Source organism: Bacillus sp. D386 (assembly GCF_006346415.1).
On sequence record NZ_VEMV01000008.1, the window covers coordinates 1 to 89,024 of the forward strand.

At 37.1% G+C, this 89,024-nt stretch carries 85 protein-coding genes, 10 tRNA genes, 1 rRNA gene and 1 pseudogene; 77 read left to right on the forward strand and 20 right to left on the reverse strand.

Features of this window, described 5'->3' with window-relative positions; all coding sequences use genetic code 11:
- The 23 genes and pseudogenes from FHY45_RS21310 to FHY45_RS20000 form a co-directional block, all read left to right on the forward strand.
- Window positions 1–165: pseudogene (locus FHY45_RS21310) on the forward strand (tetratricopeptide repeat protein); the annotation flags it as partial.
- 553 nt (window positions 166–718) lie between these two features.
- Window positions 719–1,228 (forward strand): DUF6609 family protein, encoded by a 510-nt coding sequence (locus FHY45_RS19895; RefSeq protein WP_139892840.1) that lies wholly within the window; start codon window positions 719–721, stop codon window positions 1,226–1,228.
- Window positions 1,229–1,402: 174 nt separating this feature from the next.
- The gene (gene tsaA / locus FHY45_RS19900; RefSeq protein WP_139892841.1) at window positions 1,403–1,867 is read left to right on the forward strand and encodes a tRNA (N6-threonylcarbamoyladenosine(37)-N6)-methyltransferase TrmO; all 465 of its coding nucleotides are present in this window, start codon (window positions 1,403–1,405) and stop codon (window positions 1,865–1,867) included.
- 182 nt (window positions 1,868–2,049) lie between these two features.
- The gene (locus tag FHY45_RS19905) at window positions 2,050–2,490 is read left to right on the forward strand and encodes a hypothetical protein (RefSeq protein WP_139892842.1); all 441 of its coding nucleotides are present in this window, start codon (window positions 2,050–2,052) and stop codon (window positions 2,488–2,490) included.
- Between the two features lie 176 nt (window positions 2,491–2,666).
- Window positions 2,667–3,203, forward strand: a complete 537-nt coding sequence (locus FHY45_RS19910; RefSeq protein ID WP_139892843.1) for a GNAT family N-acetyltransferase — start codon at window positions 2,667–2,669, stop codon at window positions 3,201–3,203.
- Between the two features lie 382 nt (window positions 3,204–3,585).
- Entirely contained in the window at window positions 3,586–4,068 is a 483-nt protein-coding gene (locus FHY45_RS19915) for a Panacea domain-containing protein (protein ID WP_139892844.1), read from the forward strand.
- Between the two features lie 87 nt (window positions 4,069–4,155).
- Complete coding sequence (locus FHY45_RS19920) at window positions 4,156–6,273, forward strand: hypothetical protein (RefSeq protein ID WP_139892845.1); 2,118 nt, start codon at window positions 4,156–4,158, stop codon at window positions 6,271–6,273.
- A gap of 340 nt (window positions 6,274–6,613) precedes the next feature.
- Window positions 6,614–7,471 (forward strand): DUF2971 domain-containing protein, encoded by an 858-nt coding sequence (locus FHY45_RS19925; RefSeq protein ID WP_139892846.1) that lies wholly within the window; start codon window positions 6,614–6,616, stop codon window positions 7,469–7,471.
- A gap of 462 nt (window positions 7,472–7,933) precedes the next feature.
- Window positions 7,934–8,758, forward strand: a complete 825-nt coding sequence (locus FHY45_RS19930) for a TnsA endonuclease N-terminal domain-containing protein (protein WP_139892847.1) — start codon at window positions 7,934–7,936, stop codon at window positions 8,756–8,758.
- Entirely contained in the window at window positions 8,740–10,851 is a 2,112-nt protein-coding gene (locus FHY45_RS19935; RefSeq protein WP_139892848.1) for a Mu transposase C-terminal domain-containing protein, read from the forward strand. Before FHY45_RS19930 ends, FHY45_RS19935 begins: the two co-directional genes overlap by 19 nt.
- Complete coding sequence (locus FHY45_RS19940; RefSeq protein ID WP_139892849.1) at window positions 10,851–12,449, forward strand: ATP-binding protein; 1,599 nt, start codon at window positions 10,851–10,853, stop codon at window positions 12,447–12,449. The genes FHY45_RS19935 and FHY45_RS19940 overlap by 1 nt, the downstream gene beginning before the upstream one ends.
- 35 nt (window positions 12,450–12,484) lie before the next feature.
- Entirely contained in the window at window positions 12,485–14,374 is a 1,890-nt protein-coding gene (locus tag FHY45_RS19945) for a TnsD family Tn7-like transposition protein (RefSeq protein ID WP_139892850.1), read from the forward strand.
- A 607-nt stretch (window positions 14,375–14,981) separates the two neighbouring features.
- Complete coding sequence (locus tag FHY45_RS19950; protein ID WP_139892851.1) at window positions 14,982–15,197, forward strand: DUF378 domain-containing protein; 216 nt, start codon at window positions 14,982–14,984, stop codon at window positions 15,195–15,197.
- A gap of 403 nt (window positions 15,198–15,600) precedes the next feature.
- Window positions 15,601–16,581, forward strand: coding sequence for a LacI family DNA-binding transcriptional regulator (locus FHY45_RS19955; protein WP_066102639.1), 981 nt, complete (start codon window positions 15,601–15,603; stop codon window positions 16,579–16,581).
- Window positions 16,578–17,477, forward strand: a complete 900-nt coding sequence (rbsK, locus tag FHY45_RS19960) for a ribokinase (RefSeq protein ID WP_139892852.1) — start codon at window positions 16,578–16,580, stop codon at window positions 17,475–17,477. Before FHY45_RS19955 ends, rbsK begins: the two co-directional genes overlap by 4 nt.
- Complete coding sequence (gene rbsD, locus FHY45_RS19965; RefSeq protein ID WP_066102633.1) at window positions 17,455–17,844, forward strand: D-ribose pyranase; 390 nt, start codon at window positions 17,455–17,457, stop codon at window positions 17,842–17,844. Before rbsK ends, rbsD begins: the two co-directional genes overlap by 23 nt.
- A 21-nt stretch (window positions 17,845–17,865) precedes the next feature.
- Window positions 17,866–19,353, forward strand: a complete 1,488-nt coding sequence (locus FHY45_RS19970) for a sugar ABC transporter ATP-binding protein (RefSeq protein WP_139892853.1) — start codon at window positions 17,866–17,868, stop codon at window positions 19,351–19,353.
- A 1-nt stretch (window position 19,354) separates the two neighbouring features.
- A complete protein-coding gene (locus FHY45_RS19975; protein WP_373925508.1) occupies window positions 19,355–20,287 on the forward strand; it encodes an ABC transporter permease subunit in 933 nt (310 codons plus the stop codon).
- A 15-nt stretch (window positions 20,288–20,302) separates the two neighbouring features.
- The gene (rbsB, locus tag FHY45_RS19980) at window positions 20,303–21,220 is read left to right on the forward strand and encodes a ribose ABC transporter substrate-binding protein RbsB (protein WP_139892854.1); all 918 of its coding nucleotides are present in this window, start codon (window positions 20,303–20,305) and stop codon (window positions 21,218–21,220) included.
- Between the two features lie 219 nt (window positions 21,221–21,439).
- Window positions 21,440–23,095, forward strand: coding sequence for an FAD-dependent oxidoreductase (locus tag FHY45_RS19985; RefSeq protein ID WP_175354242.1), 1,656 nt, complete (start codon window positions 21,440–21,442; stop codon window positions 23,093–23,095).
- A gap of 269 nt (window positions 23,096–23,364) precedes the next feature.
- Entirely contained in the window at window positions 23,365–23,808 is a 444-nt protein-coding gene (locus tag FHY45_RS19990) for a YrvL family regulatory protein (RefSeq protein WP_139892855.1), read from the forward strand.
- An 83-nt stretch (window positions 23,809–23,891) separates the two neighbouring features.
- On the forward strand, window positions 23,892–24,536 hold the full coding sequence (locus FHY45_RS19995; RefSeq protein WP_139892856.1) for an alpha/beta fold hydrolase: 645 nt from the start codon (window positions 23,892–23,894) through the stop codon (window positions 24,534–24,536).
- Window positions 24,537–24,671: 135 nt separating this feature from the next.
- Window positions 24,672–25,295 (forward strand): DUF305 domain-containing protein, encoded by a 624-nt coding sequence (locus FHY45_RS20000; RefSeq protein WP_066102612.1) that lies wholly within the window; start codon window positions 24,672–24,674, stop codon window positions 25,293–25,295.
- A 61-nt stretch (window positions 25,296–25,356) separates the two neighbouring features.
- On the opposite strand, the gene gsiB is transcribed toward FHY45_RS20000, so the two are convergent.
- The gene (gene gsiB / locus FHY45_RS20005; protein WP_066102606.1) at window positions 25,357–25,722 is read right to left on the reverse strand and encodes a glucose starvation-inducible protein GsiB; all 366 of its coding nucleotides are present in this window, start codon (window positions 25,720–25,722) and stop codon (window positions 25,357–25,359) included.
- Between the two features lie 403 nt (window positions 25,723–26,125).
- Between gsiB and FHY45_RS20010 the strand changes: the two genes are divergently transcribed.
- Window positions 26,126–27,850: an ABC transporter ATP-binding protein gene (locus FHY45_RS20010; RefSeq protein ID WP_139892857.1), complete on the forward strand. Its 1,725-nt coding sequence runs from the start codon at window positions 26,126–26,128 to the stop codon at window positions 27,848–27,850.
- Window positions 27,851–27,945: 95 nt separating this feature from the next.
- On the opposite strand, the gene FHY45_RS20015 is transcribed toward FHY45_RS20010, so the two are convergent.
- Window positions 27,946–29,940 carry a M14 family zinc carboxypeptidase gene (locus FHY45_RS20015; protein ID WP_257469204.1) on the reverse strand — a complete coding sequence of 665 codons (1,995 nt, stop codon included), beginning with the start codon at window positions 29,938–29,940 and terminating at the stop codon, window positions 27,946–27,948.
- A gap of 444 nt (window positions 29,941–30,384) precedes the next feature.
- Window positions 30,385–31,647 carry a cation:dicarboxylate symporter family transporter gene (locus FHY45_RS20020; protein ID WP_066102597.1) on the reverse strand — a complete coding sequence of 421 codons (1,263 nt, stop codon included), beginning with the start codon at window positions 31,645–31,647 and terminating at the stop codon, window positions 30,385–30,387.
- A 479-nt stretch (window positions 31,648–32,126) separates the two neighbouring features.
- Between FHY45_RS20020 and FHY45_RS20025 the strand changes: the two genes are divergently transcribed.
- A complete protein-coding gene (locus FHY45_RS20025; protein ID WP_066102594.1) occupies window positions 32,127–32,693 on the forward strand; it encodes a superoxide dismutase family protein in 567 nt (188 codons plus the stop codon).
- 175 nt (window positions 32,694–32,868) lie between these two features.
- A complete protein-coding gene (gene manA / locus FHY45_RS20030) occupies window positions 32,869–33,816 on the forward strand; it encodes a mannose-6-phosphate isomerase, class I (protein WP_066102591.1) in 948 nt (315 codons plus the stop codon).
- Between the two features lie 25 nt (window positions 33,817–33,841).
- Here the strand turns inward: manA and FHY45_RS20035 are convergent, their stop codons facing one another.
- Window positions 33,842–34,522, reverse strand: coding sequence for an N-acetylmannosamine-6-phosphate 2-epimerase (locus FHY45_RS20035; protein WP_066102587.1), 681 nt, complete (start codon window positions 34,520–34,522; stop codon window positions 33,842–33,844).
- A 137-nt stretch (window positions 34,523–34,659) separates the two neighbouring features.
- Here FHY45_RS20035 and FHY45_RS20040 point away from each other — a divergent pair, with 137 nt between their 5' ends.
- Together FHY45_RS20040 and FHY45_RS20045 are read left to right on the forward strand one after the other, a co-directional pair.
- On the forward strand, window positions 34,660–35,196 hold the full coding sequence (locus tag FHY45_RS20040) for a GNAT family N-acetyltransferase (protein WP_066102583.1): 537 nt from the start codon (window positions 34,660–34,662) through the stop codon (window positions 35,194–35,196).
- Window positions 35,197–35,456: 260 nt separating this feature from the next.
- Window positions 35,457–36,362: an AEC family transporter gene (locus FHY45_RS20045; RefSeq protein ID WP_139892859.1), complete on the forward strand. Its 906-nt coding sequence runs from the start codon at window positions 35,457–35,459 to the stop codon at window positions 36,360–36,362.
- A 56-nt stretch (window positions 36,363–36,418) separates the two neighbouring features.
- On the opposite strand, the gene FHY45_RS20050 is transcribed toward FHY45_RS20045, so the two are convergent.
- The 6 genes from FHY45_RS20050 to FHY45_RS20075 form a co-directional block, all read right to left on the reverse strand.
- On the reverse strand, window positions 36,419–37,402 hold the full coding sequence (locus FHY45_RS20050) for an ABC transporter permease (RefSeq protein WP_139892860.1): 984 nt from the start codon (window positions 37,400–37,402) through the stop codon (window positions 36,419–36,421).
- Window positions 37,399–38,301 (reverse strand): ABC transporter permease subunit, encoded by a 903-nt coding sequence (locus tag FHY45_RS20055; protein WP_139892861.1) that lies wholly within the window; start codon window positions 38,299–38,301, stop codon window positions 37,399–37,401. The genes FHY45_RS20050 and FHY45_RS20055 overlap by 4 nt, the downstream gene beginning before the upstream one ends.
- Window positions 38,302–38,313: 12 nt before the next feature.
- Window positions 38,314–38,757 (reverse strand): hypothetical protein, encoded by a 444-nt coding sequence (locus tag FHY45_RS20060; RefSeq protein ID WP_139892862.1) that lies wholly within the window; start codon window positions 38,755–38,757, stop codon window positions 38,314–38,316.
- 244 nt (window positions 38,758–39,001) lie between these two features.
- Window positions 39,002–39,859 (reverse strand): manganese catalase family protein, encoded by an 858-nt coding sequence (locus FHY45_RS20065; protein WP_066102570.1) that lies wholly within the window; start codon window positions 39,857–39,859, stop codon window positions 39,002–39,004.
- A gap of 30 nt (window positions 39,860–39,889) precedes the next feature.
- Window positions 39,890–40,399 carry a DUF3231 family protein gene (locus FHY45_RS20070; protein ID WP_066102568.1) on the reverse strand — a complete coding sequence of 170 codons (510 nt, stop codon included), beginning with the start codon at window positions 40,397–40,399 and terminating at the stop codon, window positions 39,890–39,892.
- A gap of 119 nt (window positions 40,400–40,518) precedes the next feature.
- A complete protein-coding gene (locus FHY45_RS20075; RefSeq protein ID WP_066102565.1) occupies window positions 40,519–40,824 on the reverse strand; it encodes an iron-sulfur cluster assembly accessory protein in 306 nt (101 codons plus the stop codon).
- Between the two features lie 125 nt (window positions 40,825–40,949).
- On the opposite strand from FHY45_RS20075, the gene FHY45_RS20080 reads away from it, so the two are divergent.
- Genes FHY45_RS20080 through gshAB form a run of 3 tightly spaced genes read left to right on the forward strand, consistent with a single transcriptional unit; the run spans window position 40,950 to window position 44,928 of the window.
- Entirely contained in the window at window positions 40,950–41,297 is a 348-nt protein-coding gene (locus FHY45_RS20080) for an ArsR/SmtB family transcription factor (protein ID WP_066102562.1), read from the forward strand.
- A 20-nt stretch (window positions 41,298–41,317) separates the two neighbouring features.
- Window positions 41,318–42,667, forward strand: coding sequence for an MATE family efflux transporter (locus FHY45_RS20085; RefSeq protein WP_139892863.1), 1,350 nt, complete (start codon window positions 41,318–41,320; stop codon window positions 42,665–42,667).
- A gap of 26 nt (window positions 42,668–42,693) precedes the next feature.
- Window positions 42,694–44,928, forward strand: a complete 2,235-nt coding sequence (gene gshAB, locus FHY45_RS20090) for a bifunctional glutamate--cysteine ligase GshA/glutathione synthetase GshB (protein ID WP_066102556.1) — start codon at window positions 42,694–42,696, stop codon at window positions 44,926–44,928.
- A 79-nt stretch (window positions 44,929–45,007) separates the two neighbouring features.
- Here the strand turns inward: gshAB and FHY45_RS20095 are convergent, their stop codons facing one another.
- Window positions 45,008–45,337: a four-helix bundle copper-binding protein gene (locus FHY45_RS20095; protein WP_066102553.1), complete on the reverse strand. Its 330-nt coding sequence runs from the start codon at window positions 45,335–45,337 to the stop codon at window positions 45,008–45,010.
- Window positions 45,338–45,511: 174 nt separating this feature from the next.
- Here FHY45_RS20095 and FHY45_RS20100 point away from each other — a divergent pair, with 174 nt between their 5' ends.
- The 7 genes from FHY45_RS20100 (at window position 45,512) to FHY45_RS20130 (ending at window position 51,555) form a co-directional block, all read left to right on the forward strand.
- Window positions 45,512–46,264, forward strand: a complete 753-nt coding sequence (locus tag FHY45_RS20100; RefSeq protein WP_139892864.1) for a MerR family transcriptional regulator — start codon at window positions 45,512–45,514, stop codon at window positions 46,262–46,264.
- Window positions 46,265–46,475: 211 nt separating this feature from the next.
- On the forward strand, window positions 46,476–47,018 hold the full coding sequence (locus tag FHY45_RS20105; RefSeq protein ID WP_066102679.1) for a helix-turn-helix domain-containing protein: 543 nt from the start codon (window positions 46,476–46,478) through the stop codon (window positions 47,016–47,018).
- Between the two features lie 28 nt (window positions 47,019–47,046).
- The gene (locus tag FHY45_RS20110) at window positions 47,047–48,153 is read left to right on the forward strand and encodes an ABC transporter ATP-binding protein (RefSeq protein WP_066102548.1); all 1,107 of its coding nucleotides are present in this window, start codon (window positions 47,047–47,049) and stop codon (window positions 48,151–48,153) included.
- Entirely contained in the window at window positions 48,143–48,934 is a 792-nt protein-coding gene (locus FHY45_RS20115) for an ABC transporter permease (protein ID WP_066102545.1), read from the forward strand. Before FHY45_RS20110 ends, FHY45_RS20115 begins: the two co-directional genes overlap by 11 nt.
- 10 nt (window positions 48,935–48,944) lie before the next feature.
- A complete protein-coding gene (locus tag FHY45_RS20120; RefSeq protein ID WP_066102542.1) occupies window positions 48,945–49,745 on the forward strand; it encodes an ABC transporter permease in 801 nt (266 codons plus the stop codon).
- Entirely contained in the window at window positions 49,742–50,815 is a 1,074-nt protein-coding gene (locus FHY45_RS20125) for an ABC transporter substrate-binding protein (protein ID WP_139892865.1), read from the forward strand. Before FHY45_RS20120 ends, FHY45_RS20125 begins: the two co-directional genes overlap by 4 nt.
- A 197-nt stretch (window positions 50,816–51,012) precedes the next feature.
- A complete protein-coding gene (locus FHY45_RS20130; RefSeq protein WP_180350024.1) occupies window positions 51,013–51,555 on the forward strand; it encodes an REP-associated tyrosine transposase in 543 nt (180 codons plus the stop codon).
- Window positions 51,556–52,103: 548 nt separating this feature from the next.
- On the opposite strand, the gene FHY45_RS20135 is transcribed toward FHY45_RS20130, so the two are convergent.
- The 3 genes from FHY45_RS20135 to FHY45_RS20145 are packed head-to-tail and all read right to left on the reverse strand — an operon-like array spanning window position 52,104 to window position 54,330.
- The gene (locus tag FHY45_RS20135; RefSeq protein WP_066102530.1) at window positions 52,104–52,844 is read right to left on the reverse strand and encodes an amino acid ABC transporter ATP-binding protein; all 741 of its coding nucleotides are present in this window, start codon (window positions 52,842–52,844) and stop codon (window positions 52,104–52,106) included.
- Between the two features lie 18 nt (window positions 52,845–52,862).
- Window positions 52,863–53,525 carry an amino acid ABC transporter permease gene (locus FHY45_RS20140; protein ID WP_066102526.1) on the reverse strand — a complete coding sequence of 221 codons (663 nt, stop codon included), beginning with the start codon at window positions 53,523–53,525 and terminating at the stop codon, window positions 52,863–52,865.
- A gap of 16 nt (window positions 53,526–53,541) precedes the next feature.
- The gene (locus FHY45_RS20145; protein WP_066102523.1) at window positions 53,542–54,330 is read right to left on the reverse strand and encodes a transporter substrate-binding domain-containing protein; all 789 of its coding nucleotides are present in this window, start codon (window positions 54,328–54,330) and stop codon (window positions 53,542–53,544) included.
- Between the two features lie 263 nt (window positions 54,331–54,593).
- Here FHY45_RS20145 and FHY45_RS20150 point away from each other — a divergent pair, with 263 nt between their 5' ends.
- Together FHY45_RS20150 and FHY45_RS20155 are read left to right on the forward strand one after the other, a co-directional pair.
- Window positions 54,594–54,848, forward strand: a complete 255-nt coding sequence (locus FHY45_RS20150) for a metal-sensitive transcriptional regulator (protein WP_139892867.1) — start codon at window positions 54,594–54,596, stop codon at window positions 54,846–54,848.
- Between the two features lie 88 nt (window positions 54,849–54,936).
- On the forward strand, window positions 54,937–55,233 hold the full coding sequence (locus FHY45_RS20155; RefSeq protein WP_066102518.1) for a rhodanese-like domain-containing protein: 297 nt from the start codon (window positions 54,937–54,939) through the stop codon (window positions 55,231–55,233).
- Between the two features lie 274 nt (window positions 55,234–55,507).
- Here FHY45_RS20155 and FHY45_RS20160 read toward each other — a convergent pair whose 3' ends face one another.
- Window positions 55,508–56,806, reverse strand: a complete 1,299-nt coding sequence (locus FHY45_RS20160) for a hemolysin family protein (protein ID WP_066102677.1) — start codon at window positions 56,804–56,806, stop codon at window positions 55,508–55,510.
- Between the two features lie 526 nt (window positions 56,807–57,332).
- A complete protein-coding gene (gene rraA / locus FHY45_RS20165) occupies window positions 57,333–57,818 on the reverse strand; it encodes a ribonuclease E activity regulator RraA (RefSeq protein ID WP_066102514.1) in 486 nt (161 codons plus the stop codon).
- A 146-nt stretch (window positions 57,819–57,964) separates the two neighbouring features.
- Here rraA and FHY45_RS20170 point away from each other — a divergent pair, with 146 nt between their 5' ends.
- Together FHY45_RS20170 and FHY45_RS20175 are read left to right on the forward strand one after the other, a co-directional pair.
- Window positions 57,965–58,864 (forward strand): diacylglycerol/lipid kinase family protein, encoded by a 900-nt coding sequence (locus FHY45_RS20170; protein WP_225983639.1) that lies wholly within the window; start codon window positions 57,965–57,967, stop codon window positions 58,862–58,864.
- Between the two features lie 68 nt (window positions 58,865–58,932).
- Window positions 58,933–59,742: an AAC(3) family N-acetyltransferase gene (locus FHY45_RS20175; RefSeq protein ID WP_139892868.1), complete on the forward strand. Its 810-nt coding sequence runs from the start codon at window positions 58,933–58,935 to the stop codon at window positions 59,740–59,742.
- A 164-nt stretch (window positions 59,743–59,906) separates the two neighbouring features.
- On the opposite strand, the gene FHY45_RS20180 is transcribed toward FHY45_RS20175, so the two are convergent.
- Window positions 59,907–60,515 (reverse strand): histidine phosphatase family protein, encoded by a 609-nt coding sequence (locus tag FHY45_RS20180; RefSeq protein ID WP_175354241.1) that lies wholly within the window; start codon window positions 60,513–60,515, stop codon window positions 59,907–59,909.
- 181 nt (window positions 60,516–60,696) lie between these two features.
- Here FHY45_RS20180 and FHY45_RS20185 point away from each other — a divergent pair, with 181 nt between their 5' ends.
- The 9 genes from FHY45_RS20185 (at window position 60,697) to uvsE (ending at window position 73,587) form a co-directional block, all read left to right on the forward strand.
- Window positions 60,697–61,032 carry a metal-sensitive transcriptional regulator gene (locus FHY45_RS20185; RefSeq protein WP_139892870.1) on the forward strand — a complete coding sequence of 112 codons (336 nt, stop codon included), beginning with the start codon at window positions 60,697–60,699 and terminating at the stop codon, window positions 61,030–61,032.
- 12 nt (window positions 61,033–61,044) lie between these two features.
- On the forward strand, window positions 61,045–61,251 hold the full coding sequence (gene copZ, locus FHY45_RS20190; RefSeq protein ID WP_139892872.1) for a copper chaperone CopZ: 207 nt from the start codon (window positions 61,045–61,047) through the stop codon (window positions 61,249–61,251).
- Between the two features lie 74 nt (window positions 61,252–61,325).
- A complete protein-coding gene (locus FHY45_RS20195; protein WP_139892874.1) occupies window positions 61,326–63,737 on the forward strand; it encodes a heavy metal translocating P-type ATPase in 2,412 nt (803 codons plus the stop codon).
- 145 nt (window positions 63,738–63,882) lie between these two features.
- Window positions 63,883–66,249: a penicillin acylase family protein gene (locus tag FHY45_RS20200; protein WP_139892876.1), complete on the forward strand. Its 2,367-nt coding sequence runs from the start codon at window positions 63,883–63,885 to the stop codon at window positions 66,247–66,249.
- A gap of 391 nt (window positions 66,250–66,640) precedes the next feature.
- Complete coding sequence (locus FHY45_RS20205; protein WP_139892878.1) at window positions 66,641–67,408, forward strand: hypothetical protein; 768 nt, start codon at window positions 66,641–66,643, stop codon at window positions 67,406–67,408.
- Window positions 67,409–67,601: 193 nt separating this feature from the next.
- On the forward strand, window positions 67,602–68,675 hold the full coding sequence (locus FHY45_RS20210) for a D-alanine--D-alanine ligase (protein ID WP_139892879.1): 1,074 nt from the start codon (window positions 67,602–67,604) through the stop codon (window positions 68,673–68,675).
- A gap of 201 nt (window positions 68,676–68,876) precedes the next feature.
- The gene (locus tag FHY45_RS20215) at window positions 68,877–70,244 is read left to right on the forward strand and encodes a UDP-N-acetylmuramoyl-tripeptide--D-alanyl-D-alanine ligase (protein ID WP_139892881.1); all 1,368 of its coding nucleotides are present in this window, start codon (window positions 68,877–68,879) and stop codon (window positions 70,242–70,244) included.
- Window positions 70,245–71,009: 765 nt separating this feature from the next.
- On the forward strand, window positions 71,010–72,503 hold the full coding sequence (cshA, locus tag FHY45_RS20220; protein WP_066102485.1) for a degradosome RNA helicase CshA: 1,494 nt from the start codon (window positions 71,010–71,012) through the stop codon (window positions 72,501–72,503).
- A gap of 97 nt (window positions 72,504–72,600) precedes the next feature.
- Window positions 72,601–73,587 carry a UV DNA damage repair endonuclease UvsE gene (gene uvsE, locus FHY45_RS20225; protein ID WP_066102482.1) on the forward strand — a complete coding sequence of 329 codons (987 nt, stop codon included), beginning with the start codon at window positions 72,601–72,603 and terminating at the stop codon, window positions 73,585–73,587.
- On the opposite strand, the gene FHY45_RS20230 is transcribed toward uvsE, so the two are convergent.
- Together FHY45_RS20230 and FHY45_RS20235 are read right to left on the reverse strand one after the other, a co-directional pair.
- Window positions 73,547–74,686, reverse strand: coding sequence for an AimR family lysis-lysogeny pheromone receptor (locus FHY45_RS20230; RefSeq protein WP_139892883.1), 1,140 nt, complete (start codon window positions 74,684–74,686; stop codon window positions 73,547–73,549). The two genes, uvsE and FHY45_RS20230, sit on opposite strands and share 41 nt — an antisense overlap.
- An 82-nt stretch (window positions 74,687–74,768) precedes the next feature.
- Window positions 74,769–75,356, reverse strand: a complete 588-nt coding sequence (locus FHY45_RS20235) for a rhomboid family intramembrane serine protease (RefSeq protein WP_066102476.1) — start codon at window positions 75,354–75,356, stop codon at window positions 74,769–74,771.
- Window positions 75,357–75,452: 96 nt separating this feature from the next.
- Between FHY45_RS20235 and acpS the strand changes: the two genes are divergently transcribed.
- The 14 genes from acpS (at window position 75,453) to FHY45_RS20305 (ending at window position 86,666) form a co-directional block, all read left to right on the forward strand.
- Complete coding sequence (gene acpS / locus FHY45_RS20240) at window positions 75,453–75,806, forward strand: holo-ACP synthase (protein ID WP_066102473.1); 354 nt, start codon at window positions 75,453–75,455, stop codon at window positions 75,804–75,806.
- A 286-nt stretch (window positions 75,807–76,092) separates the two neighbouring features.
- Complete coding sequence (locus tag FHY45_RS20245) at window positions 76,093–77,106, forward strand: LolA family protein (RefSeq protein WP_225983700.1); 1,014 nt, start codon at window positions 76,093–76,095, stop codon at window positions 77,104–77,106.
- 123 nt (window positions 77,107–77,229) lie between these two features.
- Window positions 77,230–78,402, forward strand: a complete 1,173-nt coding sequence (gene alr / locus FHY45_RS20250) for an alanine racemase (RefSeq protein ID WP_066102467.1) — start codon at window positions 77,230–77,232, stop codon at window positions 78,400–78,402.
- A gap of 160 nt (window positions 78,403–78,562) precedes the next feature.
- Entirely contained in the window at window positions 78,563–78,844 is a 282-nt protein-coding gene (locus FHY45_RS20255) for a CopG family ribbon-helix-helix protein (protein WP_049672447.1), read from the forward strand.
- A complete protein-coding gene (locus tag FHY45_RS20260) occupies window positions 78,837–79,199 on the forward strand; it encodes a type II toxin-antitoxin system PemK/MazF family toxin (protein ID WP_066102464.1) in 363 nt (120 codons plus the stop codon). The genes FHY45_RS20255 and FHY45_RS20260 overlap by 8 nt, the downstream gene beginning before the upstream one ends.
- A 337-nt stretch (window positions 79,200–79,536) precedes the next feature.
- Window positions 79,537–80,373 (forward strand): RsbT co-antagonist protein RsbRA, encoded by an 837-nt coding sequence (locus FHY45_RS20265; RefSeq protein WP_066102461.1) that lies wholly within the window; start codon window positions 79,537–79,539, stop codon window positions 80,371–80,373.
- Complete coding sequence (locus FHY45_RS20270) at window positions 80,370–80,726, forward strand: STAS domain-containing protein (protein ID WP_066102458.1); 357 nt, start codon at window positions 80,370–80,372, stop codon at window positions 80,724–80,726. Before FHY45_RS20265 ends, FHY45_RS20270 begins: the two co-directional genes overlap by 4 nt.
- Window positions 80,727–80,730: 4 nt before the next feature.
- Window positions 80,731–81,132 carry an anti-sigma regulatory factor gene (locus FHY45_RS20275; RefSeq protein WP_066102671.1) on the forward strand — a complete coding sequence of 134 codons (402 nt, stop codon included), beginning with the start codon at window positions 80,731–80,733 and terminating at the stop codon, window positions 81,130–81,132.
- An 11-nt stretch (window positions 81,133–81,143) separates the two neighbouring features.
- Window positions 81,144–82,154 (forward strand): PP2C family protein-serine/threonine phosphatase, encoded by a 1,011-nt coding sequence (locus FHY45_RS20280; RefSeq protein WP_139063803.1) that lies wholly within the window; start codon window positions 81,144–81,146, stop codon window positions 82,152–82,154.
- Window positions 82,155–82,216: 62 nt separating this feature from the next.
- Window positions 82,217–82,549 carry an anti-sigma factor antagonist gene (locus tag FHY45_RS20285; RefSeq protein WP_066102453.1) on the forward strand — a complete coding sequence of 111 codons (333 nt, stop codon included), beginning with the start codon at window positions 82,217–82,219 and terminating at the stop codon, window positions 82,547–82,549.
- Window positions 82,546–83,019: an anti-sigma B factor RsbW gene (rsbW, locus tag FHY45_RS20290; RefSeq protein WP_066102448.1), complete on the forward strand. Its 474-nt coding sequence runs from the start codon at window positions 82,546–82,548 to the stop codon at window positions 83,017–83,019. Before FHY45_RS20285 ends, rsbW begins: the two co-directional genes overlap by 4 nt.
- Complete coding sequence (gene sigB / locus FHY45_RS20295) at window positions 82,997–83,797, forward strand: RNA polymerase sigma factor SigB (RefSeq protein ID WP_066102445.1); 801 nt, start codon at window positions 82,997–82,999, stop codon at window positions 83,795–83,797. The genes rsbW and sigB overlap by 23 nt, the downstream gene beginning before the upstream one ends.
- The gene (locus tag FHY45_RS20300; RefSeq protein WP_225983640.1) at window positions 83,794–84,396 is read left to right on the forward strand and encodes a PP2C family serine/threonine-protein phosphatase; all 603 of its coding nucleotides are present in this window, start codon (window positions 83,794–83,796) and stop codon (window positions 84,394–84,396) included. Before sigB ends, FHY45_RS20300 begins: the two co-directional genes overlap by 4 nt.
- A 104-nt stretch (window positions 84,397–84,500) precedes the next feature.
- The gene (locus tag FHY45_RS20305; RefSeq protein WP_139892885.1) at window positions 84,501–86,666 is read left to right on the forward strand and encodes a Tex family protein; all 2,166 of its coding nucleotides are present in this window, start codon (window positions 84,501–84,503) and stop codon (window positions 86,664–86,666) included.
- 20 nt (window positions 86,667–86,686) lie between these two features.
- On the opposite strand, the gene cmpA is transcribed toward FHY45_RS20305, so the two are convergent.
- Window positions 86,687–86,806, reverse strand: a complete 120-nt coding sequence (gene cmpA, locus FHY45_RS20310) for a cortex morphogenetic protein CmpA (protein ID WP_139063802.1) — start codon at window positions 86,804–86,806, stop codon at window positions 86,687–86,689.
- Window positions 86,807–86,920: 114 nt separating this feature from the next.
- Between cmpA and FHY45_RS20315 the strand changes: the two genes are divergently transcribed.
- The 12 genes from FHY45_RS20315 to FHY45_RS20370 all read left to right on the forward strand — a co-directional run.
- Window positions 86,921–87,385: a SprT family protein gene (locus tag FHY45_RS20315; protein ID WP_139892887.1), complete on the forward strand. Its 465-nt coding sequence runs from the start codon at window positions 86,921–86,923 to the stop codon at window positions 87,383–87,385.
- 203 nt (window positions 87,386–87,588) lie between these two features.
- A tRNA-Glu gene (locus FHY45_RS20320) sits at window positions 87,589–87,663 on the forward strand.
- 37 nt (window positions 87,664–87,700) lie between these two features.
- Window positions 87,701–87,774 (forward strand) — tRNA-Met (locus FHY45_RS20325).
- Between the two features lie 10 nt (window positions 87,775–87,784).
- Window positions 87,785–87,861 (forward strand) — tRNA-Asp (locus tag FHY45_RS20330).
- Window positions 87,862–87,929: 68 nt separating this feature from the next.
- Window positions 87,930–88,004 (forward strand) — tRNA-Gln (locus FHY45_RS20335).
- Window positions 88,005–88,008: 4 nt separating this feature from the next.
- A tRNA-Lys gene (locus FHY45_RS20340) sits at window positions 88,009–88,084 on the forward strand.
- A gap of 10 nt (window positions 88,085–88,094) precedes the next feature.
- Window positions 88,095–88,179: transfer RNA gene (locus FHY45_RS20345), tRNA-Leu, on the forward strand.
- Between the two features lie 68 nt (window positions 88,180–88,247).
- Window positions 88,248–88,334, forward strand: a tRNA-Leu gene (locus tag FHY45_RS20350).
- Between the two features lie 15 nt (window positions 88,335–88,349).
- A tRNA-Arg gene (locus FHY45_RS20355) sits at window positions 88,350–88,426 on the forward strand.
- A 6-nt stretch (window positions 88,427–88,432) separates the two neighbouring features.
- A tRNA-Pro gene (locus FHY45_RS20360) sits at window positions 88,433–88,509 on the forward strand.
- Window positions 88,510–88,534: 25 nt separating this feature from the next.
- Window positions 88,535–88,608, forward strand: a tRNA-Gly gene (locus FHY45_RS20365).
- Between the two features lie 113 nt (window positions 88,609–88,721).
- A 16S ribosomal RNA gene (locus tag FHY45_RS20370) occupies window positions 88,722–89,024 on the forward strand; the annotation flags it as partial.

Sequence of the window (89,024 nt, forward strand, 5' to 3'; positions counted from 1 at the left end):
ATACAAGTGTTTTATTCAATGACCTTATATAATTTAAGCGAGCATAAAAAAGCTATGGAGTTTTTACTAAAATGCTTGATAGATACCACAACAGACTCTGAAATACTGAGTTATAAAAAAGCAATTAATTTCTATGCTGATAAATTAGATGAAATGTGGAAATAGCAAGTGAAAGGTTGTACTTAAACAAACTGGGCATTGATCCAAAAAGAAGGATTAATGCCTTTTTGTGTTGAACTTCTTATTTTAGAAACGGGGCAGGTTAGCTCTACAAAGGATTTAATTAATTTTCATAAAATGTTACAATAAAAACAAAAATAACCAAATTCACCAACTACTCCCAGGAAATATTTAAGAAAGAGGGGATATCTTGTCTTTTCTCAAAAATAATCTATTTTTGTCTGCGACAGCATTAGTTATCACATTACTTGTAGTAAATGCAACTGTACAAACAACTGTTGAAGGTTGGTTTTACCAATTTATTGAATTATTTATTATCTTTGGTATTTCGTTTGGGATATTAAAATTAGTTTCGCTAGTACCAATTCCAGCATCTAAATGATGAAGGTTGAATTAAGCTAAGGCGATAACTGAAATCAAGGCTGTCAAATTGACGGTCTTTTTTATGCTACTAACGGGGCAGGTTAGTGAAAGAAGGAATGTTACATAAAGATAGAGAATATTTACTATAAGATACTAAAATAAAGGAAGGAGAAATATGGAGAATAGGGAGTATAACACACAAAGAACTTGCGGAGTATGGTTAGTTTACATTGGTGTAATTATAATAGTTTCAGCAATTAGTGGTGGCGAACTTTTAATACAACCTTTTATCTTAGGAGTTGGTTATTCACTAGGATATTTTTTAATATTTGTACTGCCGTACTTAAATCGAAAACTCGCATACGGTAATAACTCGAAGTTTCAAGATAAAATGGATAATATCACGATAATAGTTACTATTATTTTGTGTACCATTTGTGGACTTTTTATTGGTTTTGATAATTTAAGACTACTTTGGTTATCCATTTTAATTGTTATTGGTATACATTTTTTTGGTTTTTATTTTTCCCAAGGGAAACTGATGATTGTTTTAGGTGTGTTAACAATTATCAATGGATTGTTAGGCATCCTTATAGTCAACATTCCCTTTTTAGTAGTTGCATTGATTGATGGAACCCTAAAAATTGGTATAGGATTTAGAATGTTATTTAATAGGAGGCATTAAATGGTTGGTCTTTGAAAATGCCCGTTAACTGCCATTACTATATAATTAAGGAGCTGAGTTATCACGTTTACTGTTATACAGCTAAGGGCAGGTTAGTGGCAGAAGGATATTTTTGAAACCATATAGAAATATCTACTTCAAGGATTTAAAAAGGAGTTGTAGGGAGGAGTAACTTTGCAAATTTCTATTGTTCCAATAGCGAAAGTGAATAATAATCGTAAAGCTATTGAAGACGATAATTGGGGTTCAGTTATTTCAACTATTGAGTTAGCAGACAATATGAGTGAATCTTCTTTAGAAGGTATTAATGAATTCTCTCATTTAGAAATCATTTTTTTCTTTGATAAGGTTGCAGATGATAATATTCAATTTGAAGCAAGACATCCAAGAAATAATAAAGAGTATCCTAAAGTTGGTATTTTTGCACAAAGGGGTAAAAATAGACCTAATAAGTTAGGAGTTACTATTGTAGAACTTTTAGAAAGAAACAATAATAAATTGATTGTAAAAGGATTAGATGCAATAGATGGAACTCCTATAATTGATATCAAACCAGTAATGAAAGAGTTTTTGCCAAAAGGTGAAGTGAAACAACCAAATTGGTCAATATCTTTGATGGATAGATATTGGAACTCTTAAAAGAACTAACGTTCAAGTCTAAAAATAAGGTGTTTTCCTTATTGAGCTAAAGGGGGCATTGATCTAAGAAGGATTAATGCCTTTTAGTGTTGAATTCCTTATTGGAGTAACGGGGCAGGTTAGCGGAAGAAGAAAACACTCTAATAATATAATCGTATAATATTAATAAAGAGGTGATTAGAGTGGAAATCATTCCAAAGGTAATTGAAAAATTGCTTGAAGAGGAAATAGACGAGCAGGAGTTTGTTGATATAATCAATGATATTTATAAGCAGGAATGTTATATTTATGCGATTATTCCTGATTGGGAAGAAGAATTGTTAAACCAACTGTCAGCTGATTTTATTTTAATAAATAAGATTAAATTTCCTTTATGGAGGAGTTTCCCAAGAACAATAGGTTTTTTAGGATATGTGAAGGATAGTAAAAAACAATATATATACGAGTTTTATTTAAGGTCAACAACAATGGATTTTTTAGTTTTTTCGGAGCTAGATATATCTCAACTTTTAAATAATATAAGCAAGGAAAACATTGATATATACGATATATTTGAAACAAACAAAGTTCCTCACATAACAATAGGTCCTGATGGTCAATGGTTAAATATAGTTGAATATTGACATCATTTTCTTATAGAGCTAAAGGGGCAGTTTAGTGATACTCCATTTTATTATGTTATGTATAAAACTTATATAATTTGTCTTTTTTATATCATAGCCCTAATAGATTAATGTAATCGAAGTAAGTACATATACTCTAAACAATTTGAAACAAGAGAATAAAGGAGAATAATTAAATGAGATTAGAGAGCGAGAGAATTTATTTAAGACTGCTTTGCGAGTCAGATGCCCCTATTATATTAGGAAGTACGCTGGATAAAGAAATACGTTATATGACTGGGACTACTTTTAATTTTTCATTACAACAAATTAAGACACATATAAATAATATAAATAATGATTCTAGTCGTTATGATTTCGCTATTTGTTTAAAAAGTAGTGATGAAATGATTGGGGAATTATCAATATACGATATTGATGAGGAGAATAAAAAGGCAGGATTTAGAATATCAATGGCTTCTACTTCATTAACAGGAAAAGGTTTTGGAACTGAAGCAATCAATATAGTTCTAAGTTTTGTTTTTGATCAACTCAATTTAAATCGTTTACAGTTAGAAGTATTTAGTCAAAATTTACGTGGAATCAGGGCGTATGAAAAAGTTGGATTTGTAAAAGAAGGCGTCTTACGTCAGTCCTTATATTACAATAAAGCATATTCAGATGAAATTATTATGGCAATACTTAAAAGTGATTACGAAAAGTTACTATTGTAATTGTCTTTGTTTGTGAATGAATATACTTAAACTAACAGGGGCTTTAGTTGAACAACGGAGACAGCAAAAAAAAGCTGTCTCTTTTTTTTATGGCATTAGCATTAATCTCTACGAAAACAGCCTTTTTTAAAATGGCATCCTAAGGGGCTATTTTTTTGCATAAAATATCTGTACCAAAAAGGAATTACATCAATATAATTGTTAAAACGAGCCTTTTTTAATATTTTAAATAGCAACAGTATAGTTTGACCATACTGTATTCTAAGGTGACATTTCAGAAGCAGGTGGTAAGATGGGGATTTTTAATGAAATCAAAAGTAAATTATGGTATAAATTTCCGTTTAAATATATAATGAATATAGAGGAAGGGGAGATGTATCGTATGAAGACATATGAAGAAATAGATATATATGATATTGCTGATTACTTCATCTCTTTGAGCGTTCCGGGTACAGATAAGTCAGTAACACCTTTGAAGCTGCAAAAATTAACATTTTATGCTCAAGCATTAAGTTATGCTGTTAATGATAAGCCTTTATTCAATGAGGATTTTGAAGCTTGGGTGCACGGTCCTGTCTCACCAAATCTTTATTATAAATACAAAAATTATCGCTCGAACGAGATCGATGATAAAGTAAGTACCCCAGATATATGTCCAGAAGCAGTTAATGTTATTAAAATTGTATGGGATATGTATGGTGATAAGGATGGTAAATTTTTGGAAAACAAGACACATAATGAACTTCCTTGGAGACTTGCTCGTGGAGATCTAGATTTTCATCAAAGCTCTAATAAAATTATTCCAAAGCCAATAATCGATGGTTATTATTCAAGGAAATATACAATAACTGAGACAGTTAGATAAGATGTTATAGGATATGTAAAAAGTGCCGATCAGGCACTTTTTTTACAGTAAAAGGGACTTGTATCAATTTAGGTTTGGTGAGCAATTATGGAGATATCTATTGGTATAAAATTCGTAATTTTTTTCCCTGTTTTGCTATATGTTTTGAAGCGATTTATCGAAGTAACAGTAAATAATATGTCTGTCCATCTATCAAAATATGTTGACAATTTCTTTGATTATTTAGAAAAAAAACAAATAGGAGAGCTAAAAAAGACTACCGTCAAAATAATAACTGATGTCATATTCTCTGCTATTACACAATTGTATTTTGTTGGACTAGCATTGTACAGAAAACTTATTAATCCAGTATGGTTGATTTCAACTTTTATAATAACCTATTCATTATTTTATTATTTTATAGATATAAATGTTATTGGCACTATAAATTTTTATGAGATTTTAAGGATCACGAATTCAAGCGATAATACCACATTATATATTTTAGAGGTAATTTTAAATATTATTAGGATTGCAGTACCTCTAAGTTTTCCATTTTTCTATTTCATTTATAAAGAGCAAAAGAGTATATCTGATTCCTCAGTAAATGGAAGAACTACTTTTATATATTTCACCTTATTCGTACTTTTTTCTCTGCTTTCTGCCTATAAGATATCATCTATAAAAAATTCATTTATTGCATTTGATGAAAAAATAAAAGCAACTAGTCTTACACACACACACAATAATGGGGAAGAACTCGCATTTATATTCTTACTAATAATTTTTTCGTTATATTTTTTGAGTAAGCTGATGATAGACTCATTTCGGAATTTAAATCTAGAACTGTTGATTTTCAGAAAAACTATTGCAGCTAATTCAATATATAGTTCTATGAGTTTTAGCTATACAATATATAATCAAGCAAATATATATGAGTTGCTTACGGCTCAAGTTGAAACTATCTATCAGGTTTTGATTCAGATATCAAATAAAAATTTAGGAAGAGTATACGATAGAGCATACTATAACTTAGAGGTTTTATTATTCAATTTATGTGCAGAGTATCGTTTGTTTGGAATTGATACAACAACGAAACACTTATATCTCTTAAATAAATTTACTAAAGAACATTTAGATTTCTATAAAAGCTTACTAAAAAATCATAAGGAATTAATTATACACCTAGTTCAAGAACATAAAATTCAAGATGCAAAAATGGCTATAAAAATTTTGGTAGATATGATACCATCAGCGACTACTGTAAAGCACAATATTGATTATTATAATGAATATCTGGCCACCTATTATACAATACTGTATGAGTTACTTATTTACTTGTATGAAAACGAGAATTTAGGCTTATATACGGTTATAGAAAAGTTGAGTAGCGAAAGTATTTCTAAGGAATCAGTTGAAAGGGAAGGTATAGTGAGAATTATACAATCTCTAATTATTAAAGCTGGTGATAAAAATGATGTTAAGATGCTTTCTACATTTAGTTATATGTTAAGTAGCTTTTGTCAACCAAGTGAAACTAATGATACTAATAAAACAACAGTTTCCTTGGCCAATCTGGGTATAAAGATTGTAGAAGATGACATAGATGAAAAAGAAATTCAAAAGTTATTAGACGAGACCGGATATAAGGAATTTTATGAATCAGAAGATAGGGTTAAGAAAAACGAAAATAATTTAGATTTATTATATGCCACGGTTTTTATATTTCTACAAGCCTTGCTAAAAAGTATTGAAATTACAAATTATAAAACAACCGGATTCCTAGTGAAATTCTTAGTGACAACATTTGATGATAAGGTTGTTAATAGAGTTTTTAATGATTTTATTATTAATCCATATCATAATCTATATTGGGGTACGCAAGATTTTTATAAAGATATAGATAGTGATTTTCATATGAATCCAAATGTTAAGGATTATTTAATAATCAAATTAACAATTCTCCTTTATGCTCAACAAAAATATATAAAGATTAATAAAGTAAACTTCAATAAAATACCTAGCAACTTTATAGATATAAATAAATTAACAAAGATAGAGTATCTGGGTTATATCTTCAAAAAACTAGAAATAGCTCAAAAGGAATATGGGTTAATGTTTTTGCAAGATGATCATTTTATGAATGAGATAAAGCTAGATTTTAAATATTATAGAGCAAAGGAATCAGACAAGAAAAAACATAATTCCATTATTTTAATTGATTGAAAAAGGAGTAAAAGATAGATAAGATAATTTCAGTATCTTTCAGTCTTATAAGAATCATAAATAATAATAGTCTGTTGTATGCTAATGTTTGAGATCACGAACCAAAAATGGCAATAACCTTCCTTATGAACGTTATTGCCATTTTTATTTTGATGACTTAACTTGGTGGGTTTTCTTGTCTGGTGTAAACATTTATATATTATATAGTCTAGTATTAAATATATGGAACTTAATTACATATAATGTATAATTATGTATCAGGTGGTATTTCTCTTGAATAGAGATAATTGACTAGAACATTAGAGGAAGTATCACTTATATATCAAGGAGGTATCCCAAAGTGAATATGCAGAGAAAATCGGAAGAATCTTTAAATACCTTTACTAATGCAAGAGATAATTTTGATGATAGGTTTCAATATAACAATGAATATAATATATATAATCGTAATAAATTCCCAACAGAAAAAGATAATTTTGGGCTATGGAAATATATGAGTCTATCAAAGTTTATTGCATTACTAGAAAATGGTTCAATTTATTTTTCTAAACCAGCTGCTTTTGAAGATCCATATGAAGGTGCGTTCTCTCATATTGATTTGCAAGATATAATCGGAGATTATTCGTATTGGGATGAAGAAGATAAACAAACATTTTGGGATGAGGAAGATAAACAAATTTATTATGAAGAACTAAATGGATTGCGAAATAAACAAGTAGTTGAGTCAAATTATGTGGGAGTCTCCTGCTGGCATATGAATGAAGAAGAATCAGCTGCAATGTGGGATCTTTATTGTGGGAGAAATGAAGGAATTGCAATAAAAACCTCTTTCCAAGATTTGATTAATTCTTATGATAGGTATGATTATGATATTTACTATGGAATAGTAAATTACATTGATTATAAAAAGGATATGGCAGGTAGAAATTCATACGAAACTTTATTTTATAAAAGGAAATCATTTGCTCACGAACAAGAGTTTAGAATGTTGGTTTTTGAAGACGAGAAAAGTTTATTTTTTGGCCCTTATGGTGCTGATGTGAAATTTGATTTAAGAACTTTAATTAAAAGTATACATATTTCTCCTACTTCTCCACCCTGGTTTAAAGATATAGTACAAAAAATTGTTAATCGCTATGGAATTGAAAAAGGCGTTATTCAATCAACCTTATATCAGGGTCCGTACATAATAAAGTAAGCATATATAATCTTTCTACCAGTACCTAGCGTTGCTATTTTTGCAAACTCAAAGGATTATGACGGGTTTTATAAGAATGGAAGTTTATGAATGGGGCTAACTTGATTTGCTTATTTATTTAAAGAAAGATACCAATAATAAATACCTATATTTCCAACTATATCAATTGAACTGCTGGATAGATTATACAAGTTTTTTATTATGTTTTTCAGTATTTTTAAAATTACATAAATTCCTTCCTTTATATAATTTTAAAATAAGATAAGGTTAAAATTATTAGTTTTAGGTTTCACCATATAAAAATATGGTGTTTTTTTTATGTTTTTTAATAAAAAATAATTATTCTAGAAAAACATAAAAAAGACAAAATATTCTGAAAAAAGTTTGATTTACTCGATATATATAGGATATAATCGTTTTGATTAAATTAAAAAATATATTTATATATTAAAGGGTGTAATTATGAAGCGTGTTTGGAATGAATCAAAGTATGAAAAGATGGTTAAAGAAGGATACGGGCAGGGAGCGTTAAATCATTATAAACCTTGGGTAGATGTTTTTTCCTTTCCAAGTCAGGGGCGGGTTGGGAGAATACACTCGAAAAAAATAGGGAGAGAAATACATAGTTTTTCAGAATTAGAAACTAATTATATCTATATATTTGATTGGCTAGAGGATGTTATAGATATTCGTGAACAGTATCCTTTAGATTTAAAAGAAACAATAAAGATTGCTAATGATATATCTGTAAGACATCCTTGTGATAATAAATCTGGTTTTGAGTATGTTTTAACTACGGATTTATTAATTGTCAAAAAGCAAACAACAATTGCTAGATCTATAAAATACTCTAAGGATTTAAATAATAAAAGAACATTAGAGAAGTTGGAAGTTGAGCACTTATACTGGAAGAATAAAAATATAGATTGGAAGTTACTTACAGAGAAGCAAATAAATGCAGTTTTTCTAGATAATATAAAGTATTTACGTGGAATACGTTTGGACAACTTGCAATATACGAAAGAGCAGTTGTTTGAAATATGCAAAGTGATAGTTGTTACTATGCTTCAATGGAGCCAAAGAATATTCGATATGATTGAGTATATTAGTTATAAACTAAGACTGGAAACAGATGATTGTTATTGCATAATAAGATGGCTAATCAGTGAGAAGATTTTAATTTTAGATGTGACAAAGATTAAATTCGATAAATCAGCTTTACTAAAGGATTTTCAACCGAGATTATCAGAGAGGTGGGAAGAGAAACTTTGGGGGAAATTGAAGTAGGAGGATTAGTTGCTTACGAAAAGGTTATATATAGAATCTTATGGATTAGTGAAAGAAAAGATATAGCATATTGGATAAATGTATATTCTACAAAAAATATCCCAGATTTGATTTCGTATAATTACCTAAATCAACTGCTATCAGATAATCAAATAGAAATTAAAAAAGAGGATAAAGTATTTAATATCGATGCGTTAATGAGTGTTTCAGAGAAGGAGCAAAGCGAAATTACTACCAGGTGGAAGCATATTAGGGATATAGTTATGCCGGAGAATGAACCATTCATATATTCAGATATTCAATTTAGAAGACGGTTAGTTATTGATGCGGCAGAAAAAAATAATTGTGATATAACAACTATATATAGGACGCTAGGAAAGTATTGGAGAGGTGGCAAGAAATTAGTTGGACTTTCATCAAGTTATGGAATTCTAAAAGAGAGGAAAAAGCGTACATACACTAATAAGCCAGGACCTAAAACAAGTAACAAAGTTATAGTAGATGAACGAATGGAGCAGATATTTGAAAAAGCTATAAATAAATATTATCTGGCCTCTCCATATACATCTATAAGAAGTGCTTATGATGAAATGATTAGAGAATTTTTTGCTACGAAAATAATAGATTTAACTGGAGAACCTAAATTGATTTATGTTAATGGTGACGAGCGACCAACATATAATCAATTCAAATATTATTTGAAGAAGAAGCTAGGTGATCCAAAATATTATAGAAAAAAAGTTGGAAGTAGAGAATACAACTTGAAGCATAGAGAGCTAACTGGTGATGTCTTTAAATATGCTAAGTATCCAGGTAATACATATGAAATTGATAGTACAATTTTTGATATCTATCTTGTGTCTGAGTGGAATCCCAAAAAAATTGTGGGTAGACCAATTCTATTTTTAGTTGTCGATGTATTTAGTCGTTCGATTGTGGGTTTTAATGTTGGTTTGGAAAGGCCCTCCTGGAATATAGCGAGATTAGCTATAGTTAATGCTATAGAAAATAAAGTTACCTATTGTAAAAGATTTGGAATTAATATTTCTAAACAAGATTGGCCAATGAATGTGATACCAACAGAAATTGTTGGTGATCGGGGAGAAATGATCTCCAAAAATTCTTCGCTTATAACTAAGACTTTAGGTTCAACAGTAAAGAATACACGATCATATAGGGGGGACGATAAACCGATTGTTGAAAATACTTTAGGAGTTATAAGGAGAACCCTTATAGATTTTCTACCAGGAGGGGTCAGAAAGGACTTTAACAAGCGCGGTGGAGAAGATTATAGACTGAAGGCGCTTTTAACCTTAAGTGATTTCAGGAAAATAATTATTAAAACAATCCTTTATTTGAATAATTCTAGGGTGCTAGCTAACTATAAACTATCTAAAAAGATGATTGAAAATAACCTGGAACCAATACCCAAAGACATTTGGAATTTTGGAGTAAAAAATATTAATGAAGGAATGGGGAAAATGTCTTCAGAGTTAGTTAGTATACAGTTGTTACCAGAAGACCAAGCTAGCATAACAAGGTCAGGAATTCTATTTCAGAAAAGAACCTACATATCTGATGAAATAATAAATGATGGACTCTTAAAAACAGCTGGGATAAATGGAACTGAGAAAATAAAAATTAAATATGACCCTAGGGATTTGTCCGTAATATATTATTTTGATCAGAGGAAGCATAGATTTTATATTTGTATGAGTAAAGATGAAAAATATATATTAATGGAACAGTGTGATTTACTAACTTTAACTGAAAAAAACGATGAAAAGACAAGAAACTCTTTATATAAAAAAGACGAGGAAAAAAATAATTTAATACAATATATCAAGGATATAAGTGAAGAAAAGAGAGAAAAATCTAGAAATACTCAACAAACGGAAAGTAAAACAAATCGAATTAAAAATATTGAAGCAAACAGGCGACAAGAAATTGAATATATGAGAAATAAGGATATAGCTGCTATTGATAAGAAAGCTCAGGATTCAGATAGGAGGAGGGATCAAGTTTATAATAATTGGAGAATTGAAACACATAAAGATATACAAGCAATCTTAGAAAGAGAGGACAAAGACTAATGGTCATTAATTCATTCTCTTATGAGAAGGCGATTTATAAAGAACAAGAAATTCCGGAATTTCGAGGTAATCCTTTGATTGAAGCACTTCCTAATTTAATGAGCACTGAAAAGCTGATTAAATTCTTGTATAAAACCCCTCATTTTAGTTATATGGAAAGAGATTTAGAAAGTCATTATAGGATACAATGCGTAATGAGGCTTTTTGAACTGTTTATTCCGAATCCCCTGCATATAGAAATTGATCAAAAGATTAATATGGCAATGAGGCGTGGATATGTTTACCGAAATATAATGGAAGCAGATTATCAAAATATACATAGATATATCAAAGATAAATTTAGCTCTAATAAAGATGCGGTAAATTATAATAAGAGTTTGTCATTTCCGATAATCGGGATTTCGGGTGTAGGAAAGACAACCTCAGTAGAAAGAATCCTATCTCAGTTTCCTAGAATAATTCACCATACAGAATATAATAATTTCCAATTTCAATTACTTCAGGTACCTTGGCTGAAAATAGAGTGCCCATATAATGGTAGTTTAAAAGAACTGTGTTTTTCTTTGTTTCAGACTTTAGATTTATTGTTAGATACAAATTATGTGAGTGAATTCGGGAAATCTAGATATAATATAGGACAATTATTGGTATATTTTTGTAAGTTGGTTATGGTGCATAGTATAGGAGTGCTTATAATAGATGAAATACAGTATTTAGTTAATGGGAGTAAATCAAAAGAAGTTTTAAATTTCCTTGTATCATTAATTAACCAAATTGGAATACCAATAATTTTTGTTGGGACCAATAAATCATATGATTTATTAAAAAAAGAAGCCAGAATTGCTAGACGGATTAGTGGATTAGGTGCAATTGAGGTACAACGGATGGAAAAGGATGAGTATATAGATTTTTTGAAGAATATATGGCGCTATCAGTGGGTTAAAAATCCAACCAACCTAGATAGACATACGATAGAGTATTATTATGAACATACACAGGGAGTGGCCGATTTTACAATTAAATTATTTGCATTATCTCAAATCAAATCAATTCTTTTCGGAGAAGAACAAATGAATATAGATTTGTATAAAACAGTTTTTAAAAATGAGCTTGCTCCCTTAATTCCTATAATTAAAGCATTAAGAACAAACGACTATGATGCTTTAGCAGCTTTTGAAGATCTTTTACCTCTTGATGTTGCATCTGTCATTGTGGGAATTAAGAATGATGCTAATTCCATAATACATATAAAAGCTAATAAAGCCATTAAAGAGGAAGCGGCTATACAAGAATTAAAAAATAATAAGATGCTAATAATAGAGCATTTAATGGGTGTTGGGCTAACAGCACTTGAGGCTGAAAAGTCAGTAGATAGTTTACTAGAAGAAGATATTAATAATCCTGTTGTTGGGTTAAAGAAGGCTCTAGGTATTTATGAAAATCGTCAGTCAAAGATGGTTAAATCTAAGCCTAGAGAGAAATCATTATTAAAGTGCTTTAATAGGGCTAGCAACGATGGAGATAAAATATATTACGAATTATTAAATGACGGATATATCGATAGTTTCGAATGGATATATGAAATTCAATCTGAGTAGAACTAAGTATAGGAAGAACGGGAAGGTGAGAGATTTTGAGATTTCTACCTATTTTATACCCTGATGAACTATTTTCAAGTGTTATAGCTAGATACTCGACAATAGTTGGAATTGGTAATAGGGGAGTCAATAAATTGATATATGGGAAGAATCTAAAAGTTGAGCTTTACTTTGTAAAGGAACTAAGGGCTTTTATGCAAAGAAATAACTTTCACTTGGATGAAGTAAAGATTGTAGAAGAACATACTCTATTACCATATTTTAAGTCGGTATTAACTAAGGATAAATATGAGTATATTAGGCAGAAGATGATTTTAGACAAAGATAATAAACATCTTTCTTTTGAGATGGAATTGGGTATGATAGCAAATAGACAAGGGCTTGATGGCATTTTAAGATATTGTAATCTTTGTTACAAAGAAAATATAAGTCAGTATGGAACTGCATATTGGCATAGGAAACATCAATTACCAGGTGTTTTTTATTGTCCAATACATAAATGTTATTTAAATGACATTGAATTTAACTATAAAAACAGAAAAAATCAGTATGTTATGCCTGACATTAATAACTTATTAATTAATCCGAATGAATTGCCAAAATCCTATTTGATTGATAAAAGGTATAGTCAATTCATAGATATATCCAATCAACTATTGGTAGGAAAAGCACCTAATATTAAAGACCCTCAATCAGTAAAAAATAATTATAAAGAGTTGTTAAGAAGCAAAGGTCTCTTAACTATCAATGGAAATTTAAAAAGAGAAAAAATAAAAAAAAAGATAGTCGAATACTTTGGAATTGATTTCTTAAAGGAGATAAATTACTTTGATTTTGATAATGAAAAGCAAATTTGGATTGATAATTTAAATAGGAAAAATAATTTACAAGTTATAGAGCATATACTTTGGCAGATGTTTCTTAACAGGGATTTTAAACAGATTTATAATCAAAAATACATCTATGAGCCATTTGGGAAAGGTCCCTGGCCTTGTTTGAATAAAATCTGTGATAGTTATCAAGCTCTTATAATAAGAAGTGTTGAAATTAAAATGGACGGAAAGTCAAAAAAGATAGTGGGTACTTTTAAATGTACTCAGTGTGGATATACATATGTAATAGGAATAAATCAAGATGAGAATTCTTATGATCTAAATAAGGCTAGAATAATTGATTTTGGACATAAATGGAGAAGTCTTCTTTTGAAATATATTAATCAGGGAATTAACCAGAGACAAATATCACTTAAAATGCATTGCTCCCCAGGTACCATTAATAACAATGCAAAAAAGTTAGGATATGAAAAATGTGAAGATGGTTGGCGAAAAACTAAAAATGTATCTATACCTTGTAATTTAGATGATCAAATAAAAAATGAGAAAAGAGAAGAATATATTCAAATAGTTAATAAGGTTGGAAATGGAATTGTTAGTGCCAGAAAAGCTAATCCAGCATTGTATGCGTGGTTATATAGAAATGATAGAAAGTGGCTAAATGAACATAATCCAAGAAGATTGGCTGGTAATTGTGGTGGGAAGAGAATCGACTATAATAGATTGGATATAGAGATTCTAGAACAGGTCAGAAGTATTGTTGAAGAAATTCTAATTGAAAATAAAAAAGTGCGAATTACAACACACACTTTATTTAAAAATACATCTTCATATGTTTGTTATGAGAAGAAACTTGAGTTATTAACGAATACTAATCAATATATAAAAAAATACGCTGAAACCCATAGTGTGTATAGAAAAAGATTCATAAATGGTATTATCGGAAAAATGCAAAAAAATGGAGAGCATATACTTAAAGATAATATAAAGGTTGCTGCTGGGTTTAGAAGAGATTATTTTGAAGAAGCTTGGGAAGCAATGACTTATGTACACCAATTGATAACTGTAAAATCTAGAGGAAGATTTGAATAAAGATATAATAAATGATGCAACTAGTTGCGTCACTTTTTATTTATATAGAGGGCTATTAATTGCAAAAAAAAAATACCTCATTTTTTATTGTAAGGTATTTAAAATGGTGTAATATCAATAGTTGTAGTTGCAAGGCGAAATAACAATAACATCAATACCCAGCTACTCTTCGTTTGAAGGGAGCTGGGTTTTTTGAATTTGATAGAGGAAATTTTAGATGTACAATTAGTAAACTCATCCTTACTAGGTTATTTCTAAAGGTTAAGACTAAATGGGCTGTACACAAGAGCAAGTATATCTGGCTTCCCAGTACAGCCTATTTGTATATTCATACTCCCTAATTTACGAAAAATATAGAGGAGAATACAAATATAAGTTTGATAGACTAATGAGTCTGCACATTTTACATATTACTAAGCCGGTAATGATTTAATTTTGTTGAAGAGTTAGTAACTGTTTTCTCAAACAAATCACTCTTATAACGGAATACTATCCTTTAATAAAATTATACAAAACTTATATTTTTTCTATATATTTTGGTTTAAGTATCCGTGATTACGTGAATATAGTAAATGATTACAAAAAACTTACAAAGGGGAAATGAAAATTGAGTATTCTACAGAAAATAGCACTTGTATTAACGATCATTGGAGCTATAAATTGGGGGCTGATAGGTTTGTTTCAATTTGATCTTGTAGCAACTTTATTTGGAGGACAGGATGCCATTCTTTCTCGAATCGTCTATGCGTTAGTAGGTATTGCTGGTTTAAGTAATATTGGGTTGCTCTTTGCTCCATCAAAGGAATCACGTATTGCGGCTTAATGATAATTTTAATCTCCCCCCTCTGTAAAGAGGGGGGTGTTTATGGGAAGATAGATGAGCTGACCAAAGATGAGGTCCTTTTCCTTGGACCTCTATTTGCCTAATGGGTGAACCTCAGGTGAGCTAATGAATTTTTATAGAGAAGAACGTAAGCGGTATATACATATTCTTGTTTAAGTTAGAAAATGGATAAAAAGTTCAAAATTGAGTAAGACACAGATAGCCCCGTGTAGTATCTTTTTATAGCTTCCCTCTTCATCCTCCTTTTAGCATAAATTTAAAAAGGTCGGCATATCGACCAAATTCATAAATGAAAATGATTGACAACATTCTGTAAAATCATGTAATGTATTATGTAACCGGTTACATATGGTACCGGTACCATATTTTGTTTGGAGATAAAATGGCTACTATAAAAGATGTTGCAAAGTATGCAGGAGTTTCTGTAGCGACTGTATCGAGATATTTAAATCAAGGCTACATAAGCGAAAAGGCACGTATGCAAGTAGAGGATGCAATTAAAGAATTAGGATATCGGCCCAGTATAATTGCTAGATCCTTGAATACAAAGCAGACAAATGCAATTGGGCTCATCATACCAGATATAACAAACCCTTTCTTTCCAGAGCTGGCAAGAGCAGTGGAAGACGCAGCATATGAAAATGGCTACACGGTTATTCTCTGCAATACAGATGAGCAGGCGGAGAAAGAACGCCAATACATTGAAACACTAACGAGAAAGTATATAGCAGGTATTATTTTGGCAACAAACGAGTTGGATAAGGAATATTACAAAAGCCTTAATGTCCCATTAGTGGCGCTTGATCGGTCAATTGGCGAAGGTTTTCCTACAGTAATGACCCAGAATATAGAAGGGGCGAAACTCGGATCTGAATTTTTGCTTAGGCAGCAAATCAATCATCTTGTTTGTTTACGCGGCCCAGATGGACTGAAGCCGGCTGATGATCGATTGAAAGGATTTTTACAAGCTACTGAAACCAGCCAGATTAAAACTACTATACTTGAGTGTCCATTTGATTTTAATGAGGCTGAGCAGATTGTTTTTAAATTATTGAAGGAGGACTCATCGATTGATGCAATTTTTGCCTGCAGTGATGTTTCGGCAATAGGAGCATTAAAAGCAGCCCATTCTCTCAAAATAACAGTGCCCGATCAATTGCAAATTCTCGGATTTGATGGGATTATGCTTGGACAGATGACGACACCTGGGTTATCGACAGTAGCACAAAATATTTATGAGCTTGGTTCTAAAGCAACTAAATTACTGATTAAACAAATTGATGGAGAATTACTCGAACAAATGACTGAATTTGTAGCTCCGCAATTAACCATAAGAGATTCAACAAAGGGGGCAATTCAATGATTACCATAATAGGGAGTATAAATATGGACTTAGTTTGCCAATCAGGGCTATTCCCTCAGCAGGGTGAAACAGTACTGGGAGAGCGGTTTGAAACAATTCCTGGTGGAAAAGGAGCTAATCAAGCAGTTGCTGCAGCCCGCTTAGGCAGCCAGGTTGCGATGATCGGTGCAGTGGGTAACGATAGCTTTGGTGACATGCTGATTGATAACCTTGAAAAAGAAAAAATTGATACAAATGGTGTAAGCAAGGTATCTGAAAGCACTGGTATAGCTAATATCATTGTGCATAATCAGGATAACCGCATTATTGTTGTGCCAGGTGCGAATTTTAAAGTAGATAAGACCTTGATAGACAAACACCGCAGGACAATTGAACGGTCAAAACTGGTCATCATGCAGCTTGAAATTCCGGTGGAAACAGTAGAATACACTTTGGATTTATGTTCCGAATTAAAGGTTCCCGTAATTGTAAATCCTGCTCCAGCCCAAAATTTCCGAGTGGAATGGATGGATAAGATTACGTTTTTAACACCTAATGAAACAGAATGCAATGTAATATTGGGTCTTTCAGCAGAACAAGCAGTTAGAGAGTACCCAAATAAATTAATAGTGACCTTGGGAGATAAAGGAGCTATGTATAGTGATGGTAATGAGATTATCCATGTAGAAGGATACAGAACGACCCCGGTTGATACGACGGGTGCAGGCGACACATTTAATGGCGCTTTTGCTCATGCCTATGTAAACGGAAAATCTATTAATGATGCAACTCATTTTGCCAATATTGCAGCTTCGTTATCGGTTGAAGGATTTGGCGCTCAAGGCGGAATGCCTGGAATAGATGCGGTTGAGGCAAGGTTAAGGGGGAAGCTTGATGAAGAAAAAGGGAATCATTAATCGTGAATTAGCCGGTATTTTTGCCAAGCTTGGCCATACAGATCAGATTGTGATTGCTGATTGCGGACTTCCAATTCCAGATGGAACTGTATGTATCGACTTAGCCTATAAGCTCGGAGAACCAGGATTCATTCCTGTTTTGGAAGAGGTTTTAAAAGATTTGGAAGTAGAGCAGGTCTTTATAGCAGAGGAAATGAAGGAAACAAATCCTGATATAAACCACTACGTTCATGAATGCTTCAATGATATACAGAAGGTAACGCATGAGCAATTTAAAATACAAACAAAGGCAGCTAAAGTAATCATTCGTACCGGTGAAGCTTCGCCATATGCAAATATTATTTTACAGAGTGGCGTTATTTTTTAACAGAGGGTGGGTGAACGGCAAATGATTCAGATGTCCGGTATTTCAAAAGCATTCAGTGGTAATGTCGTACTCAGGGATGTCCAATTTGAATTGCTTAACGGAGAAATTCATGCGCTTATGGGAGAGAATGGAGCAGGAAAATCTACACTGATGAAAATCATGTCAGGTATTTATACGAAGGACAGCGGAGAGGTAAGAGTCGACGGTCAATTGATGGATTTTAAGTCGGCGAAGGATTCTGAGAACCAGGGTATCCATGTGATTCATCAGGAGTTAAATATTTTACCTGACCTTACCGTGGCCGAAAATCTATTTCTCGGCAAGGAACTAGAGTATGGACTTGGAGTTTTGAAACGTAAAGAAATGGAACAGGAAACAAAAAGGCTATTGAAAAAGCTAGGCCTGGATGTTCATCCACGGACCAGAGCGGGAGACTTATCGGTCGGGAAGCAACAAATTATTGAGATTGCAAAAGCGATTGCTTCTGAAGCCAAATATATTGTTATGGATGAACCTACTGCTGCCTTGACAGACCGTGAAATTCAAACCCTGTTTAAAACAGTTAGAGAGCTGAAAAGCAAGGGAATTTCATTCGTCTATATTTCCCACCGTATGGAAGAGATATTTGCAATTTGTGATCGGATTACGGTATTGCGTGATGGAGAATATGTAGGAGTGAAGGAAATCTCGGAGACAACATTCGATGAAATCGTTGCTATGATGGTTGGACGTCAGTTAGGAGAACGATTCCCTTCCAGAAATGCCAAGATAGGCAACAAGAAGCTGGAGGTGAAGGGTTTAAGTGCGGATAATGCCTTTCAGGATGTGTCATTTACCTTGCATCAAGGGGAGGTATTGGCACTCTCAGGATTGATGGGGGCTGGTAGAACTGAAATAGCAGAAGCTCTATTTGGACATAGGAAATCTACCCAGGGGGAGATTTTTATTGATGGTCAGAAGGTCCAAATTAAAACTCCCATAGAAGCTATGAAGCTTGGAATTGGTTTGGTGACAGAGGATCGAAAATCAAAGGGATTAATATTAGATTTCTCAATTAAAGAGAATATTATGTTGGCAAATTTAGAAAAGGGCTCTAAAGCTAGCGTTATACAGCCAGGCAAGGAGAATGAGTTTGTTCAAAATTACATAAATCAGTTACGAATACGCTCCTCTGGTGCAGAACAAATCGTTAAGTCTCTATCAGGCGGTAATCAACAAAAGGTTGTTATTGCCAAGTGGCTCGGCACTCAACCAAAAATTCTGATTCTGGATGAACCGACACGAGGGGTTGATATTGGCGCTAAGAAGGAAATCTATCACATTATCAATCAATTAGCCGAGGCTGGGGTAGCTATTTTAATGATTTCTTCAGAACTACCGGAAGTCATAGGTATGGCGGATAGAGTGCTAGTGATGCAGGAAGGTAAATTGACAGGGGTAGTAGAGAAGAAAGATATGACACAAGAAAGAATCATGCATTTTGCGACAGGGGGAGAGAAGATTGTCTAAAGTGAACTACAAAAAGTGGCTTTCCAAGCTAGGTCCGCTATTTGGTCTATTGTTATTAATTGTGGTAATTACAATCATGAATCCGAGTTTCTTGACGGTCTCAAATATTTTAAACGTTTTACGACAAGTTACAATTAGCGGGCTGATTGCATTTGGGATGACGTTTGTGGTCTTGACTGGGGGAATTGACCTTTCTGTCGGCTCTACATTGGCATTGACCGGTGCAGTGGCAGCAAGCCTTCTTGCCAGTGGTACAGATCCAATCATAGCAATGGGTGCTGCTCTAATACTTGGGTTAATCCTGGGTGCAATTAATGGAGTGATCATTACAAAAGGAAAAGTTGCCCCATTTATTGCTACTTTAGCAACAATGACTATTTATCGCGGATTAACGCTTGTTTATACGGAAGGAAAGCCAGTTTCGGGGCTGGGTGACTCTCTTACTTTCCAAATGTTTGGTAAAGGATATTTATTAGGAATTCCTGTTCCTGTTGTTACAACAATTTTGGCCTTCATTATATTATATTTCATTCTCCATAAGACAACTTTTGGCCGCCGAGTTTATGCTGTAGGTGGAAATGAAGACGCTTCCAAGCTATCTGGAATCAATACGGATCGAGTGAAAATTTGGGTTTACGCAATTACAGGTCTTTTAGCCTCTGTCTCAGCATTAATTTTAACATCACGTCTGAATTCAGCTCAGCCGACTGCTGGAGAATCCTATGAGTTGGATGCGATTGCCGCAGTTGTTTTAGGGGGTACTTCGCTAACTGGAGGACGTGGTTGGATATTCGGTACATTAGTAGGTGTATTGATAATCGGAGTACTGAATAATGGAATGAATTTAATTGGGGTTTCATCATTCTTCCAACAGGTTGTGAAGGGTGCAGTTATATTAATGGCAGTTCTTTTAGATCGCAAAAAACAAGCATAAAAGGGAGTGTATTAAATGAAAAAGTATTCATTAATTCTGTTGGCAGCAATGTTATCTGTTGTGTTGGCAGCCTGTTCAATGGAATCAGGAAGCAAATCAGAATCCAAGTCATCCAAGGAAAAAGGAGATATGGTTATCGGGTTCTCAGTATCTACATTAAACAATCCGTTCTTCGTGTCACTAAGCGAAGCTGCTGAAGAAAAAGCGGATAGCCTTGATGCAAAGATAACAGTAGTAGATGCTCAAGATGATGCTTCTAAGCAAGCGTCTGACGTAGAGGATTTAATTCAGCAAAAAGTTGATATGATCATGATTAATCCTGTAGATTCTTCTGCGGTTTCTTCAGCGGTTGAATCAGCTAATAGCGCTGGGATTCCAGTTATTACAGTAGACAGATCATCTGAGGGTGGAGAAGTTATATCTCATATAGCATCCGATAATAAGGCGGGCGGTAAATTAGCAGGCGAATATTTACTTACTTTAGTAGAAAAAGGTGCTCAGGTTGCTGTGTTAGAAGGGATAGCTGGTTCATCAGCTGCTATTGACCGTGGAGAAGGATTTAATGAAGCAGTAAAAGAATCAGTAGAGATTAAAGCTAGCCAAACTGCTAATTTTGATAGATCAGAAGGATTAACAGTTATGGAAAACATTCTTCAGGCTAATCCAGATATTGAAGCAGTATTCGCACAAAATGATGAGATGGCTCTTGGAGCTCTAGAAGCAATTGAAGGAAGCGGTAAAGATATTATCGTTATTGGCTTTGATGCGACAGATGATGCATTGAAAAAGGTTGAATCCGGTGAGATGGCTGCTACCGTTGCTCAACAGCCAGATTTAATTGGTGAAAAAGCAGTTGAGGCTGCCGTAAATCATTTAGACGGCAAAGAAATCGATAAAGCTATACCTGTAGAGCTTAAGCTTATAAAAAAATAATAGATTTCTGTATATTTGTTAACTGAAAGAATAGATTTAGAGTGTCTTTACAATGGACAGTTGTCGATAGAGTCGGCAGCTGTTTTTTTGTGTGCATATTAATAAAACGGGAACTCTTTTACCCTTCAAAATCATTTGCCAGTAGATAGAAGAAAGACGTACTTTTATTGCTGTATCTTTCATATAAATATAAAACTTGGACAATATGGAGGAATGCAAATGAACTGGGATGAAGAATATGACGTTATAGTAGTAGGCAGTGGTGCGGGAGGATTGGTAGCAGCTATTACATCTGCGTATGGCGGTCTTCGCACAGCTATTATTGAAAAAGGATCTGTATGGGGTGGTTCATCGGCTTTATCTGGCGGAGGTTTGTGGATTCCAAATAATCATGTTTCGAAAAATGCTGGCTTACAGGACAGTGAAGAAGAAGCTCTTACTTATATGCAAGAAATAATAGAGGACACAGGGCCAGCATCTACGTATGAGCGAAAAGAGGCCTATGTGAAAAATGGTCACAGGATGGTAAAGTTTTTAGAGGATTTAGGGATGAAGTGGGTAGCGGGCTCATTGTATCCAGATTATTATCCTGAAAGACCTGGTGGTAAAATAGGTCGCTCCATTGAGGCGGAAATTGTTGATGCTAGGCTTTTAGCAGAGAACGAAGAGACCTTGCGAACGGGTGAGCTTGAGGCTCCGATGCCCATCTATTCCGGCAAAGTAGCCTCTTTACCAAAAGCCTTTACAAATGCAAAAGATTTTAACACGGTTGTCGGTATGTTCCTGAATGGATTTAAGCATAAGATCAAAGGTGAACATGCTATATCGATTGGAGGCGGATTGGTCAGCCGTTTACTCATAATTGCAAAGAAATATCAAGTCCCACTGATGTTATCTACACCCTTAAAGGATTTAATCATGGAGGAAGATAAAATTGTAGGGGTCGAGGCAGAAAAAGAGGGGAAACCATATTTTATCAAGTGTCGGTCAGTGATTTTGGCGGGTGGAGGATTTGAACGAAATCTGGAGCTGCGCAAAAAATATCATCATGTAGGAACAGACTGGACAGCTGCAAGTCCGGATAACACAGGAGATATGCTGTTAATCGCAGAAAAGCATAACTTAGATACTGCTTTATTGGATGATGCCTGGTGGGGACCTACAGCGATTGACGCAAGCGGTGCCCGAAAATTCCTTGTGCATGAACGTTCAATGCCACATTGTATAATAGTGGATCAAACGGGAGAACGTTATTTTAACGAGTCACAATCTTATACAGATGCTGGCCATGCGATTCTTGAAAGGCAAGAAAAGAATGGGAAAGCGATTCACTCATGGCTTATTATGGAGAGCAGACATCGAAATAAGTATTTGTTTGGTAACATGCTCCCAAGAAGAACTCCTAAAAGTGCAATTGAAAGCGGATTCTTAATTAAAGCGAATTCCATTGAAGAATTGGCGGAGAAATGCAAAATTAACATAGAGGGGTTAAAAAATACGGCTAACAGGTTTAATGATTTTTCAAAAAAAGGGTTGGATGAAGATTTTGGGCGTGGAAACTCAGTTTATGATAATTATTACGGCGATCCTACTTATAAAAATCCTAACCTGGGTGCTATTGAAAAACCGCCATTCTATGCCTGTAAAATTTATCCTGGTGATTTAGGGACAAAAGGCGGAATTGTAGCTAATGAACATGGGCAAGCTCTTCGCAATGGATTACCGATAGAAGGGTTATATGCAACTGGAAATTGTTCAGCATCCGTTATGGGACGTGTATATGCTGGTCCAGGTGCCACATTAGGACCATCAACGGTATTTGGCTATATATCCGCTAACCATATTAAAGAGAAACTACTAGTATCAGCTGAATAAGCCTTAGAGCTCGATATTTCACCAACGCACTCTGTATTAAGTATTAAAATCAACTCCGGTTTGAAAGTCTTCCTCTACTTGATAAAGGAAGACTTTTTGAGTTCGCTAAAATTCTTTCTTATTATTAGTTAAAATGATTTTTTCTATTAAATCAGCCATCATACATGCTTGTTTTTTTCCAAGATTTATATAAAGACGGTGCCTCCCTAACAAGATGAAGCTTATAATAGACTCAGGACATATTGTACTTGAAAGTAGGAATGTAATTCATGAGTTCGAATGAAGATAAACCTTTTCGGGAGATGGGGATAAAAGAAAAGATTACAACTGTGGTGATTATCTGCCTAATTGTACTCATTCCTTTGTCGTTTGTGTTGGGTGTTACTTACTTTAGTTTTGCGGGCTTTTTTAGATTGTTTGGGGGAGAGTATGACTCTCGATTTACACTCTTCCTATTTGTTGTGTTTCTCTTTTTGCTTGGTTTGGTGTTGGATTTGTTTTCAATGGTGCTTGTTAAATTATCAAAACTCTATATATCTGGGACCTACCAATTATTCGCTGTGAAGTTTCTGTTTAACTGTATCTTTAGTTGGCTGACTATTTATACAGTAGACGAATTTATGGGTCGCATTACAGTTCCTTTTATAGTGGAAATAATCGTGGTTATTTTTATGTTCTTCCTTGAAGAGGCTTTAGAGCAGAAGGAAACTTGAAAGACTATTAATATTTAAATACATATAATTGGTAAAAAATTTTATTATTAATCTGCTTAATTTTTAATTGGGAGGAGATTGTGATGGAAGAGGTTAATAGTAACGAGGTTTCAGGATATAAAGAAAAGCGAATTCGTTATTCCATTTTCAGTACAAATAAAGATTCACGTAGCCTGGTCATTATGTTTCCTGGGTTGGGATATACGGTTCATGGACCTCTTTTTCATTTTGCCACAGGGTTATATTTAAACAAAGGGATAGATGTATTGCAATTAGAGTACCCATATGGAGATTCTTTTTATGAGGATTTCACCTACAAACAGCTAGTTGAAGCGGTTATCTATGATTCCGGAGCAATGATTGATCATGCTCTGAAGGATAGAGAGTATGAAAATTTCTACCTGATTGGAAAATCACTTGGTACGATCGCGATGAGCAATGAGCTGAAAAAATCTCAATTCAAGGATGCAAAAGCTGTTTGGCTGACACCTTTACTAAAAAGAGATGATGTATGGAGTGCTATGAAAGACAGTTCTGTCAAAGGATTATGCTTTATTGGCGACCATGATCATCAATATATAGAGGATAGATTCAAACAATTGGATTATCATCCAAGTATGAAAACAAGGCTCTACCCAAAGGTGTACCACGGCATGGATTATGAAGGAGATATACTTAAGTCGATAGATGTATTAAAGGATATCATAGGTGAGATTGATCAATTTTAATTTCCATATAGGATGGAAAGTTTAAAAGCTTCATGCTGGGAGAGAAAGAATTTAAATCGTTTATGTGAATGAAATGCATAGGGACTATACCTTTTTTACATAATAAGAAAAATAAACAACTTAGGAGGATTCTTTATGAGAAAAAGAAGTATAGCAGTACTATTGGCATTCCTATGTATGTTCAGTTCACAGGTTCAGGCGGAAATTGGTCCTAAGGAAAAGGACTATTATGATAATTATCGAAGTATTTTGCAGGTTATGAAGGAAAGTATGTCTGAGGCTCCTAAAACAGGGGATCCATCGCTCGATTTTTTGTATGAAATGATTCCGCATCATGAAGCAGCTGTTTCTATGGCAGAAAATTTATTAAAATATGACGGTGCCAATAATCAGCTGAAAAGACTGGCAGATACGATAATTAAAGAACAGTTAAATGGTATAAGACAAATGGAGGAACTGAAAAATAAGCTAAAAAATAATCCTCAAGTGAATAAGCAGGCAGAAGCTGCTTATCTACAGACCTATAATAACATTTATAGCTCAATGATCACTCAATTGGAGGCTGCGAAACCAACGGGAAATGTTAATAGAGACTTCCTGACTGAAATGATTCCACATCATGAGGCTGCTATTGAAATGGGCAAAAATATATTAAGGTATACTCAAAATCCTGAATTAAGGACAATCGTACAAAAGATGATTGTTACACAACAAAGGCAAGTTGCAGAAATGAATAATTTATTAAAAACTATTCGATAAGCATAAAGAAGGTGACGTGAGAGTAAATCACGTCACCTTCTTGCTTTTTTTAGCATTCATATTAATCGTTATTGCGTGCTTCTCCGCCTTTTTTGCCGATCTCGCGGTAGAACTCTTTATCATGGTTATCGGAAGTAGCTTCTCCGCCCTTTTTACCGATTTCTTGGTAAAACTCTTTATCATGATTATCAGAAGTGGATTCTCCACCTTTTTGTCCGATTTCTTGGTAGAATTCTTTATCATGATTTTCGGAAGTAGCCTCTCCGCCTTTTTGTCCAATTTCTTGGTAGAATTCTTTATCATGGTTTTTCGAAGTAGCTTCTCCGCCTTTTTTGCCAATTTCTTGGTAGAATTCTTTGTCTTGCTTTTTAGATGTAGCTTTTCCGCCTTTGCGTCCTGCTTCTTCTCTAGACATTTTGTCTGCCATAATAAATCGCTCCTTTGGGTTTATTTTAATTGTTTTGTTGTATACTCTGTATATTTCCAACGTGAGTATAGTAAAAACGCTAAATTGAGTCTTTAATTCAAATGTAACGTGTTTGTAAATAGTTGAAAAAAAGAATCCTTTTTGAGGAAATTGAAATGTATTAGTAAGTCTGTAAGCCTAATAGAGTCAACAATTCGGTTCATAAATTTCTATGTTTATACCAATATGCTTTGAACTATTTTATTAATTTAAAAGTGTATTTAAAAGATTGAGAGTTATAGGATATTCGAATTGTATTGAAGAATAAGTAAATCTATTCCTTTTTAAAACAGAATTCGCATTTATATTTGAGAGATATTGATATAATGGATGAGTTGAGACTAGAAAAGAGAGGAATAAAAGGATGCTGGGGAAATTTTTTTCATATTATAAACCGCATAAGCGGCTATTTTTGATTGACTTTACTAGTGCCATTATAGTTGCGTTGCTGGAGTTGGCTTTTCCGATGGCAGTCCAATGGTTTGTTGATGAATTGCTGCCGACAGGAAATTGGAGCATGGTCGTGACGGTCAGCATTTTATTATTAGCTGTTTATTTACTGAGTACATTCCTGCAATTTATTGTGAACTATTTGGGGCATAAGCTAGGAATAAATATTGAAACAGACATGCGACAGGAGCTCTTTAATCACGTTCAGCGGCAATCATTTCGATTTTTTGACAACACAAAAACCGGCCACATAATGAGCCGAGTGACAAATGATTTATTTGATATTGGTGAATTTGCCCACCATGGACCTGAGGATCTTTTCATCGCAATTATGACATTCTTCGGTGCCTTTGCCATCATGTTTAATATTAATCCTACTTTAGCGATCGTGGCGGTTATTCTAATTCCATTTTTAATATGGCTGGTGACATTCAGCAATATGAAAATGAACGCAGCATGGAAGAATATGTACGGAAGTATTGCTGATGTAAATGCTCGGGTGGAAGACAGTGTAGCAGGTGTGCGCGTTGTTCAATCGTTTACTAATGAAGCGTTTGAAATGGATCGCTTTGAATTGAATAACAGGTTATTCCGTTCTGCCAAGCTTGTTGCATACAAGGTGATGTCGTGGACACATTCTTCTATTTATATGATAACAAGGATGCTGACATTGTTGGTTCTTGTAGTAGGAGCCTGGCTCAGCTTTAATGGAACATTATCTTATGGAGAGTTGATAAGCTTCGTATTATATACGAATGTATTAATTAAGCCTGTTGATAAAATCAGTGCACTGCTTGAGCTATATCCAAAAGGAATGGCAGGCTTCAAGCGTTTTCGCGAGCTTATTGAACAGGAGCCAGATATACAAAATAAAGAAAATGCCATCTCAGTAAGTGGTTTGAAGGGGGATATTTCCTTCAGTCATGTTGATTTCAGCTATGATGAATCCAAACCAGTCTTACACGATGTCAATCTTGATTTAAAGGCAGGAGAAACAACTGCATTTGTTGGTCCATCCGGTGCCGGAAAAACCACGATATGCTCACTTATCCCACGTTTTTATGACGTGGATGCAGGGTCTATTAAAATAGATGGAATGGACATTCGCGATATGACAACTGAGTCACTCCGTAAACATATTGGAATTGTACAGCAGGATGTTTTTTTATTCACAGGAACCATTCGCGAGAATATTGCTTATGGGAAACTGGATGCCTCATTTGAGGAAATTGTAGAAGCGGCCCGAAAAGCTCATTTGGAAAAGATGATTGAACAGCTGCCGGATGGATACTATACGCAGATTGGCGAGCGGGGGTTGAAGTTATCTGGAGGGCAGAAACAGAGGCTTGCAATTGCACGTATGTTTTTAAAAAATCCGCCAATCCTTATTTTAGATGAGGCTACATCTGCCTTAGATACGGAAACGGAAAGAATCATTCAGCAATCGTTAAATGAATTGGCAGCGAACCGTACTACGTTAGTAATCGCACATCGCCTGGCAACCATTCGTAATGCCGACCGTCTGATTGTTGTAACTGAGGATGGGATAGCTGAAGATGGGTCATATGAAGAATTGCTGAATCAAAATGGGATATTTGCAAACCTGCATAGAATTCAATTTGGGAAAGAGACTGTTTGATAAAACATTAAAAAAACAGGTAGAAGATGAACGGCGTCTCCAATTGTTTAACAATCGGGAGCTTTGTTCAGACAGCTACCTGTTTTTTTGTATTATTAGTTGTTTACAATCTGCCTTGGAGTGCCACCATTGTGCGGTGAGTTTGGTTTAGAGTTCGGTTGGGCAGGCTTCTGTTGGTCAAATGATGATCTGTTCTTTTCGTTGTTTAATTGATTAGCTTTTTGTTTTTCTCTCACTTGTTGTTTGGCTTTTTCATTCTCTTTGGCTTGCTGCTCTTTTAACTCTTTTGCAGCCTTCTCTTTTTCTTGTTCCATTCTTTTTTGATCTTCAGCTTTTTTGGCAGCTTCTTCTGCCTTGGTGAGAGCGTCTGTTACTTCTTTCTGTAATTCAGCTATTTTAACTTTAAAGTTATTTTCCCATTTCATATAAGTTGGGTACTTACTTAGATTCTTTTTCTTTAAATCTATGGATTTTTTCTCAAGTGCAGGCAGCTTGTTTAAGTTCTTTTGGGCGTCCGTAAACTTATTTTCCTTCACTTGTCCTTCTATTAAAACGAGTAAGTTATAGCGTTCCACATCATATTTAGTGTCTTCAGCCGTACGTTTTGCTGGTGTAACATATTTCTGTGTAAACAGAGTACGAGCACCTTTGCCATAAAGCGGGGTCACTTTTTTCTGCATTTGCGTAATAGTTTGGTTTAATTTTTTATGTGAATCAGGTAATTTTGAGCTTACTATACCATCATTTATCATTTTGACTACTGCTTTGTCAGCAGTTTGAAGAGTGGATCCATATTTGACCGCATTCATAAAGGTCAATGAACGTGATGTATATGTTTTCATGGCGGTGATATCTGCCTTAATTGATTTCGTATGCTTGCTTGGCAGTTTATTTACTTTAGATTGCAGGGCTTTAATATCCTTTGTCACTGTATTATAGAGCTTCTGGTGAGCGTCTGTTATTTTTAGGTTAGAGGTACTCTTAATGTCAGTATAATAGTATTTTTCGAGTTTCTTAGCCGTTTTTAATTTAGCAGCGGAGTCTTTTTTCAATGTGGCTGCCGACTTTTTATCCCGTGCGTCTTTTAGCTTTATGCTCTCCTGTGCAACGTATAGGCCTACTCCCTGATTTTCTTTCCAAATCTGAGAAAACTGTGACACGGGTAGGTTTGTTTCACCTGCAGGTTTCCCAATCTCAGGTGTAAAGCTAGGCCTTTTTTTAGTACTGATAAACCAATCCGAAAATCCACCGCCTGAAGGGTTTTTGCCTGGATACACCAATGAGTAGCCTGTCATTTTGCCAATCTTCTTAGCGTATACATGATCTCTATTATAATTGGTTTTACTTTGTTTATAATTCCAATACAGAATACGGCCGCTGCTATGATAGGCAACAGTCATTTCTGGATTAATTTGATTAACAAATTTTACAACAGCCTTTACTTCCTTCGTTGATTCAGGTGCTTTCCCTTTATAGTTCTTGTAGCTTGGAGATTTCGGAGAGTTTTTGATTTTACCCCAATCTGCCTTATATTGTCTATTTAAATCAATCCCTTTGGCATTTGCCTTCCATCGTTTAAAGTTTTTGCTTCCATTATTCATTTTGATAATTGCTTTATGAGTGCTCTTAGGAAATGCCTTTAAACCTTGTTGCTGAAGAGTTACTCCATCAGGATTCACCATTGGAACAAACCAAATAGTGGAGGAATTAAGAAGACTTTTTGCGTTGTATCCGCTGATTTTTTTATTGCCCTTATAGGCCGCTGCATATTTTTCAATCATGTACATATTTAAGCTGGTCGTCAGCCATTCACGAGCATGATGGGAACCATTGATAAAAACATTGGTACTTCCCTTTCCAAGACCTACAGCATATATTTTTCTGCCGTATTCAGATGCACCAATTGTCTTTACTTGTACCAAATCCGGGTAAGCTTTCTTTAAGGTTGTAATGTCTTTCCCCATTTGTGTGTATGTATACGTCTTATTCGGATTGACAATCGTTTTCGAAGCAGCTTTCGTTTCCCCGGGTAGCTGAATCAAAAGTGAGAGTACTAGCATCATGACAATTAACTGACTTATTCTTTTCAAATATCCCCAACCCTTTCTAGTTTTGTAATCATTAACCATCTATAAGTATATTATATTTACTTAGTTAGCAGAACTTTAAGATATAGGATTGTCGAAAATTTGGTTATTTTGGAGGGATACCTAGAGTTTGTTGTCTAGCTACTAAATTTTATAGGTCAATATCACTGTTAGAAAGAATAAGACAATGGATACAGTAAATTCCTATTCATTTTTATATAGAGAGGTATAGAGACATTGTTGGGGGGATTTTTTATCCAGTAGATTTATAAACAAGAAGTTTTGCTTCCGCCATTTGCAGGGTAGATATACTCTCATTTATAGTGAATCTTTGGAGGTGCGGATTTGGCTATTCTGTCTATACCAATTTTAACAGCAGTTTCAGTTTATGAACTCCAAAAAACAGCCTGGACGTTTAATCAGTCCAGGCTGTTTCAACTTATTCTATTAAATTGCTTCTTGCTGTGATTCAGCAGGAGGGGAGAATGCTTTTTCTGATTTGGAGATTACCACTGATGCAAGAGCATTACCCAGTACGTTTACAACCGTTCTACCCATATCAAGGATACGGTCAATACCAGCGATGAACGCTAAACCTTCAACTGGAATACCTACAGTACCTAGGGTAGCTAATAAGACAACGAAGGAGACTCCGGGTACGCCTGCTATACCTTTAGAGGTAATCATTAACACAAGCATTAGAGTTACTTGCTCCATTATGGATAAATCAATATTGTACATTTGTGCAATAAACAGTGCTGCTAAGGCTTGATAAAGAGTAGAACCATCCAGGTTAAAGGAATAACCTGTTGGAATAACAAAGGTAGCAATATGCTTTGGACAGCCCTCTTGTTCCATCTTATCCATGATTCTAGGTAAAACGGCTTCAGAGCTTGCTGTAGAGAAAGCAAGGATTAGTTCGGCTTTTAACACTTTAAACAATCTGAAAATACTGTAGCCGACTGCCTTGGCAATTAATCCTAAAATAATGATCACAAAGAAAATCATCGTTCCATAGACCGTTATAACTAACTTACCTAAGGGGATAAGAGATTCCAATCCAAATTTAGAAATTGTAACACCAATTAATCCAAATACACCAATCGGTGCAAATTTCATAATGAGGTTAGTTATATAAAACATAATCTGGGCCACGCCATCAAAGAAGTTATAAACAGGCTTTGCTTTATCACCTACAGCAGCAACACCAAGTCCAAAAAGGACAGAGAAGAAGATAATAGCAAGCATATCTGTTGTAACAAATGCTTCAAATGGGTTGGCTGGGACAATATGAACGATCATATCAATAATAGATTGATCTTCCTTAGCTTCAGCAGACCCAACATAGCTGGATATATCCGTTTGCTCCAAATTTTCCATGTTTACGCCTTTTCCGGGCTGGAAAATATTTGCGGATACTAGTCCGACAACAATGGCTACCATAGTTACACATACAAAGTAAAGTAACGATTTACCACCAAGTTTCCCGACTGCTTTTATGTCTCCAACGCCAGCTATAGCAACAATAATACTTGAGATAATGATAGGTACGACAATCATTTTAATTAAATTGAGGAAAATATCTCCAAGCGGCTGTAGGTACGTTTGTGCAGTTGTGTTCTCATAAAAAATTGCACCAACAATAATTCCTAATACTAAGCCGATTAAAATTTGAGTAGCTAATGAAAATTTAAGTTTAGATGTTTTCATATAGTTAGCTCCCTTCTTTGGATGTTTTTTAGGATAAAAGCGTTTCGTGTTGAAATTCTTACTTCCTATCTATCATAAAGAGGAATATTAAAAGAGTGCGGATAGAAAGAGAGAGCAAGAAATATGAGTAGTTAGCTATGTAATAAACTAACTAAATCCTTTTAGACAGAATTAACAAAACAATAGAGGTATTACCACGGAGAGGCAAATTTAACAGCTAAGGGTATTAATGGCACAATAAACACATTTTAACACAAATGTTCAGAAAAGAGGAAATTTGAGAAACCGAGCATTTAAGATAGTATATTTAGGACTGGTAAGTTAAAAGGTAAGGGTAGACTTCATTACAGAACTGTACAAGAAAATATATACATCAATGTTATTTAACAGTTGTTTTCAGGACTTAGGACACATTTTTAAAAATAATTGTTTATTTTTGGGAATGGATGGTATGGAGATACAAAAGGAGGAAGCGATCTATGTTAAAGAAAAAAGGGATGTTCTTCGTACTGTTCATACTAATTTTATTGGTAGCCTGCAATAAAGACGTAGCCGAGCAAACAACGAATGATACAAAGAATAGTGGCTCGGATAAGGTAGAGAGTAAAGTGATAGATATATACAATAATAAAGAAGAGAATATTGGAACAGCAGAGCTTAGTGAGGTAGCGAAGGGAGTAGTGATAGAACTGAAAGCAGATGGACTGCCGCCAGGACTGCATGGATTCCATTTTCATGAAACAGGAAAGTGTGAGGCACCTAGTTTTGAGACTGCAGGCAGTCATTTTAATCCAACTGATGCGAAGCATGGCATGGAGCACGAGGATGGTCCGCATGCCGGCGATCTTCCTAATTTGGAAGTGGGTGAGGATGGGTCCGTTAATGTGACGGTAAACGCAGAAAATGTGTCACTATCTAAAGGGGCCGATGCTGCTTTAGTAGATTCTGATGGAACCGCCTTGATTATACATGAAAATCCAGATGACGGAAAAACTCAGCCAACAGGCGATGCCGGTGATCGGTTGGCGTGCGGAGTCGTAAAATAAAATGAATCATAGGAAGAGTGTCATAAGGAGAGAAATATCAGGTAGGCTGAATCGTACTGGTTCAGCTTTTCTTTTTAACCAGTAATTTTTTATAAAAAAGAGATTAGACAGGGGTTCTCTCTTGAATTATAGTAAATAATATACATATTAATCCCGTATTGGAGGTATTACATCAATGACAGAACCTCTTTTTTTAAAACCTGTCTTTCAGGAGAGAATTTGGGGTGGAACAGAGCTGAAAACTAAATTTGGCTATGAGATTCCATCTGAACATACAGGTGAATGCTGGGCGATATCCGGTCATAAAAACGGCCCGTCCATTATCGAAAATGGCCCTTATGCAGGCAAGACTTTAATCGAATTGTGGAATGAGGAACGCCATTTATTTGGTGAGATGGAAGGGAATGTGTTCCCTCTGTTAACAAAAATATTAGATGCCAATGCAGATTTATCCGTGCAGGTTCATCCGAATGATGAATATGCAAACATTCATGAAAATGGTGAACTTGGCAAAACAGAATGCTGGTATATCATTGATTGTAAGGATGGCGCTGAAATGATTTACGGGCATACCGCGCAATCCAAGGAAGAGTTTGCTTCCATGATTGAGAAGGGCGAGTGGAATCATTTACTGCGTCGCGTTTCCATAAAGCCAGGAGATTTCTTCTATGTTCCAAGTGGAACGGTCCATGCTTTATGTGAAGGGACGCTTGTACTTGAAACACAGCAGAGCTCAGATACAACCTACCGTGTATATGACTACGACCGCACGGACCAAAACGGACAAAAACGAGAGTTGCATATTGAAAAATCAATTGATGTGAGTATGGTGCCGCATCAGGATGCAGAAGTGCAGGTTTCCAAGACCGTATTGCCAGGGGCAGAATTGACTACGTTTGTGGAAACGGAGTTTTTCTCAGTTTATAAATGGGATATTAGTGGATTATCTTCATTTGACCAGAATCAGCCCTTTATGCTTTTTAGTGTTATTGATGGAGAAGGGGCTCTTAGAATGAATGAGGAGACTTATCCGTTAGAAAAAGGTGCTCACTTTATTCTTCCATCGGGTACAGGTAATTTTGAACTTGAGGGGAATCTTTCCTTGATTGTGTCACATCCATAAAGAGAAGCGTAAGGGGAATATCCTCTTACGCTTTCATTTTTTCTGTGAATCGCTTTGTGATTTGCTGAGGTCTTGTTATTGCACCGCCTACAACAACAGAATGGGCACCAACCTCTAAACAGCGCTTAGCCATTTCAGGAGTTAGAATATTTCCTTCTGCAATGACTGGGATTTTGACGGTTGATACAAGATCCCGCAATAATTTGAAGTCATCATTATAAATGAATTTCCCCTTTGAATAAGGTGTATAACCAACTAGTGTGGTTGATATACAATCAAATCCAATTCGTTCTGCTTCAATTGCTTCGCCCAGAGTGGAGATGTCAGCCATAAGTAATTGATTAGGGAAGTGCAGGCGAAGAGATTGGACAAAAAATTCAAGTTCCACATTAGATGGTCTGGGACGATAAGTTGCATCCATCGCGATCATATCTGCTCCGGCAGATACAATATCGCTTACCTCTCGGAGCGTCGGAGTGATATAGACAGGTGAATCAGGATATTCACGCTTCACAATTCCTATAACAGGTAAGGGGACCTCCTGTTTGATTGCAACGATGTCATCATGTGAGTTGGCGCGTATTCCGCCAGCCCCCCCCTGCATGGCAGCAAGCGCCATTTTCCCCATAATCATTGGGCTGTGCAGCGGTTCATCTTCAAGTGCTTGGCATGAAACGACTAAACGTCCTTTGATAGCCTGTAACATATGTAATCAAGACCTCCTGTAATAAATATACGAGTTACTATCCAATTCTATTTTACACAGTTGAGCTAATCATGTTTAGGATAATTAATTAAATATTATCCTGCGTTGTAATCTGTTGAGAGAGGAGTTGATTTTGTATGAAAAATATTTCACTTTATATGAGTGCTACATTAAGAGATATACCAGAAGCTATCTTACCAAGCGGTTTTAATTTTCGACTGTTCAGAGAAGGTGATGAACAATATTGGGCTGAAATCAATACGGCTACAAAGGAGTTTACCAATATGAAATCCGCTCTGAAACGGTTTGAGTCTGAATTTATGCCATATAGGATAGAGGCGAAAAAAAGGGTAATCATTCTTGAGACAGACGAAGGAAAACCGGTGGGAACCGCTGCTGCCTGGTTTGGCGATTTTAACGGTAAACAAACTGGCAGGCTACATTGGGTTGAAATACTGCCTGAATATCAGGGAAGGAAATTAGGTAAACCCCTTGTAATAAAGGCACTCGAAATTCTGAGCTCTTTCCATAATGAAGCCTATCTGAAAACCCAGACAACGAGTCTGACTGCTATCCATATTTATCTTAAACTCGGGTTTAAGCCGGTCATCAGAAACGCTGAGGATCAGGAGGGGTGGAACTTAGTGTTTTCTCATTTTCAATGTAAAAAATAGCGGTCCTGTTGACTGCCTTTTTAGATATGGATAAAAAATATATCAAGAAGATGATAAACATCTTTTTCGAATATTACTTGCAATAAGTGTGCTTGGAACAAATTATCCATACCTACGAGATAAGCTAATGTACATACTATCTAGTGAAACCGCCGTATGGAAAAGATTCCCGTTTCGTGGAAACGGGTGGAATTGAGGGGCATTCTTTTTTGTAAGAATAGTAGTGATAGAATTAATAATAGTGTAAAGGAGGGAACTCGTTGAATCAGGAATTTTTATATATTGTCATCATTATTGCACTCGGTTACCTTCTAAAAAGGACTGGAATTCTAAAGGAATCTGATGGAGAGGTAATTTCGAGAATCATCTTTAACATCACCTTGCCATCCCTAGTCATTGTATCCCTGCAAACCTCCACTATAACGGTATCTTTATTGGGAATCACTCTTATTGTTATTCTTTACGGGATTCTTTCTACAATAGTGGCCTATTTTGTGTTTAGGAATGAGACACGTGAGATTAAAGGAACTTTTATGATGCTTGCCTCAGGATATAATGTCGGACTGTTCGCCTTTCCGCTTGTTGAGGCCTTTTGGGGCACAGAGGGATTACTGTATTTTGGTATGTTTGATGTTGGTAATTCTTTTATTGTATTTGGATTGGCCTATATAGTAGGAAGTTATTTTTCTGAAAATGGAATGAAGCTGGAGGGGCGCGCCATCCTTATGAAATTTGGTAAGTCCATTCCTTTAATGACATACATTGTTATGAGTGTCTTGAATTTTGGTCATATCCAGCTTCCATCGGCGCTTTTAGAAGTAGCAACAATCATATCTAAAGCGAATATGCCACTGGCCTTATTGCTGCTCGGAATATATTTGAAATTTTCTTTTAAAAAACAGTATATACGCCCAATTATAAAATACTTATCATTCCGATATGGCTTTGCATTGCTGGTCGGTATTTCATTATATTTTGTTCTTCCAGTTGATGATATGTTTAAATACACGATACTACTCGGTTTAGTCCTGCCAATTGGCCTCGCTGTTATACCGTATGCCCATGAATTTAAATATCGAACGACAATGATGATAGGTACGGTCTCAAATTTATGTATCCTCATCAGCATGATCTTAATGTATTTATTTTCCCTGTTTATTTTATAAGTACAATAGAAAACCCCTTTTTCAGCTATGTGAAAAAGGGGGCCTTTACATCTATATTAATTGATGGGGGTTACCAGTTGGAAGCCATCTTGCTCGATTTTTACCGGATGAGCCTGCTCCTTTGTTTTGTGGATAAGAGAGCGGTCTGCCAGCACGCTTTGAATTCCTCTCAGCATGAGGTTCAGAGAAAACAAGCTAAGTATAAAACCAAGTGATGGGCCAAGGACAATCCATTTATTGTAACGCAGTTCATGATAGGAGAGACCGATCATCCCGGACCATTCATGTGAAAGAGAGGTGGCAACATTATAAGGATCACTCATTGGAGCACTAAGGTCTATTGTTTCATAACCCCCAATCACGCACATAAAAGCGCCTAGCTGAACTAGCAGCACTAATGATTGGGCGATTTGCTGAAGAAAAATGACAATCAACCTTGATCTTAAATGATGCCTAATATGGACCTTTACAATCCACCATTTAGATCCTCCCAACAGACGGGATGCATCGATGAATTCATTTTTTAAGTAATACCGAAGTTCATCTCCTATTACGGAGGTTAAAGGAAGAAAGGTAATCAATGAAAGCATTAAGCATTGCTGAAAAATCACATCTATTCCACTTTCAGATATAAAAAACATCATGGCAATCAATATGGTTGGAATAAAACGAAATGCTCGAGTCAAAGGTTCTATTACCCAGTTGAAACGCTGATGATACAATCCATATAAGATTCCACTTCCCATTCCTAAAAACATCCGCAAAAGTCCAATTAATACAGCAATGAATAATGTATATTTAGCTCCTTCAATTACGTTCCAAAATGTATCCTGACCAAGTCTGTCTACACCGAAGGGATGCGTTAAGCTTGTTGGATAAGCCGGTTGATCAACAAGTTTTCCATCTTCATAAATAAGCTCAGGCGGAGGCTCGAGATGCGGTTTAATCCAAGCGGGATAGAGAAGGCTGGTTACAATAAGGATGAATAAAAATAGAAAACCAATCATAAAAGAAGGATTTTTAAGTAATTTTTTTATCATCCGTGTTCACCGCCCATCACTCGTTTTACAATCGTTTTCCCCCATATATCTAATAAATAGAAGGGGATAAATAAGAAGGTCAATCCTACAGCTATAAACTTGATGTCCAGCCCGTTTATAAAGGAGAATAGTCCATCCATATTTAATAAGCGCTCCAGAATGAGCAGGCTTGAGATGATGAACCACAGTAGATATTGCAGATTTGAAAAAATAGTGATTGTCGTGTTGCGAAGGATATGTTTGAAAAATATCTCTCTTTTGGACAAGCCCTTTGCATAAGCATATTCCACATACATCTTTTGTTGCTCTTCACTGACAGATAAATCAATCATTTGGAATAGCATAAAAATCGGCAAGATAGATAGAGCGATAATAGGTAGAAGGTAGACATGATCTTCTCCTAAAGCAACGGGATCCAGAATGAGCAAGCCTGTTTTTTTGAAAATCCATATTGAAAATAATTGAATCGCGAAGATCATGATGACATCTGGGATAGACTGAATAAAGAAGGCAATTTCACGAAAAAAATTCTGAAGGATTCTTGGTGAAAAGTAATGGAATACTTCAAATAATAGAGCGGCAATAAATGTTGCTAGTAAAGTGCCTCCTAAAATAAGAAGTGAATAAATAAACGGGTCTTTGAGACTGACCCAGAACAGTGAAAATTTCGGTATTCCTTGAGAAAAACTATAGTCTACCATGATTTGAATTTGATCGATAAATAAAAATGCCTCATAAATATCCTTGGCCTGGTTTGAGAAAGCCTTCCACCAGCTAATGGATGGATCTGCATTATTCCATACCCATAAAGAACTAAAAAAAAGAATAATAAGGTTTATAGCCAGAATGGTTAATATAAAATCTAATAAATGGGCAGAAATTTTTTTAAACTGTTTCATATGTATATTCACCTACTCCAACATGCTTTCTATATTGGCAAAATCTGAGACCAACTCCCATGACTTGTGTTGGCTTTTGCCATCTGTTTCTTTATCAAAGGTTGTCAAAATTCCATACATAACAATCCCGTCCACTTTTTTTCCGTCATATGTATAAGACCTGTATCCCAGACTGTCTTCTCTGATATACTCTCCAGATTCTCCATATATCTCTTTTACAGAAGCGGGTTGTTTATCAGGTACAAAGAGGACTTCAAGTTTATACTGCTCTGAAATTTTAGGGCGTTTGAATTCATATTTTATGTAGCCGTCTTCTTTGACTTTTGTTTCACCTTCCCATGCGATTTGGTCACTGCCGTTTTCTTTTAAGGTCACATGGAGAATAGAATTTTCATGAAGTGTACTTGAAAGTGATAAAATAACACTTCTATCACTATATTCCTTTATTGATCCCATAATTAAAACATCCTGTCTCAATTGGCCTCTGCATCCTATTAAACTGCAGAATAGGGAAATTATGAAAACTCCCATAACCCACTTCTTAAGCATCTCAATCTACCCCCCCTTTTTATCCCGGTATGTTGGCACTATAATGTTCATTCTATCCAAAGATTAATCAATATGTAAACAAAATATTTGGAATTTTTAATTAATCGATTGATTAAAAAAATACAGCTTCCATTTGGAAGCTGCATTCCTTTTATCTATTTAAATCGCTTATCCCTGGAGCGTGCTCGTTTGGCATTTCCGGTAGCTGTGGAACAGGGAATCCTTGCGGTGGAGGAGTGACTGACAAGGTTCCACCGTTTCTGCTCGGTGTTTGTCCCTGGAAAACTTCGGCGATTCTAGTTGGATCTAATCGGAAGTTAAACTGAGCATTATGGAAGCCCATATCCACGAACTTTTTGCATTCAGGATATTTATTTATATCATAATTTGGAACAGGGAAAATTTTGCCCCAATCCACACCTAAGGTTTCAAGTGCTTTAGCAAAAGCATTTTGATGAGCATTATCCCGGACAATTAAAAACCCGAGAGTCTCACGAAACGTTTGATTATTACTCATTTCATATATTCTTGTTTTCTGAAGTACACCTGTTGATTCGAGCATCAAATTATTCAGCAGATTAGCAATTAAATTACCATGGTCATAAACCCATGAGCCATTCCATGGATTGCCGCCTGCATCTACTGGAAGAGATGACTGAGCTCCCATAATATAATGGTGTGGATTGGCATGTTTGATTGCTTCATCTAGAGGAGCTCCATCTGAGCCACCATCACCAGGTTGTGAAGAAAGGCCAGAATCATTTAATAGTTGATTAATGGTGTTCTGAACAAGCTCGACATGACTGATTTCTTCTAAAAAGATCCCTCGAAGCAAATCCTTATACTGAGTGTCTTTGCCCCTGAAATTGTTACTCTGAAAGAAAAATTGCATCATTGTGCGCATTTCACCAAATTGACCGCCTAAGGTCTCCTGTAAGACTTTAGCAGCAGCAGGATCTGGCTTATCTGGTTTAATTATATTGATTAGCTCTTCTTTGTAATAATACATGCAGGCTTCTCTTCTTTCTTAATGAATTTATTAGTCAGTTGTCGTTACAACATGAAGAGGAGGCGGAACTAACCAGCCTTTTTCTTTGTTTATTTTTAATAATGCGGCCCCGAATTGTGCCTTTTTCATATGGAATTGTCCAAACATTAAGCCGATGTCTTCACGAATACATTGAGCCATTGCCTGAGCACAGGCAACGAGTCCAGCAGCAATATCAGCCGATACAAGTCCAGAAACCTCTTGATCTGTAAACCGTGCACCAGGAGGAATAGCCTCGATTTGGCTTTCCGGTTTTTCAGGTGGTGCAGGCGGCAGAGCAATACCATTATGTTTTAGTAATTCCTGCAGTTGTTTTACATCTGATCTAGCATTGGCGATCATGTCATCTAATAAATCTTTTAAATCATCATCACCAGTATGGTTTTTAAGGGTTTGAAAGCCAGGAATCATGGCCTGTGCACCCATTAATTGTGACCATACAGCAAATACCTCACCATAATGCATTGGTTCTTTTTGCGGATTTCCACTTAAAATGCCCATTAATCAGTCGACTCCTTATATTTAAATTTGAAGAACTCATCTGTTAATATGAACCAATTAACTACCAATTATACGTAAAAGAGGCAACCGATTGAACGGCTGCCTCTACATTGAATATTTTAATGATGGTGTCCATGTCCGCCTTTATGAGGGTTTGTTATTTCAAAACCTGGTTCAGGTAGATGGAAGTACTTAATCCACACTCCATCCAGGAATTCTTCTCGCTTATCAAGCAAGACATCAATATCCTTATCAGTCTTAACAATTTCGTCATGCTCAGTTGGTGTACTCAATTCAATATCATAGTGAGCATGGTCGCCATGCATATGGGAAATCACTACACGAATCATTTTCCCGTCGGCTTCCTCTGTACTCAATAATTTTTTTAATTCTTTGGCGGCATTCCGATTTATTTTACAATTCATTCTATCTCCTCCAATCTACTAGATCTCTTATAAGTGTAACTTAAAAATTTCCATTATTAAAATAATGAAGTATAATATAACCATAAAACTAGTTTTATGGTTATGTGAAGAGGAGGGGAATGTAAATGTCTTGGGTCATGAAAACAGATCATCGAATGCGCTGTATATGCGAAGAAGGTAAACAACAGCTACCAGCCGTTCATAATGAACAATCATTACTGGAGCTAGCAGAAATGTTTAAGGCACTTGGTGATTCTACTCGCCTGGAGATTCTGTCATTATTATTAATTGAAGATTTATGTAAATGTGAAATTGTTACAGCTCTTTCGCTTCCTAATTCCACGGTCAGCCATCATATTAAAATTATGGAAAAAGGCGGAGTTATTAAAGGAAGAAGAGAGGGGAAATATACAATTTATCGATTATGCGAAGAAAGGCTGGAGTCAATTATCAGCTTTTTACGTAAGCAGTAAAAAAGATAGGGGGAAACAAGATGAAGGGTGCTTATAACTTAACAGAAAATGCAATCTCCTCATCTCTTCTGAAGCTTTCCGTTCCTATAATAGCAACAAATTTTATTCAAACCACATATGGAATGGTCGATATGATTTGGGTTGGCAAGCTTGGCAGCGGTCCAGTTGCTGCCATAGGTACGGCAAGTTTCTTCGTTAATTTGGCGCTGGCTCTTGCAACAATGGTCTCGATTGGGAGCGGAGTCAAAATCGCTCATTGTATGGGGGCGAACAAAAAAGAGGAAGCGGCAGAATACATAAAAAACGGGTTTATCATGTCACTGATCCTGGCTATTTTATATACGCTTGTTGTATTTATCTATAAAGATTCATTTATTGGCTTCTTTGAGCTGGGCGATTCTCAGGTGGAGAGAATGGCTGTGCAATTTTTAGTCATCTCTATGATTGGTGTTATATTTTCTATTATAAATTTACTGTACAGTATGATTTTAAATAGTATGGGAAACAGTAAAACGCCATTTCGCGTCTACACTATTGGTTTTCTCGTTAACATGATCTTGGATCCTTTTTTAATTTTTGGGATCGGATTTATACCTGGAATGGGGGTTGTTGGAGCTGCGCTTGCAACATTAACAGCAAACATTATTGTTACGCTCCTTTTCTGGTTTAATTCTAAACGATTCATATCATTAGGGAGCCATACAAATTGGAATGGACGTAAGATGATAGAAGTAATTAAAATGGGGATTCCAATTACAGTCCAAAGAGTAGTATTCATCGGCATATCCATCATTATTGCAAAGATTATTGTGCAATGGGGAGCAGAGGCGATTGCTGTTCAAAAAGTTGGTATCCAAATTGAGTCGATTTCCTATATGACTATTGGGGGGCTGCAGGGTGCGATTGCCGCCTTTATTGGACAAAACTATGGTGCAAACAAAATGGACCGAATCCATGCAGGGTATAAAATAGCATTGGCTATGACCATAGGGTTCGGTTTACTTACGTCACTACTATTTATCCTGTTTCCAGAGCAGCTTTTTTCTATTTTTATCAGTGAGCCTGATAGTATAAAACTCGGAGCAGACTATATGAGAATCCTTGGATACTCGCAGGTATTTATGTGTATGGAGCTTTTAACAGTCGGAGCATTTAATGGGTTGGGGAAAACCTATATTCCGCCTATTTTTAGTATCACCTTTACAGTGCTCAGAATCCCGATGGCCATCCTTCTTTCCGTTCCATTTGGATTAAATGGGGTATGGATGAGTATCGCAATCAGCAGTCTTTTGAAGGGTGTTGTATTGGTAATTTGGTTTATGTTTACATTGCGAAAAATAAAAAATAAGACAGCAAGAATGCACGCATAAGAACGGTTGGTAAGGAGAGTACATATATGACAAATATAGACCATAGACTTCTAAAGCTCATGAAAGAAAAACACCTATCGGAAACATTGTTTAGGGGAAATTTTGGCCTTGAAAAAGAAAATAATAGGGTTCATAAAAATGGGACATTAGCTTTAACACCACACCCGTCTTCATTCGGTGACAGAGCAAAGCACCCGTACATTACAACCGACTTTTCTGAGTCTCAGATAGAGATGGTGACTCCGGTGTTCCCGACGATTGATGAGGCGTTTGAGTTTCTGGAAAATATACATGATATTGTGAGTTTAGAATTATCTAAGCAAGGAGAATACTTATGGCCAGGCAGTAATCCTCCTATTCTTCCCGATGAATGCTTGATTCCAATCGCCAAGCTGGAAAACGATCAGGAGACCGAGTACCGATATAAACTTGCACAGAAATACGGAAGAAAAAAGCAATTAATAAGCGGTATCCATTACAATTTCTCGTTCTCTGACGAACTATTGCACGTATTGTATGATGAACAATCCAGCCATAAAACATATAAAGAGTTTAAAAATGATATTTATTTAAAAATCAGCCGTAATTTTAACCGCTATCGAGATTTATTGGTTGATGTGACTGGGGCCAGTCCAGTGTTTCATAATACTTATAACCAAGACTGCGTCTTAAGGGCAGAGCAATTAAATCAAGGAAGTTATTATCTCCCTCAAGTTCATTCATTTAGAAACAGCGTATGTGGTTATAAAAATCGAAAGGACTACCAGGTTTCCTATCAATCAGTTGAAGAATATGTTGAGGATATTCACAATTTGATTCAGAAACATGAATTGTTGAGCGCAAAAGAATATTATCATACGCTCCGCTTGAAGGCAGGTGCTGGTGAAGATCCCCTGCAAGGTCTTTTAGATAAAGGGATTCAATATATTGAGATTCGGTTGTTAGATTTGAACCCTCTGTTTAAAATCGGTACAAGTAAAGAGAATCTCTATTTCATTCACTTATTTATTTTGTATATGCTTCTGCTTGAAGAAGAGGAAAAGACCGATTTGAATTATTTATCCATCATAGCTGGAATGAAGGAAATGGCACGAGAATTATCTCTAGCTGATAAATACATCCATATACTGGTCGAAGTTGAAAATATGCTAATTGATCCGGAACTCTCTTATGCAGCAAGAATAAAGGAAGGTATAAAGCAGTCATCCTACGAATTGTTTCATATGAAACATTCTTTTGATTATTTACACGAAAGTGAAAAACATTCATTCACTTTATTGGGATATGAGGATATGGAGCTTTCAACGCAAATTTTAATTAAAGATGCTATTAAAAGAGGAATAGGAATCGAGATTGTTGATCGAGATGAAAACTTTATTGCTTTATCTGATGGGAAGAAAACAGAGTATGTGAAGCAGGCGACCAAAACATCGCTCGATTCATACAGTACTGTTTTGGTTATGGAGAATAAGCTTGTTACGAAGAAGATTCTTCGAAATGCTGGGATGAGAGTTCCGAATGGAGGGGCCTATCAATCACTAGAGGAAGCAGTTATGGATTATGAGAAATATAAGGCCAAGCAAATTGTAATCAAGCCGAAATCAACAAATTTTGGTTTGGGAATTACGATTTTCAAAGATTCATTTTCAAAAGAGGACTATGAAAAAGCATTAGGGATGGCTTTTCTTCATGATCGTACTGTGTTGGTTGAGGAATTCCTCAGTGGAAAGGAATATCGGTTTCTTGTAATGGGAGATGAAGTGACAGGGATCCTTCATCGTGTCCCAGCCAATGTGAAAGGTGATGGACAATCCAGTATTGCTGAATTGGTTACAGCGAAAAATAAAGATCCTTTACGGGGAAAGGGCTATAAAACACCCTTGGAGAAGATTCAGTTAGGGGAAAGTGAAGCACTTTTCCTAAAGGGACAGGGAAAGGATTTCGATTATATCCCGGCGGAAGGAGAGCTTGTTTATTTAAGAGAGAATTCTAATATCAGCACTGGCGGGGATAGTCTAGATCTTACTGATGCTATATCAGGGAGCTATAAGGAATTGGCCATTCAAGCTGCAAAAGCTGCTGGTGCTACAATCTGTGGAGTCGATATGATGATTGATGATCCGACTGCCAATGTCAGTGAACAAAATTATGGAATTATCGAACTTAATTTTAATCCTGCGATCCATATTCATTGTTATCCTTACAAAGGAGAAAATAGAAGAGCAGGGGAGCGAATTCTTCAATTACTTTTTGGGAAGTAAAAAGCGGCCGCAACAGGTTTAGTAATATCTGTTGCGGCCTTTTGCTAAATATAAGAAAATAAACTCCTGCCATATTGATTTAGGCAGTCATGCTGAGACAAGCATCAGCGCATTTGAAGCAAGCCCCGGCACATTTTTGGCAATGGTCATGATCGTGCTTTTGACATTCCTCGCCGCAAGCTTTACAAATCACTGCACAAAGATTACAGATTTCTTTTGCAAAAGGACTGTTAGATTGCATTGATTTAACCGCCAATGCACAAATGTCCGCGCATTCTCGATCCAGGCGGATGCAATCTGCCATCATCTTCATGTGATCCTCTTCTAAGCAAGCATCGAAACATACATTACAAGCATCTATACATTCAATACAGGCATCTATACAGACTTGGTACATGTCTTTATTCATAAAAAAACCTCCTCATTAAAAATGGTTATATCCCTATCTATTCACATTCCCTTGCTGGAAGGGAATAAACTCAATATGGATGTTGACGTTCGCTAATCTCATTAAAATATCTAAAATGCTTTGACTCTAACGTTACGTCATCATTTACGATATAGGAAGGGAGGGGTGTGAGAGGTGTATAAGATAAAGGAAGTCTCCGAGCTTGCTGGAGTCAGTGTTAGAACTTTACATTATTATGATGAAATTGATCTGTTAAAACCAGCTCATATTGAGGAGAATGGATATCGTTTATATAATGAGGGAAATTTAGCACGCCTTCAGCAAATATTATTTTTTAAAGAAATGGACTTACCGCTAAATAAGATCAAAGCTATTCTGGATGATCCCCAATTTGACCACTTGGATTCCTTGATGAAACATAAAAAGGTTCTGGAGGAAAAGCAGAAGCGGCTGGAGAAAATTATTCAATCCATAGATCAGACCGCCCAGGCAATTAAAGGAGGAAGGAAAATGTCAAGGCAGGATATGTTCGAGCCATTTGATATGAGTAGAGTTGAAGCACATCTAAAAAAGTATGAAAAAGAAGTTAAGGAAAAGTATGCAGACACGGAGGCATTTCGCCAATCCCAGCAAAAAACAAATGGCTATCAAGCAGATGATTGGAAGGCAATTGAAATAGAAAGACAACAAATTTATCAGTCTTTAGCTGAATTAATGGACCGGGATCCTGCGGATAGTGAGGTTCAACAAATCGTCCATGAATGGCGAATGCATATTTGTAAACATTTTTATAATTGCACACCGGAAATATTTAAAGGGCTTGGCGAGATGTATATTTCTGACAAACGTTTTACTGATAATATCGATAGTACAAAGCCGGGGCTTGCCCGATATTTACATGATGCTATTCAAATCTATTGCCGCTAATTAAATAGAATGACGTATAGGTGCCTGAAAAGATAGGCACCTATTTTTTATAAAATTTAAAAATCTTATTTTGCTATATATTTTTGTTGATGTTTCCTAAAAATGTTGTATAATAATCTGAGTTTGGTAGTAAACATTAAGTTTGATAATAATAAACTTTCTCTAGTTAGAGTTTACTTATAATAAACGAAATTGAGGTCATACCATGTTAATGGAAATCGGAAGCAAAATTAAAAATTTAAGATTAAAAAAAGGTCTGACTCAAGAAGAACTTGGTGAAAGAACAGATTTAAGTAAAGGGTATATTTCACAACTTGAAAGAGGTCTCAGTTCACCATCTATCGAAACATTCTTCGATATACTCGAGGTTCTCGGCTGTACCCCAAAGCAATTTTTTGATGAGGAAGAACGTGAACAAAAAGTAGTATACGGAAAAAATGATACGACAGATTTTATAGATGAAGATCGGGGTTATCAAATCCAATGGCTTGTTCCAGAATCAAATGAAAAAGAAATGGAACCCATATTGCTTACATTGCAGGAAAAGGGAGAGTTCAAAAAATTTGAGCCCTCACTTTCAGAGACATTTGGCTATGTATTAAAAGGGAGAATCATGATAACACTCGGCAGAAGGACATACTTTGCCAAGGCAGGAGAAGCAATTTATTTTAACGCAACCGAAGAACATCAGATAATTAATGATTTCAACGGGATTTCAGAATTATTGCTTGTAGCGACGGATTCTTATCTATAATTAATATCCACAAGAAGGAGTAATGAACATGAATGATCATACAATTATTCGTTTTGAGAACGTCACGAAGCAATATGATGACGATCCAGCGGTATTAAATGATGTTAGCTTTGAAATTGAAAGAGGGAAATTCTATACACTCTTAGGACCATCAGGTTGCGGAAAAACGACGATTCTCCGCTTAATTGCCGGATTTATGCAGCCCTCTGAAGGAAAGATTTACTTTAACGGTAAATTAATAAATAATGTCCCGGCCAATGAGCGCCAGGTAAATACAGTATTCCAGGATTACGCCCTATTTCCACATCTAAATGTATTTGAAAATGTTGCATTTGGTTTACGCATTAAAAAAATGAAAAATGCAGACATTGCCAAGAAAGTGACAGAAGCATTACGCTTTGTTAACCTGGCTGGTTATGAAAACCGTGAAATTAAAGAAATGTCCGGTGGACAGCGTCAACGTGTAGCCATTGCCCGTGCGATTGTAAACGAACCGGAAGTAATCTTACTTGATGAACCTTTATCGGCGCTCGATTTAAAGCTTCGTACTGAAATGCAATATGAATTGCGTGAGCTTCAACGCCGCCTTGGTATTACCTTCATCTTTGTTACGCATGACCAAGAAGAAGCATTGGCGATGAGTGATGAGATTTTTGTTTTGAACAAAGGCAGAATTCAGCAAAGCGGTACGCCAACTGATATCTATGATGAGCCTGTTAACCGATTCGTCGCAGACTTTATCGGAGAATCCAATATTGTTCCCGGTAGAATGATTGCCGACTATATAGTAGAATTTGCAGATAAACGTTTTGACTGCGTAGACGGCGGTTTCAGAGAAAATGAGTCTGTAGAAGTGGTAATCCGTCCTGAGGATTTAGAGATTACTACACTCGAACAAGGAAAAATGCAGGTACGCGTTGATTCCCAATTATTCCGTGGTGTTCACTATGAAATTTGCTGTTTTGATGAAGCAGGTAATGAGTGGCTAGTACACTCTACGAAAAAAGCGGTTGTTGGGGAAGAAATTGGGTTGAGTTTTGATGAAGAAGCCATTCATGTCATGCTGCCGGGGGAAACGGAAGAAGAATTCGATAAACGCTTAGAAGCATATAATGAGGCCGGCCATGAAGAATAAAGCGAAAACTCTCTATCTGATTCCATACTCTATTTGGATTGCATTGTTTGTTGTATTCCCGATTATCCTGGTTGTCTATTACTCCTTTATTGGGATTGACGGCCAATTCACGTTGGATAATTACAGCAACTTCTTTACACCAGTCTATTTGAAAATGACATTAAGTTCGTTTTGGTATGCTTTCTTAGTTACAGTTATTTCTTTATTAATTGCATACCCAACGGCATTTTTATTAACGAAAACAAAGCATAAGCAATTATGGCTCTTATTAATTATCTTACCAACCTGGATTAATCTACTTTTAAAAGCATATGCCTTTATTGGTATTTTTGGCACATATGGTGCTGCCAACGCCTTTTTAGAGGTTTTTGGAATAGGAACAAAGCAAATTCTATTTACTGATTTTAGTTTCATCTTTGTTTCTACCTATATATTTATACCGTTTATGCTATTGCCAATTTACAATGCGCTAGAGGAAATGAACCAATCCTATGTAGATGCAGCCAGTGATCTTGGAGCATCCAAATGGATGACTTTCCGCCGTGTCATTTTCCCTCTGACACTCGACGGAGTGAAATCAGGTGCACAGGCTGTCTTTATCCCAGCCCTGTCATTGTTTATGATTACTCGTTTGATTGCAGGTAACCGAGTAATTACATTGGGAACAGCAATTGAACAGCATTTTCTCGTTACGCAAGATTGGGGAATGGGAGCTACGATAGCGGTATTCCTAATTATCGCAATGGCATTAATCATGATTCTGACAGGCAGAAGAAAGTGAGGGATGGACAATGAAAAAGAAATTTAAGCTATCAAATCTATATCTAATCTTAGTGTTTGCCATCCTTTATGCACCAATTTTCTATCTGATGTTCTATTCATTTAACAGCGGCGGAAAAATGCATGGCTTTGATGGTTTTACGCTGCAATGGTATAAAGAAGTATTCGCCGATACGCGATTGCTTATTATTGTGTTGAATACACTGGTTATTGCTCTGCTTTCAGCTACAATTTCTACAGTGATTGGTGTTTTTGGAGCACTGGCCATACATGAGGTACGCAAGAGAAGGACGAAAAATACATTACTTTCCTTGAACAATGTTTTGATTGTAAGCCCTGATGTCATTATTGGTGCTTCCTTCTTAATTATGTTCACCATTATTGGGATTAAACTTGGCTTTATGTCCGTTCTTTTATCCCATATTGCTTTCAGTGTTCCGATTGTTGTAATTATGGTATTGCCTAAACTTCAGGAAATGAGCCCGACATTGATCGATGCGGCTCGTGACTTGGGGGCGAGCCAGTGGAATGTGCTGACAAAGGTTATCCTGCCTTACATCACATCCGGTATTTTTGCTGGTTTCTTTATGGCATTGACCTATTCACTGGATGATTTTGCCGTAACCTTCTTCGTGACAGGGAATGGATTCTCCACACTATCCGTAGAAATCTACTCCATGGCTCGTCAAGGTATATCGTTAACGATTAATGCATTATCAACCTTGCTATTCTTATTTACAATTTTATTGGTTATTGGATATTACTTTATTACACAAAGAAGCACCAAGCCGCGAATGGGGGTTAAGGAATGAGCAAGCTAACCCGTACCCTGATTCTGATTTTGGTTGTATCATTTGGCCTTTTATATTTGATCAATCGATTAAATGCACATGAAGGATATGCCGGAGATAATACCTTAACGGTTTACAACTGGGGAGATTATATCGATACGGATTTAATTGAAAAATTTGAAGAGGAAACAGGCATTAAAGTCATATACCAAACCTTCGATTCAAACGAAGCGATGATGACGAAAATCGAACAGGGCGGTACGTCCTATGATGTAGCTGTTCCTTCAGAATATGCAATCAGCAAAATGAAGGAAGAAAACCTGTTGATTGAAATAGATCACGATAAAATACCAAATTTAAAGCACATTGATTCTCGCTTCCTAGACCTTTCCTTTGATAAGGGAAATAAGTATTCCATTCCATATTTTTGGGGAACAGTCGGAATTGCTTATAATACAAAGCTCCTTCCGAATAAAGAATTCAAAAGCTGGAATGATTTATGGGACGAAGAATTAGAAAATAAAATCTTGCTTGTTGATGGTGCTCGTGAAGTCATTGGAATGGGATTGAATAGCCTTCATTATTCATTAAATGACACGAATGAAGAGCATTTGCAGGAAGCTAAGGATAAATTAGATACATTAACTCCGAACATTAAAGCAATCGTGGGTGATGAGATCAAAATGCTTCTCGCTCAGGAGGAGGCAGCAGTCGGGCTGGTTTGGTCCGGTGATGCAGCTGATATTATGTGGGATAATGAAAACATTGATTATGTAGTGCCGGAAGAAGGCTCTAATCTCTGGTTTGATAATATGGTTATTCCGAAAACATCCAAAAATGTGGACGGAGCACACCAATTCATTAACTTCATGCTGGATCCTGAAAATGCTGCTCAAAACGCAGACTATGTAGGCTATTCCACACCAAATAATGCAGCGTTAGAAATTTTAGGAGAAGAAGTTTCAGGGGATGAACGCTTCTATCCACCTGCTGAGCTAACAGACCGGCTTGAGGTCTACGATAATCTCGGCAAAAAGATGCTCGCGCATTATAATGAACTTTTCCTTGAATTTAAAATGCATAAAAAATGACACTTTGAAAACCGATTTCACCTGGGGGTGGGGTCGGTTTTTCTGTTTATCTAAAGAAATGATTTTCTTGAAGTAGCCAGCAAACCAGAATGTAAAAGAGGGACGTAAAATTATGTTATATTTTTCACAATCCAAAAGGAATTTTGCCAGCCATGAACGAAAGAGTAATGTATTAACTTATTAAGGAGGAAAAATACTTGTCCAACACTCTGAATCAATTTGAAATAACTTCAATTTATCACATTACCAATAGAGGGGTTAGAAAGGAGCCAATATTCCATAATATGATCGATAAGCATAGATTCATGATTATTCTTGCTGAAGCCCATAGTAAATATGATTTTAAACTCCATGCGTACTGCCTTATGAACAACCACTTTCACCTTCTCTTAGAAACCTCCAATTCTCCTTTAAGCAAAATCATGCAAACCATTCAACAAAGATATGCCATGTATTTTAACCATAACTACCAATCTCAGGGGCATGTATTTCAAGCCAGTTACTATTTCAGAATCGTTGATAGCTCAAATGATTTTTTAAATGTCAGTAAATATATCCATATAAATCCTGTTGCAGCAGGATTGGTTACAAACCCTCAGGATTATCAGTGGAGCAGCTATGCCACATTCTCCAATCACTCACCTCGCAATCATCCACTAATCGAAACGGATACTACCTATTCTTTTTATCCAAATAATTCAAAAGAATTATATAAAAAATTCATTGAAAAACAATCATAATGGTTGTCATAGACTAAAAGGTGCTCATTCATTGAGCACTTTTTTTGTGGAAGAGCATATGAGCATTTCTGGTCCACCTTTATGCAGTCATAAAAAGTTCCCTATATTATGTGGAAGGTGGGTGAAAGGCAGGTGAAGTCCGGGGGAAAGCTGAGCTCTAGCCGAGCTATGAGGCACCTATGGACCGGCTATACCGGGGTAAAGGTGGATGAAAGGTGGTTGAAGTCCAGAGGAAAGGACCTATCCCCGAGCTATGAGGCACCTATGGACCGGCTATACCGGGGTAAAGGAGGGTGAAAGGCGGTTGAAGTCCAGAGGGAAGCACCTATCCCCGAGCTATGAGGCACCTATGAACCAGCTATACCGGGGTAAAGGAGGGTGAAAGGCGGTTGAAGTCCAGAGGGAAGCACCTATCCCCGAGCTATGAGGCACCTATGGACCAGCTATACCGGGGTAAAGGCGGGTGATAGGTAGTTGAAGTCCATGACGAAGCTAAAATACGTAAAAAAACCCTCCCATTGATGGAGGGTTCAACATAGTTAGGGATATTATAACTGACTTCCAAAGAACTCTCGTGTCCGTTCTTCTTTAGGATTTTCAAATATTTGCTCAGGAGTGCCTTTTTCCAGGATGTTTCCTTCGTGCATAAAGAGGATTTGGTCAGCAACTTCGCGTGCAAAGCCCATTTCGTGAGTGACAATAACCATCGTCATTCCGTCCTGGGCGAGTTCCTTCATGGTGGTCAATACTTCACCAACCAGCTCTGGATCCAGGGCAGAGGTTGGTTCATCGAATAGCATGATATCAGGTTTCATCGCCAGGGCACGGGCGATGGCTACACGTTGCTTTTGTCCACCGGATAGTTTATTTGGGTAAACATCTGCCTTGTCATCAAGGCCAACCTTTTTTAATAGCTCTAATGCTTCTTGTTTAGCTGTATCTTTGGCTATTTTCTTTACCATAATAGGTGCTTCAATTATATTTTCCAGTACAGTCTTATGAGGAAAGAGGTTAAAGTGCTGAAAGACCATCCCGATTTTTTGGCGTACTTCATTAATATTATGGGTTGTTGTTTCGATTTGTTCACCTTCAATAATGATGGAGCCGCTATCCTTTTTTTCAAGATAATTTAAGCAGCGCAGCAATGTACTTTTACCAGATCCGCTTGAACCAAGTAAACAGACAACATCGCTTTCATAGACAGTCAAACTAATATCTTTTAATACATGCAGATCTCCAAAGGATTTATTCAGATTTTCGACTTTTATCATTTCTCGTAATTCATTCATTTTTGTTTCCCCCTCTTACTAATCGCTAATTGCCATTCTTTTTTCAAGTGCTCGAAGACCCAGTGTTAACACAGCAACCAATATTAGATAGTAGACAGCAACAATGAGTAAATAGGTCATCTCGTCAAAATTATTGGATCCGAGAGTGGTCGCCACATTAAACAGCTCATTCAATGAGATGAAAGCAGCGAGAGAAGAATCCTTTAGACCGATAATAAATTGGTTACCGAGTGGCGGGAGGGCTCTTCGTAAGGCTTGAGGGAAAATGATTCGGCGCATGGCGAGTCCGCGTGTCATACCAAGCGAGCGGCCAGCCTCCATTTGTCCTTTATCAATGGATTGAATTGTTCCCCGGAAAATCTCAGCAATATAGGCCCCGTTATGAAAGGCGAGAGCCAATGATGCTGCCCAGAAATCCGGTATAAGAAAGATGCCGCTGAACCCAAAATAAAGAATGAAAATTTGGACAATTAACGGGGTTCCGCGAACAAGATATATATAAGCATCGGAAATGTAACCGAGCAATTTAATTTTCGAGATTTTAAGTAAAGCTACAAATAGTCCTATTATAATTCCGATTATGATGGAGACGACAGTCAATTCAAGAGTTAACAGAAGTGCATCGAAGAATACCCCGCGGGTATCAACTAATGTTTGAAAAAAGTGTGATAAATCTTGCAATCGTAACAGCTCCCTTTCATTCTTTATTATCTGGTTTTTGAGTAATATCTTCGCCAAAGTATTTCATACTAATTTTTGATAGAGTACCGTTTTTGCGCAGTTCCTCAAGTGCTTTATTAACCTCTTCAAGAAGTTTTGGATTATCCTGTGGAAGCACTATAGCTTGCTCACTTCGTTCAATCAGCTGTTGTCCAACAATTTTGAAGCCTTCTTTGGCAGCGGTTTTCCCAGTGACAAAATCGGTAATGACAGCATCATGTCGGCCATTGCTTAATGCCTTGAGTGCAGTCACATCACTATCGTATGTTTTAATATCAGATGTATATCTGCTCGCAGTGTCTGCATATGTAGATCCTTTGGCGGCTGCAACTTCTTTCCCTTTTAAATCTTCAACTGTCTTGATATCACTGTCTGGACGGGTGAAAATTTGTGGTCCTGAATAGTAGTAGGGAGTGGAAAAGAGGACGAATTTTGAACGTGCCTCATTAATGGTATGGCTGGCCACTGCGGCATCAGCTCTCCCAGTTTTTACACCTTCAACAATTCCCTTGAATTTCATTTGTTTTTGGACAGGCTCAAGCCCCAATTGTTTAGCGATGGCTTCCCCAACTTCAATATCAAAGCCAGTCATTGTCATATCATCGTTCATATAGCTGAAGGGCTTAAATTCCCCGGAAGCGGTGAAAACGAATTGATCGTTATTAATCAATTCTGCCCCGCTTGCCATTTGCTCCTTTTCTGCACAGGCAGTCAAGGAACCTAGCAGAAGGAGTAGAAAGATAAACGGAAGAATATTTTTTTTCATTCCAGTTGAATCTCCTTTCAGTGTCAATAGAGCTTGCTTTCTAACTAAATACCCATTAATGCCAGTAATTAACCAAAATACTAAAAAACAACTTTATTGGAATAGCAAATAGTAAGAAGAAGGACCTGTATGTCATCATAGAATACGCTGAGATTTTCAGGTATACTGATACTAATTAATAGGGAATAAATAGTATAAAGAAGAAGCTGAAAGATGAATTTATCGCTGATATAGATTTGAATAACTTAAGGAGTGATTTTCAGATGGAATATGATGATAAAGTCAAAAACCGTATTAAGAGGATGGAAGGTCAATTACGCGGGATACTTAAAATGATGGAGGATGGAAAAGATTGCAAAGAAGTCGTGACTCAGTTATCTGCGGTAAGGTCTGCAGTAGACAAGACAATTGGAGTCATTGTCAGCAGTAACCTTATTGAGTGCGTGGAAAATGCGGAAGATGTAGAGAAGGAAAAGTTAGTGAATGAAGCAGTGCATCTGTTGGTCAAAAGTCGCTGAGAGTTTCGGTTGGCTTTTTTTAATAAAATTTGATATACCTATAGGGGTAATGTTACGTTGAAATCTTAAAGGAGGCGGAATCAGTACGATGAAAACAATTGAGCCACAAGAAGTGGAAGCAAAACTAGCTGAAGGGCAGTCCTTAAATATTATTGATGTTCGTGAAGTAGATGAAGTACGTAACGGGAAAATTCCAACAGCGGTTAATATTCCATTAGGCCTGCTTGAATTTCGGATGAATGAGTTAGATAAATCAAAAGAATATATAGTTGTTTGCCATGCAGGAGGAAGAAGCGCCAGAGCTGTTCAGTTCCTTGAATCTGAAGGATACGATGTGACCAATATGAATGGTGGCATGCTAGAGTGGGAAGGGAAAACTGAATAATAAGAAAAGACGAGAACTTGGGGTCTATCCCATTCTCGTCTTTTTTTGCAATCATTTTTTTGAAATTAATTGAGTTCAGGTGAATTAATAGAATCCTAATGTTTTTTATTGATGTCCATATCAGTTTACTGGATCCAATTAAATTCTTTGCTCCTACATAATAGGAAAATCCAAATGTAATCAACAAAATCTTAATAAAAATGGGTTCATAATACTAACTTACTATTCTAGCAATAAGCATACAACCATTCAGTGTGTATGCTCCTTTTATTATTTACTCGGATGCTTTTTTCACTTCAATATATAAAAGATGGTGATCTTCAGCATCCTCTACAGTAAAGATGAATCCATCCTCTTCCAATGTATCCCCAATGGCTGCATCGATTTTATGAGTTAAAAACCAACCGCCTAATGTATCTACATCCGGATAGTCCATTTGTATTCCAAGCAAATCCTCAATCTCAGACAATAGCATTTTTGCATCTAGAATATAATGATAGTCACCTATTCTACGAATCTCTGGTAGCTCATCTGTATCGAACTCATCGCGGATTTCCCCAACGATTTCTTCAAGAATATCCTCAACCGTAACAATACCGGAAGTACCGCCGTACTCATCAAGTAACACGGCTATGTGTATGCGTTCCTTCTGCATTTTCACAAGTAAATCGTGAATAGGAATCGTTTCAATTACCGTGATAAGTGGTTTAACATAATCACGGATTGGCATATCTGTTTTCAAACCGCTTCTAAGACTGGCTGTTAGTAATTCTTTAACATTCACAAATCCAATAATCGTATCTTTATCTCCATCTGTAACGGGATAGCGCGTATATTGTTCATTATTTAAAGAAGCAACAATATCTTCTAAAATATCATCCTTTTGAAACGTTTGAATTTCTGTTCGAGGCACCATGATTTCTCTGGCAATCCGATCATCAAATTCAAAGATATTGTTTACATATTTAAATTCAGATTGATTGATTTCTCCCTTTTTATAACTGTCAGTCAGAATCATCCGCAACTCTTCTTCAGAATGGGCAATGTCTCCTTCGCTAGCCGGTTTAATGCCAAATAGGCTTGTGATAAATCGGGCAGAATGGTTCAATGCCCATATAATCGGAAACATCACTCTATAAAACATAATAAGCGGCCGTGCGAAATTCATTGTAATCGTTTCTGCTTTTTGAATCGCAACGGATTTAGGCGCCAATTCTCCCACTACAACATGTAAAAAGGTAATAATAGAAAATGCAATCACAAAGGAAATAATACTTGCTACAGAATCCTGGATGTGCAATTTTTCAAATAGGGGATCAATGAGATGTTTAACGGTGGGCTCCCCAAGCCAACCGATCCCTAATGATGTAATCGTAATCCCAAGTTGTGTCGCTGACAAATATTCATCTAAATGTGTTACGACCCTCTTGGCTGCCATTGCTTTTCGATTTCCTTCTGCAACAAGCTGATCTATTCTGGTCGCACGGACCTTAACAATGGCAAACTCTGATGCCACAAAGAACATCGTACTCACCAATAAAAATAAAAGTAAAACTATATTAACTATGTCCATCGTCTCCATTCAATCTCTTTACCCGTCCGGAGTAAAGATTCACCTCCTGACAAATATCCCTTTGTATATTTCTTCACCATCAGGAACGGGTTTAAACTTTTTTGCGACATATGGGAAAAAATACACATATAAACAGGATACTCCTGTAAGTGACTTTGCTCAATCTTTATGATACTCTTTAAATAGAAAGAATCATGAATGGTGGGCATTCATGATTCTGCAAAAGCCACTCCTTAACGGAGACGAGTATTGATTTTTTTAGGCCTCACTATCTTTTTAGAGCAGTGAGGTCTATTTTTTATTATTTATCGTGATTACTGTTAGAAGTAAGGTGGCAAAGCTGAATGTTACCATAAATGTCTCAAAGATTGACATGGGACATCACTCCATTTCGGATGGTTGGTGTCTGCTTAATGGAAGTGACTTTTGCTAGTTCATTATAGCATACATTTAGTAACAATAAGAACAAGTGTTCGTTTTAAGTGGAAATAATGACTTTCGACTCATCAAAAAAGCCGAGATATATTTATCCCGACTTGGATTCCAATGGTTTTTCTGAAATAATAATCCCATCATCATCAGCATACACAAATTGTCCAGGAGTCCATTCTACGTTTCCGAATGATAGTGTTCCGCCTTTTGTACCTTCGCCTCTCTTTTTACTTTTAAATGGGCATGTTCCAATCGCTTTTATTCCAACTTCTATATGGGCCAAGTCAGCTGAATCCCGGACACAGCCATTAATAATGATTCCGTTTATTTTTCTCTCAGCTGCAATGGCTGCCAACTGGTCACCCAATAATGCACAATTTAGAGAGCCCCCACCATCTACAACTAAAATAGTTCCAGGCTCAATCGTTTCCAAGCTTTCTTTTACCATTGAATTGTCTTCATATACCTCAACGGTTCGTATTTCGCCCTGAAATTCCTTTTTCTTACCATAAGAATAGAAAGGGGTTTTACATAGACTTAACCTGTCAGCGTACTCATCACATAAATCAGCCGTTTTCATGGAAACATCCTTTCAAAATTTAGTTGCAAGTTAATTATATTGAATTTTCTGTAAATTTTCCATTTATTAAGAGATGAATGTTTCTAAATACCGGCTTCATGGGAATATAAGAGATACAAGTTTTCTGAAGATAAGGAGAAAAAATAATGAGTATGTTTAATAAGGTACTATTTATTTACAATGGTTCTGCCGGTCAGACAGAAACAGATCGGGCACTTGCCGCCGTACTCCCTGTAATTAGTACTGAAACGAAAGAATTAAAAGTGGTGCAAACGGAAGAGGCAGGTGAAACCAAAAAAATCTGTCTTAAGCTTGGGGAAGAATATGACCTTGTTATTATCCTTGGTGGAGATGGAACGGTACATGAAGCTGTCAATGGGCTTGCTGCTCTGGATAAGAGGCCTGTTTTAGCTATTTTGCCGGGTGGTACATGTAATGATTTCAGCAGAATGCTTAATATCCCGCAAAATCTAAAAAAAGCGGCAGAGACAATCATGAGTGGCCAACAAGTTCCGGTAGATGTAGGAAAAGTTAATGATGACCACTACTTTCTTAATTTTTGGGGGATCGGGCTAATCACCCATACATCAAGCAATATTGATGAAAACCAAAAGAGATTAATGGGGAAAATGAGTTACTTTATTAGTGCATTACGAACGGTGAAAGAGGCAGAGACATTTCATTATAAAATGAAGACTGATCAAGGTGAGTATGAAGATGAGGCAGTCATGATCATGGTGCTGAATGGGAAATTCATTGGATCTAATCAAATCCCTCTGCCATCCATTAATATGGATGATGGATTATTTGATGTATTAGTAGTGAAAGAATCATCATTTGGTGCGTTTCTTGATTTATTTTCACTTAATTCTCCTGATATAAACCTAAATGATGCTGAAACGAGGCTGTTTCATTTGCAGACCAAATCATTGTCAATTGAAACAGAAGAAGTGCTGGACGCGGACACAGATGGCGAAATTTATTTGGAAACTCCAGCAACTTTGGAAATCCTAAAGCATCATATACACATGATTAAGGGTTATTAGTACCTTGGGGTTACAAAGTACTTCTTTTCCTTTAAAATGATAGAAAAGCCAGAATCGGAAGTGAGTCTATGTCTAAGTTGATAGAAAATACACCATTTCCCCGTACAAGAGAGGTGCTACGTACTGACATGCGCGAATTGGGGTTAAAAAGAGGTATGAATGTCCTTGTTCATTCCTCGCTATCATCAGTTGGATGGGTGAATGGAGGGGCTGTTGCCATTATTCAGGCATTGATGGATACTGTTACAGAAGAAGGAGCCATTATCATGCCGGCTCAATCTGCGGATTTGTCGGATCCGGCTGAATGGTTGAACCCACCAATCCCTTGGGAGTGGTGGGAAACCGTGAGAAATACAATGCCAGCTTTTGAACCTGCTATTACACCTACATATGGCATGGGGAAAATTGCAGAGCTATTTCGTACATATCCAGGTGTTTTAAGAAGCAACCATCCAAATGTTTCGTTTACTGCATGGGGTAAGCGTAATGGTGAAGTCCTTGCCAATCATCAATTGGAAAATGGATTGGGTGAAGGATCTCCACTAAGAAAACTCTATGATTTAGATGCTCATGTCCTGTTTATCGGAACGAGCTATGAAACGAACACCTGCTTTCATCTGGCAGAGTATCGATCTGGTACCAGGGAAGTAATCCAAAAAGGTACTCCCATACTTGTAGATGGAGAGCGGAAATGGGTGGAGTATACGGATATTGAATATGATGATACTGAATTTGATACAATCGGAAATGCTTTCGAACAACAGTACTCTGTTAGGAAAGGTAAAATCGGCAGTGCTGATTCCAAGTTATTTTCCTTTTGCGAGGCAGTTGATTATGCAGTAGAATTTTTTAAAAATGAAGCGAAGGCGAAGGTTTAGCTTTATAGTTGATTACCCAAGAATGAGAGTCTTTTATTTGCCATGTCTTTTTTACTTGGTGGCTGTCTCCGGCTTGATTAAACTTCCTCACTGATCTCCACATCTATCCTGTACAAAAAGAGGCTTTCCCAATAACTTGACTATGGGAAAGCCTCTTGGATTATTTATTCTACGTGCTGCATATCATTTTCGAATAAAAGTTCCATTTTACCATCATGAAATTCAAGCTTCGTTAAACTTGTATTCCCTGGCGGTGTCGCTTTAAAGACATCTGAAAGTGGTGTGTTTTTAATATGCGTAAGCAGAACACGCAGGAAAATAGAATGGGTCACAATAAGGATGGTACCGGAAGGGTTTTCGTTTATAATTCTTTCGAACACATCGACAGCTCTTTTCTTGAGCTGATTAAAGGTTTCACCTGTTTCTGTCTCAAATAAATGTGGCGTTTCCCAAAAGATTTTAAATTCCTCAGGAAATTCTGCCTCAATCTCATCTCTAATGCGCCCGTCCCAATCTCCAAAATGCATTTCACGTAAGTCATCTTCCTTAATCAGGCTAATCTCACGATCACCGATGATATATTGAGCTGTTTCATAAGCACGTTTTGATGTACTGCTGTACACTTTATCAAGTTTTACATCAGCAAGCCTCTTTCCAAGAGCTTTTGCATCATTAATACCTTTTTCGGTCAGTTCGCCATTTCCCCAGCCTTGCATAATACGATTGACATTCCATTCTGTAAGTCCATGTCTAGTTAAGTAGATTGTTAGCAACGTACATGTCTCCTTTGCAATTTGTGAATAATCATAAGTATAACGCAATCAAGGTTGGATAGAAAAACAATGGATTGTCAGTCTAATTTTAAAAAGATCGATCATAAGTGATAAACGTTGAAGAATATACTATAGGGGGGTATAGTATATTTAATAATAGAAAAACGGGAGGGAGGTCACTATGAGCGAGATAGAGATTACTGAAGATATGGGTAATCATTGCCATCATGACCAAGAACGAAAAAGCCATCATTCTGATAACGTAAAAAAAAAATTGATCAGTCGTTTAAATAGGGTTGAAGGGCAGATTAGAGGGATTAAAGGCATGATTGAAAAGGATGTATATTGCGATGATATTATAACCCAGATTGCAGCTACACAATCAGCCCTGAATGCTGTTGGAAAGTTGATGCTTGAAGGCCATATGAAATCATGTGTGGCAGAAAGAATTCAACAGGGTGATATGGAAGTACTCGATGAAGTATTAATTACCATACAAAAATTAATGAAAAAATAGGAGGAATTTAAAATGGAAACAACGATCTTAAATGTAAAAGGTATGTCCTGCGGGCATTGTGTGAAAGCAGTCGAAGGCAGTGTAAGTGAGTTAAACGGAGTTAGTTCTGTGAAGGTTACATTGGATACGGGAAAAGTGGAAGTCCAATATGACCCGGCAATGGTTAATCTAGAAACAATTAAAGAATCTATTGATGAACAAGGATATGATGTCGATTAATATATGATTCGAATTAATAGGCTAAGCCACGCCCTATTTAAATAATGCAAGTTCAACAATAAGGTGGTGAGTTTATGAAGCATGTCCATTTGCAGATTACGGGAATGACCTGTGCCGCCTGTTCAGCAAGGATTGAAAAGGTACTGGGGAAAATGGAGGGAGTTAAAGAGGTAAATGTGAACTTAGCCACTGAAACATCTGCTATTCTTTATGATCCTACTCTCTTATCAGCGAACGATTTAAGAGGAAAAATAGAAAAGCTAGGGTACGGGGTTACGACTAGAGTATCGGAACTAATGATTACCGGAATGACCTGCGCCGCCTGTTCAGCAAGAATTGAAAAGGTATTGAACAAGACGGAGGGTGTCTTAATTGCCAATATAAATCTGGCCTTGGAATCAGGCACGATTGAATATTCTAGCAGTGAGTTATCTGAGGAAGATCTCATTGCCAAAATAGAAAAACTAGGCTATGGTGCTTCACCAAAGGAACAGCATAAACAGGAAAGTGAAGACCCGAGGCAATCGGCTATAAAAAAACAACAGCTTAGGTTTATAGCAGCTGCTTTCCTTTCATTGCCACTATTATGGACGATGGTAGCCCATTTTTCTTTTACCTCCTGGATGTATATACCGGATATTTTACTGAATCCGTGGGTTCAGTTGGCTTTAGCGACACCTGTTCAATTCATTATTGGTTGGCAATTTTATAAAGGGGCCTATAAGGCTCTGCGAAATGGCAGTGCCAACATGGATGTATTAGTGGTGCTTGGTACATCTGCTGCCTATTTTTATAGTTTATATGAATCTATAGTAAAAAGTGGGCATCATCATGCTGAGATACCGCATCTTTATTTTGAAACAAGTGCCATTTTAATAACTTTAATTTTACTGGGTAAATTATTTGAGGCTAAGGCAAAAGGCCGTACATCAGATGCGATTAAGAAGATGATTGGCTTGCAGCCTAAAACGGCGATTGTCATTCGTGATCAAAAAGAAGTGAAAGTTCCGCTTGCCGATGTAGTAGTAGGGGACTTAATCTATGTGAAACCCGGAGAGAGAATTCCAGTAGATGGTGAAGTGCTCGATGGCAGCTCAGCTGTGGATGAATCCATGTTAACGGGTGAAAGTGTTCCGGTTGATAAAAATCCAGGGGACCAAGTCTTCGGAGCCACCATTAATAAAAATGGTGCATTAAAGATGAAAGCCATTAAAGTGGGTAAAGATACAGCCCTATCCCAAATTATTAGAGTGGTTGAACAGGCACAGGGTTCGAAAGCTCCAATTCAGCGGTTAGCGGATAAAATATCAGGTATCTTTGTTCCGATTGTAGTGGGAATAGCCGTTTTGACATTTATAGCATGGTATTTTATCGTGGATCGTGGAAATTTCACTACGGCACTAGAAAATATGATTGCTGTTCTTGTAATAGCCTGTCCATGTGCGTTAGGGTTGGCTACGCCGACATCCATAATGTCTGGGTCTGGCCGGGCAGCTGAATTTGGTATTTTATTTAAAGGCGGAGAGCATTTAGAGACCGCTCATCAGATTAATACCGTACTGTTGGATAAGACAGGGACAATAACGAATGGTAAACCGATTTTAACGGATATTATACCAATCGGAAATTGGGAGCAGGAAAAACTGTTAAAACTCATAGCGGCAGCAGAGAAACCATCCGAGCATCCTCTAGCACAGGCAATAGTCGAAGCAGCCCATGAACATAATCTGGAGCTTACAGAGGCAGTAGATTTTCAAAGTACTCCTGGATTTGGAATTCGCGCTTCTGTTGGGCAGGATAAAGTCCTGGTAGGAACGAGAAAATGGATGACGGCTAATCAGCTTGATATCACCTCAACTCAGCCTTTTATGGAGGATCTTGAGAAAGAAGGGAAAACGGCGATGATTGCCGCGGTGAATGGAAATGTGGCTGGTATCATTGCTGTTGCTGATACGATTAAAGAGACATCCGGACAGGCGGTGCAACGTCTAAGGGATATGGGCATCGAGGTGTGGATGATTACAGGAGATAATCAGAGCACCGCGGAGACAATCGCAAAGCAGGCGGGTATTCAACATGTGATTGCTGAAGTTCTTCCAGAAGGAAAGGCGAATCAGATTAAAAGATTCCAATCTGAAGGAAGAAAAGTAGCGATGGTCGGCGACGGAATTAATGATGCTCCGGCCCTAGCGTTGGCCGATATCGGTATTGCTATCGGAACAGGTACAGATATTGCAATAGAAGCAGCGGACATTACCTTGATGAAGGGCGACTTAAATGGAATTGCAGATGCGTTTTATTTAAGTAAGCAGACGATGCGTAATATTAAACAAAATCTATTTTGGGCTTTTGGCTATAATACCCTTGGAATTCCAGTGGCGTTTATGGGACTGCTCGCCCCTTGGTTGGCAGGTGGTGCTATGGCATTCAGTTCGGTGAGTGTTGTCTTAAATGCCCTGCGCCTTCAACGAATTAAGCTAAAGTAAATAGAGTGAGGAAATGCCGACATGGTAAGTGTCGGCATTTTTTTGCGTTGTATAACAAGTATAAGCAGCTGAGGCAATGGTTTAAAACAAATAAAGGAAACTCTCATCTTTTATAGAATGTAAAAAGCATGAGAGGTGGGATATTATGGAAATGGAGATTCCAAGGAAACGGGTGTCAAAGGGGAAGAAAATTAGTTTATGGGTAATTGCTATTTTAGTAGTCATTCTTATAATTGGTTCACTGGGAGCGGTTTATTTTGTTAAACGGCCTTTACCGCAAATGGAAGGTGAACTTGAACTTTTGGGTTTACATAATGAGGTAGAGGTTTTGCGTGATCAAGAAGGAGTTCCGCATATAAAGGCCGATGATACACAGGATTTATTTTTTGCCCAAGGTTATGTACAGGCTCAGGATAGGATGTTTCAAATGGATTTATCAAGAAGGCAGGCATCAGGCAGATTAAGTGAAGTAATAGGGGAAGCCATGCTTAAAAACGATAAATATTTCCGAACGCTAGGTTTGAGGAGAGCTGCTGAAGATTCTTATGAATCCTATTCACCGGAGGCAAGAGAAATACTTCAGTCATTTGCTGAGGGTGTAAATGCCTACATAAAAGAAAAAAAGGCTAAAGGGAAATGGCCGATAGAATTTACCTTTCTTGGGTATGAGCCAGAGGAGTGGACTCCGATTGATTCACTGACGATTGGTAAGTATATGGCTTTTGATTTGGGAGGAAACTGGAACAGTCAGGCTTTTCGTCACTATTTGCTGCAAAGTTTCCCGAAGGAAAAAGCATATGAACTATTCCCAAGCTACCCTGCAGGAGCACCAGTGAATATAACCAAGGATGAACTCGACATAGAAGGCAGTTTATCTTCTTCTGTTGTCCCGAATGAATATAACGGAAGCAATAATTGGGTAGTCTCAGGTGAGAAGACCCAATCTGGAGAACCATTATTGGCGAATGATCCACATTTATCTTTGGCCACCCCCTCTGTTTGGTATCAAAATCATTTGGAAGGGCCTGGCTATAATGTTAGCGGTGTCATATTTGCCGGTATTCCTGGAATCATTTTAGGTCATAACCTAACTATTGCATGGGGAGTTACGAATGTGGGTCCTGATGTACAGGATTTATATATTGAGAAGAGAAACCCTGAACAGGAAGATGAATTTCTTTACAAAAAAGAATGGGAAAAAGCTCAGGTTATTCATGAGAAGATAAAGATAAAAGGACAGAAATCGGAGGATTTTAAAATAACCATTACACGTCATGGGCCTGTCATCTCAGAATTTTTAGGAAGTGTTGGCAAGGAGCATGTTTTGGCTTTAAAGTGGACCGCTTTGCAACCCTCAAATGAGCTGGAAGCCGTGCTTAATATGGGTAAATCAAAAGATTGGACCGAATTCGAAAAAGCGCTGGAGGATTTTGAATCGCCGGCACAAAATTTTGTCTTTGCCTCAAAGGAAGGAACAATTGCTTATAAGGCTAATGGGAAGATTCCTATTCGAAAAGATAAGCAGGATGCTCTTTTACCGGTAGAAGGCTGGACGGGAGAAAATGAGTGGGTTGGATATATTCCATACAACGAATTACCGCGTACGATTAATGCTGAAAAAGGATACATATCAACGGCTAACAATAAAGTAACAGATGAACACTATCCGTATCATATAAGCCATGATTGGGCCCAGCCCTATCGCCAAATGAGGATTGATGAAGTTCTTTCAGGCAATGATAAATTAACGATTGAAGAGATGAAGAATTTGCAAATGGATCAGCGAAATCTGCAGGCGGAGGAGTTCCTGCCGAAGTTTATAGAAGAACTATCAGAGACTAAAGAAACAGAGGCCATTGATGTTTTAGAGGACTGGAATTACATGGATGACAAAGAAATGGCAGCTCCGTTACTCTTCCAACTATGGATGGCAGAAATCTCGGACACCTTATTCGCAGATGATATATCTGAAGAAATGCTCACCCTTTTCAGAGGCAGAAAGCAAGCTGTTGATCAGCTTCTTAGAAAAGCGTTAAATGGTGAAAAGAGTATTTGGATTGAAGACAAGGGTGGCTTAAAGACGGTGCTGGAAACCAGCTTGAAGAAAGCTGTTACAAAAGGGAAAGAGATACAGGGAGGGGTTCTTTCTAATTGGAGATGGGGGGATTATCACCAAATTCAATTTAAGCATCCGCTATCCTCAGTCAGTCCTCTTCAATATGTGTTTAATTATAAGGGGGAACTAGAGAGTGGGGGAAGTGCGGTTACGGTTCAGGCAGCTGGTTACGATACGAAGGGAACTATTAATCATGGAGGATCATGGAGGTTTATTGCGGATCTCTCTGATTTATCCAAGGCCTCACATATAGTCGGACCAGGACAGTCCGGGCAATTGGGAAGCGAATGGTACCAAAACCAAATGGAAGATTGGGTTACAGGGACATATCATCTAACGAAACTAAATGAAAAGAATGGAGTCAAGCTCCGGTTAATACCAAAAATAAAAAGGTAGTATTTTCCGAATAAGTAAAATAATTTAAAACGGTGCGTAAGTTTAGTAATGTTGGGAAAAAAGTCTTATAATTTTATACGAGAAAGTTTGAATCTTTTAAAACAGTGGGATTATATGATTTTAATCTTTATTTAAAAAATAAGGCTGGTGCCTACTCACTTTTTGCTACAGGTCAGATTAAAGGATTACCAATGTTACAACAACTTTACAATATAATTTTTTTACGGTTTTTTGAATCTTTTTTGGTTTAATATCGTCTAGAATAAAGGAGAAACTATTTACACCGATAGGATAAGCAGGGGATAGGTAATTAGATGTAGGCTTGACTAATCAAAATAGTCTAATAGCCACCTAACATCGTATTGATGAAGACATGCCGGAGGGGTTTGTATTGAAACATGGTAAAAGAGATTTTATATACCTTCATAAACAAGAAGCTGAGCATTTTGTAGCTTCATTTGGCATAGACTTTTTTAGTTTTATGCAATCGTTGAAAGAGCCGCCGCCAAATGTTTTATTATTGGATCATCCTTTTATGGATGTTGAATATGATATGCATACACAGTTTAATTATGTTTCCTTTCCCTCATATAAGAAATATTATAAAGAAAGTGGGAAGGAGTATGGGCATATAAGCTGGATTGATTTTGAGGATATTGAGGGGCTGGAAGAATTAGCTCCATGGGAAATCGCTGAAATCCTGTATATCAGACATACATTTAACCATCTAAGATCTCCCTTTTATCCAAAATTAAATAATCGGTTTGTCTATTTAACATTAGAGGATGGCTTTTATAATAAAGTTTATTACCGGTATTGGAATGATTTTTACCAGTTAATTTCCAAGCTAATTCCTGAGCATGTGGAGATAAATAAGCCGGATCGATTATGGCTGGGCGGTAGAAAAAAAACAGAGAACGCAATAATCCCTACAGAGATTCTGAAACAGTTATCCCCTTTGTTTAATGAGGGCGTAATCATCAGCTTTCATAAGTCAATTCAAACAAGACAAACTATCGAGATTCCAGTGTGGGTTGTTGGAGATTATCGGCATGAAGATGAGCTGAGAGATGAATTAAGGACGATATACCAAAAACGGCAAACTGTTAATCTCGTTTATCAGAAGAAAATGAAGGAATGGGTCATAGATGGAAAATAAACCTCCTGTAAAATTAAGGAGGTTTTCCTAATTTATTATACAGATATTCAGGTTCACAAATTATGTTCGAATATGCATATAATAAGAAGAATGTAAGTTTTGCCTATAAGGGGAACGTGTCACATATTAATTTAATGTTCTGAAAAGGAAATGATACAATATATTATGTATCAACTAACGGAGGGTAAATTCAATGAAAATTAAACTAGGATTATTATATGGTGGGAAATCTGCTGAACATAAAGTATCCATGCAAACTGCTATGGCAGTCATCAAAGCATTGGATTCATCTAAATATGAGATACATCCGATTTACATAAATGAAGATGGTGAATGGATAAAAGGGCCGCAATTACAGGGGCCGGTTGAATCTGTTAAGGAGCTAGAGTTTGACCACAGAAGTCAGGCTGTTCAAACAACTGGTTTTAACAGTATTATTGCACACGGATCTGATGATGCATTTGATGTTATTTTCCCATTATTGCATGGCCCGAATGGCGAAGATGGTACAGTACAGGGGTTGCTCGAGCTGCTTAACATTCCGTATGTAGGAAATGGTGTTCTTGCTTCATCTGCAGGCATGGATAAAGTAATCATGAAGAATATATTTGCCCAGGCTGGGTTGGGGCAGGTTGGTTATGTTTCTTATTTACGTTCAGAATGGAGCGGAAATGAAGAAAAGGTATGCCTAGAGGTAGAAAAAGCATTGGGATATCCGTGTTTTGTTAAACCGGCTAACTTAGGTTCCAGTGTTGGTATCAGTAAATGTGAAAATGCTGAAGAGCTGCATAAAGCATTTGAAGAGGCATTCCAATTTGACCGAAAAGTAATCATTGAAGAAGGTGTTACTGCAAGAGAAGTTGAGATTGGTGTCATTGGAAATGATTATCCTGAGTGTTCTGTTGCAGGGGAAATTATTCCGAAAAAAGCGTTTTATGACTATAAAGCTAAATACGAAGATGGCGATACAGCATTGGTAATACCTGCAGAGATTTCTCAGGAAGAATATCAAATGCTGCATGACATGGCAATTAAGGCATACAAAGCATTGGATTGTTCAGGCCTTGTAAGAGCAGATTTCTTCCTTACACATGAAGGAAAAGCTTATATTAATGAAGTAAATACCATGCCAGGATTTACACCATTTAGTATGTTCCCATTACTTTGGAGCCACACTGGAGTGGAATATCCGCAATTAATTGAAAAACTGATTAATTTAGCTATTGAAAGACATGCTGAAAAGCAAAAAATTAAATATACTATTTAAGATATGTAGCCTGGCTGTATAAATGAGAAATGTAAGAATCAGCGCATTAGATTTTCTCGATGGGTTGATTTATTCCGGCTTATTACTATTGACAGGGTTATGCATACTCAATTAAACGGCAGAGGAATGCTGTACAGCCGATTATTTAATTGGCTGTATCTGTTTTTTTTCAGGGATGATAAAGGGTAATGGAGGATTAATATGATCAAACGTACATTGGCTGAAATTGCAGCTATGGTAGATGGCAGCATAAATGAAGGTTTCAAAGATATACTTGTTTCAGGAGTAACAAATGATACAAGAAAGATCGAGGAAGGCAATCTATTTGTTCCTTTGCAGGGTGAAAATAGCAATGGACATAATCATGTAGAGACAGCATTCGCTCAGGGAGCAGCTGCTTCATTTTGGGAATCAGATGCACCGAATCCTCCTGAAAACAGAGCACTGATTTTTGTTAAGGATAGTTTAAAGGCATTACAGCAGTTATCTAAAGCGTATTTACATGAGTTGGATACGAAAGTAATCGGGATTACTGGCAGTAATGGGAAAACGACTACTAAAGATATGACTGCCTCAATCATGAAAACAAAATATCGGGTACATAAAACAAGTGGGAATTATAACAACCACATTGGATTGCCGCTTACGATTCTGTCTGCTCCGGAAGATACAGAAATCCTGATTCTAGAAATGGGAATGAGCAGCAGTGGGGAGATTTCACTCCTTTCACAGATTGGGCAACCTGATGTAGCGATTATTACTAATATTGGTGAGGCGCATTTACTTGACCTTGGTTCTCGTGAAGGAATTGCAGACGCCAAAATGGAAATTGTCGAGGGTTTAAAGAAGGATGGAACACTCATTTTTAATGGGGATGAACCTCTTCTGTTAAGCAGGGTATCCAAGCATGCATATAAACAGATTACATTCGGCAGCAGCATGACAAATGACTATTATCCTGTTCAAAGCAAAGCAGGAGAGAATGAAATGGAATTTACAATTGATGTAGATGGTCATCATCCTTTCGTATTGCCGCTCTTAGGCAATCATAATGTGCTGAATGCATTGGCGGCGATAGCTGCTGGCAGAACGATGGGAGTCTCCTGGGAACAAATCACAACAGGCCTTGCTGAAGTAAAACTATCTAATATGCGGATGGAAGTATCCTTTGGAGCGAGAGGCGAAAAAATCATAAACGATGCTTATAATGCCAGCCCGACTTCAGTTAAAGCAGCTATTGAATTAGTGAAAGGGATGAAAGGTACGGGCAAGAAGATTCTTGTACTAGGCGATATGCTTGAATTGGGACCAGAGGAAGAGATATATCACTTCAAAATGGGTGAATTAATCACAGAGGAGATTGATTATGTCTTTACGTATGGTAAATTGGCTGAAAAGATTGCCGAAGGTGCTGCAGAAAATTTGAATAAAGAACGCATTTATCATTTCAGTGATAAGGATCAATTATCATTGAAGTTAAAAGAAGTCATTGATGAACATTCTATTGTGTTGGTCAAAGCTTCGAGAGGGATGAGACTTGAAGAAGTCGTTCGTAGCCTTCAAGACTAAACCTTAAAGATATACTATCCCACGATGTCATTCATTCTTTAAGGATGAATGACATTTTTAAAAATTTCATACATATCTGCATGATTTGAATGAAATCTGGGTAATATATAACTGTATGTAAATAGAGGTTATTTATTAGTTAATTGGCGTTTTTATGCTGCACACTAAACTAGGTTAGTTAATCAATCGATTGATTAGTAGGTAAATGTAATATTTTATTTAATTTTGATACCAAGATCCGATTGCTTTGTATAAATCGAGTCCTGGCATAAATCATCTATGTGTACTACAAACAAAATTCTGTAAATATGTTTATAAACCTCTATTTTATTTAAAACAAATCGTGACTATAACGGCTTATCGTGTACAAGATTAGTGTGCAGCGCCTATTCTTCACCCATCAACAGCTTTAAAAAGGGAGAATACAGTTCTTAAATTAGCTAATTTAGAACCACAAAGGTATCTGTTAATAGCTTGAAGATTTGAAGCAGGACAAATAGCATAATAGAATATTGCAAGTGCGATTATTTGCAATCCCGGTCTGTTTTTGTTAACATAAGTTAAATACATGCGTTTCATGAAAATTTTCCAAATGAATTGGACTTATGAACTCATGCTGCCGGGATACTGACGGCCGCTTTTTTTTGTGAGATCGAACCCTGTGCAACAGGCATGATTAAATTGACCGTAATCCTGTTTTACAGGAATGAAAAATATATTGAAGCAATTGTTAAAATAACACCTATCTTGGGGGTAGAAAAATTAATGACATTATTTAGTGAATTAGGAATTAGCAGCGACACATTAAGAGCAGTAGAAGGCATGGGGTTTGAAGAAGCAACTCCAATCCAATCTGAAACGATTCCACTTGCATTGCAGGGTGGGGATTTAATCGGACAAGCTCAAACAGGTACTGGTAAAACTGCTGCGTTTGGAATTCCGATGATTGAAAAAATCGATGTAAAAAGAGACGAAATTCAGGGATTAATCATTGCACCGACACGTGAACTTGCTATTCAGGTTTCTGAAGAGCTTTACAAAATCGGAGCAGGCAACCGTTCCCGCGTTCTGGCAGTATATGGCGGTCAGGATATAACTCGTCAAATCCGTGCGTTAAAAAAACGTCCGCATATCATCGTGGGTACACCAGGCAGACTGTTGGATCATATTAACAGAAAAACAATTCGTTTGAACAATGTTCATACTGTAGTTCTTGATGAAGCAGATGAAATGTTGAACATGGGATTCATTGAAGATATTGAATCTATTCTATCTTCTGTTCCAGATAATCACCAAACTCTATTGTTCTCTGCAACTATGCCTGATCCAATTCGTCGTATAGCCGAAAGATTCATGCATGAACCAAAAACAGTTCGTGTAAAAGCGAGAGAAATGACTGTACCGGCAATCAGCCAATATTATGTACGTGTTCCGGAAAGAGAAAAATTCGATGCATTAACTCGTCTAATTGATATCCATACGCCGGAATTAGCTATTATATTTGGCCGTACTAAACGTCGTGTTGATGAATTAGCAGAAGCATTAACAGTACGTGGTTATACAGCTGAAGGAATCCATGGTGATTTGACACAAGCACGTCGTATGTCAGTCTTACGCAAGTTTAAAGAGGGAGCAGTCGATATATTGGTAGCTACGGATGTGGCTGCACGTGGTCTTGATATTTCCGGTGTTACTCATGTTTATAACTTTGATATTCCTCAGGATCCTGAAAGTTATGTTCACCGTATTGGACGTACAGGAAGAGCGGGTAAAGAAGGTATGGCAGTTACATTCGTAACTCCACGTGAAATGTCTTATCTTGAAGTGGTTGAACGCACCACTAAAAAGAAAATGGAGCGTATAAAAGCTCCAACTGTTACAGATGCGCTTGAAGGACAGCAAAGAACTGTAAAAGAAAAATTGTACAATGTTGTTTCTTCTGAGGACTTAACGGCATATCTTCCGTTGGCTAAAGAAATGATAGAAGATCATACTGCAGAGGAATTAGTTGCTGCAGCATTGAAATTGTTCATTAGAGAGCCGGATGAAAAGCCTGTAACCATCTCAGAAGAGAGACCACTTCCATTCCGCAAAGATGGCTATAAAGGCGGAAAAGGTGGCGGAAGCAAACGTCCATATAACAGAGGCGGAGACAGAGATAGCCGTGGTGGCGGAGACAGAAGACGCAGCAGCAGCACCAATCAAGGTGGACGCAGAAAGTCTTACTCAAACTCTAAACCAAAAAACACAAGTAAATAAGATTTAAATAAAGGCCAATCCTACACATTAGGATTGGCCTTTTTGTAATGAATTACCTTCCATTGTTCATAATAAGCATAGGAGGTGAGTAAATCTTATGACTATTATTCGCTTAGGTTATGTAGCTATGAGTATGGAATTGAAAAATGCATCCCCCTCAAAAACAATGACATATGCGCAATTCAGCAAGCTGGCAAATAGAGAAGCCGCTATAAAAAGACTGGAGAAAATTGCAAAAACCAATCTTAAAAACTGCCTTCGTTTATTAATTCATAATGAAGTAAATGGTATCCAATTCTTTCGATTTTCCTCAAAATTAATACCACTTGCCAACCATCCGGATTTAGAAGATTGGAACTATATGGCCGGTATAAAAGAGGAAACAAGTGCGATTAAAGAATATCTAAAAAAGCATTCTCATATGAGAATTGATTTTCATCCGGATCACTTCGTTGTTTTAAATAGTGAAGATAAGAATATCTTGAAAACATCAATTAAGACATTAAGGATGCATTTTCGATTACTAAAAGCTTTTGGATTATCGCCAAAACATCGTTGTGTATTACATATTGGTGGTTTATATCAAGATAAGGAACAAGCTCTTGAACAATTTATTCATAATTGGGGATATGTGCCTGTGGATATTCAGGAAATGATTATATTGGAAAATGATGATACGCTATTTGGCATACAGGATACCCTTTACCTATGTGAAAAACTATCCATTCCAATGGTATTTGATTTACACCATCATAAACAAAACTGTCAGGGAGATTGGAAAGATCACTGGCCAAGGATTGTGCAAACCTGGAGTAATTCAAGCTTGCCTGTTAAAGTCCATCTTTCATCCCCGAAGAATGAAAAAAATAAAAAAGCACATGCTGATCATGTGCAAAAAGAAGAAATGATGGAATTAGTGCAGGGGAATAATAATTTGACAAGCCAAGTTGATTGTATGCTGGAGGCTAAGCATAAAGATTTTGCTGTTTTCAAGTTGATTGAGCAATTAAAATTGCTAGATGGCTTTAAAATAATGGATGGTGCTATATTTTCGTATGAGCCTGTGACAAATGAAAGTCGATAAGCTTGGCATAATAGTAATTACGGCTATGTATGAAAAGGTTCTGTGCCTCTCGTAATTCATGAGGACCTTTACCAATAGCTAAATAAAAGTGTTCAAAAAGGGTGAGTGATCCTTTTTCTGTTTGCAAAGTCTCTAATATCTTGCTTCCTAGATGTGTTTGGCCAGTTACCATATAATGATAGGCTTTTTCAGATGGGGATGTCGGTTGTATATCCAATTCTCTGCGCCATAAGCTCCTGAATATATCCAAAGAACAATTAAGTGAAGCCTCCAAATAAGGTCTGCGTTGCATATGGACATTTTTCAGCAGAGCTAATCCCTTCGTAACCCATTCTTTTGCTATTGGGAAGCTATCGAACATATAAGAATGAGCTATGATGTGAGACAGGCTGATTTCCAGAGTAGGGAATTGTTGCAATAAATCTTTATTGTTAAAGTATTGTTGGCAGGCGTTTCGAACGTTCTCTGGATTTGTGCTGCTGCATAACATAGAGACTAAATACATTTCTCCAAGCTGTATTTTAAAGATAGACAGCAAATCCTCCTCTTTACATAGTAAAAGCATGGGTTCGACAGCCTTTATTAATTTATTGAGTGGCTCTTGCAATCTTAACTGACTAATCCCATACATATGTGAAATGATAGAAGCAATATTAATTTCTAAACAGCTTGAAGACAGATTAAATGCTTGATCAATAAGCTCTGAGTTATCGATCTGAGCCTCTGCCTGAGCAATATAAATAGAAAATACATTTCTTAATTCATTATTTTCTGGGTTGGAGGAATCTTCGAGTATTAATGTTTTAATCCAATCCATGCATCCTAAACGGAATAAATATTCCAGGACAAAGAGTTTCTGAACTACTCCAGATGTACATTTGCAGTAATATGATTTTACAATTTTGAAGGCTTCCTTTTCATTTGTTAGTGATACAGAAGCCATTGCCTGCATGACATAGATTGGATGATACTGTTCATATGTATGAATAGAGAAGGTGTCAGATAAATTCATCCATTCAGGGATAGAAAATGTAAGGCATTCTTGGCCATTTCCTTTTATGGGTTGAGGAATCAAAAATTCACTGAATGATAAATCCATAGCTTCTACCTTCTCTCTCTAATTTAAAGATGCTATTTCTATTATAGTTAATTTTTCCTATAGAGGAAATAGATTCATCTAATTATCGATTAACTAAAAATAGACGGGAGAGTGCAAAGCCCATTATAAGGCCGCCAATATGCCCTGTGATATTAATGGATGATTGGAAAAAAGACATGACTACCCCGATAATAATTAAAGCTAGTATAACCTGTGAATTTTGCTGCGAAATTAAATCTTTTCTAAAAAAGATGATATAGGCAAAACATCCAAATAGCCCATAAATGGAACCGCTGGCTCCCACATGAGCATACATTAAAGGTTCTGCAAAGAATGTAAGAACATTTGCAAGGGTACCGGACAGTATAAAAAGGAGACTGAATCTAAATGTACCTAATATATTTTCCAGTCCAGGACCAATAATAATTAAGGAGAAACTATTGAATAATAGATGGGAAAAGCCAATGTGAAGAAAGATTGGTGTGACCAATCTCCAATATTCACCCTCTGCAATGAATAAGTTAACTCCGCTTAATAAGGTGTAAAGATCTCTTCCAAGAGAGATTGGTAAAGAAGTGATAATAAAAAGAACTATACACACAGCTGTTAAAAGACTGACTCCCGGGTAAAAACGGATAAATTGCCCGAAACTTTCGGTACGAGTGAACAAAAGACATCATCCTAACATAATAAGATTTGGTAAATCATTTATAATGAGGTAATGTTTAAACTAAAATAGCTATATAAATTGTGAGGGTGTGAACCAATGATTGTTGGAATTGGTATCGATATTATTGAACTTGAGAGAGTGAGAGATATTCTTAAACGGCAGCCGAAATTTGTTGATCGTATACTAACTGAAGATGAAAAGGAATACTATCTGTCACTTGGTGAAAATCGAAAAATCGAGTGGCTTGCCGGACGATTTTCTGCTAAAGAGGCATTTTCAAAAGCAAATGGTACAGGTATCGGCGGTAAACTATCGTTCCATGATATTAGCATTATTCCTGACAAGAATGGTAAACCGATTATCAAACATCCTTTAGAGGTAAAGGCACACTTAAGTATTACCCATACTAAACAATATGCGGCTGCCCAGGTTCTACTTGAAAAACGATAAAAATAAATTGTTTGTCCCCCGCAAGCACATATTCAGAAGGATTGTCTCATATATTCAATTAACGAATTGGAGAGACAAGGCCTTGTTTTGGACATTTACTACCCATATGTATTTAAGATAAAACACTCTTTGCGGGCTTTCAACAGCGTTATTGAATTAACATAAGAATAGCAGAAATAAAGAATGTTTTGAAAGGATGTATCTTAAAAATGTACTGGAATGTAAATGAACAAACCGGATCGGGCTTTCCTCTCCCTTTTACTTACTACTGTTAAAAGGGGATGAGATCTTGAGGAGGTTAATGATGCTGACGCTGACATTGGGATTTATGTTGGTCTTAGCAGGCTGCGGGGAAAAATCGCAAACTGAAGTTGTGGATGCGTTAACGGAAAAGATGAATGAATTAAAGGGATACAAAGCAGATGCGAAAATGACTTTAAAAATGGGTACAGAACCACAAGTATATGATGTGGAAGTATGGTATCAATCTCCATCAAATTACCGGGTAAACTTGAAAAATGCTCAAAAGGATCAAAGTCAAATCATCCTGCGGAATGAAGAAGGGGTATTTGTATTAACTCCAGCGCTTAATAAAAGTTTTAAGTTTCAAAGTGAGTGGCCAAAAAACAGCTCGCAGGCCTATCTGTATGAGTCTTTAATTACAGATGTAACTGTTGATAAGGATGCAACCTTTAAGGCAACAGATGATAGTTATGTGTTTGAGACAAAAACAAGATATCAGAACAATAAGATGCTTCCATTGCAGGTCGTGAAATTTGACCGCAAAACACTAGAGCCTGTAAGTGTAGATGTAATGGATTCTGATCGTAATGCATTAGTTCAGGTTGAATTTGAAAAAACGAAGTTCAATCCGAATTACAGTAATAGTGATTTTGATGTGAAAAAGAATATGACAGGAGCGCAATTGGAAGTGCCGGTAATGTCTTCTGAAGAAGATATTGATTTTGAAGCTCAATATCCAACAGCCGAGATACAGGGTGTGGAGCCTGCAGGAGAGAAAATGATCAAAACAGAGGAAGGAAAACGAGCCGTTCTGACATTTGCGGGTGATGAAAAACAATACACGTTAATTGAAACTAAATCAAAGATTGTCAAAGAAGCTGCGGTCACCATAGCAGAAGGTGAGCCGGTTGATTTAGGATTCACAATTGGCAATATGACAGAAAACTCAATATCCTGGTCTTATGAAGGGATAGATTTCATGCTCGCTGCAAAAAATCTCACATCAGACGAGATGATCATGGTTGCGAAATCAGTGCAGGAAACTGCAGAAAAATAGAAGTGGATGGACCTGTTAATAAAGGCAGGTCTATTTCTTTTTAGTTTCTGAGGAATGAATTGACTATCCTTTCATTAAGGGGAATAATCAAATTATAATCATCTAAAGGTAGGTAAACCTCTTATGAAAAATAGTCAATTATCCTATAGAGATACATGGGCAGAAATCAATTTAGATCATATAAAGCATAACGTTGAACAGATTAGGCATCTGTTGCCTCAAACTACTGACATCATGGCGGTTGTAAAGGCAAATGCATATGGACATGGAGATCGGCAAGTGGCTGAAGTGGCATTAGGTGCCGGAGCAACCAGTTTGGCCGTAGCTTTCTTGGATGAGGCGATCAGGCTTCGTCAGGCAGGTATAAAAGTGCCGATCTTAGTACTAGGTTCCACTAGGGCGGAAGACTCCAAGGTAGCCGTGCAGTACAATATCTCTTTAAATGTACATGACATTGATTGGATAGGGAAAGCTATAGCATATTTACAGGAAGAAAATATACAGCAACCGCTAAATATACACATAAAAATTGATACAGGCATGGGCAGACTTGGGATAAGGAATATACAAGAGATGAAAGAAATAGAATATATGCTTAAGAATCAAGATTATATTCATCTTGAAGGTATATTCACTCATTTTTCCAGTGCAGATGAGCTGGACTTGGACAAAACTCAAAACCAATTGTTGAAATTCAAGGAGATTCTTGATAATATGGAATACTTGCCGCCTTACATTCATACTAGTAATAGTGCGGCAGCTATGAGATATCCTGATGCCTATTTCAATACAGTAAGGCTTGGTATTTCCATGTATGGCTTAAGTCCATCACCGGAAATATCAAAAGACCTCCCAGTAACGTTGAAGCCTGCCTTATCTCTTTATACAAAGATAAAGCAAATCAAGAAGATTTCAATGGGTGATACAGTTGGGTACGGTGCAACGTATACAGCGAGTGAGCCTGAATGGATAGCCACTTTGCCTATTGGATATGCGGATGGATGGATCAGAAAACTATCTGGGCAATCTGTACTGGTTAAAGGACATAGAGCACCTATTGTCGGACGCATTTGTATGGATCAGTGCATGGTTAAATTAGATCAGTCTGTTCCTGAGGATACAGTGGTTACTCTTATCGGGAACGATGGTGATGAGACAATTACAGTTGATGAGATCGCCGAGAAATTAGAAACGATTAATTACGAGGTTATTTGTCAACTATCAAGCAGAGTCCCTCGAGTGTATAAGCAGGATGGTTTAATTGTTGAAACTGTAAATCAGTTATTTCATTATTAATTATTTAACACATATGTGCATGAATAATGAATAAAGGACAACTATTTAGCCTCATAATAAGAAAGAAATGTACTAGACACCTTTGCATGCAGAAGTAATAATGGTAAGATATAATAGTAAAGAACTATGTGGTTTGTAGTGATGGTGGAGGTGTTTGCCTGTGTCTGAGTCCAGTGCAACTACGGAAATTCTAATACGCTTGCCCCAAAATTTGCTAAGTGAGTTGGATGGATACGTGAGAGAAGAAAATGTGAATCGAAGCGAATTTATTTATCAAGCAACTAAAATGTATTTGCAAGAACGCAAAAAGAAAGAGTTTCGCGAATCCATGCGCCGTGGATATATGGAGATGGCCAATATTAATTTAACTATGGCTGCAGAAGCTTTCCAGGCAGAATATGAAGCTGAACATGCTGTGGAGCGTTTAGTTAGCGGTGAATAAGGGTTTAAATGTTAAACGTGGTGATGTGTATTTCGCTGATTTGTCTCCAGTGGTTGGATCTGAGCAAGGAGGGGTAAGACCTGTACTTGTTATTCAGAATGATATCGGAAATCGATTTAGCCCTACCGTAATTATTGCGGCAATTACGGCTCAAATACAAAAAGCGAAACTGCCGACCCATGTAGAAATTGACGCCCAAAAATATGGATTCGAACGCGATTCTGTTATTTTACTTGAACAAATTCGAACAATTGATAAGCAGAGATTGACAGATAAAATAACACAGCTGGATGATGAAATGATGCGTAAGGTTGATAATGCGCTCCAAATCAGTCTGGGACTCGTGGAATTGTAATAGTAAAAAGATTATAAATAATAAATATACTTCTGTGTTGAAGGTTAGGCTGCCAAGAATCCGAATTCTTGGCAGTTTTTTTTGCACTTTTTAACTTAGAAAAACTTATTTTTGGTTTAAGTTAGTGACAAAAAGGGAATGAAGTACAGGTTATAGAAATTACAAATACGTTGTTGCTGTATTACGGCAATATTACGAAGGAATTTAAGATTTCCTATTTCCTTTTTAAGTGTTTATAATAGTTTGTGAATATGGTTTTTTTGAAATTATTAAATAAATTAAAGTGCATGTATCCATATAAAAGAATCTAACAGAAAACTTGATGGAGGAGGAACTAATGAATAAACTTGTGCAAAACTATATCCAGGGTCATAAAGACATCATTTTGCAGCAGTGGATTGAACGTGTAAAGGATAAAGCGGATGATCGAGTCGTGAAGATTGTTTCAGATCAAATGTTTATTCACACCAGTAATGAATTTATTGAAGTGCTGATTTCTAATATTAAAGATTCTGATGAAGAATTTAAAGTGAAACTTAGTGATTTTGCAGCTAAAATTATTCGTTTAGGCTGGCCGTTAACATTTGTGAATGAGGGATTGAAAGCATTTAATGTAGTTGTTACAGACGGTATGGTAAATGAAGGGGTAATGACAAAGGAAAATCAGCTTGAGATTGTGCTGGATTTTGACGAGTGGATTACCCCTTTAAATAATGAAATTCTGAATGTTTATACATCTACGTGGGAACGAACCGTTTCTTTGCAAAAAATTGCACTCCAGGAATTATCAGCACCTCTTATTCCTGTGTTTGAAGGGATTACTGTAATGCCTCTTATAGGTACAATAGATACAGAACGCGCGAGACAAATTATGGAAAATCTTTTGGATGGCGTAGTAAAGCATCGTTCTGAGGTAGTGTTGATTGATATTACTGGAGTGCCTGTTGTTGACACTATGGTGGCTCATCATATTATTCAGGCAGCAGAGGCTGTTCGTTTGGTTGGTGCCCGTTGTATGTTGGTGGGAATACGTCCGGAGATTGCTCAAACAATTGTCAACCTCGGCATTAACTTAGATGAAATCATAACTAAAAATACATTGAAAAAGGGTGTAGAGGCTGCCCTGGAAATTACAAATAGAAAAATTATCGTAACCCCGGAGGAATTAGTATGAGGATTCCGATATTAAAGTTGCATGATTGTCTCCTGATTTCTATTCAATGGGAATTGGATGATGCAACAGCGCTGCAATTTCAGGAGGATTTACTGCATAAGATACATGAAACAAATGCAAATGGAGTGGTGATTGATCTAACTTCAGTAGATATCATTGATTCTTTTATAGCTAAAGTCCTTGGCGATGTCATTGACATGTCAAAATTAATGGGAGCAAAAGTAGTGATTACAGGGATACAGCCTGCAGTTGCCATCACATTAATTGAATTGGGCATTACATTATCCGATGTGATGACAGCTTTGGATCTTGAAAAGGGTTTGGAGAAATTACAAAAGGAACTGGGGGACTAGCATGATGAGCACCCAATCCTACGTAAAAATTCTTAATGAGTGGGATATTGTTGCAGCCCGACAAGTGGGCAGAAATGTGGCCAAAGAGTTGGGGTTTGGCACCGTGGATCAGGCAAGAATAACCACAACCATAAGTGAATTAGCAAGGAATATCTATCTCTATGCAGGGCAGGGCCAAATATGCATTGAAAAAGTCTATGACAATGGGAGAACGGGTCTCAGAGTCATAGCAGAGGATAATGGTCCGGGAATAAGTGATATAAGAAGAGTAATGGAAGATGGATATACAACATCGGGAGGTCTGGGAGCTGGTTTGCCGGGAGTCAAGAGATTGATGGATGACTTTGATATTGACTCTGATGTTGGAAAGGGTACGCGAATAATGTCTACTAAATGGCTCCGATAGGGGGAAGGTATGTGGAAAATAGAGAGTGCATGGAGGAAAGATACCGTGAAGCTCTCTCGAATTACTTGAAAGAGCATACGGAAAAAGCGTTATATCTCGGACATAAAATCAGCAAAGAAGCTATAGAACAGATGGTATCACCTGAAGAGATAATAAGTTTGCATAAAAATACGCTAAAAGAAATACTTCCTGATATTTCGGAAGAAGTCAGCCACTCTTTTGATTTTTTGTTGGAAATTATGATGGAGTATGGTGTAGCCTTTCGTGAATTACAGAGTCTCCGCCATCAACAAAGAGAACTGAAGAGTGAGATGGAGATAGCGGCTAATGTTCAGCAGACTTTATTGGAAACGCGAGTTCCTGTACTAAAAAATCTTGAAATTGGAGCCATAAGTGTTCCGGCTAAGCATATGAGCGGAGATTATTTTCATTTTGTTCAGGATGAGCATAATCGAGTGGCTGTAGCGATTGCTGATATTATTGGCAAAGGGATACCGGCGGCGTTATGTATGTCCATGATTAAGTACGCGATGGATTCTTTGCCGGAGCATCGCACATCCCCAGCGAGTGTTCTGGAAAGTATTAACCGTGTTGTGGAGCAAAATGTTGGACCGAGTATGTTCATAACGATGTTTTATGGTCTATATGATCCCTCAAATCATATTTTTACATATGCTTCAGCAGGCCATGAACCGGGATTTTTCTATAATTACGAAAAAAATGAATTTACCGAGTTAACTGCTAAGGGTCTGTTGCTTGGTGTAGATAAAAAAACAGTATACAGGCAATATGAAAGAAAGATTGAAATAGGCGATATGATTATCCTTCTATCTGATGGGGTAACAGAGTGCAGGACAAATGAGGGATTTATAGAAAGAGATACGTTGGTTCAATTTATTCGGGAATCTATTCATTTAGATGCCCAAACCATTGTAAACAATCTCTATAAAAAGTTGGAAAAGATGCAACATTTTCAATTAAGAGATGATTTTACCTTGATAATTATGAGACGGAAGTTTTAAGTGGATAATTTCGGGTAAAGAAGGATAGCGGAACATGACTTTTTGAGGAGAGGTACAAATTCATGAATATTTCTATTGATGTACAGAATGTAAATTCTGAAATACATGTAAATGTTAAAGGCGAGATAGATGCATACACAGCACCGAAGTTAAGAGAGACACTATTTCCTTTGTCGGATCAAGATAAAGTAGTCATGATTATTGATTTAACCGATGTTTCTTATATGGACAGCACAGGTCTTGGGGTATTTGTAGGATTATTTAAAAATGTTCGAGCGCACAATGGGGATTTTAGAATCATCGGACTATCAGAGAGATTACATCGTCTTTTTGAAATCACTGGTTTAGCGGATATAATCCATATAAAAAGCCATGCAGAGGGTGGAACGCAATGAGTGAAACATACGAATATATTGAAATGAAGATACCTGCAAAACCTGAATTTATCGGGGTAATGAGATTAACTTTATCAGGAATAGCCAGCCGTATGGGGTTTTCATATGATAGTATAGAAGATTTGAAAATTGCTACGAGCGAGGCTTGTACAAATGCAGTTCAGCATGCGTACAAGGGCGAGCGAGATGGGGAAGTTATCATAGGCTTTGGATTATATGAAGACCGTCTTGAAGTAATGGTAGTCGATAATGGCGAAAGCTGTGATTTTGAAGAGGTGCGACAAGGCTTGGGGCCTTATGAGAGAGACCAATCAGTGGAATTCTTAAGAGAAGGAGGATTAGGTCTATATCTGATTGAAACGCTCATGGATGAAGTGAAAATACACCATAATGAAGGTGTGACAGTATTCATGACGAAGTTTCTTGAGGGAGAGCAGGTGGAGAGTGATGCAGAAACAATCTCAAACTAGTGATGAGAAAAAGGCACAAATGAGAGACCAAGTCACGGAATGGATTAAAGCCTATCAACTCCATGGAGATGAAGAAGCACAGGCTCAACTTGTTCAGCACTATACCGGGCTAGTTGAAACGATTGCGAGAAAGTATTCAAAGGGAAAATCATATCATGAGGATATTGCCCAGGTTGGCATGATTGGATTGCTGGGTGCGATTCGCAGGTATGATGATTCCTTCGGAAAAAGCTTCGAGGCTTTTGCTGTCCCGACGATAATTGGAGAGATTAAACGCTTTTTACGTGATAAAACATGGAGTGTTCACGTTCCTCGCAGAATTAAAGAGCTTGGTCCAAAAATCAAGTCGACTGTTGAAGAACTTACCTCAGAATTGCATCGTTCTCCTAAGATTGAAGAAATTGCTCAGTACTTAGAAGTTTCTGAGGAAGAAGTTTTAGAAGCGATGGAAATGAGTAAAAGTTATCAGGCGCTATCAGTGGATCACTCAATCGAGGCGGATTCAGACGGCGGAACAGTCACTTTGTTAGATATCTTCGGAAATGTGGATGAAGGATATGAAAAGGTGAATCAGCGGTTGGTTTTGGAGAAAGTTCTCCATGTATTGTCAGATCGCGAAAAGAAAATCATACAATACACCTATCTAGAAAATCTAAGTCAAAAGGAAGCGGGAGATCGATTAGGTATATCTCAAATGCATGTATCCCGTCTTCAACGCCGTGCTATAAAAAAACTGCAGGAAGCCATTAATGCTGAGAATTCGGAGTATATACGGTGAATCAAGAAGTGCTAAGGGATAGTAGAGTGCAATTAATTGTGTCTCAATCACCTAAACAAGGAAAGCTGTTATGTGGTGATGACTATTTTTATGAAGTGACGGATGATTACTTTATTTGTGTCATCGCAGATGGATTAGGATCAGGGGAGTTTGCTCATGAATCCTCTCGGGCAGTTACTAATGTAGTTCGGGAGTATCAGAGCGAGGATGTTGGAGATATTATGGAACGATGTAATCAGGCCCTGCTAAGAAAGCGAGGCGCCGCTGTCGCTATTTTAAAAGTGGACTTCAAAAAGAAAGAATTTCAGTACAGCTGTGTTGGTAATATCCGTTTCTATCTATATCCTCCAAATGATAAAATGATCTATCCCCTACCTGTAACCGGATATTTATCTGGAAGAAAGCAGAAATTCCATACTCAACAGTTTACATATACTCCGTCCACTAAATTTTTCATTCACTCCGATGGATTTGAAATGAAGGGGACGAAAAATTTCCTGCGAAATGCTAGTTCTCTTGAAGAAACTGCGAAAAAATTAGAAAGTCAAAATAGTGCCTTGAACGATGATATTACATTCATTTTTGGGAGTCTTTTATAATTATAAGAGACTTCTTTTTTGTGTTATTTATGAGAGTCCAGTATTTGTGGCAGAAAAGGTTATGATACTATAAAGGTAATTATTTGCAGAGGGAAGGTTTGTTAATGAAGTCGAAGAGTGAATTGGTTCAATATATAGCGTCAGAGCTTTCAGTGAAGGGGAGTCAAGTATCCAATGTATTGGCGCTTTTAGAGGATGGTAATACGATTCCATTTATAGCGCGTTATCGAAAAGAAATGACCGGCTCATTGGATGAGGTTGAAATTAGAACAATTTCTGAGCGGTGGACCTATCTCGATAATTTGGAAAAAAGAAAGGAAGAAGTCCTGCGTATTATTGAGGAGCAAGGGAAACTCACAGAGGAGTTATCACGTGAAATCATCAAGGCAGTAAAACTGCAAACTATTGAAGATCTGTATCGTCCTTTTAAGCAAAAGCGTCGCACAAAAGCAACGGTTGCAAAAGAAAAGGGATTAGAACCGTTGGCGAAATGGATCATGGAAGCCCATCAAACGGTAAACCCACTTGAAAAAGCTGCTCAATTTGTTGATGTGGAGTTGGGAGTGACAACGCCAGAAGAAGCTTTAGATGGTGCGAAAGATATTATAGCAGAGAATATCTCTGATAATGCCTCTTTCAGAAAATGGATTCGGGATGAGACATTTAAGTATGGCTCAATTAAAGCTGTTAGTAAAGATGAGGAGAAAGATGAGAAAAAGGTATTTGAGATGTACTACGACTATGACGAAGCAATAGGAAAAATAGTTCCTCATCGCATTTTGGCACTTAATCGTGGTGAAAAAGAGGGAGTGCTTCGAGTTTCCATCAAAACCGATACACAGAAAATACTGGATTATCTCGCTAGAAAAATGAATTTGAATACAGCCAATCCGAGTGCAGTGATTATGAAGGAAGCAATAGAAGATAGCTATAAGCGATTGATTCAGCCTTCTATTGAAAGGGAGATTCGTAATGAGTTGACGGAAAAGGCTGAAGACCAAGCTATCTATATTTTTTCTGAGAATCTCAGAAATTTACTGCTTCAGCCGCCTTTAAAGGGAAAAGTGGTATTGGGTGTAGATCCGGCTTATCGTACAGGCTGTAAATATGCAGTAGTCGATCCTACAGGGAAAATGCTTGAGGTAGGAGTGATTTATCCGCATCCGCCAGTAGCTAAAAAGAAAGAGGCAACGGAGGCTATTCTGTCTATACTCAAAAGATATAACATAGAAATCATCACAATCGGGAACGGAACAGCATCTCGAGAGACAGAACAATTCATTGCAGATACGTTGAAGAAGCAAAGTGAAAAAATCTATTACGTAATTGTAAATGAGGCCGGTGCAAGTGTTTATTCGGCATCAGATATCGCAAGAGAAGAGTTTCCAGATTTACAGGTGGAGCAGCGAAGTGCGGTCTCGATTGCAAGAAGACTACAGGATCCCTTGGCGGAATTGGTGAAGATAGATCCTAAATCTGTAGGTGTAGGGCAATATCAACATGATGTTTCAGAAAAAAAACTGAATGAGTCACTTGGTTTTGTGGTTGAAACGGCAGTAAACCGAGTGGGGGTTAATGTGAATACAGCCTCTCCTTCTCTATTGCAATATGTGGCGGGTCTTTCCAAGTCTGTAGCCCAAAATATCGTAAAAAAGAGAGAGAAAGAAGGAGCATTCCGAAATCGGGCTTCTTTAAAAAAGATTCCAAGGCTTGGTGCGAAAACCTATGAACAAGCCATTGGGTTTTTAAGAGTAATTGGTGGGGAAGAGCCGCTTGATCGGACATCCATACATCCTGAAAACTATCAGTCCGTTCGTTCTTTATTGAAAATGCTCGGTTTCACAACGGATGATTTAGGAAGTGAACGATTAAGAGAAGCGCTAACCACGGTGAAGAAAAGTGAAATGGCGGAGAAATTGAATATTGGCGAAATCACATTGGGAGATATTCTGGATGCCTTGATGAGACCAGAAAGAGATCCGCGTGACGAATTGGCTGCACCTCTATTAAAATCTGATGTACTGAAGATGGAGGATCTTAAGCAAGGGATGGAGCTCCAAGGCGTTGTTCGTAATGTCGTTGATTTTGGCGCATTTATTGACATCGGCGTAAAGCAGGCCGGTCTAGTTCATATCTCGAAATTGAGCAGACGATATGTAAAGCATCCAATGGATGTTGTATCAGTTGGGGATGTGGTGACTGTCTGGGTTGATCAAGTAGATATACCTAAAGAACGAATTGCCCTTACAATGATAAATCCGGCCGGCTAATATGAACGTAAAGCATTGCCTTAATCGTATTGGGCAATGCTTTTTTTATAAAAAAACCAACATTGATTCAATAGTTGCACTTGCTTGCTGTTTTTTTCAAGAAAGGCTCTTTGGATTTGGTTTTGCAACCAAGCAGGCATATTTAGACCTCCTTTCATAAATGATGTACTATGAATAGGTGATAAGCCCATGGTTAGTTTATTGTATGTAACAGCCGCCGGGTTTGTTACTTTAAAAGTGTGGAGGTTTAACTTATGACGGACCGGGAATTACAGAAATTAGTTGAAAAAATATCCATAGAGGATTTTGGGATACCATTCACTCATAAGGCAATCTTTAATAACAGATTAAGGACAACAGGCGGACGGTATTTATTAGTGAGCCATAATATTGAGATTAATCGAAGATACTTAGATGAACTAGGAATGAAAGAGATAAAGGGAATTATTAAACATGAATTATGCCATTATCACCTGCACCTGCAAGGGAAGGGATACAGGCATGGAGATCGGGACTTTAAACAATTGATGGCAAAGACCAACTCACCTCGTTTTTGCTCAGCCCTGGAAAGCAATATCCGTGCTGTACGGCCTGTGAAATGGCTATACGAATGCCGATCTTGCGGTCTGGAATATCGACGAAAAAGAAAGCTTGATACAAAGAAATATGTATGTGGAAAATGTCGTGGAAAAATTATTTTAAAAAAATCGTTGACATAGACCTTGCTAACATGGTAACTTATTTGAGCGGCCTTATTAAAGCCGAAAGCAAAAATGACATCAAACTTTAACGAAAAAAACTTTTAAAAAAAGTGTTGACATGTTAAAAGAGATTCATTATAATAGATAAAGTCGACTGGGGCGCTTGAAGTTCTCGCAAAGAGATGAGAAAGTGCTTGAGAGACTGAAAGTTAGTAATGAACGGCCCCTTGGTCAAGCGGTTAAGACACCGCCCTTTCACGGCGGTAACACGGGTTCGAATCCCGTAGGGGTCACCAATCAAACCTCAGATTGTTTGAGTGAGATTAATATCGTCGCGGGGTGGAGCAGTCTGGTAGCTCGTCGGGCTCATAACCCGAAGGTCGCAGGTTCAAATCCTGTCCCCGCAATTAAACAAATGGTCCGGTAGTTCAGTTGGTTAGAATGCCTGCCTGTCACGCAGGAGGTCGCGGGTTCGAGTCCCGTCCGGACCGCCATTTATAAAATAACACTTATCTTATAAGAGAAAAGTGATTATAATAAAAAGTGTGTTATAAAACACCTTTGGGCTATAGCCAAGCGGTAAGGCAACGGACTTTGACTCCGTCATTCGTAGGTTCGAATCCTGCTAGCCCAGCCATTTAGAGCCATTAGCTCAGTCGGTAGAGCATCTGACTTTTAATCAGAGGGTCGAAGGTTCGAGTCCTTCATGGCTCACCATTATAAATATGCGGGTGTGGCGGAATTGGCAGACGCACCAGACTTAGGATCTGGCGCCTTACGGCGTGGGGGTTCAAGTCCCTTCACCCGCACCATTTATTACCACTTGAATTACGGTGGAATAAATACTATAATGATTGTTGTCGTCGCGTTATAACAAAACGCGGTCGTGGCGGAATGGCAGACGCGCTAGGTTGAGGGCCTAGTGGGGGTTAACCCCGTGGAGGTTCAAGTCCTCTCGGCCGCACCAACCAAATTAAATTATGCGCCCGTAGCTCAATTGGATAGAGCGTTTGACTACGGATCAAAAGGTTAGGGGTTCGACTCCTCTCGGGCGCGCCATTATATCGGGAAGTAGCTCAGCTTGGTAGAGCACTTGGTTTGGGACCAAGGGGTCGCAGGTTCGAATCCTGTCTTCCCGACCATCAACTTCTCTAATAAATTAAATACGCGGGTGTAGTTTAGTGGTAAAACCTCAGCCTTCCAAGCTGATGATGAGGGTTCGATTCCCTTCACCCGCTCCAATTATATGATTGTTCTTTGAAAACTAAACAAAACGAAACGCCAAGCAAGTCTAAAAAACAAGAGATTTTTAAAATCTCGTCAATTTGCTTTAAAATTTAGCTAGATCAAACATCTTTCGGAGAGTTTGATCCTGGCTCAGGACGAACGCTGGCGGCGTGCCTAATACATGCAAGTCGAGCGAATCTGAGGGAGCTTGCTCCCAAAGATTAGCGGCGGACGGGTGAGTAACACGTGGGCAACCTGCCCCTAAGATTGGGATAACTCCGGGAAACCGGTGCTAATACCGAATAGTTTCTAACACCTCATGGTGTTGGAAGGAAAGTTGGCTTCGGCTAACACTTAGGGATGGGCCCGCGGCGCATTAGCTAGTTGGTGAGGTAACGGCTCACCAAGGCAACGATGCGTAGCCGACCTG

Coding starts and splice junctions, on each gene's coding strand:
- FHY45_RS19895 (WP_139892840.1), top strand. CDS start 719: ATGGAGAATAGGGAGTATAACACACAAAGAACTTGCGGAGTATGGTTA.
- FHY45_RS19910 (WP_139892843.1), top strand. CDS start 2,667: ATGAGATTAGAGAGCGAGAGAATTTATTTAAGACTGCTTTGCGAGTCA.
- FHY45_RS19915 (WP_139892844.1), top strand. CDS start 3,586: ATGAAGACATATGAAGAAATAGATATATATGATATTGCTGATTACTTC.
- FHY45_RS19920 (WP_139892845.1), top strand. CDS start 4,156: ATGGAGATATCTATTGGTATAAAATTCGTAATTTTTTTCCCTGTTTTG.
- FHY45_RS19930 (WP_139892847.1), top strand. CDS start 7,934: ATGAAGCGTGTTTGGAATGAATCAAAGTATGAAAAGATGGTTAAAGAA.
- FHY45_RS19940 (WP_139892849.1), top strand. CDS start 10,851: ATGGTCATTAATTCATTCTCTTATGAGAAGGCGATTTATAAAGAACAA.
- FHY45_RS19955 (WP_066102639.1), top strand. CDS start 15,601: ATGGCTACTATAAAAGATGTTGCAAAGTATGCAGGAGTTTCTGTAGCG.
- rbsK (WP_139892852.1), top strand. CDS start 16,578: ATGATTACCATAATAGGGAGTATAAATATGGACTTAGTTTGCCAATCA.
- rbsD (WP_066102633.1), top strand. CDS start 17,455: ATGAAGAAAAAGGGAATCATTAATCGTGAATTAGCCGGTATTTTTGCC.
- FHY45_RS19970 (WP_139892853.1), top strand. CDS start 17,866: ATGATTCAGATGTCCGGTATTTCAAAAGCATTCAGTGGTAATGTCGTA.
- rbsB (WP_139892854.1), top strand. CDS start 20,303: ATGAAAAAGTATTCATTAATTCTGTTGGCAGCAATGTTATCTGTTGTG.
- FHY45_RS19985 (WP_175354242.1), top strand. CDS start 21,440: ATGAACTGGGATGAAGAATATGACGTTATAGTAGTAGGCAGTGGTGCG.
- FHY45_RS19990 (WP_139892855.1), top strand. CDS start 23,365: ATGAGTTCGAATGAAGATAAACCTTTTCGGGAGATGGGGATAAAAGAA.
- FHY45_RS19995 (WP_139892856.1), top strand. CDS start 23,892: ATGGAAGAGGTTAATAGTAACGAGGTTTCAGGATATAAAGAAAAGCGA.
- FHY45_RS20000 (WP_066102612.1), top strand. CDS start 24,672: ATGAGAAAAAGAAGTATAGCAGTACTATTGGCATTCCTATGTATGTTC.
- gsiB (WP_066102606.1), bottom strand. CDS start 25,722: ATGGCAGACAAAATGTCTAGAGAAGAAGCAGGACGCAAAGGCGGAAAA.
- FHY45_RS20010 (WP_139892857.1), top strand. CDS start 26,126: ATGCTGGGGAAATTTTTTTCATATTATAAACCGCATAAGCGGCTATTT.
- FHY45_RS20020 (WP_066102597.1), bottom strand. CDS start 31,647: ATGAAAACATCTAAACTTAAATTTTCATTAGCTACTCAAATTTTAATC.
- FHY45_RS20025 (WP_066102594.1), top strand. CDS start 32,127: ATGTTAAAGAAAAAAGGGATGTTCTTCGTACTGTTCATACTAATTTTA.
- manA (WP_066102591.1), top strand. CDS start 32,869: ATGACAGAACCTCTTTTTTTAAAACCTGTCTTTCAGGAGAGAATTTGG.
- FHY45_RS20035 (WP_066102587.1), bottom strand. CDS start 34,522: ATGTTACAGGCTATCAAAGGACGTTTAGTCGTTTCATGCCAAGCACTT.
- FHY45_RS20040 (WP_066102583.1), top strand. CDS start 34,660: ATGAAAAATATTTCACTTTATATGAGTGCTACATTAAGAGATATACCA.
- FHY45_RS20050 (WP_139892860.1), bottom strand. CDS start 37,402: ATGATAAAAAAATTACTTAAAAATCCTTCTTTTATGATTGGTTTTCTA.
- FHY45_RS20055 (WP_139892861.1), bottom strand. CDS start 38,301: ATGAAACAGTTTAAAAAAATTTCTGCCCATTTATTAGATTTTATATTA.
- FHY45_RS20060 (WP_139892862.1), bottom strand. CDS start 38,757: ATGGGATCAATAAAGGAATATAGTGATAGAAGTGTTATTTTATCACTT.
- FHY45_RS20065 (WP_066102570.1), bottom strand. CDS start 39,859: ATGTATTATTACAAAGAAGAGCTAATCAATATAATTAAACCAGATAAG.
- FHY45_RS20070 (WP_066102568.1), bottom strand. CDS start 40,399: ATGGGCATTTTAAGTGGAAATCCGCAAAAAGAACCAATGCATTATGGT.
- FHY45_RS20075 (WP_066102565.1), bottom strand. CDS start 40,824: ATGAATTGTAAAATAAATCGGAATGCCGCCAAAGAATTAAAAAAATTA.
- FHY45_RS20080 (WP_066102562.1), top strand. CDS start 40,950: ATGTCTTGGGTCATGAAAACAGATCATCGAATGCGCTGTATATGCGAA.
- FHY45_RS20085 (WP_139892863.1), top strand. CDS start 41,318: ATGAAGGGTGCTTATAACTTAACAGAAAATGCAATCTCCTCATCTCTT.
- gshAB (WP_066102556.1), top strand. CDS start 42,694: ATGACAAATATAGACCATAGACTTCTAAAGCTCATGAAAGAAAAACAC.
- FHY45_RS20095 (WP_066102553.1), bottom strand. CDS start 45,337: ATGAATAAAGACATGTACCAAGTCTGTATAGATGCCTGTATTGAATGT.
- FHY45_RS20105 (WP_066102679.1), top strand. CDS start 46,476: ATGGAAATCGGAAGCAAAATTAAAAATTTAAGATTAAAAAAAGGTCTG.
- FHY45_RS20110 (WP_066102548.1), top strand. CDS start 47,047: ATGAATGATCATACAATTATTCGTTTTGAGAACGTCACGAAGCAATAT.
- FHY45_RS20115 (WP_066102545.1), top strand. CDS start 48,143: ATGAAGAATAAAGCGAAAACTCTCTATCTGATTCCATACTCTATTTGG.
- FHY45_RS20120 (WP_066102542.1), top strand. CDS start 48,945: ATGAAAAAGAAATTTAAGCTATCAAATCTATATCTAATCTTAGTGTTT.
- FHY45_RS20125 (WP_139892865.1), top strand. CDS start 49,742: ATGAGCAAGCTAACCCGTACCCTGATTCTGATTTTGGTTGTATCATTT.
- FHY45_RS20135 (WP_066102530.1), bottom strand. CDS start 52,844: ATGAATGAATTACGAGAAATGATAAAAGTCGAAAATCTGAATAAATCC.
- FHY45_RS20145 (WP_066102523.1), bottom strand. CDS start 54,330: ATGAAAAAAAATATTCTTCCGTTTATCTTTCTACTCCTTCTGCTAGGT.
- FHY45_RS20150 (WP_139892867.1), top strand. CDS start 54,594: ATGGAATATGATGATAAAGTCAAAAACCGTATTAAGAGGATGGAAGGT.
- FHY45_RS20155 (WP_066102518.1), top strand. CDS start 54,937: ATGAAAACAATTGAGCCACAAGAAGTGGAAGCAAAACTAGCTGAAGGG.
- FHY45_RS20160 (WP_066102677.1), bottom strand. CDS start 56,806: ATGGACATAGTTAATATAGTTTTACTTTTATTTTTATTGGTGAGTACG.
- rraA (WP_066102514.1), bottom strand. CDS start 57,818: ATGAAAACGGCTGATTTATGTGATGAGTACGCTGACAGGTTAAGTCTA.
- FHY45_RS20170 (WP_225983639.1), top strand. CDS start 57,965: ATGAGTATGTTTAATAAGGTACTATTTATTTACAATGGTTCTGCCGGT.
- FHY45_RS20175 (WP_139892868.1), top strand. CDS start 58,933: ATGTCTAAGTTGATAGAAAATACACCATTTCCCCGTACAAGAGAGGTG.
- FHY45_RS20185 (WP_139892870.1), top strand. CDS start 60,697: ATGAGCGAGATAGAGATTACTGAAGATATGGGTAATCATTGCCATCAT.
- copZ (WP_139892872.1), top strand. CDS start 61,045: ATGGAAACAACGATCTTAAATGTAAAAGGTATGTCCTGCGGGCATTGT.
- FHY45_RS20195 (WP_139892874.1), top strand. CDS start 61,326: ATGAAGCATGTCCATTTGCAGATTACGGGAATGACCTGTGCCGCCTGT.
- FHY45_RS20200 (WP_139892876.1), top strand. CDS start 63,883: ATGGAAATGGAGATTCCAAGGAAACGGGTGTCAAAGGGGAAGAAAATT.
- FHY45_RS20210 (WP_139892879.1), top strand. CDS start 67,602: ATGAAAATTAAACTAGGATTATTATATGGTGGGAAATCTGCTGAACAT.
- FHY45_RS20215 (WP_139892881.1), top strand. CDS start 68,877: ATGATCAAACGTACATTGGCTGAAATTGCAGCTATGGTAGATGGCAGC.
- cshA (WP_066102485.1), top strand. CDS start 71,010: ATGACATTATTTAGTGAATTAGGAATTAGCAGCGACACATTAAGAGCA.
- uvsE (WP_066102482.1), top strand. CDS start 72,601: ATGACTATTATTCGCTTAGGTTATGTAGCTATGAGTATGGAATTGAAA.
- FHY45_RS20230 (WP_139892883.1), bottom strand. CDS start 74,686: ATGGATTTATCATTCAGTGAATTTTTGATTCCTCAACCCATAAAAGGA.
- acpS (WP_066102473.1), top strand. CDS start 75,453: ATGATTGTTGGAATTGGTATCGATATTATTGAACTTGAGAGAGTGAGA.
- alr (WP_066102467.1), top strand. CDS start 77,230: ATGAAAAATAGTCAATTATCCTATAGAGATACATGGGCAGAAATCAAT.
- FHY45_RS20265 (WP_066102461.1), top strand. CDS start 79,537: ATGAATAAACTTGTGCAAAACTATATCCAGGGTCATAAAGACATCATT.
- FHY45_RS20270 (WP_066102458.1), top strand. CDS start 80,370: ATGAGGATTCCGATATTAAAGTTGCATGATTGTCTCCTGATTTCTATT.
- FHY45_RS20275 (WP_066102671.1), top strand. CDS start 80,731: ATGAGCACCCAATCCTACGTAAAAATTCTTAATGAGTGGGATATTGTT.
- FHY45_RS20285 (WP_066102453.1), top strand. CDS start 82,217: ATGAATATTTCTATTGATGTACAGAATGTAAATTCTGAAATACATGTA.
- rsbW (WP_066102448.1), top strand. CDS start 82,546: ATGAGTGAAACATACGAATATATTGAAATGAAGATACCTGCAAAACCT.
- sigB (WP_066102445.1), top strand. CDS start 82,997: ATGCAGAAACAATCTCAAACTAGTGATGAGAAAAAGGCACAAATGAGA.
- FHY45_RS20305 (WP_139892885.1), top strand. CDS start 84,501: ATGAAGTCGAAGAGTGAATTGGTTCAATATATAGCGTCAGAGCTTTCA.
- cmpA (WP_139063802.1), bottom strand. CDS start 86,806: ATGCCTGCTTGGTTGCAAAACCAAATCCAAAGAGCCTTTCTTGAAAAA.
- FHY45_RS20315 (WP_139892887.1), top strand. CDS start 86,921: ATGACGGACCGGGAATTACAGAAATTAGTTGAAAAAATATCCATAGAG.